87 protein-coding genes, 26 tRNA genes, 1 other RNA gene and 6 pseudogenes (2 of these 120 only partly in view) are annotated in these 115,343 nt (G+C 41.3%); 46 read left to right on the plus strand and 74 right to left on the minus strand.

Features of this window, described 5'->3' with window-relative positions; translation table 11 throughout:
* Window positions 1-22, minus strand: the beginning of a protein-coding gene (locus VOI46_RS10560) for a hypothetical protein (RefSeq protein WP_004589240.1). The gene continues 638 nt to the left of window position 1, outside the view; 22 of the gene's 660 nt are visible here — the first part of the coding sequence; its start codon is at window positions 20-22; the stop codon falls past the left edge of the window.
* Window position 23: 1 nt separating this feature from the next.
* The gene (locus tag VOI46_RS10565) at window positions 24-530 is read right to left on the minus strand and encodes a sigma-70 family RNA polymerase sigma factor (RefSeq protein WP_004589239.1); all 507 of its coding nucleotides are present in this window, start codon (window positions 528-530) and stop codon (window positions 24-26) included.
* 380 nt (window positions 531-910) lie between these two features.
* Between VOI46_RS10565 and VOI46_RS10570 the strand changes: the two genes are divergently transcribed.
* Window positions 911-1,651, plus strand: coding sequence for an antibiotic biosynthesis monooxygenase (locus VOI46_RS10570; RefSeq protein ID WP_004589238.1), 741 nt, complete (start codon window positions 911-913; stop codon window positions 1,649-1,651).
* An 83-nt stretch (window positions 1,652-1,734) separates the two neighbouring features.
* Entirely contained in the window at window positions 1,735-2,841 is a 1,107-nt protein-coding gene (locus VOI46_RS10575; protein ID WP_004589237.1) for an SMP-30/gluconolactonase/LRE family protein, read from the plus strand.
* Between the two features lie 24 nt (window positions 2,842-2,865).
* On the opposite strand, the gene VOI46_RS10580 is transcribed toward VOI46_RS10575, so the two are convergent.
* From VOI46_RS10580 to VOI46_RS10590, 3 genes are all read right to left on the minus strand, one after another.
* Window positions 2,866-3,786: a LysR family transcriptional regulator gene (locus VOI46_RS10580; protein WP_282338417.1), complete on the minus strand. Its 921-nt coding sequence runs from the start codon at window positions 3,784-3,786 to the stop codon at window positions 2,866-2,868.
* A 110-nt stretch (window positions 3,787-3,896) separates the two neighbouring features.
* Window positions 3,897-4,154, minus strand: a complete 258-nt coding sequence (locus VOI46_RS10585) for a hypothetical protein (RefSeq protein ID WP_004589235.1) — start codon at window positions 4,152-4,154, stop codon at window positions 3,897-3,899.
* 2 nt (window positions 4,155-4,156) lie between these two features.
* On the minus strand, window positions 4,157-5,122 hold the full coding sequence (locus VOI46_RS10590) for an AraC family transcriptional regulator (RefSeq protein ID WP_004589234.1): 966 nt from the start codon (window positions 5,120-5,122) through the stop codon (window positions 4,157-4,159).
* Between the two features lie 209 nt (window positions 5,123-5,331).
* On the opposite strand from VOI46_RS10590, the gene VOI46_RS10595 reads away from it, so the two are divergent.
* Complete coding sequence (locus tag VOI46_RS10595) at window positions 5,332-6,282, plus strand: SDR family oxidoreductase (RefSeq protein WP_004589233.1); 951 nt, start codon at window positions 5,332-5,334, stop codon at window positions 6,280-6,282.
* Between the two features lie 35 nt (window positions 6,283-6,317).
* Window positions 6,318-6,950: an alpha/beta fold hydrolase gene (locus VOI46_RS10600; RefSeq protein ID WP_004589232.1), complete on the plus strand. Its 633-nt coding sequence runs from the start codon at window positions 6,318-6,320 to the stop codon at window positions 6,948-6,950.
* A gap of 537 nt (window positions 6,951-7,487) precedes the next feature.
* On the opposite strand, the gene VOI46_RS10605 is transcribed toward VOI46_RS10600, so the two are convergent.
* From VOI46_RS10605 to VOI46_RS10640, 8 genes and pseudogenes are all read right to left on the minus strand, one after another.
* Window positions 7,488-10,445, minus strand: coding sequence for a TonB-dependent receptor (locus tag VOI46_RS10605; RefSeq protein ID WP_004589508.1), 2,958 nt, complete (start codon window positions 10,443-10,445; stop codon window positions 7,488-7,490).
* 601 nt (window positions 10,446-11,046) lie between these two features.
* A pseudogene (locus VOI46_RS10610) lies at window positions 11,047-14,083 on the minus strand (TonB-dependent receptor).
* 90 nt (window positions 14,084-14,173) lie between these two features.
* A complete protein-coding gene (locus tag VOI46_RS10615; protein ID WP_039972535.1) occupies window positions 14,174-16,909 on the minus strand; it encodes a poly(beta-D-mannuronate) lyase in 2,736 nt (911 codons plus the stop codon).
* Between the two features lie 525 nt (window positions 16,910-17,434).
* Window positions 17,435-18,397 carry a class 1 fructose-bisphosphatase gene (locus tag VOI46_RS10620; RefSeq protein ID WP_004589506.1) on the minus strand — a complete coding sequence of 321 codons (963 nt, stop codon included), beginning with the start codon at window positions 18,395-18,397 and terminating at the stop codon, window positions 17,435-17,437.
* Window positions 18,394-19,476 (minus strand): class II fructose-bisphosphate aldolase, encoded by a 1,083-nt coding sequence (gene fbaA / locus VOI46_RS10625; RefSeq protein ID WP_004589505.1) that lies wholly within the window; start codon window positions 19,474-19,476, stop codon window positions 18,394-18,396. Before fbaA ends, VOI46_RS10620 begins: the two co-directional genes overlap by 4 nt.
* A 13-nt stretch (window positions 19,477-19,489) precedes the next feature.
* Complete coding sequence (gene eda / locus VOI46_RS10630) at window positions 19,490-20,107, minus strand: bifunctional 4-hydroxy-2-oxoglutarate aldolase/2-dehydro-3-deoxy-phosphogluconate aldolase (protein ID WP_004589504.1); 618 nt, start codon at window positions 20,105-20,107, stop codon at window positions 19,490-19,492.
* A gap of 65 nt (window positions 20,108-20,172) precedes the next feature.
* Window positions 20,173-21,105 carry a sugar kinase gene (locus VOI46_RS10635; protein ID WP_004589503.1) on the minus strand — a complete coding sequence of 311 codons (933 nt, stop codon included), beginning with the start codon at window positions 21,103-21,105 and terminating at the stop codon, window positions 20,173-20,175.
* Window positions 21,106-21,163: 58 nt separating this feature from the next.
* Window positions 21,164-21,610: pseudogene (locus VOI46_RS10640) on the minus strand (MFS transporter); the annotation flags it as partial.
* A gap of 187 nt (window positions 21,611-21,797) precedes the next feature.
* Here VOI46_RS10640 and VOI46_RS10645 point away from each other — a divergent pair.
* Entirely contained in the window at window positions 21,798-22,781 is a 984-nt protein-coding gene (locus VOI46_RS10645; protein WP_324738003.1) for an IS110 family transposase, read from the plus strand.
* A 35-nt stretch (window positions 22,782-22,816) separates the two neighbouring features.
* Here VOI46_RS10645 and VOI46_RS10650 read toward each other — a convergent pair.
* The 5 genes and pseudogenes from VOI46_RS10650 to VOI46_RS10670 all read right to left on the minus strand — a co-directional run.
* Window positions 22,817-23,677: pseudogene (locus VOI46_RS10650) on the minus strand (MFS transporter); the annotation flags it as partial.
* Window positions 23,678-23,680: 3 nt separating this feature from the next.
* Entirely contained in the window at window positions 23,681-24,025 is a 345-nt protein-coding gene (locus VOI46_RS10655) for a cupin domain-containing protein (RefSeq protein ID WP_004589273.1), read from the minus strand.
* 5 nt (window positions 24,026-24,030) lie between these two features.
* Window positions 24,031-26,246 (minus strand): annotated as a pseudogene (locus tag VOI46_RS10660) (heparinase II/III family protein).
* Between the two features lie 5 nt (window positions 26,247-26,251).
* Complete coding sequence (locus VOI46_RS10665) at window positions 26,252-28,510, minus strand: chondroitinase-B domain-containing protein (RefSeq protein ID WP_004589275.1); 2,259 nt, start codon at window positions 28,508-28,510, stop codon at window positions 26,252-26,254.
* A gap of 146 nt (window positions 28,511-28,656) precedes the next feature.
* Window positions 28,657-29,535: an NAD(P)-dependent oxidoreductase gene (locus tag VOI46_RS10670; RefSeq protein ID WP_004589276.1), complete on the minus strand. Its 879-nt coding sequence runs from the start codon at window positions 29,533-29,535 to the stop codon at window positions 28,657-28,659.
* A gap of 940 nt (window positions 29,536-30,475) precedes the next feature.
* Between VOI46_RS10670 and gloA the strand changes: the two genes are divergently transcribed.
* Window positions 30,476-30,874 carry a lactoylglutathione lyase gene (gloA, locus tag VOI46_RS10675; RefSeq protein WP_004589277.1) on the plus strand — a complete coding sequence of 133 codons (399 nt, stop codon included), beginning with the start codon at window positions 30,476-30,478 and terminating at the stop codon, window positions 30,872-30,874.
* Between the two features lie 37 nt (window positions 30,875-30,911).
* Here the strand turns inward: gloA and VOI46_RS10680 are convergent, their stop codons facing one another.
* From VOI46_RS10680 to VOI46_RS10725, 10 genes are all read right to left on the minus strand, one after another.
* Entirely contained in the window at window positions 30,912-31,178 is a 267-nt protein-coding gene (locus VOI46_RS10680; RefSeq protein ID WP_004589278.1) for a DksA/TraR family C4-type zinc finger protein, read from the minus strand.
* A 505-nt stretch (window positions 31,179-31,683) separates the two neighbouring features.
* Window positions 31,684-31,759 (minus strand) — tRNA-Glu (locus tag VOI46_RS10685).
* Between the two features lie 173 nt (window positions 31,760-31,932).
* Window positions 31,933-32,008: transfer RNA gene (locus tag VOI46_RS10690), tRNA-Glu, on the minus strand.
* 174 nt (window positions 32,009-32,182) lie between these two features.
* A tRNA-Glu gene (locus VOI46_RS10695) sits at window positions 32,183-32,258 on the minus strand.
* A 174-nt stretch (window positions 32,259-32,432) separates the two neighbouring features.
* Window positions 32,433-32,508, minus strand: a tRNA-Glu gene (locus VOI46_RS10700).
* A 176-nt stretch (window positions 32,509-32,684) separates the two neighbouring features.
* Window positions 32,685-32,760: transfer RNA gene (locus VOI46_RS10705), tRNA-Glu, on the minus strand.
* An 87-nt stretch (window positions 32,761-32,847) separates the two neighbouring features.
* A tRNA-Glu gene (locus VOI46_RS10710) sits at window positions 32,848-32,923 on the minus strand.
* Window positions 32,924-33,010: 87 nt separating this feature from the next.
* Window positions 33,011-33,086, minus strand: a tRNA-Glu gene (locus tag VOI46_RS10715).
* A gap of 141 nt (window positions 33,087-33,227) precedes the next feature.
* A tRNA-Glu gene (locus VOI46_RS10720) sits at window positions 33,228-33,303 on the minus strand.
* Between the two features lie 36 nt (window positions 33,304-33,339).
* Window positions 33,340-33,415, minus strand: a tRNA-Ala gene (locus VOI46_RS10725).
* A 948-nt stretch (window positions 33,416-34,363) separates the two neighbouring features.
* On the opposite strand from VOI46_RS10725, the gene VOI46_RS10730 reads away from it, so the two are divergent.
* The 8 genes from VOI46_RS10730 (at window position 34,364) to VOI46_RS10765 (ending at window position 37,735) form a co-directional block, all read left to right on the plus strand.
* Window positions 34,364-34,439, plus strand: a tRNA-Val gene (locus tag VOI46_RS10730).
* Between the two features lie 145 nt (window positions 34,440-34,584).
* Window positions 34,585-34,660: transfer RNA gene (locus tag VOI46_RS10735), tRNA-Val, on the plus strand.
* 160 nt (window positions 34,661-34,820) lie between these two features.
* A tRNA-Val gene (locus VOI46_RS10740) sits at window positions 34,821-34,896 on the plus strand.
* Between the two features lie 149 nt (window positions 34,897-35,045).
* Window positions 35,046-35,121, plus strand: a tRNA-Val gene (locus VOI46_RS10745).
* Between the two features lie 49 nt (window positions 35,122-35,170).
* Window positions 35,171-35,246, plus strand: a tRNA-Val gene (locus VOI46_RS10750).
* A gap of 33 nt (window positions 35,247-35,279) precedes the next feature.
* A tRNA-Val gene (locus VOI46_RS10755) sits at window positions 35,280-35,355 on the plus strand.
* A gap of 45 nt (window positions 35,356-35,400) precedes the next feature.
* Window positions 35,401-35,476, plus strand: a tRNA-Val gene (locus tag VOI46_RS10760).
* Between the two features lie 618 nt (window positions 35,477-36,094).
* Window positions 36,095-37,735 carry a response regulator gene (locus VOI46_RS10765; RefSeq protein WP_039972401.1) on the plus strand — a complete coding sequence of 547 codons (1,641 nt, stop codon included), beginning with the start codon at window positions 36,095-36,097 and terminating at the stop codon, window positions 37,733-37,735.
* A gap of 55 nt (window positions 37,736-37,790) precedes the next feature.
* Here VOI46_RS10765 and msrB read toward each other — a convergent pair whose 3' ends face one another.
* The 7 genes from msrB to VOI46_RS10800 form a co-directional block, all read right to left on the minus strand.
* The gene (gene msrB, locus VOI46_RS10770) at window positions 37,791-38,231 is read right to left on the minus strand and encodes a peptide-methionine (R)-S-oxide reductase MsrB (protein WP_004588868.1); all 441 of its coding nucleotides are present in this window, start codon (window positions 38,229-38,231) and stop codon (window positions 37,791-37,793) included.
* Between the two features lie 341 nt (window positions 38,232-38,572).
* Window positions 38,573-39,013 (minus strand): hypothetical protein, encoded by a 441-nt coding sequence (locus VOI46_RS10775; RefSeq protein WP_004588867.1) that lies wholly within the window; start codon window positions 39,011-39,013, stop codon window positions 38,573-38,575.
* Window positions 39,014-39,024: 11 nt separating this feature from the next.
* Window positions 39,025-39,531, minus strand: coding sequence for a DUF2919 domain-containing protein (locus VOI46_RS10780; protein WP_004588866.1), 507 nt, complete (start codon window positions 39,529-39,531; stop codon window positions 39,025-39,027).
* Between the two features lie 9 nt (window positions 39,532-39,540).
* Window positions 39,541-41,559, minus strand: coding sequence for an NAD-dependent DNA ligase LigA (gene ligA / locus VOI46_RS10785; protein WP_004588865.1), 2,019 nt, complete (start codon window positions 41,557-41,559; stop codon window positions 39,541-39,543).
* A 72-nt stretch (window positions 41,560-41,631) separates the two neighbouring features.
* The gene (zipA, locus tag VOI46_RS10790; RefSeq protein ID WP_004588864.1) at window positions 41,632-42,387 is read right to left on the minus strand and encodes a cell division protein ZipA; all 756 of its coding nucleotides are present in this window, start codon (window positions 42,385-42,387) and stop codon (window positions 41,632-41,634) included.
* 72 nt (window positions 42,388-42,459) lie between these two features.
* A complete protein-coding gene (locus VOI46_RS10795) occupies window positions 42,460-45,855 on the minus strand; it encodes an AAA family ATPase (RefSeq protein WP_004588863.1) in 3,396 nt (1,131 codons plus the stop codon).
* 67 nt (window positions 45,856-45,922) lie between these two features.
* Window positions 45,923-46,654 (minus strand): RNA methyltransferase, encoded by a 732-nt coding sequence (locus tag VOI46_RS10800; RefSeq protein ID WP_004588862.1) that lies wholly within the window; start codon window positions 46,652-46,654, stop codon window positions 45,923-45,925.
* Window positions 46,655-46,816: 162 nt separating this feature from the next.
* Between VOI46_RS10800 and VOI46_RS10805 the strand changes: the two genes are divergently transcribed.
* The 3 genes from VOI46_RS10805 to VOI46_RS10815 all read left to right on the plus strand — a co-directional run bounded on the left by VOI46_RS10805 (window position 46,817) and on the right by VOI46_RS10815 (window position 49,505).
* A complete protein-coding gene (locus tag VOI46_RS10805) occupies window positions 46,817-47,926 on the plus strand; it encodes a YjgN family protein (protein WP_039972404.1) in 1,110 nt (369 codons plus the stop codon).
* Between the two features lie 9 nt (window positions 47,927-47,935).
* Window positions 47,936-48,958: a M48 family metallopeptidase gene (locus VOI46_RS10810; RefSeq protein ID WP_282338001.1), complete on the plus strand. Its 1,023-nt coding sequence runs from the start codon at window positions 47,936-47,938 to the stop codon at window positions 48,956-48,958.
* Window positions 48,959-49,139: 181 nt separating this feature from the next.
* Window positions 49,140-49,505: a DoxX-like family protein gene (locus VOI46_RS10815; protein WP_039972399.1), complete on the plus strand. Its 366-nt coding sequence runs from the start codon at window positions 49,140-49,142 to the stop codon at window positions 49,503-49,505.
* Window positions 49,506-49,558: 53 nt separating this feature from the next.
* Here the strand turns inward: VOI46_RS10815 and speB are convergent, their stop codons facing one another.
* Both speB and speA read right to left on the minus strand, forming a co-directional pair.
* Window positions 49,559-50,482 carry an agmatinase gene (gene speB, locus VOI46_RS10820; RefSeq protein WP_004588858.1) on the minus strand — a complete coding sequence of 308 codons (924 nt, stop codon included), beginning with the start codon at window positions 50,480-50,482 and terminating at the stop codon, window positions 49,559-49,561.
* A 3-nt stretch (window positions 50,483-50,485) separates the two neighbouring features.
* Window positions 50,486-52,399 carry a biosynthetic arginine decarboxylase gene (speA, locus tag VOI46_RS10825; protein ID WP_004588857.1) on the minus strand — a complete coding sequence of 638 codons (1,914 nt, stop codon included), beginning with the start codon at window positions 52,397-52,399 and terminating at the stop codon, window positions 50,486-50,488.
* A 252-nt stretch (window positions 52,400-52,651) separates the two neighbouring features.
* Here speA and VOI46_RS10830 point away from each other — a divergent pair, with 252 nt between their 5' ends.
* Window positions 52,652-53,515, plus strand: coding sequence for an alpha/beta fold hydrolase (locus VOI46_RS10830; protein WP_004588856.1), 864 nt, complete (start codon window positions 52,652-52,654; stop codon window positions 53,513-53,515).
* A 2-nt stretch (window positions 53,516-53,517) separates the two neighbouring features.
* Window positions 53,518-54,123, plus strand: coding sequence for a TetR/AcrR family transcriptional regulator (locus VOI46_RS10835; protein WP_004588855.1), 606 nt, complete (start codon window positions 53,518-53,520; stop codon window positions 54,121-54,123).
* 44 nt (window positions 54,124-54,167) lie between these two features.
* On the opposite strand, the gene VOI46_RS10840 is transcribed toward VOI46_RS10835, so the two are convergent.
* From VOI46_RS10840 to VOI46_RS10855, 4 genes are all read right to left on the minus strand, one after another.
* On the minus strand, window positions 54,168-54,500 hold the full coding sequence (locus tag VOI46_RS10840; protein ID WP_004588854.1) for a YnfA family protein: 333 nt from the start codon (window positions 54,498-54,500) through the stop codon (window positions 54,168-54,170).
* A gap of 122 nt (window positions 54,501-54,622) precedes the next feature.
* Window positions 54,623-55,492: an MYG1 family protein gene (locus VOI46_RS10845; protein WP_004588853.1), complete on the minus strand. Its 870-nt coding sequence runs from the start codon at window positions 55,490-55,492 to the stop codon at window positions 54,623-54,625.
* A 268-nt stretch (window positions 55,493-55,760) separates the two neighbouring features.
* Window positions 55,761-56,231, minus strand: coding sequence for a GNAT family N-acetyltransferase (locus tag VOI46_RS10850; protein WP_004588851.1), 471 nt, complete (start codon window positions 56,229-56,231; stop codon window positions 55,761-55,763).
* Window positions 56,232-56,389: 158 nt separating this feature from the next.
* Window positions 56,390-58,654, minus strand: a complete 2,265-nt coding sequence (locus VOI46_RS10855) for an EAL domain-containing protein (RefSeq protein ID WP_004588850.1) — start codon at window positions 58,652-58,654, stop codon at window positions 56,390-56,392.
* 368 nt (window positions 58,655-59,022) lie between these two features.
* On the opposite strand from VOI46_RS10855, the gene cysZ reads away from it, so the two are divergent.
* A complete protein-coding gene (gene cysZ / locus VOI46_RS10860; protein WP_024034179.1) occupies window positions 59,023-59,754 on the plus strand; it encodes a sulfate transporter CysZ in 732 nt (243 codons plus the stop codon).
* A 49-nt stretch (window positions 59,755-59,803) separates the two neighbouring features.
* On the opposite strand, the gene VOI46_RS10865 is transcribed toward cysZ, so the two are convergent.
* The 14 genes and pseudogenes from VOI46_RS10865 to hemA form a co-directional block, all read right to left on the minus strand.
* Complete coding sequence (locus VOI46_RS10865) at window positions 59,804-60,343, minus strand: hypothetical protein (protein WP_004588848.1); 540 nt, start codon at window positions 60,341-60,343, stop codon at window positions 59,804-59,806.
* The gene (locus VOI46_RS10870) at window positions 60,344-63,655 is read right to left on the minus strand and encodes an Ig-like domain-containing protein (protein ID WP_004588847.1); all 3,312 of its coding nucleotides are present in this window, start codon (window positions 63,653-63,655) and stop codon (window positions 60,344-60,346) included.
* A 17-nt stretch (window positions 63,656-63,672) separates the two neighbouring features.
* A complete protein-coding gene (gene rlmM / locus VOI46_RS10875; RefSeq protein ID WP_004588846.1) occupies window positions 63,673-64,758 on the minus strand; it encodes a 23S rRNA (cytidine(2498)-2'-O)-methyltransferase RlmM in 1,086 nt (361 codons plus the stop codon).
* Window positions 64,759-64,775: 17 nt separating this feature from the next.
* Complete coding sequence (locus tag VOI46_RS10880; RefSeq protein WP_004588845.1) at window positions 64,776-65,144, minus strand: DUF423 domain-containing protein; 369 nt, start codon at window positions 65,142-65,144, stop codon at window positions 64,776-64,778.
* Entirely contained in the window at window positions 65,141-65,776 is a 636-nt protein-coding gene (locus VOI46_RS10885; RefSeq protein WP_004588844.1) for an alpha/beta family hydrolase, read from the minus strand. The genes VOI46_RS10880 and VOI46_RS10885 overlap by 4 nt, the downstream gene beginning before the upstream one ends.
* A gap of 2 nt (window positions 65,777-65,778) precedes the next feature.
* A complete protein-coding gene (locus tag VOI46_RS10890; protein WP_004588843.1) occupies window positions 65,779-66,675 on the minus strand; it encodes a transcriptional regulator GcvA in 897 nt (298 codons plus the stop codon).
* 128 nt (window positions 66,676-66,803) lie between these two features.
* Window positions 66,804-67,658, minus strand: a complete 855-nt coding sequence (gene kdsA, locus VOI46_RS10895; RefSeq protein ID WP_004588842.1) for a 3-deoxy-8-phosphooctulonate synthase — start codon at window positions 67,656-67,658, stop codon at window positions 66,804-66,806.
* A 9-nt stretch (window positions 67,659-67,667) separates the two neighbouring features.
* Window positions 67,668-68,921: a DUF819 family protein gene (locus VOI46_RS10900; RefSeq protein ID WP_004588841.1), complete on the minus strand. Its 1,254-nt coding sequence runs from the start codon at window positions 68,919-68,921 to the stop codon at window positions 67,668-67,670.
* Window positions 68,922-68,935: 14 nt separating this feature from the next.
* Entirely contained in the window at window positions 68,936-69,763 is an 828-nt protein-coding gene (locus VOI46_RS10905; protein WP_004588840.1) for a tetratricopeptide repeat protein, read from the minus strand.
* Between the two features lie 321 nt (window positions 69,764-70,084).
* Window positions 70,085-70,459: a SirB2 family protein gene (locus VOI46_RS10910; RefSeq protein ID WP_004588839.1), complete on the minus strand. Its 375-nt coding sequence runs from the start codon at window positions 70,457-70,459 to the stop codon at window positions 70,085-70,087.
* A 319-nt stretch (window positions 70,460-70,778) separates the two neighbouring features.
* Window positions 70,779-71,714, minus strand: a pseudogene (locus tag VOI46_RS10915) (DUF3369 domain-containing protein); the annotation flags it as partial.
* 57 nt (window positions 71,715-71,771) lie between these two features.
* Window positions 71,772-72,611 carry a peptide chain release factor N(5)-glutamine methyltransferase gene (gene prmC / locus VOI46_RS10920; RefSeq protein WP_004588837.1) on the minus strand — a complete coding sequence of 280 codons (840 nt, stop codon included), beginning with the start codon at window positions 72,609-72,611 and terminating at the stop codon, window positions 71,772-71,774.
* A gap of 2 nt (window positions 72,612-72,613) precedes the next feature.
* A complete protein-coding gene (gene prfA, locus VOI46_RS10925; RefSeq protein ID WP_004588836.1) occupies window positions 72,614-73,699 on the minus strand; it encodes a peptide chain release factor 1 in 1,086 nt (361 codons plus the stop codon).
* A 7-nt stretch (window positions 73,700-73,706) separates the two neighbouring features.
* On the minus strand, window positions 73,707-74,963 hold the full coding sequence (hemA, locus tag VOI46_RS10930) for a glutamyl-tRNA reductase (protein WP_004588835.1): 1,257 nt from the start codon (window positions 74,961-74,963) through the stop codon (window positions 73,707-73,709).
* Window positions 74,964-75,046: 83 nt separating this feature from the next.
* Between hemA and lolB the strand changes: the two genes are divergently transcribed.
* The 16 genes from lolB to VOI46_RS11010 all read left to right on the plus strand — a co-directional run bounded on the left by lolB (window position 75,047) and on the right by VOI46_RS11010 (window position 82,135).
* Window positions 75,047-75,634: a lipoprotein insertase outer membrane protein LolB gene (lolB, locus tag VOI46_RS10935; protein WP_004588834.1), complete on the plus strand. Its 588-nt coding sequence runs from the start codon at window positions 75,047-75,049 to the stop codon at window positions 75,632-75,634.
* Between the two features lie 2 nt (window positions 75,635-75,636).
* Entirely contained in the window at window positions 75,637-76,494 is an 858-nt protein-coding gene (gene ispE, locus VOI46_RS10940) for a 4-(cytidine 5'-diphospho)-2-C-methyl-D-erythritol kinase (protein WP_004588833.1), read from the plus strand.
* A gap of 90 nt (window positions 76,495-76,584) precedes the next feature.
* Entirely contained in the window at window positions 76,585-77,532 is a 948-nt protein-coding gene (locus VOI46_RS10945; protein ID WP_004588832.1) for a ribose-phosphate pyrophosphokinase, read from the plus strand.
* A gap of 151 nt (window positions 77,533-77,683) precedes the next feature.
* Window positions 77,684-78,298, plus strand: a complete 615-nt coding sequence (locus VOI46_RS10950; protein ID WP_004588831.1) for a 50S ribosomal protein L25/general stress protein Ctc — start codon at window positions 77,684-77,686, stop codon at window positions 78,296-78,298.
* A gap of 18 nt (window positions 78,299-78,316) precedes the next feature.
* Window positions 78,317-78,901 (plus strand): aminoacyl-tRNA hydrolase, encoded by a 585-nt coding sequence (gene pth / locus VOI46_RS10955; protein ID WP_004588830.1) that lies wholly within the window; start codon window positions 78,317-78,319, stop codon window positions 78,899-78,901.
* Between the two features lie 33 nt (window positions 78,902-78,934).
* A complete protein-coding gene (ychF, locus tag VOI46_RS10960; protein ID WP_004588829.1) occupies window positions 78,935-80,026 on the plus strand; it encodes a redox-regulated ATPase YchF in 1,092 nt (363 codons plus the stop codon).
* 748 nt (window positions 80,027-80,774) lie between these two features.
* Window positions 80,775-80,851 (plus strand) — tRNA-Met (locus tag VOI46_RS10965).
* Between the two features lie 67 nt (window positions 80,852-80,918).
* Window positions 80,919-81,003, plus strand: a tRNA-Leu gene (locus VOI46_RS10970).
* A gap of 37 nt (window positions 81,004-81,040) precedes the next feature.
* Window positions 81,041-81,115, plus strand: a tRNA-Gln gene (locus VOI46_RS10975).
* A 5-nt stretch (window positions 81,116-81,120) separates the two neighbouring features.
* Window positions 81,121-81,197: transfer RNA gene (locus VOI46_RS10980), tRNA-Met, on the plus strand.
* A 94-nt stretch (window positions 81,198-81,291) separates the two neighbouring features.
* Window positions 81,292-81,376 (plus strand) — tRNA-Leu (locus VOI46_RS10985).
* A 40-nt stretch (window positions 81,377-81,416) separates the two neighbouring features.
* Window positions 81,417-81,491 (plus strand) — tRNA-Gln (locus VOI46_RS10990).
* A gap of 123 nt (window positions 81,492-81,614) precedes the next feature.
* Window positions 81,615-81,699, plus strand: a tRNA-Leu gene (locus VOI46_RS10995).
* Window positions 81,700-81,739: 40 nt separating this feature from the next.
* A tRNA-Gln gene (locus tag VOI46_RS11000) sits at window positions 81,740-81,814 on the plus strand.
* 122 nt (window positions 81,815-81,936) lie between these two features.
* Window positions 81,937-82,021 (plus strand) — tRNA-Leu (locus VOI46_RS11005).
* A 39-nt stretch (window positions 82,022-82,060) separates the two neighbouring features.
* Window positions 82,061-82,135 (plus strand) — tRNA-Gln (locus tag VOI46_RS11010).
* 4 nt (window positions 82,136-82,139) lie between these two features.
* Here VOI46_RS11010 and VOI46_RS11015 read toward each other — a convergent pair.
* Window positions 82,140-83,729: a bifunctional diguanylate cyclase/phosphodiesterase gene (locus tag VOI46_RS11015; protein ID WP_324738004.1), complete on the minus strand. Its 1,590-nt coding sequence runs from the start codon at window positions 83,727-83,729 to the stop codon at window positions 82,140-82,142.
* 156 nt (window positions 83,730-83,885) lie between these two features.
* Window positions 83,886-85,067, minus strand: a complete 1,182-nt coding sequence (locus tag VOI46_RS11020; protein ID WP_083901830.1) for an FAD-dependent monooxygenase — start codon at window positions 85,065-85,067, stop codon at window positions 83,886-83,888.
* 244 nt (window positions 85,068-85,311) lie between these two features.
* Between VOI46_RS11020 and miaB the strand changes: the two genes are divergently transcribed.
* From miaB to lnt, 5 genes are read left to right on the plus strand one after another with little or no spacing between them, the layout of a single operon-like run.
* Entirely contained in the window at window positions 85,312-86,760 is a 1,449-nt protein-coding gene (gene miaB / locus VOI46_RS11025; protein ID WP_029774570.1) for a tRNA (N6-isopentenyl adenosine(37)-C2)-methylthiotransferase MiaB, read from the plus strand.
* Between the two features lie 57 nt (window positions 86,761-86,817).
* On the plus strand, window positions 86,818-87,876 hold the full coding sequence (locus tag VOI46_RS11030) for a PhoH family protein (RefSeq protein WP_004589461.1): 1,059 nt from the start codon (window positions 86,818-86,820) through the stop codon (window positions 87,874-87,876).
* A gap of 4 nt (window positions 87,877-87,880) precedes the next feature.
* On the plus strand, window positions 87,881-88,339 hold the full coding sequence (gene ybeY / locus VOI46_RS11035) for an rRNA maturation RNase YbeY (RefSeq protein ID WP_004589462.1): 459 nt from the start codon (window positions 87,881-87,883) through the stop codon (window positions 88,337-88,339).
* Window positions 88,340-88,361: 22 nt separating this feature from the next.
* Window positions 88,362-89,246 carry a CNNM family magnesium/cobalt transport protein CorC gene (corC, locus tag VOI46_RS11040; RefSeq protein ID WP_004589463.1) on the plus strand — a complete coding sequence of 295 codons (885 nt, stop codon included), beginning with the start codon at window positions 88,362-88,364 and terminating at the stop codon, window positions 89,244-89,246.
* On the plus strand, window positions 89,227-90,777 hold the full coding sequence (gene lnt, locus VOI46_RS11045) for an apolipoprotein N-acyltransferase (protein ID WP_004589464.1): 1,551 nt from the start codon (window positions 89,227-89,229) through the stop codon (window positions 90,775-90,777). Before corC ends, lnt begins: the two co-directional genes overlap by 20 nt.
* Before the next feature lie 93 nt (window positions 90,778-90,870).
* Here lnt and VOI46_RS11050 read toward each other — a convergent pair.
* Window positions 90,871-92,039 (minus strand): IS3 family transposase gene (locus tag VOI46_RS11050; RefSeq protein ID WP_121637701.1). Its coding sequence is split into 2 segments (ribosomal slippage): window positions 90,871-91,769 and window positions 91,769-92,039, totalling 1,170 coding nucleotides; the frame shifts between segments, so codons are not numbered across the junction.
* A 70-nt stretch (window positions 92,040-92,109) separates the two neighbouring features.
* Here VOI46_RS11050 and VOI46_RS11055 point away from each other — a divergent pair.
* On the plus strand, window positions 92,110-92,910 hold the full coding sequence (locus VOI46_RS11055; RefSeq protein WP_004586956.1) for a hypothetical protein: 801 nt from the start codon (window positions 92,110-92,112) through the stop codon (window positions 92,908-92,910).
* A gap of 31 nt (window positions 92,911-92,941) precedes the next feature.
* Here the strand turns inward: VOI46_RS11055 and VOI46_RS11060 are convergent, their stop codons facing one another.
* The 7 genes and pseudogenes from VOI46_RS11060 to VOI46_RS11090 all read right to left on the minus strand — a co-directional run bounded on the left by VOI46_RS11060 (window position 92,942) and on the right by VOI46_RS11090 (window position 98,078).
* Window positions 92,942-93,793, minus strand: a complete 852-nt coding sequence (locus VOI46_RS11060; RefSeq protein WP_324738005.1) for an alpha/beta hydrolase-fold protein — start codon at window positions 93,791-93,793, stop codon at window positions 92,942-92,944.
* 86 nt (window positions 93,794-93,879) lie between these two features.
* A complete protein-coding gene (locus VOI46_RS11065; protein ID WP_004586954.1) occupies window positions 93,880-94,170 on the minus strand; it encodes a type II toxin-antitoxin system RelE/ParE family toxin in 291 nt (96 codons plus the stop codon).
* Window positions 94,160-94,411 (minus strand): type II toxin-antitoxin system Phd/YefM family antitoxin, encoded by a 252-nt coding sequence (locus VOI46_RS11070; RefSeq protein WP_004586953.1) that lies wholly within the window; start codon window positions 94,409-94,411, stop codon window positions 94,160-94,162. The genes VOI46_RS11065 and VOI46_RS11070 overlap by 11 nt, the downstream gene beginning before the upstream one ends.
* Before the next feature lie 83 nt (window positions 94,412-94,494).
* A complete protein-coding gene (locus VOI46_RS11075) occupies window positions 94,495-95,577 on the minus strand; it encodes an RDD family protein (protein ID WP_004586952.1) in 1,083 nt (360 codons plus the stop codon).
* A gap of 180 nt (window positions 95,578-95,757) precedes the next feature.
* Window positions 95,758-95,922, minus strand: a pseudogene (locus VOI46_RS11080) (alkene reductase); the annotation flags it as partial.
* A 5-nt stretch (window positions 95,923-95,927) separates the two neighbouring features.
* Entirely contained in the window at window positions 95,928-97,064 is a 1,137-nt protein-coding gene (locus VOI46_RS11085; RefSeq protein WP_024602346.1) for an ISAs1 family transposase, read from the minus strand.
* Between the two features lie 51 nt (window positions 97,065-97,115).
* Window positions 97,116-98,078 (minus strand): alkene reductase, encoded by a 963-nt coding sequence (locus VOI46_RS11090; protein WP_324738006.1) that lies wholly within the window; start codon window positions 98,076-98,078, stop codon window positions 97,116-97,118.
* 217 nt (window positions 98,079-98,295) lie between these two features.
* Between VOI46_RS11090 and zigA the strand changes: the two genes are divergently transcribed.
* Window positions 98,296-99,495, plus strand: coding sequence for a zinc metallochaperone GTPase ZigA (gene zigA / locus VOI46_RS11095; RefSeq protein ID WP_004586950.1), 1,200 nt, complete (start codon window positions 98,296-98,298; stop codon window positions 99,493-99,495).
* Window positions 99,495-100,184 carry a DUF1826 domain-containing protein gene (locus VOI46_RS11100; RefSeq protein WP_324738007.1) on the plus strand — a complete coding sequence of 230 codons (690 nt, stop codon included), beginning with the start codon at window positions 99,495-99,497 and terminating at the stop codon, window positions 100,182-100,184. Before zigA ends, VOI46_RS11100 begins: the two co-directional genes overlap by 1 nt.
* 26 nt (window positions 100,185-100,210) lie before the next feature.
* On the opposite strand, the gene VOI46_RS11105 is transcribed toward VOI46_RS11100, so the two are convergent.
* The 4 genes from VOI46_RS11105 to VOI46_RS11120 all read right to left on the minus strand — a co-directional run bounded on the left by VOI46_RS11105 (window position 100,211) and on the right by VOI46_RS11120 (window position 104,642).
* Complete coding sequence (locus VOI46_RS11105; RefSeq protein ID WP_324738008.1) at window positions 100,211-102,970, minus strand: response regulator; 2,760 nt, start codon at window positions 102,968-102,970, stop codon at window positions 100,211-100,213.
* 183 nt (window positions 102,971-103,153) lie between these two features.
* On the minus strand, window positions 103,154-103,387 hold the full coding sequence (locus VOI46_RS11110; RefSeq protein ID WP_324738009.1) for a hypothetical protein: 234 nt from the start codon (window positions 103,385-103,387) through the stop codon (window positions 103,154-103,156).
* A 144-nt stretch (window positions 103,388-103,531) separates the two neighbouring features.
* Window positions 103,532-103,628, minus strand: an RNA gene (gene ffs, locus VOI46_RS11115) — signal recognition particle sRNA small type.
* A 138-nt stretch (window positions 103,629-103,766) separates the two neighbouring features.
* Complete coding sequence (locus tag VOI46_RS11120) at window positions 103,767-104,642, minus strand: DUF3014 domain-containing protein (RefSeq protein ID WP_324738010.1); 876 nt, start codon at window positions 104,640-104,642, stop codon at window positions 103,767-103,769.
* Window positions 104,643-104,864: 222 nt separating this feature from the next.
* Between VOI46_RS11120 and VOI46_RS11125 the strand changes: the two genes are divergently transcribed.
* Window positions 104,865-106,010, plus strand: a complete 1,146-nt coding sequence (locus VOI46_RS11125; protein WP_004586945.1) for a patatin-like phospholipase family protein — start codon at window positions 104,865-104,867, stop codon at window positions 106,008-106,010.
* A gap of 128 nt (window positions 106,011-106,138) precedes the next feature.
* Here the strand turns inward: VOI46_RS11125 and VOI46_RS11130 are convergent, their stop codons facing one another.
* Window positions 106,139-108,112 (minus strand): monovalent cation:proton antiporter-2 (CPA2) family protein, encoded by a 1,974-nt coding sequence (locus tag VOI46_RS11130; protein WP_324738011.1) that lies wholly within the window; start codon window positions 108,110-108,112, stop codon window positions 106,139-106,141.
* Between the two features lie 133 nt (window positions 108,113-108,245).
* Here VOI46_RS11130 and VOI46_RS11135 point away from each other — a divergent pair, with 133 nt between their 5' ends.
* Window positions 108,246-109,142 (plus strand): GGDEF domain-containing protein, encoded by an 897-nt coding sequence (locus VOI46_RS11135; RefSeq protein WP_004586943.1) that lies wholly within the window; start codon window positions 108,246-108,248, stop codon window positions 109,140-109,142.
* Between the two features lie 67 nt (window positions 109,143-109,209).
* On the opposite strand, the gene VOI46_RS11140 is transcribed toward VOI46_RS11135, so the two are convergent.
* The 4 genes from VOI46_RS11140 to dnaE all read right to left on the minus strand — a co-directional run.
* Window positions 109,210-109,548 carry a hypothetical protein gene (locus VOI46_RS11140; protein WP_004586942.1) on the minus strand — a complete coding sequence of 113 codons (339 nt, stop codon included), beginning with the start codon at window positions 109,546-109,548 and terminating at the stop codon, window positions 109,210-109,212.
* Window positions 109,549-110,853, minus strand: coding sequence for a tRNA lysidine(34) synthetase TilS (tilS, locus tag VOI46_RS11145; protein WP_324738012.1), 1,305 nt, complete (start codon window positions 110,851-110,853; stop codon window positions 109,549-109,551).
* Between the two features lie 91 nt (window positions 110,854-110,944).
* Window positions 110,945-111,901 (minus strand): acetyl-CoA carboxylase carboxyl transferase subunit alpha, encoded by a 957-nt coding sequence (gene accA / locus VOI46_RS11150; RefSeq protein ID WP_004586940.1) that lies wholly within the window; start codon window positions 111,899-111,901, stop codon window positions 110,945-110,947.
* 16 nt (window positions 111,902-111,917) lie between these two features.
* Window positions 111,918-115,343, minus strand: the 3' portion of a protein-coding gene (gene dnaE / locus VOI46_RS11155) for a DNA polymerase III subunit alpha (RefSeq protein ID WP_054983466.1). The gene runs 66 nt beyond the window's last position; only the last 3,426 of its 3,492 coding nucleotides appear in the window; its start codon lies beyond the right edge, outside the window; it ends in the stop codon at window positions 111,918-111,920.

Genomic DNA, 115,343 nt, shown 5'->3' on the forward strand with positions numbered 1-115,343 from the left:
TTTTAATGTTATCTAAATTCATTTTAAGCCCCCTGTTTTTCAAATTGATTTTTTAGTGTTTCTTTAATGCGGCCAATTCGCGTAGCGACGTTGGTTTTACTTATGCCTAAACTCGTCGCTATGCTTTGATGGGGTTCGCCTTCTAAATACAGCAATACTATGGCTTTATTTAACTTATCGAGCTTTGCTATAAATTCATAAAGCTGCTTAACCTCTTCGCTTTTATCATTGTGCGCTGATAGGTCGGCTATGTGCACAATGCACTGCTCACTTTCATTGGCTTTATCTTCTCGTTTACTGTCTTTGCGGTAATATGAAATCGCCACATTCAGTGCTATTCGGTACATCCACGTAGAAAATTTATAGTCTTTGTCGTAATTATCATAAGCAAGCCACATGGTGGTGAGTATTTCTTGCGCTAGGTCTTGCCTGTCGTGCTGGTTTTGACAGTACGAGTTAACAATTTTATAAATAATGCCTTTATGCTGCTCCATTGTTTGAGCAAACAGTGCTTTTTTATTGGTGTTCATTTACGCATAAATCCATCATCTAAATTAATCTCATCACGTAGTTGGCTCATCGCAGTTTTATTGTGTTTAAGTGCTAATGCATCTGTTTTTAAAGTAATAAAGTGCGGCGCTTTGGCCTATTCAACGAAACCTGTACACGGTTAAATATAAACATTTTAGCTTTACCATAATACTCACATAACCTTCTTATTTAGTTATTCGCAGTCTCGCTGCAATAATCACAATTATTATTAAAATAAATTATCAACAAAAACTACGAAGTGATTCTTAATTACCTTCATTATCAATACCAATTAACTTTGTTATCTTCTCTTTCGTCAACTCAAGACAATGTAGATTAATTCGGAAGAAATGTATCTTTCTATACTGTGGAGAATATTATGTTTAAGAATTTTGGTTGGATCGTTGAAGCAAAAATTAAAAAAGGCGAATTAGAAAACTTTAAAGCGGTGATGAATTCGCAAGTTAACCGCGCATTGACTGAAGAAGGTACGCTTAATTACCAATACTATTTGTCTGATGATGGCGATGTTTTAGTTTACGAGCGATTTGCTGATGCACACGCTTCACACGAACACATTGAAAACTGGGATGCACATGCTGAGCGCTGGATAGCCGCTGCTGAGCCAACTCGTATGCTTCATCTTGGCGATTTACCTGATGATGTACGAGAGCGTCACGCTGCGCTATCACCAACATGGCTAAAACCATTAGGTGGCTTTGCTCGAGAAGTAGATGAAACAAGCATGATTAACACTGACAATGGCACAACCTTCGAAAATTTTGGTTGGATTGTTGAAGCTAAACTAAACGAAGGCCAACTTGAAGCATTCAAGGCGGTAATGAATTCGCAAGTAGAAAGAGCTAAAACAGAGCCTGGCACTTTAAACTATCAATACTACCTATCTGATGAAGGTGACGTATTGGTTTATGAGCGCTTTCGTGATTTAGAGTCATCCTTCACTCATATTGAAAATTGGAACGACCATGCCGAGCAGTGGATTAAAGCAGCAACCCCTACACGTATGGTCCATTTAGGTGACTTACCTAAAGAGTTACGAGATATGCATGCTGCACTTTCGCCACTATTACTAAAACCATTGGGTGGTTTTGCTAAATAACTAGTAGTTCCAAATGCCGGTTTTTATATCGATTATGATTACCGGCCATGTTTTACACATCCATTGCCATTTAAAGGGATACTATGAAAAGTTTAACTAAATACACAAAAATAGTAAGTTTACTGCTAATTTCAGGTGTACTTTTTGCTTGTACGCAAACACCACCAGCACAACAAACTTATTCACTACAAAATTTACCTGCGCAGTTTAATTCTCCTGCCAGCTTTGCACTTGATGCTAATAACAATATTTTATTTACTTCACCAAATTTACATAATCAAACACTTATCGAAAAAGGGGTCATACAAAATGCCCAAGCGCCAACGATTGGCCTAATTGATGAAAACGATCGCGTATCAGTATGGTATACATTTAAGCCCCGCGATCTTGAACCAACCAGCGGAGTAGTTACGCCTATGGGTATTGCTATGGGGCCAGATGGCAACATTTACGTAGCCGATATGCAATTATGGTTTGGTGGCGAATCGCGTTTATTACGCGTTAATGTACAAAACGGCAAAGCCACCACAGTTGATGTTGTTGCTAAAGGGTTTTCTTTTCCTAATGCCATAGCGTGGCACGGTAACGACTTATTCATCTCAGATACAGTGCTTGCAACTGAAAAAGGCAGCTCAACCACCAGCGGTGTGTACAAAGTAAGTTTAGAGGAGTTAGACCCAAAAAATCCATTACAGATCGCGGCGTATAAAGGAAAAGATAATTTTGACGCACATTTATTTGAAGTCTTTTACTCAGATGGAAGCCTAGGTTTTGGTGCCAATGGTTTAGCTGTTGATGGGCTTGGTAACTTATATACCGGTATTATGGAAGAAGGGACGGTGTATAAAACCACCATTAGTAACAATGGCACTAAACAATCAACCACGCTATTTAGTGAAGGCTTGATTGCAAGTGACGGTATTCAGTGGAGTGAGGACTCTCAGGCTTTATATATTACTGACCTATTTGACAATGCTGCTTATAGTATTGATGTAAATGGTAAAACAACTTTACTGACAAAAAATAAAGACAGCGACGGTACAAATAATGAGTTAGACGGACCTGGAGAAGCGATTGTTAGAGGCAACACCGTGTATATTACAAATTTTGATGCAGTGTTTGATGCACCAAACATGGCCAACACGCAAGCTGACGCACCGTTTACTATATCAACAGTGTCTTTAAAATAATGATGCACTCAAAACGGTCAGCGCTCACTGACCGTTTTGACTCTCCAATACTTTATCCCAATAAGGCGGGCTGCCATAGCTGGCTGAAAAAAAGTCGATAAATGCCCGCACCTTTGGGGCCACTAATTTTGAAGACGGGTAAACCGCCCATATAGAAGCATGAGATTCTAACGGGTAATCCCTTAGAATTTGTACTAATTGACCTGCTTTTAATTGCTCATAGGCAATCCAAGTAGAGCACATGATTACCCCCATGCCATTAACACCCGCATTGCGCACCGCCTCTCCATTATCTGAGGCAAAGCTCCCTTTGGTTTTAACCGTCTTTGACCCACTAGGCGTTTTAAAATGCCAATGCTCATTGCCTATTAAATTAATACAGTTATGTTGTAAAAGCGCTTCGGGATTGGTAGGTATACCATGCTTGTTAAGGTAATCTGGTGATGCACATATAATTCTGTTGTCAGTTGCGAGCTTCCTTGCGACTAATGTAGAGTCTTTAAGCTCTGCGTTACGAATAGCAATGTCAAACCCACCTTCAACCATATCTACTATTGTATCGCTAAGGCGAAGCTCTACGGTTAAATCAGGGTAAAGATCCATAAACTTATTTAGCGCAGGAATGAGATGAATATGACCAAAAGAAACAGGGGCTGTTATTCTCAATTTGCCTGCTATTTTTGCCCTTTCGCTCTTTACAGACGTTAGCGCGATATCAGCAGTAACAAGCACATCCTTCGCGTGGGGCAGAAACTCTTTTCCTTCATCAGTAAGCGATACTTTTCGTGTAGTTCTGTGTATTAGCCGAACTCCAATACTCTCTTCTAATTTATTAAGGTGAGCACTTGCTACAGCCGATGACAAGCCAAGTTCAGCTCCAGCTTTTGATATATTATTAGTTGCAGCTACTCTGACAAATAAGTTTAGGTAATCGAGGTTCATCATTATTTAGTTCATAGGTAAAAGTAAACGACAGATTAGTTTCACTTTACCGCTCCTTTAAGAAACACAGAAACTAAAATTACTTTTAGTTTCTAAAATTAACAATCTTGATACTAGTTGCGTACTTTTAAATACCACCAAATTAAAGGCGCGAGTATTACTAATTCAATACCCACATTTAGCCACTGTTTTGCTACCGAGCCATCTAACATAATGCCAATAAGCCTTGCAATTAAAAGCCCTACGAGTAACGATGACAGTGTTGCCGCTATAGTAGCTTGCCAAGGTACAAGCTGATGATGAAATTGCAGCAATAAGCCAAAAAGAATTAATACCGCACCAACAACCCTAAAAATGACTATATTATCCATGATCAATCCCTCAGGCTGGTTGATTGATCAACTGTTTGAGCAATCGATTGCTCAACAAGCTCCTGAGGTAACTCCTTTGCTTGGCTCCACTGCTTTGGCGATTGCCCATACATACGTTTAAATTCTCGGCTAAATTGTGATGAGCTAACATAGCCTACCGACATGGCCGCCGAACTTACGTTCATACCCGCTGCAATTTTCATCGCAGCGGTATTTAAGCGCATAGATTTAACAAATTGAATCGGCGACATACTGGTCGCATCCTTAAATTTTCGATGCAAAACTGCCCTACTTACACCAATTTTTGCTGCCATATCGTCTATGGTTATGGTTTCATCTAATCGAGATGCCAAATAATCAATTGAGCGTGCTATGTCGTTTCCTACGCCAAAGGCTTGGTGCACACTACTACCAGCCTGTCCGTTTAATATGGCGTAATATAATTCTCGCAGTCGCCCTTCGCCTAAAACTGCAATATCTACAGGGTTGCCTACAAGTTGCAGCAATCGTAGTAATGAATCGGTAAATGAGTCATCCCATGCTGCGAGTGTAAGCCCTTGCGTTTTGGGGCCTGATGCGTGTTTTTTTACACCTTGTGCAGCCATGGTAATAGATAATTCGGTCATCACTTTTGTATCTAGCGATACAATAACGCCTAGCAAGGGGTTCTCAGGTGAAGCCGTGGGTGTACCCGCTTCTACCGGCATAGACATAGGGCAGCACATATAATTATTTTCATCGTATATAAAATGCTTACCATCGAGTATGGCTTCTTTAGCGCCACTGACTATAGCAACAATACACGGCTCGTATACCGCAGGTGCACAGCGCATAGCATGCGTTACTTTAAACAACTGAACACCTTTAATACCCGTTTCTATTAGCCCTAGGGTATAATTTTCATCGTTGTTTACATCGTTAAAAGACAGGCTATTTTGTATAAGTTGCTTAATGTGGTGTTTGCTCATTCACCCATACCTTTTAAATATAGAATAAATCCAATCTAGCACCGTAAATACACATTCTCAATGCAGCGATACAAATAGGCATATTTTAAAGAGGATATCGCCTAGTTACACCTGGTAGCGAGAGTTATATTACCTAACAAGCAATGTGGAACAATGCGCATAGCCCTGTACTGCATATTTATACTTAACTATTGATAGGAATTTAACTAATGAGCGCAACTAACCCATTTGGCCCTTCTGGCTGGACTCCCGACCAACTCTGTTCTTTAGTTGGTAAATGCTATCTAATAACGGGAGCAAATACAGGCGCAGGCTTTGAAGCAACCCGACTATTACTCGCTAAAGGCGCAAAAGTAGTTATGCTCAATCGTAACCCTTTAAAATCAGATGAAGCTATTGCTAAGTTAAAACAGGAGTTTGGCAATAATACCGATGTGAGCTTTATAAAAATGGACCTAGCAGAGCTTGCCTCTGTGCGCCATGCAGCCAATGAGGTATTACAAACTGTGCCACACATAGATGCACTTATTTGTAACGGTGCTATTGCGCAGGTCGCGACTCAGCAATTTACTAAAGACGGCTTTGAAAGTCAGTTAGGGGTTAACCACTATGGGCACTTTTTACTGTGTGGTTTACTTTTTAACAAAATAGAGCAATCTAGCGGGCGTATTGTTGTAGTGGCCAGTGAAGGCTACAAAATGGGGCTTAAAACGATTCAATTTGATGACATGAATTGGAATAAAAACTACCACCCAAATAAAACCTACTGCCACAGTAAGCTTGCACAAATGATGTTTGCTTATGAGCTGCAAAATAAAATAGCCGCCGCCAATAAAAATGTGCAGGTGTTTGTGTGTCACCCAGGTGCAGCTAATACCTCTCTTATTGGCGATAATGTTAACTTTGCAACCCGATTTACCTGGTCATTAATAGTAAAAATGGGCTTAGCACAATCGGCAGAGCAAGGTGCATACCCTGAGGTTATGTGTGCCACCGAGCATAACCTAAAACAACGTGCGTATTATGGCCCATCAGGAAGATGGAATTGGAGCGGCCCCGTAGGAATATGCAAACTTGAGCCGTTTGCTTTAGAGCAACGTTTACTTAGCAAATTATGGGCGGTTACTGAGCAGCACACTGCTTTTAAATGGACAATATAATTGCTAATAGCGAACGTGTGTAGGGTGTAAAAGTAATGAAAAAACCATTAGTAATCGGCCTAATATTTTTACTTTTCCTAACCGGTTGTAAAAGTACCAATAACCTCCCTGTGCAGTATAAACCTAATGATGAGCTGGTAGTACTTGCCCATGGGTTAGGCAGAAGCGATTGGGCAATGCGATATTTTGCCCAGCAGCTTAAACGTGCACATTATAAGGTATGCAGCCTAAATTACGCCTCTTTAGGGCAAAGTGTTGAGGCTGTGTTTACGCAAACAACCACACAAATTAATGCCTGTATTGCTAACGCGAGTAAAGTACATTTTGTAGGGCACTCCCTAGGTGGCTTAGTTATTAGAGCCTACTTGCAAAATAACCCTCGGGTATTTAATGGTAATACACTTGGAAATGTCGTGTTAATTGGCACGCCTAACAAAGGCAGCGAATTAGCTAATCATTTAAATGGTTCATGGTTAATGCATATAGCCGGCGGTGTAAGCCAATCTTTAATTACAGGCAGTAAGAGTTTGGGCAACACCATAAATGAGCTGGACATTGATTTAGGCGTAATAGCCGGTGCTAAAGCATCCACCCTGACACAGCATTATTTTAAAGGTAAAAACGATGGCTTGGTGTCTGTAGAATCAACCAAACTGAGGGCGTGTTGATTTTTGCGGATTGAAATTTGTTCAATCTAGGGGCGATTAAATCGCGGCGCGAGGTTTGTAACCTAGTGGGCTAAGTAAAAACCAAGTAAAGCTTCCGCGTCCTGCTCACGCCCCTTACCTACATCCATGTAGGCAACAAAGAGTTTATCGCCCCTAGGCAGAACCCAAAGGGCAGCGCATGTTTGGCATTTATGCAGCGTTATCGCCTATTTATGGGGAATAACCACACTTCACAGGCTCTGCCTTGCCTAAAAACCAAACACACTGCTGCAAATTCAACCATCAAATACCAACACGCCCTACTAATATGCGTGATTTTATTACCCTTGATGTAAGCCACACGGGAATGCGCTACAACCAACAAGTAATACAACACACACTTTATTTTTGCAAACAGGTGCATTTTTCCCCCCAACACAAAGAACCACGGCCCATTATTAACCACCTAACTGCGGCTAATTTTAGGTAAAAAAAAAGCAAGCCATGTGGCTTGCTTTTTAGTGCCCGTTCAAAGGCTACACACTCTCAACATACTTTTTAAAAACGGTAACTTGCACCCAGTGTAATACGACGGTCAGTTAAACCTTGGAAACACAATAGTGCGCTTTCGTTTACACATGATTGGCTAATTTCAGATTCAGTAATATTTACTGCCTCTAAGCCAATATTAAGTTGCTCGTTCACATCGTAACTAATACTTGCATTAAGCTGGCCACGGTCTTCTTGTACCACTGGGAAACCCCAAGGGAAGCTAGACGTACTACCAAAGTCATTTGAACGATACCCTTCACGCCACGTGTAACGCATACGTGCTGATAGGCCAAATTTTTCGTAGTACAGCGTAAAGTTATACGCGTTTTCAGAAAGGTTAAGTAAGCCTTGAATTTCACTTACTTCAATACCTGGCGTACCGGTGGTTGCTGCAAATACATTACTTGCTCTTGAGGTTGCTGAGTTTTCGGTTTCACCACCTGAGAACTCTTGAATTGTATAGTTAGCTAATACACCAAAGCCAGATGCCCACCCTAGGTCTTTTTCAAAGCCTGATAGGTCATATTGAAAGGCAAACTCAATCCCTTTTTGGGTAGTTTCACCACTATCGTTTACTTTTGTTTCTGTGCCAACACATACGCCACGGCCATTCTCAGGGCCAAATACATTTATATCTGCAATGGGGTTAAATATACCGCCACCTTCACATGGGTCTGTTAAGTCGCGATACCCTGTTACAGGGTCTTCAACTGGCGAGGTTAACTGATTTACGTGTAAGTCTTTACGTGTTTTATGAAAAATACCTACGCTAAATACACTTGCCTCTGCAAAATACCACTCTGCCGATAAATCGTAAGACAGTACTTCTTCAGGTTTCAGTGCTGGGTTACCAAATTCAACTTCGTCATTTGGACTTGTGCTGTAGGTAATAGACGTTGATAAGTCGTTATAATCAGGACGACGAATATCTTTACCTACACCAAAGCGCACAAGTACATCTTCCGATACATCAGCCACAAGGTTTAAACGAGGTAAAATAAAGTCATAGTCTGATTCATTGGTAATACGCGTTACCAGTTCATTACCACTACCATCTTGAGTAACCGAGTTACCGGTAGACTCTACGTCTGTTTGAATGTAACGTACGCCAATATTACCGCGTACCATTTCGTACTCAAAGTTAGCTTGTGCATATAGCGCATGGGTGATTTCTTCTATATCAAAAAAACCTGCAGAACTTGAAGTAGGTGCATTTAATGTTTTGCTTGAACCATGCGCAGTCATCGCTGCTTGTAATGTGGCAAGTACCGCATCAGGGTCTGACGCCACAAGCTCTGGATCAATTAATAAAAAGTCGCCTATGTATAACGAGCGGCCATCAGCTTCGTTAAAGTTATCTGGGCCTGCCACTAATAAGTCGGCAAATAAATCACCTGTTGGGCTATCAGCCATGGTTCTTAAACCAATGCTTGAGGTAATTTCGTTTTGTTTGCTTTGTGATTTACTGTAGCGGTAACCAAAATCAATAGAGGTTACAATTGAGTCTGTGTAATAGGTTGAATCAATACGGAACGCATCTTCAGAGTTTTCAACCGTATCTTGACCAATATTTACATCACGTAGCACTACATTTGCAGGGTCTAGTAGTTGTTCAACCGTTGGCGCGTACTCTGCACCCTCTGCAATACCAAATGCCAATGCGCCACCTGATAAGTCATACTCAAACGGCACACTATTATCATTACCGCCACCAGCATCTAACGGCACATTAGGGTTAATAAAGTTAAGCGTTGTATTAAAGCTAGGCGTAGTTGTATCTGAAGATGATGATGCAATTTCAGCACTAACAAACCACTTATCGCCTTGCCATTCGCCACCGAGTCTAAAAATATTACTGTCGGTAACACGCGAGTTTGTATCACTTGAAAAACGAAGGTTAGGATCGTCATCATCGTTTTCTAAATTAACCGGAATGACACCGCGTAAGGCCGCTTGAATAGACCCAAGGTTGGTACCGCCAAGTGAGCCTAAGTTTATGGTTTCAAATTCATCAGGAACCGAAATATCATTAAGCGCACTTACACCAGAAGCCTGTACACGAGAGCTTTCTTGGCGACGTTCTTGATCGTTAACCACAGCATCAAAATAAAACTTTGTGTTGTCGTTTGGCGCCCATTCAATGGTACCTACAAAGTTTTTAGTTTCGTATTCGTAGTTATCGTAATCTTGTACAGAAAATTGAATCGGTAAAAAGTCAAAAGACTGAGCGCTGGCTACACCGCTATCTGCAGTGATAATGTTATCTCTATCTGCACGTGGGCGAAACGCCGTTACATCTTGCTCTGCGTAGCTGCCGCTCACTAACACACCAAATTTACCGTAATCACCTTCCCAGTTATCAGCAAAAGTTCCCGAAAAACGTGGTTGCAAACCGCTATCAGTGCTTAAGCTACTGTGCTCACCTTGCACTCTAATAGTGGCTAGCTGCTCACCTAAATGCAGTGGGCGAATCGTTTTAAGGTTAATAGTACCGCCTACAGAGCCCTCTATTGTTTTCGCTTCAGGCGACTTTATTACCTCTAAACTTGAAATAATTGACGCTGATACATCTTCAAAGCTAATACCACTTCGACCAGAGCCTGAGCCCACCGTTGATACACCATTAATTTCGGTACGGTTAGCATCGGTACCACGAATTTGTACACCTGTGCCTACACCCGCTTGACGTGTAATTTGAATACCCGTTACGTTTTCTAATACTTCAGCGAGGTTTTGATCGGGTAATTTACCAATATCTTCTGACTGAATAATTTCAACTAGGCTATCTGCAGAGCGTTTTTCAGCAAGTGCATTAGTAAGTGATTGACGAATGCCAGATACTTCGATGATCTCTACATCATCTTCTGCAATTGGCTTGGCTTCCTGTGCGTGTGTGGACATAGAAAGGTTTAATGCTGTGGCAGATATAACTGCTAGCGTAATTTTTGATAACTTGTGATTCATAGTTTTTCCTGTGTGTGTCAGTGCTATGTGTAACTCGCTATATATTTTTTATTAAACGCCTTACCATTTGTCTAAATGGTTAACTTAATATTTACAGCAAAAGCACCAAAGGTCAACCTATTGGTAAACCATTTTTTGTAAAAAAAGCAAAAACAGTCATTACCAATAAAAGCCAATTCGGCATGACAAAAATACTTTTATTACTGACCATAATATAACCACTTGTATTCAATGTGCTTTTAAATCTCAATCAAGGTTAAATAACACACAAAAATAGATTAAAACCTCCTCAATCTCCTCGATATATTTTTTTTATATATACCGCGTTATTTTTATATTTAGCCGCTTTTACCGAATTAATTGGTCAACCAAGATAAAGATAGTAGACTTTTGGCTAACTAATTCGCTGCCAATAACGCAGCGTTACTAACACTGAGTTTAGTAATGCTGCGCTTTAGGTAAAAAGGTTTAGCCAAGATTTAGTTAAGAGAGTACGCCGCGATTCAAAAAGCTTAGGTTTAATAGCCCACACACATACAAAAAAACCCAATTAGCGGCATACGCTAATTGGGCTTTAAAGTGGGGATCACTGGTTATTGTGTTATAGCTTAAAGCTCATTCCTAAGAATAAACGTGGGCCGTAATCGTTTACTTCACCTAGGTTATCTTCCACAAAGAAGTCTTGTGACTTAGGTGCGCTAAACAAGTTAATGGCTTCAGCTTTAACTCTAAAGTGCTCGTTAATTTTATACGATGCACGCATTTCCCATACACCTACGGCATCAACATAACGTAAGCGGGTACCATTACTGGTATATGGTTGGAAGTATTCACTACGGTATTTATAAATAATGGCCGTATCAAAGTCACCAATTTGGTAATACAGTTGGCTGCTAAATACATGCTCTGAGAACCCCGGCACCGAACCAGGTTCAATAATACCGGCAGTTAATTGAGTAGTATTGCCATCTAGGTCGGTAACGTATGTATCGCCATATAAGCTATCTTCAAACTCAAAGTCAGTATCTGCAAAGTTATAGCCAAATTTTACACCAATACCATTATCCCAACGGTACGAGAACGATGCTTCTAAACCCAGTATATCGCTATCATTATCGGTTGTTACCGAATTTGTCACTGGTAATGATACCGTTTCACCGCCAACCACATAGTCTTCAATTACAGTTTGTTGCTGGAAGCCACCTTGGAACTGTTTGTAGTATAGGCTTAGTGCTAAAATAGAATCTTCATTAGGGTACCATTCAAAGGCTAAGTCGTAGTTCCATGACATTAATGGTTGAGTATCAGGGTTACCTGAACCATCTACGGTTAATAAGTCAGAAAGCGATAGCGCAACAGATTGATCGTCTGTTACAAAGTCGCGATCATAGCCTAAATCAGATGGGTCAGCACGTGACATACCACGGTAAATACCCGCACGTAGTAAAATGTCTTCACTGTAATCAACTACTAAGTTAAAGCTTGGTAAATATTTAGTATAACCACCGCCGCTTTCGGTTCTTTCTAGTGAATCCCCTACATCGAGGGTTACAGCGCCTGTAGTTTCATCTACATCTACAGTGTAATTTGTTCTAAAGCCTACCGAGGTTACATCAGTATCAACAATACGCAGGCCGAAGTTACCACGAATAAACTTACCAAATACTTCGGTGTCGTAGTTTGCCATTAAGTACACTGAGGTGGTTTTTTCAGTAACATCTATGGTACCGGCATTTTCGTACTCAACATCAGGGTAACCAAATTCACCTGTATAATCAGCGTCTGTAGCCGCTACAGCTTGAGAGAAACATACGTTATCGTAGGTCGCCCACGAAGAACCTGTCCCAGAGCTTATTACATTACCGCTACTATCTACATTTGTTACTAAGTTGCCATCCGATACGCTAGATAAAAAATCAGATTCTGGGAAGTCAATTTGACAGCCCTGAAGTATCTCCAATGCTGAGTCATCGCCTATAGTATACTCAGTACGAGACCCATTACCTTGGCTACCACCAAACTGTATAAAGCTTAGTTCTGAGGCTCTAATACCCCCCTTCAATACTGGTAAATATATCGCCCTCTAACGCGTAGTCAAAATCAATACGCGCCGATTTAACTACGTTTTCGCGAACGTTTTCACGGTCTAAACGTGTACGTAAGCTATCTGTAAAGTTAGAAATATCAGTTACATCAAAGTCCGTTAACGTGAAGTGAGGAATTTCATCGCCCATATCCCAGCTAAACAAATTACGGTCGGCGGTTCTACCACGGTTAGAAATTTGTAGCTCTTCACGCTCAGTTTTTGAATACGCTAAATCAAGATTTACAGTAAGGCGGTCGGTTACCGTGTGCTCAATATTAATACCATAACCTTGGTAGTTTTCTTCACGTGAGAATTGCTCGCCTGCCGATTCAATACGTTCTTCACCTTCCCAATGTAAAATTCCGCCTACATCGTTAGTAACAAGCGTTGGGCCTGTTAAACCAGGTGTTGCGCGTTTTTGTAAAAAAATTAAATCGTGGCGTGCTTCTCTTTGTGTTCTGTCAGAGATTTGTGCATCAAAATTAACATCCCACTCAGACGACGGCTGATATTGCATTGCAATAAATACTGCATCACGCTCATCTGAGGTTTCATTTTGACGATAGCTGCGGCTACTACCTGTCCATGCGTATGGAGTGCCATCGCTTTCGGCTTTGCCTGTTTCTGGGTCGATGTTTGTTTGATAACCTTGATTGTTACTGCCATTTACTTGGTCTTCACAATCACCTGCGCTGCTTCTGTAAAAGCCTTCATTCGTATTAGTTGGGTCATTTAAACATGCCCAAAGTGAAGAGCCCGATGGGCTTGAGCTTCTGTACTCTGCTTCTGGTTGGCTAATATCTTTGCGCTGCACACCAAAAGACACACCCACTGCTTGGCCATCGGCAAACTCAAATTGGTCAACATAACTAAACGTACCACGATAGCCTGTATCACTTTGCAGTGAGTTTTCTACATTACTTTCATCTGGATTGTAATTTAGTTTGACTTCGCCTTGTACGCGTTGCTTGCCGTAATCTAGCGGGGCAATCGTTTCAAGTGCAATCACACCGGCTACGCCACCTTCAATCATTGAAGCATCTTGGGTTTTGTAAATAGCGACCTTTTTTACAAGCTCTGATGGAAACTGCGAAAAGTTAACCGAGCGGTCACCACTACCATTGGTAGCTTCACGGCCATTAATATGGGTTGCGCTTAAAAATGGGCCTAAACCACGAATGGTGATTTCGGTAGCGCCCCCGTTTTCACGGTGAGATGCGGCACCGGTAATCGACTCAAGCGCTTCACCAATTGACAGCGCGGGTAAATCACCAATATCTTCTGCAGATAAACCATCGACAACCGTTGTTGCCTCACGCTTAATTGCAATTTGATCTTGTATGGTTCTACGAGTACCTGTAACGCTGATGATTTCTACATCTTGCTCTACTTCAGTCACTTTTTCTTGGGCTTCTTGCTGAGCAAAAGCATTAAATGACAATGAGCCTGCCATACCTGCAAGTAAACTAGCTCTAATTAACTTAGCAGCAGGTGAAAGTGCAAAATGATTACAAACAGAGCTGTTTGTAGAATGTTGACGTCTTCGATCCATTTTTAACGACATGCCGCGTTCTCCTTTATCATTGTGTGTGTTGTGCGTAGTTTGCTATTTTTATAAATATTAATAATGTACAGTGTGGGCTTATTCATCTTGTGCCACCCACGTAGAACCTGCACCTACATCAGTGCTTTGGATGTAGTATAAGTTTCTTGCACCTGCTAAGGCTTGTGCTCCATTTGAGTCAGTCTCAAGCAGCGTACTTGTAGCAGTGACAAACTCTGGGATTTCTTTACCATTTGCTTCTGGGTTTTGGTCAATAGCGCCATCGGTGTCGTATTCACCATTGCCATTTACGTTTCTAATATCAACCCAAAGGTCGCTCGCATCGCCCGACTCATAACTGTCACTAAAGCCAAAGCTGTTAGAGAACAGTGATTCAGTATGGTTAATTAGGTCACAGTCGTATTCAAAAGAGTGATCGCTCGACAGCTCGTTAGGGTAAAAGAAACCATAAACAAGCGCGCTGCTTTCAATGGTGTCTTCATCAGTTTGATCGCCCACCCCATTAGCATTTAAATTACCGTTGAAGTTAATTTCAAACGCATTTTTAGTTAAACCATACAGTACAGGTGCATTTTCTGCGGTAAGCTCATCACAATCTCCAACAGGTGCCTTTGAACCTATTTCTGTACTAAATACAAATGGTTGCTGTGAGTTAAGTACCGTATTGTTTGTCACATTAAGGGTAAAGTCGCCTGCGCCATCAAGCACAGCTTGGTTACCTCCATTTGGCACCCCGCCATCAGCTTGTGAAAATGGGTTAGCGGTAAATACAATACCACCGGCTTCTTTATTACCTGAGCGAATACCAGCGATGTAATTATTGCTTACAGTGTGACCTAAAGGCGTAATTAGCACGCCAGCAGGACGATCGCTTGAACTTGCAATATCAGTGGTACGAATAATAATGTTGTCTGATACCGTATTAAATCCACCATCTTCAAGCGAAATACCGCCATTAGGATTTAAAATGGTATTGCCTTTAATCGTCGCGCCAGAGGTTTGTACGCGCATTAAGCGTCGGCCTGTAACAAAGTTTTCTACTCGGTTATATTGAATAGTAAAGTTTGCATCATCAGCAGAGCCTGTACCTGTTGTACTCCCTGCGTTAATTAAGTGCAGGCTAGAGTTACCAAAATTTGGGTTGCTGCTGGTACCTGTGAAAAGGTTATATTGAATAACGTGGTTAGTGCTCGATGAAGACATTTTTATCACCGAACCATTTTCTGCTTTATCGCGGTTGGCAAAGGTATTACGCTCAACCATTGCGGCGTCGCCTTTAAGCATTAACCAATGGTAGGTAGAATTATTTAACGTCTCTGCTTCACCATCGATAGTATTTTGTGTAAAGGTGAAGTTGTCACCCTCAGAATAAATAACGGCATCTTCTTCGGTTTCACAAAAGCCACCCGATTTAGTATCAATATTTTTAAATGTGAGTCCTTCAATACCCGCGCCATCAACCCCACTGGCTACATGAATACAAAGCTCGCCACTAATTACCGGGCTTTGTCCTTCAACAGCTTTAAGTGTTGCTGCGCTAGTTAGCAAAATGGCATCAAGATCGGCATATACACCGGTATTTAAACCAAGCACATCGCCATCACCAAGCCCTGCATTAATAGCACCTAATAGCGCACCCGCATCGCTTATCACTTGCGTGTACACTACTGTATCGGCGGCACCGGTAATTGTGCTTGAAAAGCCATCGTTATCGGTATAACTCGCAGTGACCGATATAATCGCACCAGCTTGATTAGTTGGCGTAAATGTTTTGTTGTTGGTGTCGGCAATTGCTACGCCATCAGCAAGCCAAGTGTAGGTAACGTTTTGCTCATCTACGCCGTTGTTATCGCTAATTTCAGCGGTTAATTCGCTAGTCACTAAATAAGGCGTAGCCCCTGAGATGGTGATACTACCCGCTTCATCTACAGCCTCTGCAGAAACAGCAATGGTTGCCTCAGAAAGGTTGTCTTCAGTAAAACCGTGATCGTCCGTGTAGGTAACCTGCACGGTAATAAATTGCCCTAATAATGACTCATCTACAACGTAAGTGCTTTGCGTGGCACCACTAATTGCAACCTCATCTGCAAACCATTGGTAAGTAATTGTGCCGCTTGCGCCATCTTCATCTGTTATTTCGGCTGTAAGTGTATTACCCACCGTAGGTGTGCCAACAATAGCCACCGACCCTTCTGAATTTGCACGCTCTACTGGCGCTGTGGCAGTTGATGTAGCTGACTCTGCAAAGCCTCTGTTATCTTCAAATGCTGCATTTACGGTTATAACTTTACCTAGTTGCGATTCGGTAATAGTATAGGTTGCTAGGGTTTCATCGGCAATTTCAACATCATCTGCAAACCATGTATATGCTACAAGCGCCGGATCAAAACCATTTTCATCCGCTACATTAGCACTTAGTTCATTACCTATAATTGCATCACCGTTAATTTCTACCGTGGCCGCAAAAGGAATAGCTGACACTTCATCGGTGGGCTCACTTAAATGTGACTCATTAACACCGCTGTCATCTGTATAAAGTGCTTGTGCTGTAATTGCAAAACCAATTTGCTCATCTGTTAATGTAAAAGTTGCGTCATTAGCGCCACTTATAACTTGTCCGTCGGCGTACCAGTAGTAGCTTACTTCGCCAGAAATACCATCGGCATCATTCACGCTGGTCGACAATGTTTCGCCCGTTAACGCTGTGCCTGATAGAGCAATAGAGCCCAATGTGTTGTTATTATTATTTGAATCCGTGTCACAACCTATAATGGCAGCTGCAACAGCACATAATGCAAAATGTTTTAATTTCATCATGGCTCTATTCTCCTTAATTGTGTGGTTTAGTATTTAGCAGGTGTTATGTGTGATTTACCAAATACCCAGTGCGTTATTACCAAATTATTTTATTTTTACGCTTCATTGTTAACCAACTTGGTAATATAAGCATAATAAAAACACTTTTACCACTATATTCGTTCAAAATTCATCATATTTTATTAACTGAAAGTTAACTTACGTCTATACCTAATAACGCAGCGTTATTACCAATATTAATTTCACGAATAGATAAACAAACAACCTTTATGAACAATTGGTTTTACCGAAAGAATTACTCTTAATTGTTACGTAGTGCGATAAGCACATAAAGAATGGAGGGGTGGAAAATACAGGCGTAAAGCTTTAACTGTAATAGCCTATAGATATGAATTTTTGGTGTGTATATAAAATAACGTAGCCACTGCGTTTAACTCACTATTAGTCAGCAGTGGCTTACGTTTTATTTAAAAGGCGTAAGGGCACAATAACCGCCCTTTTGTACTAAGGCCTTAGCCAGGTTTAATAAACCGTAGAATTAAAATAAGTCACAGGTTCACTAGAGCCTAAAATAACAGGCACACGCTGGTGCAGCTCATCGGGCTGAATATCTAAAATACGCATACCCTTAGAGGTGGCTATACCGCCTGCGTTTTCAGTGAGCATCGCCAGCGGGTTAGCTTCGTAAAGTAAGCGTATTTTACCGTTTTCATTACCAGCGCGCGTATCTTGCGGGTACATAAATACCCCGCCACGGCATAAAATTCGGTGCACATCACCAACCATGGCTGCATTATAGCGAATTGAGCTTTTAGCAAATTCTTCTGATGTATACAGTAATTTATCAAAGTAAATTTGTGTTGCTTCATCCCAGTATCGGTAATTTGCCATATTAACCGAGAACTCACGGCTTTTACTCGGTACTGCAAGCTCTGGTTTTGTAAGCAAAAAGCCACCGTGGGTTAAATCGTGTGTATAACAGCGGGTTGGCCCACCTGTACTCATTACTAGTAACGACGATGGCCCATACAGCACGTAGCCTGCACAAACCTGATTAGTACCGGGTTGATTAAATTGCTCATCACTATCGTAGGGCACATCTACCTTTGCTGGGTAAATGGTAAAAATAGTGCCTATTTGCCCGTTAACATCAATGTTTGATGACCCATCAAGGGGATCAAATGCCACAATATATTTTCCATCAGGGTGGGCGCCTACTGCATTATCTTCTTCTTCAGATGCCACTGTTTTTACAAGATCGTCATCAATTAAGGTATCTTTTAACAGTTGATTGGCAATGACATCTAACTTTTTTTGCACCTCGCCCTGGATATTTTCGTTAAGGGTAGAGCCTAAAACACCCGCAAGCTCACCTTGGCTTACTCTAAACGCTATTTCTTTTGTGGTTGCTAATAGCGTGCGAATTAACATGATAAGGTCGGTTTCAACCCCATCTTGCTTTAATACTTTATTCAGTCTTTTCATGCGCTATACCTGTTCACACAATTAAGGTCGTCAAAACATTGGATCAGGCGAGCCACCATATGCTGCTCCGACTGGCGTAACCACACACGTGGATCATAGTATTTTTTATTGGGTTTATCTTCGCCATCAGGGTTACCAATTTGGCCTTGCAAGTAGTCTTGTTTTTCTTGGTAGTAGTTTAATACCCCGTTCCAACTCGCCCATTGGGTGTCGGTATCAATGTTCATTTTTACCACCCCGTAGGTTAGCGACTCAGCAATTTTACTGTGCTCAGAGCCACTCCCACCGTGAAATACAAAATTAATAGCGTTATGCTCTAAATTAAATTTTTCAGCTACATAGGCTTGCGAGTCGCGTAATATGGTAGGTGTTAATACCACATTGCCAGGCTTGTATACGCCGTGAACGTTACCAAACGAAGCAGCAATGATAAAATTAGGGCTTATTTTACTAAGTCGCTCATAGGCGTAGGCTACATCTTCTGGTTGAGTGTAAAGCGCAGAGCTGTCGAGGTGCGAGTTATCAACCCCGTCTTCTTCTCCGCCGGTACACCCGAGCTCTATTTCAAGTGTCATGCCTATTTTTGCCATGCGCGCTAAATAACGCTCACAAATTTCTATATTTTCTTCCAGTGGCTCTTCTGACAGGTCTATCATGTGCGATGAAAAAAGCGGCTTGCCTGTTTGTGCAAAATACTTTTCGCCTTCATCTAATAAACCATCAATCCAGGGCAGTAGTTTTTTTGCTGCGTGATCTGTGTGCAGCATGACAGCAACGCCATAGTGCTTCGCCACGTTATGCACATACTGTGCAGCACTTATTGCCCCAACAACGACAGATTGCTGGCCCTCTAGTGCTAAACCTTTACCACAAAAAAACTGCGCTCCCCCATTAGATAGTTGAATAATGACCGGCGACTTCATTTTTTTTGCGGCCTCTAAGGTGGCATTAATTGACGATGTGCTCACCACGTTTACAGCAGGCAATGCATACTGATGCGTTCGTGCGTGTTTATACACTTCGCTTACTTCATCGCCAACAACAACGCCTGGTGCAATGGTTGGGGCTAAATAATTCATTTTTTGCTCCTTGCTATTTTAAAGCCTCGATACAAGAGTCTGTAATGGCTTGCCAATTACCCTGCGCTACCCATTCTTTTTTAGCAACCCAGGTACCGCCTACTGCAAATACATTGTTTAACGACAAGTAATCCATTTTATTTTTTTCGCTTACACCGCCAGTCGGGCAAAAGCTCACTGCACGAAATACAGATGAGACAGCAGAGACAAACGGCGCACCACCAGCCAGTGAAGCAGGAAAGAGTTTTTGCTCTTCAAAACCATACTCAAGCGCCATTGATATATCGCCGGTATTTGATACACCTGGCAATACTGGCACGTTACACTTAACCAGCTCACTTAATAGTGTAGGCGATACAGCGGGAGTAACTATAAAATCTGAGCCTGCTTCTAGCGCTTGCTTTAAAATTGTTTCGTTAATAACGGTGCCTGCGCCCACTTTTAGCTGTGGAACCTGTTCTTTTATGGCTTTAAGCGCATCAATTGATGCATCTGTTCTAAGAACAACTTCTACCAAAGTTAGGCCTGCCTCTGCCATTGCTTTAGCAATGTTTACACCTTGCTCTGGCGTGTCTGCTTGAATTATAGGTAGCAGAGTTTGCCCTGCCATTAGTTCAGAAAAGCGAGTCATGCGTTATTTCCCTTATTTTTAAATAATCGTGCTACTTAGTGTTATAAATTGAGTAAATTAGCCAGTTAGAGACCTGATTTAGCCATGGCTTGTTGAAAAACATCTTTTGGTGCAATAGCACCGGGTTGCTGAATAACAGCGCCGGCAGCCTGCGCGCCCAGCTTAACCGCTTCACTTATAGGGCGCCCATCTAAGCGCGCTCCTAAATACACGCCGTTAAAGGCATCGCCTGCGGAGGTTGTATCAATAACGTTTTTAACCGGCGTAATACTGTGGCTTTGCACTGTATTAGCCTCTTTTGTAATGACTGAATCGGGGCCGTTTTTTACTATAATTTCGTTAATGTTGTACGGAGCCAAATAATCAATTACCGCTTCTACACTTTGCACGTTGTAAAGCGTTTCTAAGTCTTCAACGCCGGGTAACGTAATATCGGCTAAGCTAAATGCACTATGGTATTGCGCTTTAGTTTGCTCAACGTTATCCCAAAGTCGCGCACGGTAATTTGGGTCAAATACTATTTTTACACCCGCGGCTTTAAGTTGCTTTACTATGTCCCAAAACTGCGCTCTTGCTTGCTCTTCTATTACGGCTAAAGAAATACCCGAAAAGAAAAACATATCACCCGATGACAGCTGCTTAACAAGCTCAGGGCTGATAAATTCAACCACCTTTTTGGCTGCTGAATCATCCCGCCAATAAATAAAACTGCGCTCGCCTTGATCGTCCGTTTCTATGTAATACATACCTGGGACTTTACTGCTATGAGCAAATACATAGTCTGTATTTAATTGCTCACTTGCAAAACGCTCACGCATTTTTTTACTTAAGTTATCTTCCCCTAAAGCGGTAATAACTGAGGTGGTGATTTGTGGGAAACAACGCTTTAAGTAAACAGCCGAATTGTATACGTCACCTGCAAATGACTGATGCAATGTAGAGGGAACAGTCGCTCTTAACTCAATCATGCACTCGCCAATAAAGTAAATATTTTTCATTATTATCACTTACCTTAGGTAGTAAATGGCTGTGAGAAACACAGCCATTGCCAACAAATTAGTTAGGCTTTTTCAATGGTTCAATTTTTGGAATTAAAATCCATACAGCTGCCATTGCAATAATCGCTAAAGACGCGCCTATCACAAACGCCGGTGTATAATTACCGTCCGCTGTTAAAATAGGTACCAATGACGTAAGCCCTACAGCACCTAATTTAGCGGCCATGCCAGAGAAGCCCGACAACGTACCTACCGCTTTTTTACCCAGTAAGTCGCTTGGTAAGGTTTGAACGTTACCAATGGCGGTTTGAAAACCAAATAAAATAACAGCCATAATAAGTACCGCAATTACCGGCTCGCCTGGGTTTGCCATTGCAAGCAGCGCCGGCAACATAATTAAACACCCTAATGTGATGGTCAGCTTACGCGTTTTATCGGTATTCCAGCCTGCTTTAAGGCGGTTTTGGGCAAGTAAGCCACCAAACCAAGCACCAAACATAGCGCCTTGTATCTCTCGTTGATAAATGATTAGCTATCATTTATCACATCGAAGTCAGTGAGCTTGCCTTTGCGCCTAGTATTTAATACTGCTCCGTAGATAAAGCCCTGACTTTCTATTCTCACAAACTGAATGGTATCCAAGCACACTTTTATTTAAGTAGATGCTGTATGTACAAGGGGAGTAAGTAGAGATGATGTTTATCGGCATTGATATTAGTAAAGAGAAAATTGATTTATCGTGGTTGAGAGACCAGCTTACAAACAAGATTAAAACAAAAGTCTTTAAAAACAAGCATCAAGACTTTGAGAAAATAGAAAAGTGGCTTTTAAATACAACTAAAAGCGTTGCTAGTGAGCTCGTTATCACCCTCGAACCAACGGGTGTTTATCATGAAGCACTGATGTATTTTTTACATGAGCAAGGCTTTAATATTATTTTAGCGAATACAGGCAAAGCGAAAAAGTATGCTGACGCGTTAAACATAATTCATAAAACAGACAAATCTGATGCAACGATGCTTGCCCACTACGGCTGTGCAAAGCACGCAGTCGTTGATTATTGGCAACCTGAAGCGTTAGAAGTTAGAGAGCTTAAAGCCCTTATCCGTCGTTTAGATGCGCTTGAGAGTAACCGGCAACGAGAAGCTAACCGATTAGAAGCAAGTGAATTCAGCAACGTTTCAGCACGTGTTCGCCAATCGATAAAAGTGACTATCGCATTTTTAGATGACGAAATTAAACAGCTTAAATCTGACATTGATGATCACATAGATAATGAGCCTGGTTTAAAAAGAAACAGGAAACTACTAGAGTCTATACCTGGCATTGGGCATGTATTATCGAGAGAGCTGACATATTTGTTTGCGGCTAAAAAGTTTAATAAAGCCAAAGAAGCAGCAGCTTATTGTGGGTTAATTCCACGGCATAATGAATCGGGTAAATTAAAAGGGCGAACATCAATTAGTAAACTTGGGCCAGCCAGAATTCGCTGCAAACTCTATATGGCAGCTATTGTCGCTGGGCAGTGGAATAAAACAATAAAACGACACAAGTTAACATTAATAAATAACGGTAAAACACCGATGCAAACTGTGTGTGCGAATATGAGAAAGCTCATCCATATATGTTTTGGTGTAATAAAAAACCAAGAAGCGTTTAAGCTCCAAGTAAGTTAAGTACGACCTTGAAGCTTAAAATGAGAGATGGTATCTACATACGGAACCCAGCCATAAATACCAATCGATTTAACATCCATGCCATACACTTCGTTTAAGTAAATTGGTATCCAAAAAACAAATAACCACCAAATAGGGTCGATAGCTGCAGAGGCTATAATTACGCCCCAGCTTTGCTTACGAGAGAGTAACTCGCCTGTAGACGGGTTATATTCTTCTTCGTCATCGCTTGTTACATCGCCGTTATCATCAACGCGTCTTTGTCCGGTAAGAATGTACTCACGCTCTTCTTCACTTATCCAAGGGTGAGAGCCTGGAGGCGCTTTTACCAATATAATCCAAGGAACTAACCATAAAAAACCTAAGGCACCAACAAATACAAACACCATTTGCCAGCTAAAGTACACGGTTAAATAAGCAATAAGCGGGATAGCAATAATGCCACCAATGGCTGCGCCAGAATTAAATATACCTTGCGCTAAAGCACGCTCTTTTGTTGGAAACCACTCGGCATTACCTTTAGCTGCACCGGGCCAGTTACCAGCTTCGGCTACACCTAAAATTGCACGGAAAATACTTAAACTAAGCACCCCTTGTGCAAAAGCATGGGCAACAGTGGCTAATGACCACACACCAATTGAAAGCACAAAACCTAAACGCGTACCAACCCAGTCAAAAATTTTGCCAAAAATAGCTTGGCCAAATGCATAAGCAAATACGAATACTATAGAAATATTAGCGTAAATTTGTTTACGCTCTAACGCAGATTCATCAGGGAACATTTCTTCCACAATGTCTGGCCATAAAACGCTAAGCGCTTGACGGTCTATGTAGTTAATAATGGTAGCAAGTGCAATTAGCACTATAACCCACCAGCGTAAGCCTTGAATTTTCATAGGTTATTCCTCAAGAAAGTCTTCGCGAGCTGGGCTAAAGGTATCAATCAGTATACCGCCAGTTGGGCACGTTGCACCGTGATCAGCAAAAGGAGGAATAAAACAGCTATCACCCGCTTTTAAGATTTTAGTTACGCCATCAATGTTAAAGTGAAACTCACCCTCAACCACATACGTTACTTGCGAGTGCCTGTGTGCATGGTTATAACCAATAGCCCCTTCTGAGAACCAAATTTTCACGGCCATTAGCTCTTCGTTATAGCCAAGCATTTGGCGTTTTAAGCCATTACCTAAATCTTCAATCTCGGTTTCGTTACCAAATGAAAAGTGTGCACTTTGCTTTTGCATCCTGTTTACTCCTGATTATTCTTCATCGCATAAACGCCAAGGCGGCCATTTAAGGTGAATGCTTTATTTTGATATGTGAATGTGTGTTTAGCTGCTTTATCGGCTTTGTTGATAGCAACCAAATAGGTATTATTTTTTACTTTAACTTCAATTAGGTCTAAGTGCTCTTGCGCGTCATACTTAAGTGACGATACACGGCTAACAGCCTCTAGGGTATATTCTTTACTTGGGTTGTATTCACCGTGAGGCTCAAGTACTGAAATAAATTTATGCTGTTTTTTACCTTCTACACGGCGAATGTAGCCATTTTCGTTACGAAGATTAAAGTGTGGATCGTTTGCCCCTATTTGCGTAAATAAGAAAGACTCATCCCCTTTTACTAGGCTTGTTTGTGTATAAAACGGCCGTTGTCGTTTAACCACGTTACCTTTGCTAGGCCTTCATCTGGTTGCGCCTGTGCTTTTAACCATAAATGTTGATAGCCATTTTTATCACCCAGCGCAGCTAAGCTTTTGGTGTTACCAAGTAACTCAAAGCTGGTATCAATTAATTGGCCTTTGTAATGCAGTGGTAAATCAATTTTATGGGAGGAATCTGCAGTCACATTAAAAATATCAACTGAAAGCGTGCTTTCAAGCATAGGTAAATTAATTAACGCTAACGTGCGTTCAAGCTCAACACCTTTGTAAGCGGTGCTTATTTGCCCACTTGACACCGTTCCGTATTGGTTTGTTTCAAAGAAATTAAGCGTAGGATGATTGTTATTACCCACTTTAACATTTGCATTAAAATGCGAGGTTTCATCAATCACAACCGTATTGTGTGCCACGGTATGTTTTGCGTAAGTTTCGTTTTCTGGTAGGTAACGGCCGCCGTATTTAGCCTCAACATTTAAAAAACGTGCAGCGCCATAATCAGATACAATTTCATTGCCATGATCGTAAAATTGCCATGTTAATTTATCAAAATGTCCATGCCCTAAACCCTGTGCGGCAGGTTTAAATAAAAGTGCTTGGTCGCCGCCAGTTTGCGTACGCATTACTACCAACGCCCCTTGCTTGCCATCGTTACCATCGCCAAACGCTACCGATTTAAATACATAAGGAGTTTGCTTATTTTTATCCAGCGCTTGAGCCACCTTTAGGCCATCGCCAGAGAGTATTATTTGATTTTGCTTTTTAGCTATATCTAAGTAACCAGTATCGTGTGTTAAACCATAAGCGGCAGTTACACCGTGTACCAGCTCTATTGTGTCTATACCTTTACTTTTAATTGCATCGTTTATCGGGAAAAATAAACCGTTATAGCTTAGCTGAATAGTGGTATCAATGGCTTTAAGTAATATGCCATCGCGATATTCAAAAATGTCTCGCTGCGGTTCGTTGTTTTCAATTGCTTTAGCAAAGGTAACAAACGGAAGTAGTGCAAAGCGTTGATAATAAGGACCTTCGTTGTAATAGCCTTGTGGCGAAAACAGCATGTCTAGCTGCTTAATAAAGCCACCCTCGCCCGATTTATCTAAATCGTAAAGAGACTTTTCGACCCACTCAGATTCATCTAGCACATACCCTGCCATGCCTACACCGGCTGTAGCCCACGTACCATGGTTATGTACCTTGTTAAAGGTTGATGGCTGGCCTTGTGATAAAAATAACGATACTGGACGCAGTAAGTCATTTTCGATGGTTTTAATATTAGCGGCGCTTAACGCATCATGCACTAAATCGTATGCTTGAATGGTATAAACAAGCCACATGGCCTCATTAAGGCTTTGCCAAAATAGTTTACCTGGGTTTTGCGACTTAACTTTGCGCTTAGGGTGTACATCAAGTGTTGGGTATAATTTGGCATATTCAAGCAACATATCACGTACGTAATGAGCGTATTTATCATCTTGGCTAAGCTGATAAAGAACACCGGCGTTATACATAAGCTGATAATTTTTTTTGTGTCGTTCGTGGGTATACCCTCCCCCACCGTCTTTTGGTACAGGCACTGTTATAGGGCTTTTAATTTGCTCATCTACTTGTGCTTTAAGCGCTGCAAATGCGTTGGCAAACTTACCCTGTTCATTGTTGCTAATTGCTTGGCGCATTTGCTGTACATCATCATTGGTTATTACCAAATTTGGATGCGCTGCGTAGGCGTTTATCGATAAAACTAAGGCACTTACAGTAACACCCAGCGTTTTAAATAATGACTTATTTTGGGTTAAATTCATCATTGTTAGTTCACCTTATTTAAAACGTTGTTATTTTTAATCGTTGCCGTGTGCGAGCCCGCTACACGTAACTCTTTTACGCTTGGCGCTTGAGTTGCATCAAAGGTGTTATCTGTAATGGCTGTTATTGGCTCACCAACCGTGTGCTCAATTTTAATCGGTGCCGATTTTTCAAATACGTTGCTTGCAATATTTGTGACTTGTACACCGTGCGCATACACACTCGCTTGCGCCTTGTTGCGCTTACCTAAACCTACTTTAGTTAGGGTGTTATTGGTCATTAATAAATGCGGACCAAAGGTGCTTTCATCACTTCCACCTCGGTATAACTTAACGACTCCACCGGCTACCTCATTAAAGGTATTGCTTTTAAGTGTTACATACTCTGCGTTATAAATACCTAAGTCTTCTATTTCGGTATCGAGACGTAAAATATCGCCAGTTACATTTTTAAAGGTGTTATTTACTAACGTGATTTCATCTGCCATCGCCCCTTTACCCGTTACAAAAAAGTGAAATGAGTGATTAATATCAAGATTAGTTAATTGTGAGTTGTGTATTTCAAAGCGGTAGTTATCAACCATGCCCCACTTTTTAGTACGTACCACACTATTATTAATGGCATCAGGTGCGTTTTCACCCGAGATAACTAAACCATCTAGCTTTAAGCTACCGCCATCATGAATTTCGAATAAGGTGGAGCGTTGGTAGGTCAGCTTAGCTTTGCCAGTATGTTTAGCCTTAAGGGTAAGCACTTTTGTTATTTTAACGAGTTTAGAAACATCGTATTGTCCATCTGCAAGCTCTAATACATCACCCGTTTGGGCTGCATTGATTGCGTTAAGTAAGGCATCTGCAGTTGCTTTAACCTGGTGAGTTTTACCCGTATCAAATGCCACAACTTGCTCTGTTTTTGGATACCAGCTAACGCCGGTATCGGCCTTTTTTAGCACCTTTAAACCGCGTTTAGCACCTGCACTAATTTTGCTTGATTCAGGATACAGTAAACCGTTACTAGCTCTGGTTAGTGTTACATTTTGCTGTTTAACACCGTAATTTAACTCTTTTAATACCTGGGTATTAGCTACATTTTCACTAAATTTAATACCGCTTACATCATCAAAGGTTGTAAAAGGCTGCTCGCCATTTTGATTAATAATAAGGTTATTTATCATTACGCTATTAATTGGTGCAGCGCTACGCTCGCTATCGCTACCTGCGCCAAGTTGTATATGACGCACATTTACATAGGTATTGTTTTCAATTGTCGCGTTTTCTACCTGATGGTAGCGATTTATTGGTGAGTTAGGTACGCCGTTCATAACCGTAAAACCACTGCCAAAACGGTAGCCTGTTAAACCTTCTAAGTAGTTATTTTTTACTGTTTGGTTTTTATTAATGATGCGAATGCCACCTGTGTGATCTACACCGTTACCAAAAAAAACGTTCTCTTCTATAATATTGCCATTACCATGGCGCAACGTTAGTGTGCCGCGAGACTCAAAAAACACATTATTGCGGATTTGGTTTTTCCCTGATTTAACCGAGATTATTTCTACTTCGCCGTTAGTACGTTCAAAGTAGTTGTTTTCAACTACGGTAAATGAATCACTTAATGAATAGTGGCTAGTACCAATACGCAGTGTTTCACCGCCGTTAGATCCAAAAGTAGGACGATAGCCAAAGAAGTTATGATCAATTTGATGGTGGTTTTGTTGGCTTTGCTCACTATTAAGCCTTACAGCAACCGTAACGCCTTTGTTACGTTTACCTACTAAGTGGCTGTGATCAAAACGATTGTGTTTACCATATAGAGCCACCCAATAGTCTGATTCTCGTTTATCGGGGTTATTGTAGTTATCGATAACGACTTGTGTTACGCGGGAGTGAGTAGCAAGCTCATCTTTATTTTTACGAAATTCAATAACGGCTGAGCTAGGCGTATAACCATTTTTAAATACAAGTCCTGACACTTCTAAATACGAACCCGCCAGTCTTAAATTAGATTGCCCTGATAAAATAACGTTACCCTTGGTTTGCGCTGTAAGCTTTATAGGGGCGTTTTTGGTTCCTTGGCCTTGTAATAAAATTTCGAAATTAGACCACGTACCGTCTTTGAGAGTTATTTTATCGCCGGCAACGAGTTTGTCAGAGATTTCTTGAAAAGCTTGTTTAGTGTCTACAAAATAATCTTTGGCTGCCAATTGTGTGGATGTGCACCCAATAAGAACTAGGCTAAGCTTTATTATATTAATTAAACGCATAGATAACTCTTTTTCAGTGTGACCGGAAGTAATGCCTTATCAATAGTAATGCTGCACTCATTGCACAAAGCAGGTTAAATCTAGCCAATTGATGTTGTGTGTGTTTTGGTGCTTTAACTACGTTAAAGCACCCAATGTTGTCGGTATTACTTTTCTAGAGTTTTAAAGTAATCAAAAATTTCTGGTACGTTGCCTTGCCCCATACCTGCATCAAATGCCGCTTGTAAGTTAGCAGATGACCCTTCAGCAATTTTTGATTCAGTCCCAAGGTCTGAAACCATTTGTAGGAAGTAGCCTAAATCTTTGTTTGCATTGGCAATTGAAAAATCAAGGTCGCTTACATTGTCTACCGCGTAGTTTTTACAAAATTGCATAAATGGAGAGCTAGAAGACCCTGTCGACATAATGTCAAATAGTTGCTGGCGGTCTACACCGGCTTTGTCTGCTACAGCAAACGCTTGTGACATAGCACATACCGTGGTCATACCCATAAAGTTATTGATTAACTTAGTTGTATGCCCTGCGCCTAGCTCACCTAGGTGAAATACGTTTTCGCCTTGATCTTCAAGTACAGGTTTAACTTTATTGAAGGTGTCAATATCACCCGCTGCCATAATATTTAATAGGCCGTCTTTAGCATGGGCTGGAGTACGCCCTAGTGGTGCGTCAATCATGCCTGCGCCTTTAGCGGCTAGATCAGCACCAATTTTTTTAGTAGATGAAGGAATTGATGTACCAAAATCAATTAATACCGCGCCTTCTTTAATACCCGCTAAAATGCCATCTTCTGCGTACACAATTTTTTCAACAACTGCTGATGTTGTTAAACAAAACATAATTATGTCTGCACCTTGTGCAAGCTCTTTTGCAGTGCTTGCTGTTTTTGCGCCTCTGCTAACGCATGCAGCAACCGCATCTTTGTTTAAATCCATAACAATAAGCTCATAGCCTTTGTTCTGTAAGTTTTCGGCCATATTGCCGCCCATTAAGCCAAGGCCGATAAAACCGATTACTGGTTTAGACATGAATAACTCCTAAATATGATGGCGCGTGCTTTTATGAGTACGAGTAATGATTTACCCCATAAATAGGTACGCTGTGTCGTTTAATTCAATTTGCTAAAGTAACCCTGAGCATGTTCGTTTGAATAGGTAACCCGCCGCGTTATTACCATTTGAGCGAATAAAAACAGAGTGATTACACGCTGTATATTATTGACTGGTTACGTATTTATTTCGTTATGCTTAGCATTGCTTTGATTATTTATTAATACCTTGGAGAAGCTAAAACCAAGCAACTTACCAATTGGTATGTAAAAACTGTATTACCATACACCAATATTGTCAACCAATAAGTTAACTTTGTAAACCAAGGTAATTTACAATTTATTTCAAGTTAACAAAATAACAATAATAAACAATTAGTTATAGGTAGTATGGAAATCAAATTAATTCAACGCACTTTTCCCTTCTTTGGTTAGAGCTTAATAAAAAATAGGTTGACCAATAAGTGCAACAACTTTATAAACTCGTATAAATAGCATGGCTATAATTACATTGTGTACTAACCCATTGTTGGTAATACCACTTAATTTAGTGTGCTAATATTATGGCAATGCGTGGTTGTAAATGCCGAGCCTTGCCCACATTTAGCTTAAATTGCCCGAACTCAGGTTAAGAAGTTTACTTACGTATTAAATCGTACTGATATGTTAATTTATTTCACAAGCCGAGGTTTTCAGTGAAGGCAAAGCCACTTGCGCGGCAGTAGCTGGGCTTATTACAAGTAAATTTGACACAATGAGTGCGCAAATAGCTGGTTAATTTAAACTTATTGTTCACAGTTGAGGTAAAATAAGCCTCTCGGTATATGGGAGGCTCTGGCCTTGGCAATGCGGTTATGGATACTCCATAAAGACGCTATGCTCTACACCTATATAAATTTAAACTCACAGAGGTAACCTAAATGCGTTTATTACACACAATGTTGCGTGTAGCCGACTTAGAAAAGTCACTTTCTTTTTATACACAGATTTTAGGAATGAAAGAATTACGCCGTTCTGACAATGAAGAGTATCGTTATACATTAGCTTTTGTAGGGTATGGTGAAGAGGATAGTAATACTGTATTAGAGCTTACTTATAATTGGGATGAAAATAGCTACGATCTTGGTAATGCGTATGGCCATATAGCTATTGAATTTGACGATATATACAAGGCATGTGACGACATAAAGGCCGCTGGTGGAAACGTCAGTCGAGAACCGGGGCCAGTAAAAGGCGGCACAACAGAAATTGCTTTTGTGAAAGACCCTGATGGCTATTCAATTGAGCTTATTCAGAAAAAGAAAAACAAAGCTCACTAGGCAATAAAATTTATCAAAAAGGTGCCTAGTCGCACCTTTACCTTAGTTGGCTATCTTTACTTGCTCGGCGGTTTACGCCAGCAACGCCCTTGCCTTTAGCCTCAAGCTCACTTTGACACGCCATACAGTGCCTAACACCTGGCAGCGCTAACCTGCGTGCCTGTGGTATTTCACAATCACACTCATCACAGAATTCAGCACTCGCGCCTGAGATTAAATTTTGCCTTGCATATTGCACTGCGTCGTTAACACTTGCATCGATTTGATCTTGAATTGCGCCATCACGCGCCCAACCACTTGCCATAATTAACTCCTAATAATGAGAAATTAAACTAAAAGGCTAGCAGCACAGCGCTTTATAAATGCTGAATATTTTGTACTGGCTTTATTGATTGAGCTATTTAAAGGATGAATAGATATGATTAAGAGTAATTTGTAATTTAGTTGTGCTATCCATTTTATCTACACATGCAGTTATAAGTATGTATTTTTAACGCAGCTAGCAAAAAATTTATCACTGTAAATGAATAATTATTATTGCGGATCGGTCTTGAAAGCCTAAGAAGTTATACGTAGGTGATTATTAATTAAATAGATAGGTTTTTAGATATTGAAGAAAATTAAAAGTGTAAAACTAAAATTTTAACGGATAAACGGTAGAAATTAATGCGCTGGATAGCGCTGAGGAAGTAATAGCTTTATACACTACTAAAATAGTATGTGGCGTCTCAATAGATTAGTACTCTTGATAACGTCGTGCATATAGAGTGCGGTGTCACACTGCTTTATGCATCACCTAAAATAGTAAGTGGCGTCCCCAAGGGGATTCGAACCCCTGTTACCGCCGTGAAAGGGCGGTGTCCTAGGCCTCTAGACGATGGGGACGCAGAAATTGCTTTGCAAATCACTGATTTGCTATTTCTAAGTAAGATGAGGCCGAGCCTGCGAGGCGAATGGCATTATCTTCTTAAAAACTTTTCTGTGTCACTAGGACAACTGAATGGTTTGACTCGTTTCAGGCGAGTTTTTAATAACACTACCCTACTATAAATAGTAAGTGGCGTCCCCAAGGGGATTCGAACCCCTGTTACCGCCGTGAAAGGGCGGTGTCCTAGGCCTCTAGACGATGGGGACGCAGAAATTGCTTTGCAAATCACTGATTTGCTATTTCTAAGTAAGATGAGACCGAGCCTGCGAGGCGAATGGCATTATCTTCTCAAAAACGTTTTCTGTGTCACTAGGACAACTGAATGGTTTGACTCGTTTCAGACGAGTTTTTAATAACACTACCCTACTATAAATAGTAAGTGGCGTCCCCAAGGGGATTCGAACCCCTGTTACCGCCGTGAAAGGGCGGTGTCCTAGGCCTCTAGACGATGGGGACGCAGAAATTGCTTTGCAAATCACTGATTTGCTATTTCTAAATAAGATGAGACCGAGCCTGCGAGGCGAATGGCATTATCTTCTCAAAAACGTTTTCTGTGTCACTAGGACAACTGAATGGTTTGACTCGTTTCAGACGAGTTTTTAATAACACTACCCTACTATAAATAGTAAGTGGCGTCCCCAAGGGGATTCGAACCCCTGTTACCGCCGTGAAAGGGCGGTGTCCTAGGCCTCTAGACGATGGGGACGCAGAAATTGCTTTGCAAATCACTGATTTGCTATTTCTAAATAAGATGAGACCGAGCCTGCGAGGCGAATGGCATTATCTTCTCAAAAACGTTTTCTGTGTCACTAGGACAACTGAATGGTTTGACTCGTTTCAGGCGAGTTTTATTAATAACACTACCCTACTATAAATAGTAAGTGGCGTCCCCAAGGGGATTCGAACCCCTGTTACCGCCGTGAAAGGGCGGTGTCCTAGGCCTCTAGACGATGGGGACACTAAAAAGTGTCACTAGGACAACTGAATGGTTTGACTCGTTTCAGGCGAGTTTTATTAATAACACTACCCTACTATAAATAGTAAGTGGCGTCCCCAAGGGGATTCGAACCCCTGTTACCGCCGTGAAAGGGCGGTGTCCTAGGCCTCTAGACGATGGGGACACTAAAAAGTGTCACTAGGACAACTGAATGGTTTGACTCGTTTCAGGCGAGTTTTATTAATAACACTACCCTACTATAAATAGTAAGTGGCGTCCCCAAGGGGATTCGAACCCCTGTTACCGCCGTGAAAGGGCGGTGTCCTAGGCCTCTAGACGATGGGGACACTAAAAAGTGTCACTAGGACAGTTGATAAGTTTAACTCATATCATGAGGTGCTAAGGTAATACGTTTAATACACATAAAGACTCGAGCTTTAAGTGTTACGCTATTCTCTTGGTAAAACCACGCCTAACTATTTGTTAGATGGCGTCCCCAAGGGGATTCGAACCCCTGTTACCGCCGTGAAAGGGCGGTGTCCTAGGCCTCTAGACGATGGGGACACAGAAAACTGCTACCCTAGGACATGCACAAAGACTTGGTGGAGCTATGCGGGATCGAACCGCAGGCCTCTTCGCTGCCAGCGAAGCGCTCTCCCAGCTGAGCTATAGCCCCAAACCTTTTAATACCTAACGTGTTTAACACGTTGTGTATCGCTGAGTGCGGGGCGCATTCTATGCACCCCCCAAAATAAAGTCAACAGTTTTTTATGCCGCTTTATTTAAATGGTTTAATTTTCAACAAACTGGCTATCAGACATGCAAAAAAATACAATTTCGACAAAATTTGGCCTGTACTTCATCTCACAGTACTATAAACAGGTTAATTATCTATTTATACCTCGTTGATGAAGTAATAATGTTTAACATAAAAGGTATACATTTATATGCAAATTGAGTTGGGGTTAAAAAAGTACTAAAACCAAGGCTAAACCCCGCATTTAAGTGTGTTATTAAAATGCGAGGGCTCTATTCGATAACCTTATTATTAAATGCTCAACCCTTCCCTTTTTAAGTTGCTTGTACACACATATAAAAATTGAAGTGAATTAGGCCGTCGTTAAAAATGCTAGCAAATAATTCGTGCTGTTTTTAAACACTATGTTCCAGTTTGGGTAATAGGCTCTATTTTGTTGTCATTGTGCCAAAACCCATGGCGTTAATTAAAGTTTATTCGCACTAATGGCAATACAGATAACTGCTTATGCCCTTACCTTTTAAAAAGTACCGTATACCAGTTCAATAATTTAAAACCTTATATAGTCATAAATCTTCTTTTTGATAAAACGTCACGCTTACTGTATCAATTTCAACATCGCCTTTTATTAGCTTATTTAAGTAATGCTTTTTATTGTAAGTAAAAATAAGGCAGTCACTTAGCTCAGTTTCAGCTGTTAATTTACCCTAACAACTTAAATTTGATGATAAAGTAAACGCGAACCACCCTGCACTGTTTATAAAACCTTCATTCAGCACATTTTTATCATTCAAGTGTTGACACATTTGCAACTCTATCTATAATAGCGCCCCACAACAACGCAGCAATGTAATGTTGTTTAGATGTGGGTGATTAGCTCAGTTGGGAGAGCATCGCCCTTACAAGGCGAGGGTCACTGGTTCAAGTCCAGTATCACCCACCACTTTATTAAGTGTACACATCTAAAATTCTATATGAGTTGTTAACTCAGTTAGAAAAGAGACCGTCACTGCTTTTAGTAAAAGAGGGTGAGGTTCACTGGTTAAAGTCCAGTACTATTATTAATAGTAGCGTTTTAATTTATATGTGGGTGATTAGCTCAGTTGGGAGAGCATCGCCCTTACAAGGCGAGGGTCACTGGTTCAAGTCCAGTATCACCCACCACATATAAATCTATTATTATATTAATAGTCGCGTTTAAAAATTGTAATATGGGTCGTTAGCTCAGTTACAAAAAAAGAGAGCATCACCGCTTTTTATAAAAGATGGCGAAGTTCACTGGTTAAAGTCCAGTACTACCTATACAGGTAGTAGCATGTAATATGGGTCGTTAGCTCAGTTGGGAGAGCATCGCCCTTACAAGGCGAGGGTCACTGGTTCAAGTCCAGTACGACCCACCATTCTTAGAATGGTGCATATTACACAAATCTAAATGGGTCATTACTCAGCTAGAAAAAGAGAGCATAACCGCTACTTCAAAGTAACGGCGAGGTTCACTGGTTAAAGTCCAGTACTATTTATTTTAATAGTAGCGTTTTAATTTATATGTGGGTGATTAGCTCAGTTGGGAGAGCATCGCCCTTACAAGGCGAGGGTCACTGGTTCAAGTCCAGTATCACCCACCACATATAAAGCCTATTATTATATTAATAGTCGCGTTTTAAAATTTAATATGGGTCGTTAGCTCAGTTGGGAGAGCATCGCCCTTACAAGGCGAGGGTCACTGGTTCAAGTCCAGTACGACCCACCATTCTTAGAATGGTGCATATTAAATATATAATTTGGGTGATTAGCTCAGTTGGGAGAGCATCGCCCTTACAAGGCGAGGGTCACTGGTTCAAGTCCAGTATCACCCACCAAATTATACAAAACGTTAAATTGATAAAGTCATACCTATTATATGTGGGTGATTAGCTCAGTTGGGAGAGCATCGCCCTTACAAGGCGAGGGTCACTGGTTCAAGTCCAGTATCACCCACCACATATAAACACTTCTTAATAATTATTATAAAATCCTATTTGGGTAATTAACTCAGTTATAAGAAAAAGAGAGCATCGCCGCCTTTTACAAATAATGGCGAGGGTCACTGGTTCAGTTCAGTATCACCCACCACATATAAACACTTCTAAAGCATCTAAACTCCTCTGAATAATTATTATAAAAATCCTATTTGGGTAATTAATCCAGTTGTAAGAAAAGAGAGCATCGCCGCCTTGTACAAATAATGGCGAGGGTCACTGGTTTAAGCCAAGTAATCACCCACCACATATAAACACTTCAAAATACCTAAGTTAAAAACTTCCAAAAATATCACTCTTAATTTGTCTTTTGCAAAACGATTAATCTGTAACATGTAAAGTTCTATATGGGTTATAAACTGCGCCATGAGCAAACATATAGTTAATCGCTCATTTAGAGCATCTTTTTACCTATTAATTAAGCACTGATTTTAAATCGCTAAGGCTAAGATAATATGAAGCCATCTAAACGTATTAAAATAATTTAATCTTCTAATAACCTCGGCTAATAGTTAAATTCCCTTGTAAGCAGCTAAACTGTTGATTATAGTCTGTGATAAATCAAACAACATGTAAGCCAATGCCAACTAAGATCTACGCCAAAGCCAAAATACTGATAGTGGAAGAGCAGCCCCTCGCTCAAAGCTATATGAAACAGTCGCTAGAAAGGCTTGGCTTTCGGCAGTTGCACTTTGCCGATCATGCAATTGCAGCAAAAGAGCAATGTATGGCTGAGCAATTTGATTTAATTGTATGTTCGTTTAATTTAAGCAAACACCAAGACGGCTACCAACTCTACGAAGAACTCCGTGTTAAGCAACTGATAAAAAACTCCACCGCGTTTATTTTTATTTCTGCAGAAACCAGTGGTGCGCTAGTGCATAGCGTTTTAGAGCTTCAACCCGACGACTTTTTGGTAAAGCCATTTACGGTACAAGAGTTAAAAACGCGGATTGAGCGTATTCTAAAACGTAAAAATGAGCTTCAGAGCATTTATACCTTAGTAGATGATGGCAACGACTCTAAAGCAATAAAAGTAATCGATGCCACTTTAAATAAAAAAAACAATATATACAGCCCTATCCTCCTTCGCTTAAAAGGAGATGCATTGCTTAGGCTAAACCGCAGTGAAGAAGCTAAAGACTTTTTTACCTCGGTGCTAGACATACAAAAATTTGCCTGGGCCAAAGTTGGTTTAGTAGAAGCGCTGATTGCTAATAATGAGCATATTCTTGCTCAGCGCATGTTAAAAACCATGCTTGAACGCCATGAAACACGTTTAGTTGCACTGGATTTACTCGGCCGATTAGAAATAAAACTAAACCAATTTGAATTGGCACAAGATTTTTTAAGCCAAGCGGTCGATATCGCGCCACGTAATATCCAAAGACAAAAATCGTTAAGCAATGTTTCGTTAATAAACCACGATTACGAAAAGAGCTATTTAACCCAAAAAGACATAGCCAGCTATGCGCGTCATTCTATTCATGACAGCCCCGACATCTATCTCAATGCAGCCCGTGCCGGTATAGACTTTGCTTTAACCACAGATCAAACAGACCAAATACAACGTATTTCGCGTCAAACTAATAAATACATAAATGATTTAAAAAAGCAGTTTCCTAACAACGCAAACCAATCTCAAATTGATGTACTTAATGCGCGTTTGCACTATTTAAAAGACGAGCACCAAAAAGCCAAGCGCCTTATAGAGCAACTCGACGATGACGATACGTTAATACGCTCTGTAGATGGGGCGCTTGATAAAGCAAAAGCGTTTCACGAGCTGGGTTTTCATCAAAAAGCACAAACATTATTTAGCCAAATAATTAGCCATTGTGAGCGCCACCCCAATATGAGTGATACAACTTACCTGCGTTACATTCAACAGCAGCAAAGTGAGCGTCGTGACATTAAAATGGGTCCTAAAGAGCTTAACAACCATGCAGTAACTCAATTTAATAGAGGGCAATTAAATACGGCGTTAGAGGCGTTTACGCAAGCATTTAGAGTAATGCCGCGTAACCCAAGCATTGCGCTTAATTTATTACAGTGTTTGTTTGATTCGACAAAACAAAAAGGCGGCACTTTTAACTTGGTTATTGCTAAAAAGTGTTACGCCCTTTTGAGTAACTCTACACTGCAGCCAGATCAGTCGCAGCGATTAGATAAAATTTTGCATATGGCAAAAGAAATGAAACTCGATATTCAATCCCCCTAGCGCTAACTAGCGGCTAAAATAGCTGTTTTATCTAGATTGAAGGCTAACTATATAATTAAAGCTTTTTCATTGCAGCGGCATTTACACAATAGCGCAAACCCGACGGTGCTGGCCCATCAGGAAAAATATGCCCTAAGTGTGCATCACACACATTACACACCACTTCAACGCGCTGCATACCATGGCTTAAATCGTTCACATAACCAATTGCATCGACAGTTGCAGGCTGCGTGAATGATGGCCAGCCTGTGCCGCTATCAAACTTTTCATCGGCATCAAAAAGTAAATTATCGCAGCATACACACGCGTATTTACCCGGTTCTAGTAATGTGCAACTTTGTGAGCTGTGAGGGCGTTCTGTGCCCTTTTTACGTGTCACATAGTATTGCTCATCACTTAGCATTGCCTGCCATTGCGCGTCTGTTTTTACAACCTTTTCGCGTGGCGTAGGATTGCCATTATTAGCAAAATTTATAACATCATTCCAAGTAAGCATAATAGCCTCCTTCGGTATTAATAAGTGATTAGGGTCTGTTGATCTTTTAAGGTTAAATTTGCAGTAGTCTGTTTGGTATTTAGGCAAGGCAGAGCCTATGCAGTCTGGTTATTCCCCATAATTGGGCGATAACGTAGCATTAATGCCAAACAGGCGCTGCCCAACGGGTTCTTCCTAGGGGCTATTTACTCTTTGTTGCCTACATGGATGTAGGTAAAGGGCGTGAGCAGGACGCGGAAGCTTTGCTCAGCTTTTACTTAGCCCACTAGGTTACAAACTTCGCGCCGCGATTAAATAGCCCCTAGTTTGAACAAACTTTAATCCGCAAAGTTCAACAGCCCCTAACTAAAGCGAATAGTTTGCTTTTCTTGATCTGAAAGTATGCGCTTCATGTAGGCGTCTATGTCATTTTTTTGTGCGGGTAAACTTACACTAAATTGTCGCTCGTTATTGCTATGAATAATAAGCTCATCGTTCTTACTTTCTATATGTTCAATGTTGCCAATAACAAGCCATTGCGGGCCAAATTTTTTATCAAAAAAACCTGCCAAGCTAAATAACATTAAGTGCTGTGCATCGCGCTGAATAAAATTATCAAGCGTATTGCGCTTTTTAAAGGCGGGTGTCAGCCTGTAACAACACGAACAAAACACAAATAACCATAATCCTATTACGGCAGAAAACCAAATATGATCAGTTAGCGATGTAAACAACACCAAAGCGCCTAAGATAATGCCAATACCAAGCACTACAATGGCAATTTTTTTATTAATGTTATCCATTTAGCTCCCTTTTATTTAGCGTTTTTATCATCTGCTTTTTCGGTAGGCTCTGGCCAATCGTTAAAAAACACCTGCAAATAACGACTCTTTGCCAAGTACCACATTACCCAAAACACAATCACCATTTGCACAGCTAAAAACAGTGAAAACCTGTAATGACTATGTGCAGCTTGTATTGTTAACCAGCTTAAGTCGGTTATTGCACACACAAGTAACGGCCAGCGCATGTAGCGCCACACCATCGCTAAACGCGCACTTTGCTGATGAGAGTCGCGCGGGCGTCTTAAGCAAAATAAAAAAGTGGGCACTATCGCAATAGCGCCAATCGAAATTGCGATAAAAAAATCGTTTTTAGATTTAAAAAATAGCGACATTAAATCAAGCTCAGGGCGACGACTCAGCGCCGCTATAACCCAAATAAAATACGCACGTAGTAACACCAATAAACTCAGATGAAATGCAATTGGCGTACGGTAGCTTCCGTATTTATCCCAGTACTCGGGTCCATATCGGCTCATTTTATTACCCTAAGCATTGTACTTATCAAACAGTGCAATTAAGTCGTCTTCGCTAAGTATGTCTATGCCTAAATCTTGTGCTTTAGTTAATTTAGAGCCGGCTTTTTCGCCCGCCACCAATGCATCTGTTTTAGCCGACACACTACCGGCTACTTTTGCACCTAACTGTTGTAAGCGTGCTTTAGCATCGTTTCGGTTTAAAGTATTAAGAGTGCCAGTTAATACATAGGTTAGCCCAGCTAAGGGTTGCTCATCCTCTGAAGGCGGCGTTAGCGCTGGCCAATTAATGCCTTGTTCAATTAAAGCATTAACCACATCTACATTATGTTGCTCATCAAAAAAGCCACGAACATGAGTTGCTACAATAACCCCTACATCGCTCACTTGTGTAAGGCTTTCAATACTGGCTTGGGTTACCTTTTCAAGTGTTAAAAAATGATTTGCTAAGTTTTGCGCTGTGGCCTCGCCAACCTCACGAATACCCAGCGAATATAAAAACTTTGCAAGCGTAGTTGTTTTGGCAACTTCAAGCGCATCCACTAAGTTTTTAGCCGACTTAGGGCCCATACGCTCAAGTGACTCAAAGTGACCTTGTTTTAATATAAATAGATCTGCGGGGGTTTTTACCAGCTCTCTATCAACCAGCTGATCAACTATTTTGTCGCCTAAGCCATCTATATCAAGCGCTTTGCGTGATGCGAAATGCTTTATCGCTTGTTTACGCTGAGCTTGGCACACTAAGCCACCGGTACAACGAGCCACGGCCTCGCCTTCTACTTTTTCAACGTGTGAGTCACAAATGGGGCAACTGGCAGGAAATACAATGTCGCGTGCATCATCTGGGCGGCGCTCAAGTACTACTTGTGTAATTTGCGGAATAACATCGCCGGCGCGGCGTATAATTACTGTATCGCCTACCTTTACGCCTAAACGGGCTATTTCATCGCCATTGTGCAGCGTTGCGTTTGATACCGTAACACCGCCTACAAATACAGGCTCTAAACGCGCTACCGGCGTTACTGCACCTGTGCGACCAACCTGAAATTCTACATCAAGTAACTGGGTTATTTCTTCTTGCGCAGGAAACTTATAAGCAATTGCCCAGCGCGGTGCACGTGCAACAAACCCTAAACGCTCTTGTAAGGCTTTTTGGTTTATTTTAATTACTACACCATCAATTTCATATTTAAGCTCACTTCTGCGCGTTAAAATATCACTGTAGTAATCTAAAGCCGCTTGCGTACCTTCAACTAACTTTGTTTCTGGGCACAGCGGTAAACCCCAATCAGTTAATTTTGCCAATTGTTGGTAGTGATCCTCAGGGATTGTGCCATCGGCCACCAGCCCTGTGCTATACGCATAAAACATTAGCGGGCGCTTAGCGGTAATTTTTGAATCAAGCTGGCGTAGGCTACCTGCGGCTGCATTTCGAGGATTTACAAATACTTTTTCGCCTCGTTTTTCGGCTTCGCTGTTTAGTTTTTCGAATCCAGCGCTATCCATAAATACTTCGCCACGTACTTCAAGCTCTGCGGGGTAATCGCCACGCAGCTTAAGAGGCACGTTACGGATTGTTTTTACATTTTGTGTGATATTCTCGCCAGTAAAACCATCGCCACGAGTTGCGGCCTGCACAAGCACGCCGTCACGGTAAATAATCGACACAGCCAAGCCATCTAACTTGGGCTCACAACAAAAAGTGAGCTCATCTTGGCTCATTAAACGCTCTTTAATGCGGCGGTTAAAGGCGCTAAATTCTTCTTCACTAAAGGCGTTATCAAGCGATAACATAGGCACTTGGTGAGCAACTTGTTCAAATTTACTCAGCGCAGCGCCTCCTACCTTTTGAGTGGGTGAGTCAGGCGTTAAAAATTCTGGGTTTTCTCTTTCAAGGGCGCTTAACTCGCGCAATAGTCTATCGTATTCTGCATCAGGAATACTGGGTGTATCAAGGACATAATAATTGTAGTTGTGTTGCTCTAACGTACTACGAAGATGATTAATTTGCTCACTAATGCTGCTAGACATTTAAACCTCAAAAAACATAAAAAAAGCCACTTTTAGGTAAGTGGCTTAATAAAAATAATGTGTGCGTATAAATTACGCAGAAAATGCACGAACCTGCTCAACATATTGACGAACGCGCTCAACGGTCATTTCTTCACGCTCGGCATCTAAAATTTGTGCACCAAATTCATCGGCAATTTTCTTAGCTGCGCTATGTAACATATTAAAAGCAGCTAGCCCGTCGCCTTCACAAGGTAAAGTCATAAATAAGCTAACCCCTGCGGTGCTAAACTGTTCCATATTATCAATATCAAACGTACCTGGGTTATACATATTTACTAATCTAAATAACACTGGACCTTGCCCTGCAGGGTCTATGTGGCGATTAAAAAAGCCTTCTTCTGAATATTTAAATCCTAAAGTATTTACTGCAGGTAATAACTTACTGCCTTGCATGCTTAGCCCCTCAGGCATTTGAATATGCACAATAACAAAGTCAGACACATCTGCTGGCGCTTCTTTTTCGCTCTCTGGCTCTGGTTCTAGCTCTGGCTCTTGAACTACTTGCAGGTCGTCTTCAATGGGTGTTTGCGCCACGCTAGTATCTATTTGCGGCTCGTTTGCATCAAAGTTTAGCTCACCAAATTGCGGCTCATCTCGCTGGGCAACAACCGGCTCTTTAGGTTCAACTGGTGTATGCGAAGGTGTATCTTGCATTGGTTCAACCCGCTCTGAAGGCGCTACCTCTGGGCTGTCTTTTTTTCTAACTGACCATAAACCATGTACTAATAAGCCACCTATGACAAGTACACTGATCACAATTAAAACCAATCTTAGTTCTTCGGCCATCCCCTCACCTTTTATTATTTGTTATGCCTAAACCCGTGTATTAATTAATACTAATACGCTTAAAATAAACTGTTATGTGTGTGCAAGTTGCACTGCTTGTTCTATATCTACTGCTACCATGCGTGATACGCCTGGCTCTGCCATAGTAACGCCAGTTAAACGCCCTGCCATTTCCATCGCAATTTTATTATGACTAATATAAATAAACTGCACCGATTGTGACATTTCTTCAACCAAACGGCAAAAGCGCACCACGTTAGCATCATCAAGCGGCGCATCTACTTCATCCAGCATACAGAATGGAGCTGGATTGAGCCTGAATATAGAAAACACCAATGATAATGCGCTCAGCGCTTTTTCTCCACCACTTAACAGATGAATTGTCGAATTTTTCTTACCTGGCGGCTGTGCCATTATACTAACACCACTTTCGAGTAAATCGTCACTGGTTAATTCTAAATACGCGCTACCACCGCCAAATACTTTTGGAAATAGCTCGGCAAAGTCGTTGTTCACTTGATCGAAGGTAGCTTTAAAGCGTGTTTTGGTTTCGCTGTCAATTTTACGAATCGCCCCTTCAAGCGTATTTAGCGCTTTGGTTAAATCCTCAAGTTGATTATTAAGATAATCACTGCGCTCTTTAGCTTGTTCAAACTCATCTATTGCGGCTAAATTAACTGGACCTAGCTTATCTAATTGATGCACAAGCCCACTGATCTGATTTTGCGCTGCATTTAAACTCAGTGAATCAGGCAGTGTATCTAAAACACTGTTTAAACTTTGCTTTAATTCTTCAAGCGGCTCAAGTGCTGCCTGCGCTTTTATAATTAGGCTTTGCTCTTCAATGCTTAGCTTTTGATGTTGTTCTTGCAAACCTGTCAGCTCACCTTGAGAATGCTTAAGGCTGGCTTGTTTACTTATAAGTGTTTGCTTTGCCTCGTTAAGCTTTTTTTGTAACGCAACCAAGCTAGCTTCGCCCTGCTGATGTTTTATTAAAAGCTGTGCTATTTGCTCAGTGAGCTCTTGCTCGGGTATAAGCAACGCTTCCATTTGCGCTTGCAGCTCTTTTGCTTCTTCTTGCGCACTCATGAGTTCTTGCTCAGCATGATTAAGCTTTGTTTGACTAAGCTGCCACTCACTGTGTGCTTTTTGCTCTTTTAACGTGGCCTGATGTGCTTGTGTTTTATATTGCTCAAGTGTAGCTGCAGCTTGGCTGTATGCAGTATTACTGCGTGTGCAAGCGGCGTCGGCGCTTGCCAGTTCGTCAGCTAAATTACGTTGCTGTTGATGTAACACTTCAAGCGCACTGTTGTGCTCATCGCGCGTTTTTAAAAATTGTGATTGCTCAGTGGTTAATGCACGCTTTTGTTGCTGGTACTTTTCTAGTTGCTGTAAAAATTGTGCTACTTGCTCTTTTAACATGTCGCTGCGCGTAGTGGCCACGGCAATGTTTTGTGCTAATTGATGAATTGCGTTTTTAAGTACCGCTAACTCATCACTCAGCTTTTGCTGCTGTGTTTTTAGCGCATTAAGATTCTCAAAATCCCTTGCGAGGGTATTTTCGGCCTCTACTAAGCTCGCTGTTTTTTGCTTTAACTGTGTGTGTTTTAAAAGTTGTGAGTTTTCGGCGTTTTTGTCTGCGCTACGGTGCCAGTTTCGAGCATGTAAAGCACCGCTTTTATCCATAACCGCAATATAAAACGTATCATTTAACACAGCGAGTGCGGCGTTTTCGCTGTACGCAATGCGGGTCAATAAATCTGGATAAACACCCTCAGTAATCAACGCCGCAACGCTATTGACTGGTATTTCACTTTTGTGAGGCCACACACTATTGTTGCTTTGCACATCGGCTACGTTTAGTTGCTCAAGCGTTTGCAGTGCCTGTTCAACTATATGTTCAAACCCTGGTTTTACCTGTAATTGATTAAATAAAGTGTGCTGCTTATTGTCATCTTCAATCCCTAAACTACTTTTAAGCCCAGCAATGCGAGCTTTTAGCTCATTAACGTGCTGTAAGCTTTGCTGATGTTGCTGCTCAGCGTCATTTACTAAATCGGTTTGCTCTTTAAGTGCTGCGGTGCAGTGTGTTTGCGCCGTTTGCTTACTGGCAAGCTCTTGAGTTAGGGTTTGTTTGTATTTTTGTTGCTCGGCTAGTTGCTGCTCTAATTGGCTACTTTTAATATCGTCAATTTGGCTATTTAGTTGGCTTAGCTGTGCGTTTACATGGGCTAAGGCTTGCTCTGTTTGCTTAACACTACTTTGCTGCGCCTGTACTTTATTATTAAGCGCGTGCTGTTGTTGGTTAAGGCTTTGCCACACGGCTGTGTGCTTATTTTTTTCATCAGCTAAATCTGCAAGTGTAAGGGTAAGCTCTTCAACTTGTTCGCTGCACTCTAAACTGTACTCGCTTATCTCTTGGTGGCTCACAGATAACTGCTCACACACATTTTGTTGCTGTGTTTTTAGCGCTTCACTTTGCAGCTTTCGCTGCTCAAGCTTAACCACACTTTGTTTAAGTGTTTGCGTTTGCTGTTTAATATTAATGTGTTGTTGTTCGGCGCGGGTCAACTCTGTGTGGGTAACGTGTTGCTGATGCTGCGCATCGTTAAGCGCATCTTGCTCTGCATTTACTTGAGCCTCTAGGCTTGCAAGTACATCGTCGTGGCCTGAGTGAGCCGTTTTAAAAAAGGCGATTTGCTCATTAAGCTTTTTGATTTGCTCACTTTTTTCAAGCTGTTGTTGATGCAGCTTTTGCCATTTTAATACAGCTACTTGGCCTTTTAAGGTACGCTCTTGCGCTTTTAAATCGCGGTATTTTTTCGCATCAACCGACTGCACAGCCAGTTTATCTAGTTGCGCTTGTAATTCTTTACGCACATCAAGTAAACGCTCAAGGTTTTCGCGGGTACTTTTAATTCGGGTTTGCGTTTCGCGGCGGCGTTCTTTGTATTTAGACACACCCGCGGCTTCTTCTAAAAATACGCGCAGCTCTTGAGGTTTGCTCTCGATTAAACGCGAGATCATCCCTTGCTCTATAATTGCGTAACTACGCGGGCCAAGCCCGGTGCCTAAAAATATATCGGTAATATCGCGCTTACGGCATTTGCTCCCATTTAAAAAGTACAGCGATTGGCCATCGCGTGTTACTAAACGCTTAATCGCTATTTGGTTTCTGTCGGCAAATGTATTAGGTAAATCACCTTGAGTGTTATCAAAAATAAGCTCTACTGAGGCTTGCGAGATAGGTTTACGATTAGTTGAGCCATTAAAAATAACATCGGTCATGGCATCGCCACGCAAGTTTTTAGCTGAGCTTTCACCAAGCACCCATCGCACAGCGTCAATCACGTTTGATTTGCCACAGCCGTTAGGCCCAACAACACACGTCATTTGATCAGGAAATGGAATTTTAGTGGGCTCTACAAACGATTTAAAGCCCGCTAATTTAATAGTGCTTAAGCGCATCTTATTGTTATTACCGATTATTATTGTTATTACTTACAAACAATTTAACTCATAAACAGTTAAAAAGTTAAGCTTGGCGTTTAAAGTTATCTAAAATAATACCTGTAGCCATTGCCACATTAAGTGACTCTGCCTCACCAAAAGCCGGTATGGTTATTTTTTCGCTTACTAATTTTGCACACTGCTCGCGTATGCCATGCGACTCACTGCCCATAAGCAATACACCCTTTGCGCTAAGGTCCGTTGTATGTACGCTTTGCCCATCTAAAAATGCCCCATAAATAGGCATATTTAATGTTTGTAAGTATTCAGGTAGCTCTACTTGGCTTACCGATACTCTGACAAACGAACCCATGGTAGCGCTAATTGTTTTAGGGTTGTAAGCATCGGCGCTGTCGGTACTTGTTACTATATGTTGAATGCCATACCAATCGGCAACTCTGATAATAGTACCTAAATTCCCCGGATCAGAAACTCCATCAAGCGCCAATATTAAGCCGGTATTATTAGGTAAATCAGCCTTTGGCATATCAACCACTGCAATGGCCGCGTTATTACTCACTAAGGTACTGGCTTTAGTCAGCGACTCTTCTTCTGCTGGCGTAAGATCTACATGTGGAAACTGGTTTTGGTGAGTATTTATAAACGCCTGTGTTGCAAATATATCAACCGCCTTTAATGGGCTGTTTAACAACTCAAGTACGTTTTTTTCACCTTGTACAAGGTATTGATTATATTGCTTTCGGTACTTTTTTTGGCCAAGTTGGCGAATAAGCTTGAGTTGGTTTTTTGAAATCATAACAGCCCCATAAAATTATCGCCCTAGTATACCAGAGATGATTTAAAGTGCAGCACCACATATATCAAAAGCAGCGCCATTGTAGGCTGTAAGGCTATTAAAGATTGAGCTTTGCACCAAATTTAGGTAAATTAACAAAAAAACAACATGGATATAATTTTAATGGAATCAATACACCCTACTCCCCCAGAAACCACCCCTGCAGTAAGTGAACCTGCTGCCCCTATTTTTAGCGGCAAAGTACAGTTTAGCGGTAAAGGCGGTGAGTTTTTTGGTATTTGGATAGTCAATATTTTACTGAGCGTACTTACTTTAGGTATTTACTCGGCTTGGGCAAAAGTGCGCACAATGCGATACTTTTATGGCCACACCCGCATTGACGGACACAGCTTTGACTACTTAGCCACCCCGATGCAAATTTTAAAAGGCCGTATTTTAGCGGTTATTGTATTTTTAATTTACTCCTTTGGTAGCAGCTTTTTTCCTCTTGTAGGTTTACTATTTGCGGTTGCTTTTATCTTTTTAATGCCGTGGATTATTAACCAAGGTCTGCGCTTTAATATGCGTATGACCCGTCATCGAAATGTACGCTTTGCATTTAAAGGCGATTACGGCGAAGCCTTCATTAACTTTATTCTTTTACCTATTGCCAGTATTTTTACCCTTTATTTATTAATGCCGTATGTTTTAAAACGTATCGACACGTACATACATAGCAATATTAGCTACGGTGACACGCCATTAACCGTAAACCTTAAAGGTGAAACCTACTACTTAACCGCCCTTATTTGCTTTGTGGTGAGCTCTATCACTATGGTGATATTTATGGCTGTATTAGGCTTATTTGGGCTTGATTTAATGAATGTAGAAAACCAACAAGCTGCACAAGATCCAGCCAAAATGGGCATTATGTTTGGTGGATTAATGATTGCTTACGTATTTATGATTGCGATAGTAACCGCTGTGTGGGCTGCGGCTATTCGTAACCATATTTTTGATAACTGTCAATTTGAAGACGTAGCATCATTTAAATCAGAGCTTAAGCCTATTCCTTTTGCCATATTACTATTAACCAATATGCTGGCCATTGTGTTTTCTTTAGGGCTTGCCTACCCGTGGACCAAAGTGCGTACATCGAGAATGCTTGCCGAGGTTACAACCGTTAATATTTACCCTAGTGCGCTAAATTTAGTGGATACCGCGCAACAAGAGCAGTCATCGTTTGCTGAAGAAGCAGCCAATGTATTTGATATTGACCTATCGCTAACCTAAGAGCTTATTATGCACGTACAGGGACATTACTTCCCCAAGGCATCAAGCAATTACCAGCAAGGTGTCGCTAGTATTAGCGACACCTGTGTTGAGATTAGCTACGATGACCAGCTTATTTCAAGCCATGCAATAAGCGATATAACACTCACTTCTGGCCTAGCTGGGCTTGCTGATGAACTAAATTTTAATGATGGCAGCCGCTTTATTCCTACTGATGTAAATTATCGCTGGCCTTTTAAAGCAAATAAGCATGACCTACTAGAGCGCCTTGAAAAAAGTAAATGGGCTATTATCGCGGCCGTTATTTTTACACCGCTTTTTATGTGGTTAATGCTTTATAAAGTTGTGCCCGCTATTGCTGTTTACAGTGTTGATACCCTGCCGCGCAGTGTAGTAGAGCAAATGGGTGAACAAAGCTTTACCCTAATTGAAAAGCTCGCGCTTGATGACAGTGAGCTGCCTAATGAGCAACAAACTAAAGTACAACAACACTTTAATACCATGCTTAATGCGCTCTCGCTTGAGCCATCGGTTTATAGGTTATCGTTTTATAAATCAGAGGCCTTTGGAGCGAATGCGTTTGCAATGCCCCATGGACGTATTGTCGTAACCGATGAGTTAGCAAATTTATTAGCTGATAAACCTAACGCATTAAAAGCCGTATTACTTCACGAAATTGGCCACGTAGTCCACCAGCATAGCGTACGCATGACTGCGCAATCGGCAGCCAGTACCATTGTACTTGCAGTTATATTTGGTGATTTAGAAGGCATAGCAGAAGTGGTACTTGGTACGGGGGCATCTTTTGCACAGCAAGGGTTTTCTCGTGATATGGAGCGCGAGGCAGATAGCTATGCACTCATTCAACTTGAAAACTTAGGGTATTCAAGCAACGACTTTGCCGATGCCATTGAAGCATTACAAGGCGCGCATACCAGCGAAAACGAACACCTTGAAAAGGTAAATAATTTGCTCGAATATTTATCTAGCCACCCAAGTGCACAAGAGCGAATAGACAATGCGAGGAAATAACCCCGGTTATATACAAATTGCTCGCTACATAGTGAGTTTAAGTTGGGTATACTAATTCGATTAACTATAGGAGCTATTTTAACGATAAATAAATCATTTAGTAACTAGGCAAAAAATTTTGTGTTTAGTGGTTCTAAATAGAGATTTTTTAACGACGTTAGTAATTGATTTAGTACGTTAAATTGTTCAAATAGTTATTTGGGTTAGTATCATTCACGGCTTTTTTCCAAAGCTTTATCATATTGCCCCGCTTGAAAAACTAATGACTGGCAGTGCGGGTTTTTCAGCAGAAGTGTCTGACTTAATTACACGTTCGGCGGGTATTGGCGAAATTATATTTGGCGTGTGCTTATTAGTGTTTTATAAAAATAAGCACCTCGTTATTTTAAATATTTTAGCGCTTTTAGGGCTTTTGTTAGCGGTTGTAGTAATGCAGCCACCATTACTCATTGAAGCATTTAACCCAGTAACCACTAACCTGCCGCTTATTGGGTTAAGTTTTATTTGGTTAAAAGAAATTAAGCTGCAAAATAATCGACACCTCTAAAATAAAAAAGGTATGCCTGCGCATACCTTTTTTGTAGTGCTTAACTTATAGCGTTAATACTTATTTTTATGTGTCCACAGGTGCAATAATTCACTGGCAATTGTTGCTGCAGCAATCGCGGTAAGCTCACTTTGGTCGTACGACGGTGATACCTCTACCACATCCATTCCGACCATATTTATGCCTTTGAGTGCGCGCAGTATTTTAAGCACTTTATCAGATGTTAAACCACCGCATACAGGTGTGCCTGTACCTGGTGCAAATGCAGGGTCTAAGCAATCTATATCAAATGTTAAGTAAACGGGTAAGTCGCCTACTCGCTCGCGTACTTGCGCTGCTATTTCATTAGCGTGCAAATCGTTAGCTTGCATTGCATCAATCACTGCAAACTCATGCTTTGATTGGTCAAAGTCGGTACGAATACCAATTTGGATACTGTGCTCTACATCAATCAGCCCTTCCATGGGTGCATGATAAAACATAGTGCCGTGATCAAAGCGCGAGCCATTGCTGTATGTATCAGTGTGCGCATCAAAGTGAACCAGTGCCATTTTGCCATGTATCTTTGCATGCGCGCGCAATAGCGGAAGCGTTACAAAGTGATCGCCACCAAGGCCTAACAGCGTTGCCCCTTGGCGAAGTATTTGCTCTGCAGCCATTTCTAGCTGTGCCGTAAAATATTCAGGATCGCCTACCGGATAAGTAAAGTCCCCCGCATCAGCAACCGTTAAACGCTCAAACAAAGGAAATGTCCACGGGTATTTAGTGTCTTCCCAGGCTAAATGTACCGACGCACGGCGAATGGCATCGGGCCCTAAGCGAGCACCGGGGCGACCCGAAGTTGCTAAGTCAAAGGGTAAGCCTAGTACAACGACATCTGCATCAATGGCATTAATGTTTTGCACCATAGGACGACGTAAAAACGTCATCCCGTTTGAATACAATGAGTGGTCAACATGACCAAACAAGCTAGACATTGCTTATAACTCTTCTAAATAAGTGTAGCCATTAAGGCCGCTTTGCAACTCGTCTAAAACGCTTTGCTGTTCATTTTTATCTATTTTTGCAGACACTAACTGCGCGTACGAATGTTGAAAGCTCTCAACATCTAAATGTACATAGCGCATCATATCGGCTACGGTATCGCCTTGGTTTATTTCACTAATACTGGCAACGCCTTGCTCATCCATATTGATAATAGCGCTGTGCGTATCGCCAAATAAATTGTGCATATCACCTAAAATTTCTTGGTACGCACCCACTAAGAAAAAGCCCATTAAGTAAGGTTTATCAGCACTGTACTCAGGCACGGGTAATGTGCTTTCAATGCCTTGGCCATCAACATAGTGCTCAAGCGCGCCGTCTGAATCACAGGTTATATCAAGTAATACAGCACGTTTTTTTGGTGCTTCGGTTAAGCCACTTAATGGCAATACCGGAAACACTTGATCAATCCCCCACGCATCAGGCAATGATTGAAAAAGCGAAAAGTTTACAAAAAACTTATCGGCTAAACGTGCGTTCAACTCGTCAATAATCGGGCGATGAAAACGGTTTTTGTTATCCATGTGTTTGTTAAGCTCATAACAAATACGTAAGTTAACTTGCTCTGCCCACGCACGCTGCGTTAAATCTAAAAGCCCAAGTGCAAACTGGTTATGCGCCTCCGCTAAATCCCCTTGGCTGTCGTGGTAAATTTCAATTAGTGCGCGATCATCCGTTAAATCGGTTAACTGCACAAACGATGCCCACATATTATTTAATAAAAGCGGTGCATCTGCTGCTGGCGCTACTAACTCTTCTGGCGTGTAACTTTCAGTACCAATAACATTTGAGATAAGTACTGCATGGTGCGCCGTTAGTGCACGCCCCGACTCAGAAATAATCGTCGGCATGGGCTGTGCATACTGCTTACAAGTATCACCTATGGTGTACACAATATTATTTGCATACTCAGCTAAACTGTAGTTCATTGAATTATGTGATTGGCTGCGGGTACCATCGTAATCAATAGCTAAACCGCCCCCTACATCTAAGCACTCAATGATTGCACCTAATTTGCGTAGCTCACAGTAAAAACGTGCGGCCTCGCTTACACCTAAACGCACATCACGAATGTTTGCCATTTGCGAGCCTAAGTGAAAATGCACAAGTTGCATTAAATCAAGCTGGCCTGCGTCTTTTAAACGGTTTACTACATGCAGTACTTGCGACGCAGATAAACCAAATTTAGATTTTTCGCCGCCACTTGCTTGCCATTTACCTTTGCCTTGCGAAGCTAAACGAACGCGAATACCAATACGTGGTTTAACATTTAGCGCTTTTGCTTGGCTAAGTACCATGTCGAGCTCAGAGAGTTTTTCAAGCACTATGTATACTCTGTGGCCTAGCTTTTCGCCTATCAGTGCTAAGCGCACATATTCTTTATCTTTGTAGCCATTACATACAATCACTGCACTGGTTTTTTCTGCCATTGCCAAAACAGTTAAAAGCTCTGGTTTGCTGCCCGCCTCAAGGCCTAATTGTTTTTTTTCTAATTCGGCTTGGCTTGCTACTATTTCTTCAACCACTTCGCGTTGTTGGTTTACTTTAATTGGGTAAACTAATAAGTAATCTTTTGGGTAACCATAGTTTTCAATCGCGGTATTAAATGCGCCACATAAACTGTGCACACGATGATGTAAAATTTGTGGAAAGCGCACTAAAGCCGGTAAGCTTAAGCCTTTTTCTTGAAGTTGTTTTGCTATATCTGTAAGTGCAATAGTTTGCTCTGGGGCGTGAGCCTTTGGGGCAACATACACATCACCTTGATCATTAATACCAAAAAAACCTTGGCTCCAATGACGAACATTGTAACTCGTGCGAGCTTGTTCTAGTGATGTTGTCTCTTTCATTTATCTTTCTCTTGTATTTAATGAATGCCGGTTTGGCTAGTTGCGCGCATTAAAAGAAAAATAGACTTTTAAGTCCAACAAGTATTTTTACTCGTAACGAGTGATTTTTAGTGTTGAGAGAAAAAACCCCTACACCTTAGCTTTTACAGCTAACCGCCTTTAGTAAAGCAAGCTGGTTATGCGGCTAAAAAAATAAGTACAGTTGTACTTATTTAAGATAAAATAGAACAACTGTACTTATTTGGTATAAACATGAAACAAATTTATTTTAATCAAAACAAGCCACCTAAATTTTCTAAAATAACAAAGGCTGCCACTTTTGGTCTGACCAAAACATTTCCTAAACTCAGTGCCCGCCTTGCCATGAAGGTATTTTGTAACCCGCATAGCCGACGCCAATACGAATTTAGAACATGTATACAGCCAATTAATATTAAACTTACTACCGAGCTTGGCGCTGTAAACCTGTACTATTTTAGCCAAGCCGAAAACACTAAAACGGTATTTTTATCTCATGGCTGGGCCGATAGCACTAATCGGTTTACTGCTTTAATAGATGAACTACTTGAAAAAGGCTTTAATGTTTACTCAATTGATCACATAGGCCATGGCTATTCGCACGGCAATACCTCGCACTTATACGGGTACATGCAGGGGCTAACAGCGGCTTTTGAGTACTTTAATGGGCAAAATATTACAATTAATAGAGTCGTTACACACTCTATGGGCGGTGTTGCTTTGTTAAACTTAGCGCCTCATTATTTAGAGAATAAAAAAATTGTGATGATCTCTGCCCCTGCACAAATATTTGAAGCCATGTTTGCTAAGGTCAGGCAAGTGGGTATTTCTGAGCTCATGCTAGAAAATATGCTTAATAAAGTGTCGGACAAATATGGTATTAGCTGGCAAAACCTTCACCCTGATCATTCTAAAAATAAAATTAACGAAAACATGTTGTTTATTCATGATAAAAATGACTCAGTGGCAAGCTTTGAGGCAATAAAATTATTAACTGAGAACACACCCGCAACACTTGTGGCCACACAAGAGCTGGGGCACGTGCGCATTTTAAAAAGCCAATACGTGTACGACCAAATAACACGCTTTATGGATTAACGATGAAAAAAAGTGAGAGCACTAAACGCAATATTTTGTACAAAGGAATGGCCTATGCGGCTGCACATGGTTTATATAGCTTGTCGATAGGAAAAATAGCGGCAGTGACTAACATGTCGCGTACTGGGGTGATCTCACACTTTGCCAATAAAGAAGATATGCAAGTGGCTATTTTGGCCTACACCGAAGAAGAGTTTAGAAAACAGGTTGTTGATATATCTGTTGATGAAGATGCGTTAATTCATTTAAATAATTTTCAGCAACGTTGGCTTGAATGGCTCAACTTTTTAGATACGGTATCGCCTGGTAAGCAGGCAAGTTGCCCGCTCATTAAAGCGTCGGTAGAATTTAAAGCAAGCCCGAACTGTTTGGTAAGGCAGTTTATGCAAGACCAACACTTAAAAATGATTAACTACCTCACTAAACTTGCAGTTAACTGCCAAGCACAAGGCTACTTTTGCCAAGACAAAGAGCCGAGCATTTTTGCGTATGAATTTTATGGCTTATATACCGGGCATGTTGTACAAACAAGCTTAATAGATAATCCAGCTTTAACGCTTACTTATAAAAAAGTAGTTGGCAATTTAATTGCGCGATATATGCGTTAACAGTGGCCTGTAAGGCGTTTTTTACCTTTAATATGGCGTACTTTTTAAGCGCTTTTAGGTGCAAAAATAATAATAGCCATGCCCAGTAAGGCAACCGCCCCGCCCACTACATCCCACATTGTAAGCTTTACGCCATCAACTGCCCATAACCACAGTAAAGCCACGCATATGTACACACCGCCATACGCGGCATACACCCGTCCAGCGGCTGCTGGGTGTAACGTAAGCAACCACGCGAATAGCGCTAAACTGACTGCTGCAGGTATTAAAAGGAATATGGATTTATCTTCTTTAAGCCAAAGATAAGGTAAGTAACAGCCAATAATTTCTGCCAGTGCGGTAATAATAAATAGCGCGATAGTTTTTACTTCAAACATAAAACCTCACGTGATTTAAATAACGGGAGCATAATAAAGCTAAGTAACTGCAAACTAGTTACTTAGCTAAAATAGTGCAAATTATGGGTAAAAAATTTTTACCCATATTTATGTAAAACAGGTTACTCAGCTAAGGCCACGTCGGCCAGCTTCATTGTACTTTCGAACGATTTAGTACCGGCTATAAATAAGCCATTGTGGCAAAATACAGCGTCGTCTAAGCCTGTTTCAGCTTGAAACTCTTCATCAGATAAACCGGCCCACGCTTTAGGCAGTGACTTTCTATCTTCAAACGAGCCTGGCTCTACTGGTACAGTTTGAATAATCCATTGGCCGTTTTGCGAAGGGTAAACCATAAATAAAGCGTCGCTTGATAAATGGTGTACTGTTTTTTTCCATGGTGTGTATTTTTCTAAAATAATCACGCGGGGATCTTTTGCCTCTTCTATTGCTTTTGCAACAATATCTTTGGCGTTAATGCTTCCTTTTGCTGAGGCAATAAAACGGGTTAATAAACGCGCTGCAAACTCAACGGCTTCATCAAAGCATTCATCAAAGTTGCCTTCCTCTTCCCATGTTGGATTAAACATAGAAAGCGTTTGGCTAAGCGTTATGCCCTCAACCACACCCTTAACGTAACCACAATCTATGGCATCAATTGTAGAGACTAAACCAGCGTCAACTCTATCAGCCACCGCTTGGTTATTATCACACAGTGCTAAACCATACTTTTTCCAAATTAAGCCAAATGACGAGTATGGCGTGCCATTTTCGCGCTCGCCTGCGCCGCCGCGTTGGTGGTGATCAAAGCGTCCTGTGTCAGGGTTGTATTCGCCACCTACATCAACAACAATATCGGCACTTTCTATTACTGCTTTATCGCGGGTTCGTACCAAGTTAAAGGCAGGCAATACATGCTTAAGTACCGCAATACTAAACACGTCATCGGCATGGAAATTACCACTGTGGGTTACTACTGTTAAATCGCTCATTGGTTTTGGGCTACTTTTAAAAAAGATAAAATTCTCACTTATGAAGTGCTAAATAAAGGTTTATACCCGTTTGCTTAATCAAGTAATTTATTTTGAAGCAAAAAAGCTTGTTTATAGCCAGGTTTTGCCTCTTAAAATCATTAAGTATTACTGTGCACAGGTATTAAATATACGTGGCGAATTTTATACGAAGATAGCAGTGAAAAACAGTGAAGTATTTTTTGCGCCTACAGAGTCAGCTATAGGCACACAGTAGTAAATAGCTTATTTATTCTGGCTCAGGGCTCAGGGCAAGCTCCATAAATACACTTTGTGGGTTATCTTGATACGAGCCAAAGCTTGCACAGCGCGCAAAACCTAAATCTTCATATAAACTAATTGATTCGGTTTGCTTTGGGCCTGTTTCTAATCGGATAAGTGGAATTTTTGTTTCGCCGGCGTAATGCAGGAGGTTTTGCATTATGCGTCTTGAAAAACCTCTACCACGGTAACTTGGTTTTACGTATAAACGCCTTATTTCGCCATATAGCGCGCCGTCATTTTGCTTAACAATAGCACCACAGGCAATAATGCCATCTTCGTTTTTTAAACCAATTGCGTAAACGTTGTCTTTGCTTAATTCTTCTAATTTGAGAGATTGGGCTGTAGCCACGGGGTATAAGGAGTTTATCAGTCTATCTATATCTGCAAACACATTAACTACATCAGGATCCTTAGGGGTTAATTCGACTAACTGCATCTCTTGTCGTCCATTTTATTATTTTGAATCGTTATAGTGGCTTCATAATATATACTTAATACGCGTGTTCCTAGTGTTGTTTAAACAAAATGTTTTAATAAGGTAAAAATAGCTTTATTAAAACGTTAGCTTAATTTACAAAAACAACGCACAGCCTGCTAAGCACTTAGGCTTTGCTTTTTTAATTGATGGGCATGCCACTTAATATAGTTACTGGCATTCATAGGTTTTGCGACTAAATAGCCTTGTATACAATCTGCATTGAGCAAGTTTAGTAACTCAAATTGCGCCTCTTGCTCTACACCTTCAGCAACAACGGTAATGTCTAAACTTTTGCCCAGGCTTATAATCGTATTAACAATATTAAAGCCTTTGCCTTTATCTAAAATCTTATCGATAAAGCTTTTATCAATTTTTATTTCCTGCACGGGGAACGCATTTAAATGGGCTAAACAGGAATACCCTGTACCAAAGTCGTCTATAGAAAACACAAAACCTTGTTCTTGTAGCTCCGTCATTTGCTTTATTGTGCTGTCAATATCGCCCGATAGCATGGTTTCGGTGATCTCAAGTTTAATATGCTGCGGTTTTATGTTGAACTCTTTAATTGTAGAGCAGAGCTCACGGGTAAGCTGTGCAGAATTAAACTGTATATGACTAATATTTATAGATACGCTAAAGTGCTCATCTATCATGTTTTTTTCATTAAGTTGATTAATAAGGCGGCATATATTGCGAAGCACTATGTTTTGCAGTTTTTGAATCAGGCCATATTGCTCTGCAATAGGAATAAACTGATTAGGCGCAATAACCCCTTTATTAGGGTGTATCCACCTTATCAGGGCTTCTGCACCTATTATCTTCCCTTGCATACTAATTTGCGGCTGAAAATACGCACAAAATTCGTTATTAGCGATTGCTCTTACAATATCCGTTTCTAATTCGGCTTGGTTTTCGAGTAAAGTTTGCAGTTTAGGGTCATAAAAGCTGCAGCTATTGCCACCTTTTGCCTTAGAGCGGTACATAGCTGTATCTGCAAATTTTAATATGTTATCGGTGGCTGTGTGCTCTTCGTTAATTAAGCAAATACCTATACTGCAGCTAACTTGAAATGCCAGCTCCCCTATTGCAAACTTATCATTAAACACGCCTTGTACTTTTTTAGCGACTATTTCGGATTCAATACAAGCTTGGTGATTATGCTCGCCAATGTATTCGAGTAAAATAATAAATTCATCACCGCCCACTCTAGCTAAAGTATCAGATGATCGTATTACGCCACCTAAGCGTTTTGCTAATTCTATTAATACTTGATCTCCGGCGCCGTGGCCTAATGAATCATTTATTCTTTTAAAGTTATCAACATCTAAAAACAACAATGCGCCCGTTTTTTTGGTGCGTTTAATACGCTCTACACACTTTGCTAGGCTGTCGCTGAGCATTCGTCTGTTGGGAAGCCCTGTTAGTGGATCAAAAAACGCAAGCCGTTGAACTTCTTGCTCGGCTTTTTTGCGAAGGGTTACATCTCTTGCCATCCACACTACGTGCTTAAGTTCTGGTTTTTCTGGCTGGTAGTTAGTAAGTGCAGCCGCTCTTCCTTCAAAGGTTATGTGGCCTTTGGGCACGGCTAAATCGTACTCAAATATTTGCATTTCATTGGTGCGAATGGTTTTTTTAATAATCCCCATGATCATGTCGGCATCTTTAACTGGGAACAAGTCTTGCACATTTTGACCAATTAAGTCGGTAGGCGATTCAAGTAATAAGTCACTCGAGGTACCGTAAATATCGGTATAGACGCCCTCTTCGTTCAAAATCAAAATAAGATCGGGCATCACTTGCGTAAATGCTTTAAATTTTTCATTACTTTTTTGCAGGTCTGCCACTAGCTGCCTAGCTTTGAGCGACTCTGCGTTTTTTTCTAGTGCTATGCTAGAAAAATGTACAAAATAGTCAATGAGTTCTAAATCTTGCTGTGTAGGTGCTTTAGGGGTGCCGTGGTAAATAGCAAAAGTGCCTAATATTTCATTGGTGGTTGAAATAACCGGGGTTGACCAACAAGAATATAAACCGTACCTGTGCGCTAAATCTTTGTAATCTTCCCACAAGGGCGAAAGGTCAATATTTTGCGCAATAACTCGCTCATTTTTATAGGCTGCGGTGCCACAAGACCCTACATTAGGGCCTATAAACACACCATTAATGGCCTTTAAATATTCATCGTCAATATTTGGGGCAGCACGATGAAATAACTGATTACCTGTTAAAGACAGTATTGAGCATCTTGCAGAGCTGTCTTCAATAACTTGCTCTATAGCTAAACAAATATCTTGTAAAACATCGTCTAAGGCAATGCCTAACGCGATTTTAGATAATATATCCTGCTGGTGAGATAACAATTGTTTTAGTTTTGCAGTATTCATACTTCACCATGCATCTAGGTACTTTTATGTTGCTACGCACTTTAAAAAAGTGCAGTGCATCAACAAATTCCTGCTCTTAGTTCATATATTTAAAATGAGTATAGTTAATAAACTTACAGCGCGAGTTTTATTATTACGATTATGGAAATTGTTTTTTAATAAAATAGGTAAAAAACAACTTTAGTATGCGTTAAGCCTACATTATTTTGCAACAAAAAATAAACATCCATAACAAAAACAATCCAGCCAACACACTCTAAAACTTTTTAAAAATTTTGCAGGTTTAACACTTTGTTACTTAAAAAGGCTGTTCAAAATTATCAGTCTAATTATACTGCATGCAGATATGAGTCTTTTTTGAGGTTACTGTGCAGATCATACAAGGTATGGAATATTTTTTTTCAGGCTTTAAATTAATTAGCCAAAAAGGCCTTAAGCGCTTTGTGCTTATTCCACTTTTACTTAATATTTTATTGTTTGGTAGTTCATTATTCTTTTTATTTGGTTGGTTAAGCGACAGCTTTAATTATATAAACAACATGTTACCTGAGTGGCTAAGCTGGCTTGAATGGTTAATGTGGCCCATTGCCGTGCTTGTAGTGCTATTTAGCTACAGCATGCTATTTACGGTAATAACTAACTTTATTGCGGCCCCTTTTAACGGACTACTCAGCGAAAAAGTAGAGCTTTATTTAACGGGTCAAAAAATAAATGACGACGGTTTTGCTGATTTAGTAAAAGACATTCCACGCATGGTAGGCAGAGAGTGGACAAAGCTTTGCTATTACTTACCCCGCGCTATTGGCTTTTTTATTTTGCTGTGGATTTTACCCGTTATTGGACAAGTGTTATGGGTTTTATTTACATGTTGGATGTATGCTGTGCAATACAAAGATTTTGCCTTCGATAACCATAAAGTAGGCTTTAAACAAATGAAAGACGATTTAAAGTCTAAACAAGGTTTATCTTATGGCTTTGGCTTTGCTGTTATGCTGCTCACTGCAATCCCATTTATTAACCTAATTGTTATGCCCGTTGCTGTGTGTGGCGCTACTCGTTTGTGGGTAGATAATTATCGCTCTAAATACCGAGCGGGCTAAATAACACTACGGAAAATAATAAAAGCACCTTTTGGTGCTTTTATTTTATCTATATCAACTTAAGTGCAGTGTAATTTAGTCTAGCGCGCCTTGGCAGTGCTGCATTTTTTTCATCTTGTAAAGTAAACGCTGTGATCACTATCGAGAATAACTGCTTTTTAAAAGTAATATTAATGACTTCGCCTATTTTAGTTTTATAAGTGTGTTGCTGATTAAACAGTTTAAGTTCACCGTTTGCTAATTGCTCAACATACAAATAGGGGGTGTGCAAAGGCAGTTTTAACCTTATAACATTTAAACTGCTTTGCTCCTGTACTGCAACCCACTCCCCATCTTTATAAAGCGTATTAAAACGCGTTATGCCCTCGGGCTGTAGTACAGAGTCGTTTTGTATTAAACACGTGCTGCACCCGTTTACACGCCTTTGCTGCCAATTTACTGGCTTGTTATTATAATAAAGCGCATCAGTTAGTAACCATTCACTACTATGGCTACTACTGGCTTTATTAATAGCGCCTTGGCTACAGGCAGCAACTAAAAAAATAATAGCTCCTTGTAAAAGTGCAGCTTTTATAAATCGGTAGCTCATTTAGCGCTCTTTAATTGCTTTAATTTGGTTGATTATAGCCTCGCTTGGCGCTGCTTCTTTTATATAGCTAGGCAATGAAGTAGAAACAGCTTGAGCACGCTGCTGTTGATACAGCTTATGGCTCATCGTATTTGCCACACCAAATCGGTTACCTGCACTTTGTGAGTAAAACTGTAAGTTAATCATGCTCCACTCATCGGTATCCGTTAATACAGTAATTTGCGAGTCTTGGTTTGCATCAAAGTTAGTTAATGTATCGCCTAAAATTGCATTACAATTATAATCGACCGCCTCAGAGCCAGGCCTATTTAATCCTGCGCTTTCATCAATAGCACTTTCATTTATATTTGCAGCGCTGCCGTTTGAATAATCAATGATAAAATCATCCGTTGATCCTGTTTGATTATTGGTATTTGGCACAAGGTCGCAGTTAATGTTGTTGGTATAAAACCGGTCGTAATAACGATCACCTTCGTTATTACCTATGCTTGCAAGCCCCGTTAATTGATATAGATAATTCATAGAGCTTAAATGATTTGGCTTAAAGTTCACTTCTTCGTCGCCGCCATGATAAAGCCCTAAATTATGCCCCAACTCATGAAAAATAGTAGACGCTTGGTAATTGTTCGTCACATTTTGTGATGTTTGCTCATCAACAGATAATCCCCATCCGCCCATAGTCAGCATTAGGTCATTACCATTTATTTCAGCAATACCTGAGCCACTAATGCTGCCATCTTCGTTACCACTGTTTGCCATTAATAAATAATGAAAAATTGGGCGGCGCGTTGTATCGGCATATTCCATTTTATAGGCAAATAAATTAGCGGTACCTTGGTCATATTCAAAGGGCGTGTAGCTGTTAAACGGTACGGTTGTACCGCCTCCTAAATCAAAGTTAGCGGTGGAAATACCCGTGCTTTGGTCAAACAAATCGCCTACATCAAAATGCACTGTGTAACCGTTACTTGCAAATACGCTCACTACTTTTTCTAATGCTGTACGCTGTGGCGTAATACCTATATCGGTACTATCCATATAATCAATTTCTATAAATATATCTTTTTGATTTACCCGTGCGCCCCATTCATATAAAGGCAGCCCGCCAAACGTTGCGCCTTCTTGCTCACTGCAATCAGGGATCCCATCTAAATCTGTATCGGTATCACAGCTAATATCATTTTGACCTGCCGGCGTATTAAACACAGAGTAAACCCAATCACTTGCTTGATTAGTATCTGTTGCATTAAGCGCACGTTTTAAGCTTGAGCCTTGTTCGGCCTGCATTTGTGGTGCGTTATCGCCTTGCCATTGCGTGGCACTAACCGGTTGCTGGGTAGAATTACCAAATTTAACAAAGTCGATTGTTTGTGTGGCGGCGCTATTTAATAACTCTGCAAAGCCATTTATATACCAGTAAGGACGTAGCGCATCGCTTTGGTTACCCACCAGCACAATTTTAGGGTTATTAAGTGCCGCACTTGCTAAAAACTCATCACCAAAACGACTTTGCAGTAAAATATAACTGCCGTTTTCTAATACTTTGTTGGGTAATGTAAATACTTGCTCTGCGCTCACTGAGCTATCAAGCATATTAATTGCGCGCGTTTTTAATGAATAGTTTTGTAAATTAACAGCCTCTCCTGTGCCGTTATAAATCTCTACCCAGGGCGTATCATTAGTAAATTGCACCGATATGAGTTCGGTTATTTTTAAATCTTGGGTTGAGGTGGTAAATTCACTCACTTGGCCTGCTGTCGCAGCAGTACCAGAAAAATTAACTAATTGGTCATTTACACGCACTTTGTAAAGCGTGTTTTCTGAAAAATCAGCGCTTAAGTTAACGTTTTTAAAATAGTCACTCGTCTCATCAGGCGCACCAGATACGCTCTCTACAATAAGTGCAACGCAGCTTGCAAAATCATCACTTGATACCTGAACACTGCCTTCGCAGCTCCCCGCGCTACTATTTACGGTTAACGAACTGCTCAGCATCACATCTGAAAACGTAATACTAATGGGGGTGTCAACCAATACCGGTTCATCTGCTCCATTAGGCGTTATTTCTGTCACCGTTGCAGCGCTGGTATCAATAATTGTCGTATTAAGTAAAAAGTTAGTGCTGTCTTCACCATCACTGGCGGTCAGTGTATAGCTTTTTGCAGAAATACTATTTACAGGCGGTGTATAGCTAAAGCGCAGCGCTTGGGCATCAATAACGCTCACCTGCGCCCCTTCTAGGTCATCTGGAAAAGTAATTTGTACCGTATCGCCATCGGCATCATTTACCGTCAAATTAAATTCAGCACTTAAGTTATATTGCACCTCAACGGTTACATCGTCTGCCACAGGCGGATTGTTAGGCGGCACCACAATCACCGTTTTTTGGGCGCTATTAGTTGCATCGTCGTTATCTCTAACGGTGGCTAAAAAGGTAATATTGGTATTTTGAGCAACCGTTGGGGCATTAAACGTAATGCTGGAGTCGGTTTGCGTAAATTCGACCACGGGGCCGTTTGTTTGCTGCCAGCTTAGCTCGCTAATGGTGCCATCGCTGTCCTGCGCTGTAGCTGTTATTGTCACTGACTCATTTTGCATTGCCTCGTCAGGCCCAGCTAAGGTAACACTAGGTGCGCTATTTAATTGCGTAATAAGTACCGTCGCACTGCTTTGTACAGTGCCCCCGGCATTGTCGGTTACAGTAACACTAAAACCAAGTGTTTCATTTTCACTTACATTTGGGGCGGTAAAGCTTAATTCACCGTCAATTTGGCTAAATTCGATGGAGGAGCCAGCAGATTGTACCCACACTATGGCGCTGATTGTGCCATCTATGTCTTGTGCATTAGCAATTAAACTCACTTGGGTATTAGCCAGTGCACTGCTTGGGCCTGTAATATTAACTGTGGGAGGGGTGTTTTGAACCGTGATAGTCCCAGAAAACACTTGCTCTGTAGTTGCGCCGTCATTATCGGTTACTAGCACCGAAAAACTAAAATCAGTGTCGCTCTCTACACTGGGGGCCGTTGCTGTGAGTATGTTGCCATTGGCAGTAAAGGTAAATTCAGGCCCCGACAGCTGCTGCCATTGATAACTAGACACCTGCCCGTCACTATCGCTTGCCTGAGCCGTAATAGTAAAGGTTTGGTTAGCAACAATAACGCTGCTGCTTACATCAACACTCACAGTAGGGGCGGTATTGCCAGTTGAGCCACTATCGGTGGCATCACTATCGCTGCCACCGCCGCAACCGGCTATTAAAAGTGATAAAAAAAGTAATCCTAGCCATTTATAAACATTATTTAATACCACTTTTATGCCTCAATGATTTAGCTATACAAATTTTGGGGCACCTTAACAACGTTTAAATGAACGGTGATTTCCTCACGATCATGATACAAATGCTTAGCTTGCAACTCATAGGTTATACCGTACTTAGTAAGCTCTTCTTTGATCATCGTTAGGCATTCATAAACACTATCAAAGCGTTTTTTCATAGGCAGCTTTAAATTAAATATCAGCTCTTTGGCGTATGCGTTTACTGCCCAGTCAATCATTAGATTAGTCACTTTGGTTGGTTTTTCCACCATATCGCACACTAACCAGTTAATATTTCTTTTTTCTGGGCGGTATTTAAAACCATCGGCTCTAAAGTGTTTAACTTGGCCTGTTTCCATCAAACTATCGTTCATTGGGCCATTATCTATTGCGCTAACAAACATGCCTCTGCGTACTAATTGATAGGTCCAACCGCCTGGGCAAGCGCCTAAATCAACCCCTCGCATGCCTGGTTGTACTCGCGCTTCTCGCTCTTTTTCAGGGATAAAAACATTAAAGGCTTCGTCAAGTTTTAACGTTGAGCGGCTCGGTCCGTCACTGGGCATACGTAAACGTAAAATGCCCATAAAAAACGGCGAATTATTATAACTATACGAATACCCTACATATGCGGCATTGTTTGCTAAAAATAGTACATGCATTACCGGGCGGTTTGCCTTTGGCTCACGTAATACCGTGTTTTGTTTTTCGAGTGCTTTTTTTAACGGCGTTGATATTTTTTTACAAAAGGTAAGCAGCTCTTTGCCTTCGTTAGTATCGGGGGTTTCTACGCGCAATTCACTACACAAAGGAAAATCCTTTGCGGCTTCTTTTAATGCAGTGACCCTATCTTCTACCGGCATATTTTCGATTAACGTGCCAGCAAACCACTGGCGCGCAAATACCATATTTTTAAAGTCGACCTTTTTGATTATTTCGTCGCTGTGTTGCGCTTCAAAACATTCATAAATCACGTAGCCGGTATTTGGTTTGGCTTTTACATAGCCGGCAAAACCTTGCTCGGCAGCATGAAACGTTATTTCAGCAGCCGCATCGTTTTCAAAACCACTACGACAATAAATCACAACACTAGACATATTAACCCTTAAACTCTTTAAAACTTAAATCGTGCAACTTGCACTAAAATAACAACCCAACCAATTATAAAACATAACCCACCTAATGGGGTTATTGGGCCTAACCACTTCATGCCGCTTAGGGCTAGTAAATATAAACTGCCACTAAAAAGCAGTGTACCGGCAATAAAAAAACCTCCCGCCACGGTTAAATTAATACCCCACTTAATAAGAATCGCCACGGCTATAAGCGCTAAACCATGCACCATTTGATACTCAGCTGCGATTTTAAATACCCCGAGTGAATACTCAGTTAAACGGCTTTTTAAGCCATGCGCGGCAAATGCCCCTAACATAACCGACAGCATGCAAAAAAAGCTGCCCGTGAGTAAAAATAATTTAATCATAATTGCTCCACTCTATTGGCTATAAATTTACTTGCTTCAAGCGCTGCAGTTTCACGATTTTGCAGCTCGCTCACACCACTTTTTTTGCGTGGTTTGAGTGAATGGTCGCCATCGCTAAGCCACACATAGCTTGGCTGTTTTGGCATAGAAAGCGTTTTAAGCTCTTCACGTGTGCCAAAGGTATCTCGCTCGCCTTGTAAGACTAAAAACGGGCAAGGTATGTCTGCAAAATGATCGGTGCGCAGCTTATCTGGCTTACCGGGCGGATGAAACGGATAGCCAAACGCTAATACACCTGCAATCGGTTGTGTAGAGCTACAAGCAAGCATAGACGCCATACGCCCGCCCATCGACTTGCCGCCAATAAATAACGGTAAATTAGGTTGCGCATTTGTTAGTACTTGCTCGTAATAAGCTAACAGTTTAGGGGCTCGCTCTGGCGGTCTACGTTTTTGTGTTTGTTTAGCAATTTGCATGTATTCAAAATCAAATAAACCTACATCAATACCCTGCGCACTAATGAGTTTAGCCATATGCTGCATAAAATCAGAATCTGATCCAGCTCCGGCACCATGCGCAAATATAAACTGTGCAATAGCCGGCTGCGTTGCGCTTTTAAACCATTCAATCATTATTAATACTCTTGTTCTTGTTCAACTAAGCTCAGCATCCAATCTTTAAACGAGACTATTTTACCCAGCTCTGTTTGCGACTCTCTAATCACTAAGTAATACGCGTTTTTACTCTCTAAGCTGTGGCTAAATGGGATCACTAAACGGCCCGCGTCAATATCGGGTTTGGCAAGCACACTATTGCCTATTGCTACGCCCTGGCCGTGCACCGCGGCTTGGAGCACCATTGATGAGTGGCTAAATATAGGGCCTTGATTCACTTGTACATTACGTACACCCGCCGTTTTCATCCAGGTTTTCCAGTTACGGCGCGTGGTATCGTGCAACAAAGTGTGCTGGGCTAAGTCACTCGGTTGATTAAGCGGTTTATGCCCGCTTAATAACAGTGGGCTACATAACGGCACTAAATACTCGGTGTGCAATTTGTAAGTTTGAACCCCACTCCAGTGCCCTCGGCCGTAGTAAATAGCAATATCTACATCATCGGTTAACGAGTTTTCGTCTTGGTCTTGCGCTTTTATACGCACATCTATTTCGGGGTGGAGTTCGTTAAATAAACTTAATCGAGGTACCAACCACTGAATTGCAAAACTCGGGGTTAAACTTACGGTAAGCGAGCCTTTTGCACCGCGAGCAAGTAGCTTTTCGGTGGCATCTATCAGCTGGGTAAAAATCTCTTTAATATCTAAAAAGTAGCCTTGGCCTTCTTCGGTTAATAATAACGAGCGATTTTTACGTAAAAACAATTTTAAGCCTAAATGCTCTTCAAGGGTTTTAATTTGATGGCTCACTGCCGCTTGCGTTACATACAGCTCTTCCGCTGCTTTAGTAAAGCTTAAATGGCGTGCCGCGGCTTCAAAAGCTTTAAGTGCGTTTAATGGGGGGACTCGTCTTGACATAGTAACCAAGCTTAGAATTAGTTTTTCTTATGCTTAAGATTATATACAGCATCGTTGTGTGTGTATATTAATGGAATAAAAAAAGCGACCTAAGTCGCTTTTTAACTATTACCTAAATAGGTGTTAAATTATAAATCGCTTGCGCTTGTATCAAGTGGTGCAAAGCTTTTAATTAAATCATCTACAGCTTTCATTTGCGATAAGTACCCTTCAAGCTTGCTAAGTGCCAATGCACATGGGCCATCACACTTTGCTTCATTAGGGTTAGGGTGCGCTTCAATAAATAGGCCCGCAATGCCCAGTGCCATGCCGCTGCGAGCAAGCTCGGCAGCTTGTGCACGGCGTCCATCAGCAGAGTCAGCTCGCCCGCCTGGGCGCTGTAGTGCATGGGTGGCATCAAAAATAACCGGTGCAATGGCTTTCATGTCATCCATACCTAGCATATCAACAACTAAGTTGTTGTAGCCAAAGCTTGAGCCGCGCTCACACAGTGCAACATTATCATTACCTGCTTCATTAAATTTAGTAATGATATGACGCATTTCGTGCGGTGCTAAAAACTGTGGTTTTTTCACATTAATAATGGCACCCGTTTTAGCCATAGCTACCACTAAATCTGTTTGGCGTGCTAAAAATGCAGGTAACTGAATTACATCAACCACTTCAGCAACAGGCGCTGCTTGGTGTGGTTCGTGCACATCGGTTATAAGCGGAATGTTAAAAGTATTTTTAATCTCTTCAAATATTTTTAAGCCTTCTTCCATACCTGGGCCGCGGTAAGAATTTATTGATGAGCGATTCGCTTTATCAAACGAGGCTTTAAATACATAAGGAATATTTAATTTAGAGGTTACTTCTACATAGTGCTCTGCAATGCGCATTGCTAAATCGCGCGACTCTAAAACATTCATACCACCAAATAATACAAATGGTTTGTCGTTTGCCAGCTCAATGTTATTAATATCAATTACTTGGTTGTTCATTTAAATTCCTTAAGGTGCAACTGCTTGCATCATTAATCCACAAATGTAAGCCATATATGTACCTACACCATACCCTAGTACAGCTAATAAAACGCCCACTGGCGCAAGCGAAGGGTGAAACGCAGAAGCCACCACAGGCGCCGACGCAGCGCCGCCAACGTTAGCTTGCGAGCCCACAGCCATATAAAATAACGGGGCTTTTATTACTTTGGCTACAATCAGCATTAAACTTGCGTGTGTTAGCATCCAAATAGCCCCAATTAAAAATAACCCAGGGTTACTAAATATAGCGGTTACGTTCATATGTAGGCCAATTGATGCCACTAAAATATATAAAAAGCTTGAAGCAACTTTTGATGCGCCAAACGCTTCTATTTGCCTTACTTTAGTAAATGATAAACTAATACCAATAGTGGTTGAAATAACAATTAGCCAAAAGAATTTACTGTTTAAACTGTACTCTTTAGCCCACGCATAATTGTTTGCAAAAAACGGCCCTAAAAAGTCGGCACAAAAATGAGCAAGCCCCGTTATACCAAATGCTATGGCAATAATGGTCATGTAGTCATTGAGTGTCGGCATGCGGGCATGCTCTGCATGGTATTGCTCAACACGGTTTTTTAAATCTTCTATGGCGGTTGTATCAGCCCCTGTTGCGGCATCAATTTTTTTATGGTTTGCAGCCATGAGTAATAAAACAGCCATCCAAATATTCGCCACAATCACATCAACGGTCACCATAACCGAGAATATATCGCCGCCCACTTCAAACATTTCTTTCATTGAAGCTTGGTTAGCGCCGCCGCCAATCCAGCTGCCGGCAACCGTTGTCATACCACGCCAAACAGCATCTGGGCCGTGGCCGCCTACTAAATCAGGGCTAAATACACTAACCACTAAAATAGATAAAGGCCCACCAATCACAATACCCAGCGTGCCCACTAAAAACATAATTAGCGCTTTGGGGCCTAAATTAATAATCGCTTTTAAATCAATACTAATGGTAAGTAAGATTAAACATGCTGGCAGCAAATAGCGCGAAGCAACATAGTAAACATTTGAACTATGTCCATCTACAATGCCAAACGTATTGAGTAAAGAAGGTAAAAAGTAACACAGCAATAATGCTGGTACATATTTATAAAATGCTTTTAGTTTGGGGTTTTCGCTGCTAGAGGTTTTAAAAATGAACCCTAAAATTACAGCAAGCAAACCCAGTACAACAGCATCATTAGTAATTAATGCAGTGTGAGTATCAGCCATATTTGTTCCTATTATTAATGGTGTGTTTTATTATTATCTTCAAGTTCTTCTAGTTGATGCTGAATAATTTCAATTGCCGGATCGTCCGGGCACTCATCAATAAAAAACTGTAAATCATCGCGTGCCATTTTAGGACAATCTAACTGATTGAGTAAGTAACCTCTGTCGCGTCTCTCGTACGGATCATCGCCTAATAGCTCCATTAGCAACTCAACACATACCAGCGCGTGGCCAAATTTATTTTCGCTAATAAACGACCATTTTTGCTGCGCTAAAAACAATTTATAAACTTCATCGTTATAAATAAGTTCAAGTGGCTCTTGCTCTTGGCCATTTTCTTCATCCGCATTTTCAGGAATGATGTACCAGCTTTGTTGCCCACTGCTAGGCTCAATAATGTAGCCTTCTTCATCACTTATTGCGACATGCACGCTAATATCGCCCTGATTAATACACACACTGGCATCTAATTGCGCTTGCTCAAGCAAATGACTCAATAAAATACCTAATGTGGTTATAGAGCCGCTGCGCATAGTGAGTGTATAGCTTAAGCTATTTATTTTATGCTCTGGCACCTTTAGCCCAGAGGCGCTAAATAGCCATTTGCTATAAAAAATATCAAGAAGGGCTTCTAATCTATCGTGTGGGTCTTTTTGCTTTGCGCACATAGCAGTGATCTGCTGCTCAAAGTCAGTTAATACAGAAAAAGTTGGCGCTAAATCTATTTGAGGGTCCCATTTCGACTCTGCATTAATACACCGATACAGTGGCGGTGGAGTAAATTCATCATATGCATCATCTAAATAAGATTCGTCGTGTTCGTCATACCCGAGGGTGGTCATCAATACTACAACATTTATTAAAAAACGAAGGCGTAGTTTACCTAATTTTATGGATAGTTACCAATACAGCGAAGCTCCCAGCCGTAATTATACCCCATAGGGTTACTTTATAGTAAAAGGAGTGGCCAGCCTAGCTGAAAAATGGTGAAGGTTATAAAGCGTGCAGAGGTGTATTAACTGTATTAACTGTTACTTAAGTTCCTTGGGGGTTTAAGTTCCTTACGTATTAGCTCCTTACGTGTAAGCCCCTTACTTATAAGTATCGTGCGTGTTTAAAAAGTATATACACGCACCGACACTTAACTTGCAACAGAGTAGGTATTATAAAAGTAGCGGCGATTTTGCCGTTGCCAAATACCCTATCGCTAAAATCACAACCGTGTTAACTACCACATACATAATTTTTGGCAGCGTATTAGTTTGTTTTGCACTAATAATACCTATCGCAATATAAATCACTACAAGCACTATTTTTTCTAATAACCATAGTTGCTCAAAGGGGTTTATTTTTGCCATGAACACCAATGTTATTGCAGAAATAAGTAATAAAGTGTCAATGCTGTGACTGCCAATAAAAACCAGTTTATTTTTGGCAAGCTTGCCACTGCTCATACGCGAAAAAGAGCGGATGTAAAATAAGATAACGCTTAGCATAGCAATTGCCATGTGTGAGTGTTTTACTGCTAAATAATCCATAAGCCTCAGTACTTTTTGTTTTGTTAAATTTAGTTAAGTGCGTTTAATACCAATCCGCTTAATTAAGTGATCTATTTTGAGGATGGAAAAACGTGTTGATAGCTAGGCAAAAATTTGCTATTTAGTTGTTCTAAATGAGAATTTTTTAACGCTGATAGCAACACGTTTAGCCCCCTCAAAATGATTAAGTATTATTGCTGCTTGGTATAATACCAAGCCCTACGCACTGCTTTGGCTATTATGCCTCACAAACTAAAAAGCACATAGTCGCAAGGCTATGTGCTTTTTAAATTTATAGTAACGATTAACGTTGTTGTCGTTGCACGTTCTCAAATGCTAGTTGTACATTTTGCGAAAAAATCTCAATTAAATTACGTTGCGTATCGGTTATATTTTTAGGGATCCCCGATATAAATAACATCGAATTGTGTTTGTACTCGCTACTACAATAAGCAAATAAATAGTTATCTTTATAAATTATGCTTTTATCTTTAAGTGCTTGATGACACGCCTCTAGTTGCTCGTTTTGCAGCACAGCATCTAACTCTTTACCCTCGCTTTGCTCAAACTCACCGGTACCAGAGCGTACTATTAGCTTATCATTACTATTTTCTTGCGTATTTTGCGCCACTAACGTAGTGGCATACACCGCTTGATCAGCAATGCCTAATAACGAGGTAAGTTGCTGCATCACCCCTTCAATAAACTGCTCTATTGAACGTGTGGCAAATATATCGCGCGAGGCAACAATAATTTTTTCAAGCCCTTCGCGAGATTGCTCTATAGAAATAATATCGCGATACGAGCGTAAGCTCGACATAATCACAGTAAACAGCTTTTGCGCTGTCAGCTCTGTTTTCGATTTATAGTCGTTAATATCGTAATTAATAATGACTTGGCGCTCAGGCGCCTGCCCAGGCTGACCGGTTCTTAAAATAATGCGAATATGATTATTATTAGCTTCTTCGCGAATAAATTTAGCAACCTGTAACCCGGCGTCATCTGTTTCCATTACCACATCTAGCAGTACAATAGCGGCATCTGGGTGCGCATTTATTAATTCTTTTGCTTCAGCGCCCGAGTATGCGCTTAAAAATTCTAAACGTTTGTTCTGAAATTCAAAATCACTCAACGCAAGCTTTGTAACAGCATGAACTTCAGGTTCGTCATCAACGATTAATACTTTCCAAGTGCCAAGCTCTACTTCACTTTCTAACTCATCTGGCTCATCTGAAAATAAAAAATCACCCATCATATTAAAGGTTCCTTAATGCATTTATAGAACACACAATCATGGCTGTTTATTATCAAATTAAGGCCACTGTGCGAGCGTTACACGATCGTTATTTCCCAAGTCTTTTACTGTTTTAATATTTATATACGCCATTTGCTTAAACAAATGCCGAACAGCTTCACCCTGTTCAAAACCATGTTCTATTAAAAGATAGCCACTAGGGAGCAAATAGTCACGTGATTGTGTAATTATTTGTTTTATATCAGCCATTCCTGCATCATCAGCCACTAACGCAGAAAGAGGCTCAAAGCGCACATCCCCTTCTTTTAAATGTTTATCGTCGTGTTCAATGTACGGTGGGTTGGTCACAATTAAATTAAACTGCTCATTTTTCAGCGCGCTAAACCAGTTACTTTGCTTAACTTGCACATTATCAATGGCTAAACGCTGCTGATTCCGAGTCGCTAAGGCCACCGCATCTGCTACTTTATCGACTGCTGTAATTTGCCATGTTGGCATTTCACTGCCAAGTGCAAGTGCAATAGCGCCGGTGCCAGTGCCTAAATCAAGCACTTTTGCTTGCTCAGGCACGGTAAGTGCTAAAGCTTGCTCAACGAGTGTTTCGGTATCAGGCCTAGGAATAAGCGTCGTGGCATTCACCTCGAGCGCTAAGCTCCAAAATTCGCGCTGGCCAATAATATGCGCTACGGGTTCACCATTTAAACGCCGTTCACAAAATTCATCATATTGGCGCTGTTCGTCGCTGCTAAGTAGGTTATCTGGCCAGGTAAATAAGTAACTGCGGGGTTTTTGAAGAATATGTAACAGCAGTACTTGTGCGTCTAATTTAGCGCTGTCGCTAGTTGGTGCAAGTTTAGTTGCACCAACCGCTATTGCCTGCTCAAGCGTGTGGCTCACAATTACTCATCGCCCATGGCGGCAAGTAAATCAGCCTGATGCTCTTGCATTAATGGATCGATAATTGCGCCTAAATCACCAGTTACCACTTCGTTTAAGCGATAAAGCGTTAAATTAATACGGTGATCGGTAATACGCCCTTGCGGGTAGTTGTAAGTACGAATACGCTCAGAGCGATCGCCGCTGCCCACTAAGTTACGACGCTCAGAGGCCTCAGCCGCATGACGTTTTTCATCTTCGGCTTGCTGTAAACGCGCGGCAAGTACCGACATCGCTTTAGCACGGTTTTTATGTTGCGAACGCTCATCCTGACACTCAACCACAACACCCGTTGGAATATGAGTAATACGAATTGCAGAGTCGGTTTTATTTACGTGCTGACCACCGGCGCCCGAGGCTCTAAAGGTATCTACTTTTATATCGGCGGTGTTTATTTCAATGGCTTCAGCTTCTGGAATTTCGGCCATTACTGCGACCGTACACGCAGAGGTATGTACACGCCCTTGCGATTCAGTCTCTGGTACACGTTGTACACGGTGAGCGCCCGATTCAAACTTAAGCTTACCGTACACACCTTCACCGCTAATGTTTGCGATAACTTCTTTGTAGCCGCCGTGTTCACCTTCGTTGGTGCTCACTACTTCAACTTTCCATTTTTGTGTTTCGGCGTAACGGCTGTACATTCTAAATAAATCGCCTGCAAAAATAGCCGCTTCGTCACCACCGGTACCCGCACGTACTTCTAAAAATACATTGTTGTTATCTTTAGGATCTTTAGGAAGCATAAGCACTTGCAGCTCATCTTCTAATGATAAAATTTGCGCTTTAGCTTCTTTGTATTCTTCTTGCGCCATTTCACGCATATCTGGGTCTGAATCTTTTAACATTTCTTCAGCAGTCGCTACATCGTCTTGCGCTTGTTGGTATGCTAAAAATGTTTTTACAATTTCTTCAAGCTCAGAGTATTCTTTTGAAAGAGCACGAAAGCGGTTTTGATCACTAATGACCGACGGATCGCTCAGTAGCGCTTGTACTTCTTCGTAGCGCTCTACTAAGGTTTCTAATTTACGATATACAGACTCTTTCATTTAACTGTTATTCCTGATCAATACCTAACATTTTTTTCAACTGAGTTAGTTGTGCCACTTCACCTTTTTTAGCCGCATCTTGAATTGCACGGGTAGGCGCGTGCATTAAGCGGTTGGTTAATTTATTGGCCAACTCTAATATAATTTTTTCTGCGTCTTTACCTGTATTTAGCTGACTAACCGCCCGCTCAACAAGTTCTGACTTAATGGTTTGTACGTCGTTTCGGTAGTGGCGAATTAAATCAACCGAATCGAGAGAGCGAACCCACATTTCAAATTCTTTTACGCGCTCGCTTATTATTAATTGGGCTTGTTCTGCCGCCTGTTCACGCGCGGCCATATTCTCGCTTACAATGGCTTGTAAGTCATCAACGGAATATAAATAGGCTGCGTCAAGCTCGCCTACTTGGCTTTCTATATCGCGCGGTACGGCAATATCAATAAACAGCATAGGTTTATGGCGGCGCTGTTTTAATGCTTGCTCCACCACCCCTTTACCTATTATTGGTAACGTACTGGCGGTTGAGCTAATAACAATATCGGCTTTGTGTAAACGCTCAGGTAGTTGTGCCAGCGCAATCACATCGGCCGACACTTCCTGCGCTAAACCTCGTGCACGCTCAATGGTTCTATTGGCAACCGTAATTTGTTGCGGCTCATTTTGATATAAATGTTTAGCTACAAGCTCTATTGTTTCGCCGGCACCAATTAATAACACATTGGTTTTATCAAGCTTGCCATAAATATGTTTTGCTAAATTAACCGCTGCAAACGCCACCGACACAGCACTGGCACCAATATCGGTGTCGGTACGGACCTGCTTAGCTACCGAAAAGGTTTTTTGAAACAACCTATCAAACTTAACGCCTACGGCATCGTGTGTTTTGGCGCTATGATAAGCTTGCTTAATTTGCCCTAAAATTTGCGGCTCGCCCAATACCAACGAATCTAAGCCGCACGCAACACGCATTAAATGATTAATGGCTGCATCACCTTGGTGGCAATATATATTTTTGCTCAGTTCGTGTTCATCCAAGCCATGGAAACTGGCAAGCCAGGCTAGCAGTGCTTGGGAATTTGACTGCTCAAGGCTACAATAGATTTCGGTACGGTTACAGGTAGATACAATAACGGCTTCGTTAAAGTCGGCATGACCGCTTAATTGCTGGAGCGCCTCAGACATTTGCTCAGGCGAAAAAGCCACTTTTTCACGTAATTCTACGGATGCGGTTTTGTGATTTATACCAAGTGCTATGATGGTCATATTTGCCAAATATTGCTGCGCCCTACTTTAAAGGCGGCAATTTTACCAAAAATCAGCGGAATATGGAAAGTAAGGAACAACATTTGATTAGACATTATTTAATTTTATTCACTCTTTTTTTGTTTTTAGCGGGCTGCGCCCACCAAATTGATACAAAAACAACGCTTTACGATGATTGGAAACCACGCTTAGCAGCGCAAAAAACCTGGCAAGCACAAGGTAAATTAGCGTTTATAAGCCCTGATGAGCGCCAATCTGCAAACTTAAATTGGCAACAAGACGAAAAACAAAACAACTTAGTGCTCACTACGTTTATTGGTACTCGTATATTGTCGCTTAAACAAACCCGCACAGGTGCGGTACTTGATTACGACGATAAAACATACACAGACACTAACGCCGCGTTATTATTAAAACGCTTAACCGGTTTTGACCTGCCAGTTGATAACGCCGATAACTGGTTAAAAGGCACGTTAACGTCGCAAACATTAAAAGTAGACGAACTTGGCCGTGCACAACAAGTTATTTGGTACGATAACAGCAATAAAAAGTGGCAAATAACGTATTCAAACTATAAACAGCAAGGTGGCTTTTGGGTTCCTGGCAATGTCACGCTAAAACATCAGCAAATTAAAATCAAAATTCAACTCTACAATTGGCAATTTAATTAAGTATGAATACTAAAACAGCTTTTTCGGTCATTGCACCGGCAAAACTTAACTTATTTTTACACATCAATGCGCGCCGTGATGACGGTTATCACGAACTAGAAACCTTATTTACCTTTTTAAATTTTGGCGACACACTCGACTTTTCAGTTAACGAAGCGCCCACTATTTTAATAACAGGTGATACAAAAGGCATAGCAGATTGCGATAATCTCATCTATAAAGCCGCGTTATTGCTTAAAAATCACTGTGGCATTTCATCAGGTGTAAAAATAAATCTCACTAAACGTTTACCTATGGGTGGCGGTGTAGGAGGCGGTTCATCTGATGCAGCCACCACGTTACTTGCACTTAATAAAATGTGGAATACACAACTAAATATTGATGAATTAGCAAACTTAGGCTTGCAATTAGGCGCCGACGTACCGGTATTTATTCGTGGTAAAAGCGCCATAGCACACGGTATTGGCGAACAATTGGTTGACGTAGAGCTTGAACAAAAATGGTATTGCGTTGTGCACCCTAATCAGCATGTCAGTACCGCTAAAATATTCACTCACCCAGATTTAAAACGCGATACACCAAAAATTTCAGGTGATTGGCGAACCCATAAATTAACCAACGATTGTGAGCCTTTAGTTAAAAAGCTCTGCCCCGAGGTTGAAAAAACCCTGCAGTGGTTGCTAAAATACGCCCCGTCGAAGATGACCGGAACAGGTTCATGTTGTTTTGTCGAATTTGCTAGCCAAGTTCAAGCACAAGATGTACTTGATAACCTCCCCCATACTTGGCAGGGTTTTGTTGCTTCTAGCGCAAATGTCTCACCTGCTCATACGGAGCTTGCCGCCATATTCGATCAATGAAGTAACGTACAAGTAATCATAAGTTAACGCGTAGTGGGTTTTACCTATTTACCCGTTAGTCCAAAAATTCAGTGCCTGAGGAACCCTACCGTGCCTGACATGAAGCTCTTCGCTGGTAACGCAACACCTGAGTTAGCTCAAAAAGTTGCAAAACGTTTGTATATTGAATTAGGCGATGCTGTTGTTGGCCGTTTTAGCGACGGTGAGATCAGTGTTCAAATAAATGAAAATGTTCGTGGCTCGGATGTTTTTATCTTGCAATCAACCTGTGCCCCTACTAACGATAACCTAATGGAACTTATCGTTATGGTTGATGCTCTACGTCGTGCATCAGCAGGTCGTATTACTGCCGTCATTCCTTATTTTGGTTATGCACGTCAAGACCGTCGAGTACGTTCTGCGCGCGTTCCAATTACCGCTAAAGTTGTTGCCGATTTCTTATCAAGTGTAGGTGTTGACCGCGTTCTTACGGTTGATTTACACGCTGAGCAAATACAAGGTTTCTTTGACGTACCAGTAGATAACGTATTTGGTAGCCCTGTATTACTTGAAGATATGGAAGAGCGTGAGTTTGAAGACGTTGTTGTAGTATCGCCAGATATTGGTGGTGTAGTACGTGCCCGTGCTATTGCAAAACTACTTCACGACACAGACCTTGCTATTATTGATAAACGTCGCCCTCAAGCTAACGTTTCTCAAGTAATGCATATTATTGGTGATGTTGAAGGCCGCGACTGTATTATCGTAGATGATATGATTGATACCGGTGGTACTTTATGTAAAGCCGCAGAAGCACTTAAAGAACACGGTGCTAAACGCGTATTTGCCTATGCAACGCACCCTATTTTATCTGGCAAAGCTGCAGAGAACATTCGTAACTCAGTAATTGATGAAGTAATTGTAACTGACTCAATTCCGTTATCTGATGAATTAAAAGCGCTTGATAAAGTAAAAGTACTGACTCTTGCTGACATGTTAGCCGAAACAATTCGTCGCATCAGCAATGAAGAATCTATTTCAGCGATGTTTGAACACTAAAATCACACATTCGTTGGAACATATAAGCGCCTTTTGGCGCTTTTTTTGTATGTGTTGTTTATTTTATCGGGGGGCGGTGTTATGATAGCGCGCCTTTTGGGTAGGGACCTTGGTCGCAAAGGCCCTAACACTTTTAATTATTGGAGACATTATGTCTAACGAAACTTATACTTACAACGCTGAACTTCGCGTAGAAACTGGTACTGGTGCGAGCCGCCGCCTACGTCGCGAAGACAAAGTACCTGCTATCCTTTACGGTGCAGATAAAGAAGCGGTATCGCTTACTCTTGCTCATAAAGACATGATCAAAGCACAAGAAAGCGAAGGTTTTTACACGCACATTCTTACGCTAAATGTTGGCGGCGAGTCTGTTGAAGCTATCTTAAAAGATATTCAACGTCACCCATTCAAGCCAAAAATCACTCACCTTGATTTCCAACGTGTAGATGCAACTCACAAATTAGTAACTAAAGTTCCTCTTCACTTCATCGGTGAAGAAGCAGTTACTAAAGCTGGCGCAACTGTTGTTCACCAGTTAACTGAAGTTGAGATTTCTTGTCTTCCTAAAGCACTTCCAGAATTCGTTGAAGTTAACGTTTCTAATTTAGTAGTTGGTGATTCAGTTCACATTTCTGACCTTGAACTTCCTTCAGGTGTTCAGTCTGTTGAACTAGGTAAAGGCGAAGGCCACGACCTGTCAGTAGTTACAATCAAAGCTAACAAAGCAGCTCCTACTGAAGAAGAAGCTTCAGACGCTGCTGAATAATATTTAAGGTCTTGCACCTTGAATTCTATTCAAATGCTTGTGGGCCTGGCTAATCCAGGCTCCGAATACGCAAACACACGCCACAATGCAGGTGCTTGGTTCATTGAAGAACTCGCAGCACGCTACAACTGCACGCTCAAACACGATCCTAAATATCACGGCCTAACTGGCAAAGTGATCATCCAAGGCCAAGAATTCAAATTATTGATCCCCACCACCTACATGAACTTAAGTGGTAAAGCGGTCGGTAGTTTAGCCAATTTTTTCAAAATCCCCGTGGAAAACATACTTGTTGCCCATGACGAAATGGATTTAGACCCAGGCGTTGCCAAACTTAAAAAAGGTGGCGGTCATGGCGGTCATAATGGCTTAAAAGACATTATTGCAAAAATGGCAAACCAAAAAGATTTTATGCGTTTACGCATAGGTATCGGTCACCCAGGGCATCGTGAAATGGTTACCGGTTGGGTGCTTGGAAAAGCAGCCAAAGAAGACCAAGAAAAAATGGATGCAGCGGTTGATGAAGCTGTTCGTTGTATGGAAATACTTGCAAAAGATGGTGTGTTAAAAGCACAAAACAGACTACATTCTTTTAAACCATAATCGTTTAAACGAATCTTAACAAGGTATCTTACTATGGGTTTTAAATGTGGCATCGTTGGCTTGCCTAATGTTGGTAAATCAACGCTTTTTAATGCACTAACTAAAGCGGGTATTGAAGCCGCTAACTTTCCTTTTTGTACCATCGAACCTAACACAGGTGTAGTACCGGTACCCGATCCTCGCTTAGACGAGCTAGCAAAAATTGTAAATCCTCAACGTATTCTACCTACCAGTATGGAATTTGTTGATATTGCTGGTTTAGTAAAAGGCGCATCAAAAGGTGAAGGTTTAGGAAACCAATTTTTAGCAAACATTCGTGAAACGGATGCAATTGGCCATGTAGTTCGCTGTTTTGAAGACGAAAACGTAATTCACGTTGCAGGTACTATTGACCCTGCTGACGATATTGACGTTATCAATACCGAATTAGTACTTGCCGATATGGACAGCGCTGATAAAGCAATTTTCCGTAACGCTAAAAAAGCGAAAGGCGGCGATAAAGACGCTAAAGAGCAAAATGCAGTACTTGAAAAAGTTAAAGTACACTTAGACGAAGGGTTAACACTTCGCTCTTTAGAGCTTACTAAAGAAGAAAAAGCAGCAATTAGCTCAATTAACTTCTTAACTATTAAGCCTACTATGTACATTGCTAACGTAGCTGAAGATGGCTTTGAAAATAACCCACACCTTGACCGTGTACGTGCTATTGCAGAGTCTGAAGATGCTGTAGTAATTCCGGTGTGTGCTGCAATCGAATCTGAGCTTTCTGAACTAGATGAAGAAGACAAGCTTGAATTTATGGCAGACCTAGGTTTAGAAGAACCAGGCCTAAACCGTGTTATTCGCGGTGGTTACGAGCTATTGCATTTACAAACCTACTTCACTGCAGGTGTAAAAGAAGTACGCGCGTGGACTATTCCAGTAGGTGCAACTGCGCCGCAAGCGGCTGGTAAAATTCACACCGACTTTGAACGTGGCTTTATTCGCGCACAAACCATTGCTTATGACGACTACATTGCCTTTAATGGCGAAGGTGGCGCTAAAGAAGCCGGTAAAATGCGTCAAGAAGGTAAAGAGTACATTGTTAAAGATGGCGATGTAATGAACTTCTTGTTCAACGTATAATTACGCCTAAACAATCTGTTTATAAAAGCCCGCTTAATGCGGGTTTTTTTATGCCTTTATCTAAATAAGTTTTATCCCAAAAGACAAATGGCCTTAATTACTTTTGGCTTTTTAAACCAATTAGCATAATTAAGCGATCTATTTTGTTGATGGAAAAACCAGATGATAGCTAGAAAAAACTCGCTATTTGGATGTTCTGAATGAGAATTTTTACACACAGATAGCGACACGTTTAGTCCCGCAAAATGATATAACTATTATTACGGATTGGTATGATACTCACGAGCTAAGCTAAATACTTTATTTAACGTGATAAATACGCATCAGTAATAAGCAAATTGCCCTACCAACTGCCTCCACGCAGTGATTAATATGTAATTTTTAACGCAACTAGTGCACGTTATGGTGACTTAAAATGATTACGTAGCCTGGTTGTTAAGTATCATAGCTTCATTCAATAGCTAAAATACTCAATAAACTCGGTTTTAATACGACTTGATCGCAAAACGACTGCTTAAATACTCAGCAGTTTTTATATTAACGGTTTTAAGTTGTTATTACTTAGTGTACTTTGACAGTTGATTTACAGTTAAAAAAACAGCAAATTTATTAAAATTTAGCCTCTTAGCTTAATTTTCCTGCAAACAAACCCTGTTAAGTGTTTTTTTGCAAAAAAGGTGTTGACGGATTTGGGTCATATCAGCATAATACGCCCCGCACTCAGCGATGAAGTGATAACAAAAGAGATGGCTAAGTAGCTCAGCTGGTTAGAGCACATCACTCATAATGATGGGGTCACAGGTTCAAATCCCGTCTTAGCCACCATTTTTCTTTTGTTGCTCAATGAAGAGTTTAAAATAACTACCTTCCTTTGATTATTCAAAGTGAAAATGCGGGAGTGGCGGAATTGGTAGACGCGCTGGATTTAGGTTCCAGTATCTTAGGATGTGAGAGTTCAAGTCTCTCCTTCCGCACCATGTTCTGATATGAACTAAACTATCAATTGTTTTCTGTTGGGATATCGCCAAGCGGTAAGGCACCAGGTTTTGATCCTGGCATTCCCAGGTTCAAATCCTGGTATCCCAGCCAACAATGGCTAAGTAGCTCAGCTGGTTAGAGCACATCACTCATAATGATGGGGTCACAGGTTCAAATCCCGTCTTAGCCACCATTTCTTTTTTTAGAAGTGGCTCTGCAAGAGTTAAAATGCAGCTCAATGAAGAGTTTAAAATAACTACCTTTCTTTGATTATTCAAAGTAAAAATGCGGGAGTGGCGGAATTGGTAGACGCGCTGGATTTAGGTTCCAGTATCTTAGGATGTGAGAGTTCAAGTCTCTCCTTCCGCACCATGTTCTCGATAAGAACTAAAATAATCAGCTAATTCTTTGTTGGGATATCGCCAAGCGGTAAGGCACCAGGTTTTGATCCTGGCATTCCCAGGTTCAAATCCTGGTATCCCAGCCAATTTCTTCTACCAAAGAAATTGCTATAAAGAATGACAATATACGGGAGTATCGGAATTGGCAGTAGTCTTGAATTAGACGCTGGGTTTAGGTTCCAATACATTAACACCTGTGTATGTTAAATGCGGGAGTGGCGGAATTGGTAGACGCGCTGGATTTAGGTTCCAGTAACTTAGGTTGTGAGAGTTCAAGTCTCTCCTTCCGCACCATGTTCTCGATAAGAACTAAAATAATCAGCTAATTCTTTGTTGGGATATCGCCAAGCGGTAAGGCACCAGGTTTTGATCCTGGCATTCCCAGGTTCAAATCCTGGTATCCCAGCCAATTTCTTCTACCAAAGAAATTGCTAAAAGAATGACCATATGCGGGAGTATCGGAATTAGCAGTTGTCTTGAATTAGACGCTGGATTTAGGTTCCAATACATTAACATCTGTGTATGTAAAATGCGGGAGTGGCGGAATTGGTAGACGCGCTGGATTTAGGTTCCAGTATCTTAGGATGTGAGAGTTCAAGTCTCTCCTTCCGCACCATGTTCTTATCTAGAACTAAAACTATTCCAAATTTAGCGTTGGGATATCGCCAAGCGGTAAGGCACCAGGTTTTGATCCTGGCATTCCCAGGTTCAAATCCTGGTATCCCAGCCAATTTCTATATTATCCTGTACTCTTCCTCATTAGCATATTTGTGTATAAACTCATTAATGTTTACTGGCTTGCTAAAAAAATACCCTTGCAAATAATCACAATCCATTAGCGTTAATGTTTGTTTAAGATCGTTATCTTCTATTCCCTCTGCCACCACTTTACAATTAAGTCGTGTCGCTAAAAACAATGTCGATTCAACAATCGCGTAATCTGCTATTTGAGTCAGCATGTCTTTTATAAATGATTGATCTATTTTTATTTGGCTTATTGGTAATTCTCGCAGTAATACCAAAGAAGAAAAGCCAGTACCAAAATCATCTACACTAAATTCAAACCCTCTGCTATTTAGTTTTTGCATCATTGTGCGGGCGGCTTCTAGGTTTGTCATCATGGCGCATTCGGTTATTTCAAAAATAATTGCGTCGCTTAACGTTGGGTCATGCTTTACTAGTTCTTCAACAAACTCATAAAATTCCGGGCTTTCTAAATCTTTAGTAGAAAGGTTTACATGCAACGAACCTATAAACCCAGCTGCTTTTAACACCTTTAAGTGCTTTATTGTTTCTAGTAGCACCCATTTAGAAATATTTAATATCAACCCACTTTGCTCAGCAATGCCAATAAACACCTCTGGGCTAATAAAAGAGCCATCACTTTGCGGCCAGCGTATTAATGCCTCTGCACCATGTACTTCATCGGCTCTGGCATCAAAAATAGGCTGTAAATAAAGCTCAAATTCGTGGTTTTTAATAGCCTGCTTAATACGTGAGGTCATATTTGAAAGCTCATTTGCTCGGGTGCTCAGCGCCTCAAAGTAATGTACATACAGTTGCTGTGTGTCTTTAGCCTCATGCAGTGCTAAGTCTGCTTGCTTTAATAACTCATTAGCGTGCGACGAGTGATTCGCAAAGGTTGTTATTCCCACAGTCACGTGTACACGTAAGCTATGCTCGTAAATATGAAATGGGTGTTTAGTTGATTTTTTTATTGCTTCAATACATAAATTAATTGCCTCATTGGCTGAGTTATCAACAATAAGTGCAAATTCATCGCCGCCTAAGCGGTACAGCTTGGCTATTCCCACAATATTATGGCTGAGTGTTTTTGAAAAAATGCTTAACAGCATATCCCCTACTTTATTGCCGTATGAGTCATTAATCGATTTAAAGCGGTTTAAATCTATAAGCATTAAATAAAACGAAGGCTCGTACTTAACTTGTTTGTTAAGCACCTGAAAAAACTTTTTTCGATTAGGGAGGCCGGTTAAGCTGTCGTTTTCGGCAAGGGTTCGTTGACGTTTTGCAAAGCGGTCTATTTTTAAAATACTTTTATAACTGAGCTGAATAACTAAATAAACAAAAGCGCCCCCGCCAAATAAAATAAGCGATACGCTCATAGCAATAAATCCGGCTATATCGTTATTTACAAAATAATAAAGTACATACCAATAACCCACTATAAAGCTAAAAATAAGCGCCAGTAGCAAAATCCACGAAACACGGTTAGTTTTTTTACAAATTTTTATTGTTGGCACAATGCTCAGCGTTAGTAGCAAAGCGCCGACAATGAGTATAAAAATAAAAAAAATATCCACAAACACACAACTTTTAATTGGTTAGTAGTTTGAGTATGGCAAAAAAACGCAATAACGGAATAAATTAATAGTGACAACTATGCAGGTGCCCAAGTGGCATAAGAAAGGGAGTGATTGGCTGTGCATTTATTAAATTAGCCAATCACTTAAGCGGATTTAATTAAGCTCCCCACTAATGGCGTATTTTAATACCCAGTTTTTTAAAGGACCGGTATTGTTAGCCATTTTTAAAAACTGGCTGCGTGCCCATTTTAGTGGCGTAATTTGATTAGAAAAACCAAAGTAACACGCATCCATCATGCTCATCATTAATAGGTTGGCTTTACGGCGGCTTCGCTCGTATTCTTTTAGTTTTAGCGGACAACCTATATCATCAGCGTCTTCAAGTGCCTGTGCGAGTGCTACCACATCTTGAAAGCCTAAATTAACGCCCTGCCCAGCCAGTGGATTAATTGTATGAGCCGCATCGCCCACTAACACCAAACGCCCATTAGAGTAATTATTTGCATGCTGACGGGTAAGCGGAAATACCGCATGGTTTTGCACCTCAAAATCCCCTGCAAGAAGCGGAAACTTATTTAAAACATGCGCTTTAATTTGCTCAGCCGTTAACCCTTTAAAGTTTTGTAAGGTATTAGCGCTGTCGTACCAAATTAAATTAGCGTATGGCGCCTGCATAGGTAAAAAGGCTAACGGGCCTGTAGGGGTAAATTGTTGCCACGTTTTTACTTGCTGCGGCGCATCTAGCTTTATTAGTACGCCCATGCAGTGCTGCTGATACTGCCACCCTGTTACACCAATATTTGCCTTTGCTCGTAGCTGCGATTGCCCGCCATCGGCTGCAATAACTAAATCAGCAGTGTAACGGGTATCGCCATAAATGAGGGTGATTGACGTTGTGTCTTGCTCAATAGCACTTAAAGGTGCTGATTGTTCAATAACCTCAATATTATAATGTGCAAACTGCTGCCAAAGGCTTGCTTGTATTAAATTGTTTTCAATTAAATGACCTAAGTGCGAAGTATTAATATCGGCGCAATCAAATAATAGGTTGTCGCCACCGCGCTCAAATGCTTCTAACTGCGTGTAAGGTGCTAATCGGTTTTGCCTTAAAATAGGCATAGCCCCTAGCTCGTCCAGCAGGTTTTCTGAAAAACGGTTAATAGCCGATACCCGTATATCTACCTGATCACTTGCTAAAATGGCATCGGCGTTAATCAGTTTTTTTTCTATTATTTGTACTGATTTTCCTTGCTGTGCAAGCTTTATGGCCATGGCCGCACCGACCATCCCTGCGCCTACAACAATCACTTTGTTTTGAGTCATGTTTTTCATCATTTGGTTAATACGTGAAACTGTTTTGATTGTACCGTAACTCGCCGCATTAGTGCGAGAGTATATAACTATCACGCTATTAAACTGCCTGTGTATTGATTTGAGATCACAAACATGAAAACTATACTTGGATCTGGGCGGGTATCCAGCTAAAATACGCGTCCTTTAAGTGAGCAACCTTGCTCCTTAATCCCGTTTTAAGCACATTTTTGTGCCACTACCGAATTGAACACGAGGCTATATTTCAATGAGCAAAAAGCTGCATATCAAAACTTGGGGTTGTCAGATGAACGAGTACGACTCTCAGAAGATGGCTGATCTTTTAGATGCAACCAACGGCTACCAGCTAACGGAAGAAGCAGCAGACGCCGACGTTATTTTACTTAACACCTGTTCAATTCGTGAAAAAGCGCAAGAAAAAGTATTTCACCAATTAGGTCGCTGGAAGTTATTAAAAGACGACAAGCCAGACTTAATTATTGGTGTAGGTGGTTGTGTTGCCTCACAAGAAGGTGACTCTATTCGCCAGCGCGCACCGTTTGTTGATGTTATTTTTGGCCCACAAACATTGCACCGTTTACCAGAAATGATTAAACAAGTGCAAGGCGACAAAGGCTCATCGGTGGTTGATATTTCGTTCCCAGAAATTGAAAAGTTTGACCGTTTACCAGAGCCAAAAGCAGAAGGCCCGTCTGCATTTGTATCAATAATGGAAGGTTGTTCTAAGTACTGTACTTTTTGTGTTGTACCTTATACCCGTGGTGAAGAAGTTAGCCGCCCATTAGATGATGTATTATTAGAAGTTGCGCAACTTGCCGAGCAAGGCGTACGTGAAGTAAACCTGCTTGGTCAAAATGTAAATGCATACCGCGGTGAAACACACGATGGCGAAATTTGTTACTTCTCAGATTTAATCCGTTACGTAGCAGCGATTGATGGTATTGACCGTATTCGTTACACCACCTCGCACCCGGTAGAGTTTACGCCAGATATTATTGATGCGTACGCTGATGTACCAGAGCTTGTTGATCACTTACACCTACCTGTGCAAAGTGGTTCAGACCGTATTCTTAATTTAATGAAACGCGGCCATACAGCGCTTGAGTACAAATCAACAATACGTAAGCTGCGTAAAATTCGCCCTAACTTAAGCATGTCGTCAGACTTCATTATTGGTTTCCCAGGTGAAAGCAAAACAGACTTTGAAGCCACAATGAACCTAATTAACGACATTGGCTTTGATATGAGCTTTAGCTTTATTTACAGTGCGCGTCCAGGTACGCCTGCCGCCGACTTACCTGATGACGTATCAGAGCAAGAGAAAAAAGAGCGCTTGTACCTACTACAAAACCGTATTACACAAATGGCACAACAAATTAGCCGCCAAATGTTTGATACAGAGCAACGTATTTTAGTTGAGGGCCCTTCTAAAAAGAACCCAATGGAATTACGTGGCCGCACCGAAAACAACCGTGTAGTTAACTTTGTTGGCCCACACACAGTGATCGGCCAGTTTGTTGATGTACGTATTACCGAAGCGTTACCAAACTCTTTACGTGGCGATTTAATTCGTACAGAATCAGAAATGAACTTACGTCGTGATATTGCTCCTTCAGCTATTTTAACAAAAGCTGCAAGCGTTGAGCCAAAAATCGATACAACCAACGAAATTGGCGTAGCTACTTTCGTACCGTAGTTGTATAAATTCATTGCGCCAGTAACCCTTACTGGCGCACCCGAATAGGAAGTAATTTTGAGTAATCAGTTAAAAACATTAGAGATTTATTTAGAACCTGCCGACAACAAACGCCTTTCTTCTTTATGTGGTCCGTTTGACGAAAACATCAAACAAATTGAACGCCGCCTAGGTGTTGAAATAATCCACCGCGACAACTTTTTTAAAGTAACAGGTAAACTGCACTCAAGTGCCGCGGCCGTAGACATTTTAAAAAACCTTTATGTTGATACTCAACCTGTTCGTGGCGAAATTGGTGAAATAGAGCCCGACAACGTACATTTAGCCATTACCGAATCAAAAGCCCTAGAACAAGAAGTGCCGCAAAGTGCGTACGGCAAAGAAATGTTTATTAAAACCCGCCGTGGCGTAATTAAACCGCGTAACGACAACCAAGGTTTGTACGTTGCTAATATTTTGCATCACGACATTACCTTTGGTATTGGCCCTGCCGGTACAGGTAAAACCTACCTAGCAGTTGCAGCCGCAGTAGATGCTCTAGAGCGCCAAGAAATTCGTCGTATATTACTTACTCGCCCAGCGGTAGAAGCCGGCGAAAAACTGGGCTTTTTACCAGGCGATTTAAGCCAAAAGGTAGACCCATACCTGCGCCCTCTTTACGATGCGCTATTTGAAATGCTTGGCTTTGAAAAAGTAGAAAAACTTATTGAAAAACACATTATTGAAATTGCCCCACTTGCTTACATGCGTGGCCGTACACTAAATGATGCGTTTATTATTTTAGATGAAAGCCAAAATACCACCGCCGAGCAAATGAAAATGTTTTTAACCCGTATAGGCTTTAACTCTAAAGCAGTAATAACGGGCGATATAACACAAGTTGATTTACCACGCGGTGCGCGCTCAGGCCTTCGTCATGCAATAGAAGTACTTAGCGATGTTGAAGAAATTAGCTTTAACTTTTTCCAATCGCACGACATTGTTCGCCACCCTGTTGTTGGCCGTATTGTTGAAGCCTACGAGCGCAATGACGAAAGCGAGCGACTAAAACGTATAGAAAAACAAAAAGCCAAAGAGCAACTTGCCGCTCAACAGCCGCCTTCAACTAAAGAGTAATACCGTGAGCACCGAATTAGATTTACAAATAGCGTGTGAGTTTGACAACCTCCCAAGCGAAGAACAATTTGCACTGTGGGCCGATAAAGCCCTGAGCAAGTTTCGTGATGAGTCGGAGCTGAGCATCGTTATAAGCGATGAAGCCCAATCACAACAATTAAACAACGACTACCGTGGTAAAAATAAACCAACCAACGTGTTGTCGTTCGAATTTGAAGCACCGCCAGGCATTGATTTGCCATTAGTAGGTGATTTAATAATTTGCCCAGCCATTGTACTGGCCGAAGCAATCGAGCAAGAAAAGTCATTTCATGACCACTTTACCCATATGGTTATTCATGGATGCTTGCATTTACTTGGATTTGACCATATAAAGAGTGAAGACGCTTTTGAGATGGAAAGCATAGAAAAGCAATTACTTGCAGAGCTAAACATAGCTGACCCATACCGGGACGAAATTTAAATTAACGGAGCATTTAGACGCAATGAGCGACGATAACTCGCAATCTAGCCAGGGTTCTTCTGGCAAAACGTGGATGGGCCGCATAGCCCAAATGTTGCAAGGGGAACCCCAGAATAGAGAAGAGCTGGTTGAAGTAATTGCCGACGCGCAAGAGCGTGACGTAATCGACCCAGAAACCAAAGAAATGATTGAAGGTGTGCTTGGTGTATCCAAGCTTAAAGTGCGCGATATAATGATCCCGCGCTCACAAATGGTCACACTTGAGGTCGACAGCCCCCTTGAAGATTTGATCCCCATGATGGTCGACTCCACCCACTCGCGTTTTCCGGTGGTGTGTGAAGACAAAGACCACGTTGAAGGTATTTTGCTCGCAAAAGACTTGCTGCCGCTTATTTTAAATAAAGATGAGCACCTACCCTCACTGCGCGAATATTTACGCCCAGCCATGGTAGTGCCAGAAAGCAAGCGCGTAGACACCCTACTAAATGAATTTCGCCAGCAACGCTACCACATGGCTATTGTCATTGACGAATACGGCGGTGTATCGGGCCTTGTCACCATTGAAGATATTCTTGAAATAATTGTCGGCGAAATCGAAGATGAACACGACGAAGAAGAAGATCAACAAGATATTCGCCAACTTGCTAAGCATGTATACGTAGTACAAGCGCTCACCCCTGTAGATGACTTTAACGAGTACTTTAAAACAGGTTACAGCACCGATGAAGCCGATACCATTGGCGGCACGGTACTACACGCATTTGGCCATATGCCAAGTCGCGGCGAAACAATTGAAATAGACGACTATCAGTTTAAAGTAACTAATTCTGATAACCGCCGTATTTTACAACTGCAAGTCACCGTTCCTAAGGTTGATGAAAACGACAGTGAAGAAACTACTAACTAAACTCACCCTGTTAGTAAAAGATAAAAAAGCATGGCTCGCACTGGTTGCGGGCCTTATTTTAACTTTTGGCTACGCCCCTTACCAAATTTGGCCCATCGCATTTTTTAGCATTGCCGCCATTATTTTTTGTATTAACCCAAACAACACAGGTAAAACGCACGCAAAAAGCGCTGCTAAATATGGCTTTATATTTGGCTTAGGTTGGTTTGGCGCGGGTATTAGCTGGGTGCATGTATCTATTGCCACCTTTGGCGGCATGCCGCTTATAGCATCGCTCTCGTTAATGGCTTTACTGTGCTCATATTTAGCCCTGTTTCCGGCGCTGGCGTTTTGGGCTGCAACTCGCTTTGCAAGTGGCCCTAAAAGCATGGGCGCACTTCTAATTGCCACCATAGCCATTAGTGAATACTTACGTGGACACTTACTGACCGGCTTTCCATGGCTAAGTTTTGGCTATACACAAACAGATGGCCCGCTTAGGCTGCTTGCCCCTTATATTGGCGAATTTGGCTTAACGCTTACCTGTGTTGGCATTGGTTTTGCCCTTTACAGGCTCACCCAAAAAGATTTTAAAACCCCATTAATAAGCGCAGCCGCTTTAGCGTTACTTGTTATTGGCGCATTAAATACCGGTAATAATCACTACTCAGGTAAAGAAATGTCGACCTTATTGGTACAAGGTAATATTAAACAACACCTGCGCTTTGAACCCAGTGAGTTTTGGACCACCATGAGCAAGTACCAAGACCTAACACGCCCACATTGGGATGCCGACCTAGTGGTATGGCCCGAAGCCGCCGTGCCCGAAATAGAAGCCCTTGCCGACACGTACTTAGCCAATTTAGACAGCGCGGCCTCGTTTAATAAAACCGCATTAGTTACCGGTATTGTTGACTACCAGCTCGACACCAAAACCATTTACAACACCCTTATTGTGGTAGGTAATAAAGAGCACAACGACGAGCGCGGCCATTATCGCTACCTAGACAAAAACCGCTACCGTAAGCACCAGTTGTTACCTATCGGCGAATTTGTACCATTTCAGGATATATTGCGCCCTATAGCGCCATTGTTTGATTTACCTATGTCATCGTTTACCCGTGGCGATAGAGTGCAAAACAACTTACGCGCCAATGGCTTTAACCTGCTACCTGCGATTTGCTACGAAATAGTATTTGCCGATTTAGTACGCGGTAATTACCAAAGCGACTCTGACTTGCTGTTTACCGTAAGTAACGATGCCTGGTTTGGCGATTCAATTGGGCCATTGCAACACATGCAAATAGCCCGTATGCGCGCATTAGAGTTACAACGCCCGCTGGTACGTGTTACCAACAATGGCGTAAGCGCCGTATACGACCCAATAAGCCACACACAGCAAACCATGCCACAGTTTGAAGCTGCGACCATGAAAGCCGATATAAAGCTTATACAAGGCGATAGCGTGTACAGTCAGTACGGCAATGTGTTTGTATGGGGATTTGTGTTGTTGATGATGATCGGTGGAATTGGGGTTAGGTTTAGGAAATAAAATAGAGTGGTTCGCTGTTAATTGTCAGTTGTCAGTTGTCAGTTGTCAGTTGTCAGTTCAATGATCTGACCCCGATAAAGTAGACACGGGGTTTTAATTCATTGATTCATATTGTATGGGGCTAACATTTCCAATCGTCCCATGCATTCGCACTGAGTTGTAGTAATTCTCAATATAAAAACGACTTTGTATTGTCATTTCGCTACGACTCAGTTCATTTAGATTACTCATCCATTCTTTTTTGTACTGAGCAAAAAAACTTTCTGAACAGGCATTATCCCAGCAGTTCCCCTTTCTCGACATGCTAATCGTTACACCTCGCTTGTTCAACCACGATATAGTCTCTTTAGCTCGATACTGGCTCCCTTGATCTGAATGAAACAGTAAACGTTGCCCGTTCGGCTTGCGCACATTCCAAGCCTTCTTTAGTGTTTTAATCACTAAAACCGCATTATTAATTCGACTTGTTGCCCAGCCCACAACTTTGCGTGAGTATAAATCTAAAATGACACATAAGTACTGCCAGCCTTCTTTACAGCGCACCTGAGTTATATCCGATACCCATACACTATTAGGCTCTTCAACATCAAATTGACGAGCAAGTAGATTCTCTGTCGTTATAAAACCCTGCTTTTTATTACCACTGGTGTAGCGACGCTTACCTGATTTAGAGCGATAACCTACGCTTTGTAATAAACGCTGCACTCGGCCTTTACTGCAATCATATCCGTCGGCTATGGCGGCTTGCCACAATTTTCTGTAACCAGGTATGCAGTGCTCTTCATTACTTCTTTTTATTAAAAACTGAAGTAAAAAATCATTTTTTCTTTCAACTGGATTCGACGACTGTTTCAACCATTTGTAATACCCAGCCTTAGAAACAGATAATAACTTACATAACTTGCTTACTGTTTTCTTCACCGTCGTGGTCTTATGAATATATTGAAACCTTATTCTTTTAGACTGTCGAAGTAGGCCCTCGCCTTTTTTAGTACGTCGTTCTCCAACTGTACGTCCTCAAGCTGCTTTTCAAGGTTACGAACTTGACGTTCAAGGTCTTTATATGACTTTTCTGGACCATGGTTTTTAAGTGGCTTAGGCTCTTTTCTTGAGGTCATTTTACTTCTCCAACTTGACAGCATATCGGGATGAATACCGTATTTATTAGCGGTCATTTTAACGGTACCGTGTGAGTCTAATGACTCCTGCACCACTTTTCTTTTAAATTCCTCTGTATGTTTACGAAACGCTTTTACTTTCATGAGAACTGACTCCTAAATAGGTGTCTACTTTTATGGAGTCAGATCATAAGATAAAGGAATATTTTATTACATGTGTACAAAAGTTGTTTGGCTAAAGAAGAACTGGTTGAAGCTTATGGGTCTATGCTTAATATTAATGCCAATATTAATATTTATAACTTTGCTCATTGCCTGGAACCAAACTTTTACAATTGGTCTAAATGGTACAAGTTCAACGTGGTCAAATTTAGGAGGTTTTTTAGGTGGCCTACTTGGTCCAATATTTAGTTATTTTTCTATTTTAGCTATTCTTTTTACTCTTTATAATCAACAAAAAGATAGCAAGCTTATTTTAAAAAATAACGCGATTAACACACACTCCGTTATACTAAATATGTTTATAGATTATTGTGATCGTGAAGAGTTAAAAATAAATCCTTACAAGTTATTTAACTTTATTTTCTCAAACTCCCTTGCCGAGTATATTCATGAACAAAAGGCTTCTGATGACGTTTTCTTATTAAAACTGCAACCTAAATCACTTACTAAATTTATAAATGAGATGAAGTTAGATGCTGAAAAATTACAGGCAGTTTTAAAAGAAGGAGGTAACTTTCAAGCCACAATAGATGATCTTCAACTACCCAAACTATTAGGACTTAAAAACCTAGAAGTGATAAAAACTGCTGAACAACTCAAGGCATATTTAGAGTTAGCAAAAAGCACTTTTGAAAGTGCCTTAGAATTCCCATCTTTTTATATAAATGAAGATAAAAAGAAAAATTTTACTGATAAAACCCAAAAATATATCAATTCATTTATAGAAGAAAGTGTGGATGAAAGCGTATTTTATGAAACTGTTGATGAGCTTAAAGACACTCGCAACAAATAACTAAGTACAAAACTAAAAGAATCGAGTCATTCTATAATGTCATTAAGCTTTTTAACCCATAATACCAGCTAAGCGCTGCGACTGTGCCATGAGTTTCATCTTTAAAGTAACGTTGATTAATAATTAGATTATTGCTTGGGTGCGCTTTTAACCTTTTAGCAAACGCTACACCCCATTGACAATTTGCTTTACCAATTTCGCCAAACGCTTCGTCATTATTTGCAAAAGTAAAATAGACATTGCCTTTAAGCTGCTTATTTATAAGCTGTTGTTCGTCAAAATAACGATTGAGATAATTATTATCCCACAAGTAGGTTGCATCAATTATTAAGTAATCTGTAAATAGCGCATGGTTGGTAAGCAATACATAGCTGGCAAACAAACCACCGAAGGACTCACCTATTAATACGCGTTTAGTTGATGTTCGGTAATTTTTATTAATGAGTGGGATAAGTTCTTTTTCAAAAAAGGCACTGTAATTTGAGGCGTTGCCAATATTTTCAAACTTTTCTAGAAGTTTACCGTTAAATGTCCAATCAACATTGGTTGGGGTAAAGTCACGCTCTCTTATCGCATTTTGACTATTAGGAATGGCTACTATAATTGCTTGTTGTATTTGCTGCTCAAGCCGCTGAGTACTAAGTGCCTCGACTAGCCCAGCGACAGCTTTTAGGTGTGTTTGGTCACCATCGAGCAAGTAAATAACTGGGTATGACTGATTGGGGCTTTGATTGTAGCTTGGCGGTAAGTAAACGCTAAAACTGCGTTGTTCATTTAAAATAACAGACTTAAGCTGATAGGTTTTGGCTAAAGTAATAGGCTCTGAGGCATATACATTTATTGTAAAAAATAAAGATAAAAATATTATTGATAAGACTTTCATACATATCCTTGTATTAAATTAATAGCTAACCAAGAAGAAACGCCCGCCCTTCTTTCAACAATCAAAACACCGCTTTTATTGATAAGCTATTCCTTAGCTCTTGAGGCTAACTTTTTATATATTGCATCTTTATCGCGTTTACCAATTGCGAGTACATACACCACAACTTCGTCATCAATAACTTCGTAAGCAAGGCGGTACCCTGCCGTACGCAATTTTATTTTATAAACATTATCAAAGCCGCGTAATTTAGAGGCTGGGACATGCGGATTATCTAAGCGCTCAGCAAGTTTCTTTTTAAACTGGCTTTTAAGTAGTGGCGCAAGTTTTTCCCACTCTTTTAAGGCTGCTGGTAAAAACTTTAACTTATAAGTCATCTATACTAACTTCAACCGCTTGAGATAAATCGCCTCTGCGGCTCTCAACAACTTTAGTTAGTTCATAATCATCCAATTGTTCCATAAGTTGCTCATACATTTGTGCAGGCACCAAGTAAGCTGCAGGCTTATTATGATTTAATATGGCTATTGCAGCGCCATCAGCTTCATTTAAAAGCGCGGTTGGGTTTTTTTTAAGTTCTGAAATACTTGCCGAACAATCAGCTAAAACCTGTCTCATATAACACCTATAAAGAACTAAATTAAGACCTTATTTTAGCCCTTTTTTTATCTAAAGCTATATATTTTATAATTGCTTATTTTCTAAGTAGTTTTTAAATTCTCTTCTACCGTTTTCACATTTACAACTTGGTTCACGCTGCCCTGAATAACCACAGTCGCTGATATTTTATCTTGAATAGCTTGCCTGCTTGGGTCCCAGTACACTTGTAAGAAGCCTAATAAACCTGTTGCAAAACCGGCGCCGTATCCACCGCATCTGCCAAAACAATCAAGCATACCTATTGGCTCGCCATTTAGTGAAACCACCCGAATATTACATACTTTTTTACCAGGGGTTTGCCCGCGCCATAATAACGAGAACAACGTAAAGTATACGGCTGCCCAACCAAAACCAAGGCCTAGGTCTTGAATAATGCCTTTACCCCACTGCAAAATGCTGATGACAGGTTTGGTTTGTACGCTTTTAGTTTCAGCTTTTTCTGTGATATTGCTTTTATGAGTTACTTCGCCCGAAATGCTTTCTCGCTCTGTCTCATTATTTTTAAAATCATCTGCCGCAACAGGTTCATCATCAGATATGGCCATTAAGTGCAATAATGTGCGCGTAACTTCAATCCCTCCTACGTTTTGCATTTCAGCAAGCGCTGGTAATTGGTCAACTAAATTAGCTCGAGCAACGCTTTGGCAAGCATCATCGCAGTTTTTATCGTCGTCTGTTTGCGTTAAATAGGTGTGTATTATTGCTTTATCATGCTCGCTTAGCTCATCGTTTTGCTGTGTTTTTTCTAGTTGAGGTGTTTGTATAGCAGTATCGCCTTCAAAAAAATCAATCGCTAACGAGAGTACAGTTAGTGAACTTACAAATAAAAAGCTCGCGGCAAAAAGCTTTAAGGCTCTGCGCCAAAACGACGACATTTTTGGAAGATATTGCTGCGCAGTGCCTTTATAAAAAGCCATGGCAGCCACAAAGGCAATTAAAGTGGCGCTTAACTTAGCGGCCATAAATATTAAAGTGACATCAATAGTCATCGCCAATGCACGTTTAATTGGGCTCGCTAATGGAATACCTAATAACGCTTGGTCAATTTTAAAGGCATACGGGGTGATCACGTCTTTGGTTTCAGAGTCTGATAACGCGAGTTGCTCTATCTCTTTGGTTTTCATTTTTATGTTTTTAAAATGGGTAAGCTATTTAACTTACGCGCTTTTTATTTTTATATCAATCCGCTTAATTAAGTGATCTATTTTGCTGATTGGTATTAGCTCAAGTTAAAGCTATTGATTTACCAGCATAAAAAAAGGGCTGCATACATGCAGCCCTTAAAATACTTTATTTATAAATAATTAAGCGGTTGGGTAATCGGTATAGCCTTGCTCTGCGCCACCAAATAAGGTGTCGGGGTTGTGGCTATTTAGCGGTTTACCTTGCTCTAAACGTGCAGGTAAATCTGGGTTAGACACAAACGGGCGACCAAAGCCAATCATGTCGGCCCAGCCTTGTGCTAGGGCCACGGCTAGCGCATTTTAATCCCAGATTCTAACAGGGTTGAGCGATAATCATCGTCTAGCCCTGCCATTTTCTTTTTTCTCGCCATACTGGCTGTTTTAGTTGTATCTTGTTTAAATAACGCCATGGCTATTTTTCTCATTACGTTAAAAACAAGGGGTCCTTGCTTCTTACGGATTCTTGATTCATCTTCCCTAAAGTTCATATCCAACATCCAATGCATACTTTCAACCTGCCAGTGGCTTCGTACCGCATTAAGAGCTTGCTCCGCACCTAACGCTAACGAACTAATATACCAACGCGTTTCTATCGTGTCTGTACCTGATGATTTATCGTGAACCTCAGCGGTTACTTGAATAACACTCTTTAAGCCAGACCATTGGTAGATTTTATCTAACCAGCTTTTATCAATAAGCAATTGCTGACAAACCCTTGTTTCAATGCGCCCATGCCCTGAGCTTATTTCGGTATGTTTATCATAGTTGCTATTGGTCAATCCTTCGCGCTCACTCTTGTGCCACCAAGCTTCTAATTCACTCTGCATACCTGAATGGTTACCTTTGAGCGCTAGGATATAATCAGCTTTTTGTTTAATTATTTGTTTCGCTATTTCTTGCTGGCAGCCCATAGCATCAAGTGTAATGATGCTATTTTCAATATCTAGCATGGTGAGTAACTCAGGTATGGCTGTGATTTCATTTGTTTTGCTATCAACGGCTGTTTGCCCTAAAACTAACTGGTGTTGGCAGCTCCATGCACTGACGGTATGTAAAGCACTTTTTCTATCTTTGGTTGTAAATGAACGACGTGCAGTTTTTCCATCCATAGCAATAATATCAGCACCCGTGGTTTCAATAAGTGAAGATATCCAAGATTGAAATGCATGCTCTATTTCATCTGATTTTAACCGACAAATGACACGGGCTATGGTGTCGTGTCTTGGAATACCCGCGTTGAAAGCGCCATATCTTTTTAACCAATCAAGTTTTAGATGCCCAAAGTCTTCAATATCCTCCCATCCTTGTGCACCGGAGATTACTGCACTAATGGCTAAAAGGAGAATATCGATAAGCTCATGCTTTTTACAGCGTTCAATGCGAGGATCGGTAATTGAATTAAAGTGTTTCAGAAAAGTAGCGCTCATATTTTACGTGACCAAGGTGATTATTATGCCTTGATCTGATCACTACATATTCTATAAGTTCAATTTATAATGATCTTGCCGTGGTGCTAGGGCTTCATCGGCACGTTCTTTAGTGTACTTACCTGCATAAATTAATACGCCGCTGTACGCTTTACGAATAGCCTGTTTAAATTCAACGCTCATTAAAGGGGCATCATCCCAGTCGGCTTCAGCAATGTGCATGTAGCCCACGCCAGCGTCGTTTAGTGCTTGAGCAACGGCTAAATATGTTTGCTCTGGGTTATCATCAACCGTGCCGTTAAGCGTGGTAAGTGGTGCAAGCCTTACACCTACTTTTTGACTACCAATTTCATCGCTTACTGCATTTACAACCTCTGTTAAAAAACGCAAACGATTTTGCACACTGCCGCCATATTCATCAGTACGGGCATTTGATTGCGAGTCTAAAAATTGGTTAATTAAATACCCGTTAGCGGCGTGTAGCTCTATGCCGTCAAAGCCTGCGTCTACTGCATTTTTAGCCGCTTGGCGAAATTCGCCTAGTACATTTTCAATATCTTGCTTGCTCATTTCACGCGGTAACTGAGTATCTACAAAGCCAGGCTCGCCGTTTGTATCTACAAATACTTTTACGTCTTTTGCAGCAATGGCCGATGCGGATATAGGCTGCACACCGCCTGTGTTATCGCTGTGAGTTACGCGCCCTACATGCCAAAGCTGCGCAAACATAACGCCACCAGCATCGTGCACTTTGTTGGTCACCGTGCGCCAACCTGCTACTTGCTCGTTTGTGTAAATACCTGGTGTCCAGGCATAGCCTTTACCCAGCTCACTTATTTGTGTGCCTTCGCTTACTATTAACCCAGCACTTGCTCGCTGCGCATAATAAGTGGCCATTAAATCATTGGCAATGTCGCCAGGCTGCGTTGAGCGCGAGCGAGTCATTGGTGGCATAACAATACGGTTTTTTAAAGTTTTACCTGCAAGTTCTATGGGTGAGAAAAGTAACGTCATAATGCCTCCTAAGTTTGATGGCGCTCATAATAGCGCAGCTATATAAATTCAAAAAATAGCAAAAAACACAAAATAGCTTTGTTGTATTTGCAAAAGTGTCTGCTTATTCTTCTGCTGAGCATTACATACAAACCATTTAAAAAGTCATGCTAGTGCTAGAAAATTTAATTGATACAATATAACATACCAATAAATACCTATTAGTAAGTAAAATTAAATGATCAATAAACTGCCCGTCACAGTGTTATCAGGCTTTTTAGGCGCTGGTAAAACAACCGTACTTAGCCATATTCTTAATAACCGACTAGGAAAAAAAGTGGCTGTTATAGTCAACGATATGAGCGACATAAACATAGATGCAGCCACAATTAAAAACGATGTGTCGCTCAATCACAGCAACGAAAAACTCGTCGAAATGAGCAATGGTTGTATTTGCTGCACCCTACGAGAAGATTTACTTGTTGAAGTGGGCAAACTTGCCAAAGATGGCCGTTTTGATTATCTCGTCATTGAATCAACAGGTATTTCAGAGCCTCTACCGGTTGCCGAAACATTTACCTTTGCCGACGAAAACGGTGTTTCTCTTGGTGATGTTGCCACCCTCGATACCATGGTAACCGTGGTTGATGCGGTTAACTTTTTAACCGACTACGAACAAGCAAACGATTTACAAGATACTGGCGAATCGTTAGGAGAAGACGACGAGCGAAGCGTGGCTGACCTACTTATTGATCAAGTTGAATTTGCCGACGTTATTTTAATTAGCAAAACTGATTTAGTCACCAATGAACAGCTCAATAAGCTTATTGCCATTTTAAATACGCTTAATACTCAAGCTAAAATGATTCCTATATCAAACGGCAATATTAATATTAACGAAGTGCTCAACACGGGCTTATTTAATTTTGCACGCGCCCAACAAGCGCCGGGTTGGCTTAAAGAAATGCGTGGTGAACACATTCCCGAAACCGAAGAGTATGGTATTAGCAGCTTTAATTATACGGCGCGCCGCCCATTTAACCCTGAAAAGTTTTATCACTTTTTGCACAACACCGAGCAATTTGGCCAGCTCATTCGCTCTAAAGGGTATTTTTGGCTCGCAACGCGCCCTTTATTTTGCGCGCAGTGGAGCCAAGCAGGCGGTATAGCTCATTACGGGTTTGCTGGCATGTTTTATAAAGCAATTCCTAAAAAAGACTGGCCCACAGAGCCCGAGCTACTTGCTGATATAAACAGTAAATGGGTAGAGCCCTTTGGTGATATGCGTCAAGAACTTGTATTTATTGGTCAGTCGTTAAATAAACAAGCCATGATTGAGGCGCTTGATGACTGCCTACTGCCAGAAGAAGCTGTGCTTAAAGGTAAAGATTTTTGGAAAACCTATAACGACCCGTTTCCTATTTGGGAGGAAGTGTAGTGAATGCCCTAGCTCCAATAACGGTGCAAATAAAACCCACTGAGCAACTTCACCGAAGTGCAGCCAAAGACAGTAACGCCAATGTATTGCCACACATTTATGACCAAAACACTAACATCGTTATTTGGCAAAGAGACCTTGAACAAGTATTAACAAATGCCGTTAATACACTCATTAGCACTAATGCTATAAAACCACTTGAGCTTGCGGTATCTCCCGATGATGCGTTTGATAAGTTAGTTACTGCACTTAAACCAGATGATAATAACCGCGATGAAATTGATGCGCTGTGTAAAGACATAGCATTATTAGTTGAAATGTTTTGCTGCCTATTTGACTTAAAACGCGCCGGTTTAAGGCTAAAAATATTAGATAAACCTATGTGCCCGTGCTTTCATGTAGACAAAATTCCGTGCCGATTAGTGACAACTTACCAAGGCATTGCAACGCAGTGGTTAAATCACAGCGATGTAGACCGCTCAAAGCTTGGAACTGGTAATTTAGGTAAGCCCGATGAAGAGTCTGGCTTATTTAAAAGCCTAAATAATATTAATCAGCTAAATCAAGGGGATGTTGCGCTACTTAAAGGCGAGTACTGGGATGAAAACGAAGGCGCAGGGCTTGTACATCGCTCGCCACCGGTGGCTGCAAACGAGCAACGCTTGTTGCTCACCCTCGATTTTATTTAAAGTTTGTTATGGTGATAAACGCTGCACTAATGGGCGTTTATCACCCTCGCGATTACTTCGTACAACCCTTGTGTATTTACCGGTTTAGATACAAAGTCATCCATGCCTACACTCAAACAGCGCTGCTTATCATCTTCATAGGCGTTTGCGGTAATAGCAACAATGGGCACATGTGCCTTTGTGTTTACCTCGTTAGCCCGTATTGTTTGGGTGCACTCGTAGCCATCCATATTAGGCATTTGGCAATCCATTAAAATTAAATCAAAGCGATTACCTTCAAGTACTTTTAGCGCTTCTATGCCATCGGTTGCCATCACTAAGTTTACCTTTGTAGGCTCTAGCATTTTTGCAATTACTTGGCGGTTAATGGGGTTATCTTCAACCAGTAAAAGTGTTTTATCGCTTAAATTAGGCAACGACTTCGGCTGTTTAACGGGCTCTGGTTTGTTGGACTGTGCTTTAGGTGCACTTACGTAAAATTTAAGTACGCTGCCTTTGCCTGGTTCGCTGTTGAGGGTAATTTCACCCTGCATTTTTTTAATTAACCCTTGGCTAATTGCTAAACCTAACCCTGTGCCACCATACTTACGTGCCACACCTACATCTGCTTGCGTAAACTCACTAAATAACAACGACTGCTGATCTTTTTCAATACCAATGCCGCTATCGGCTACGCTTATTAAAAGTTGCTCGTTTTCGTAATCAAACGATAAACGTACAAAACCACGCTCGGTAAACTTATACGCATTAGATAGCAAGTTAATAATGACTTGGTTTAAACGTAGGTCGTCTACTTTTACGCAATCTGGCAGCCTGTCGCTTTGACTAACAATAAACTCGACGTGATCAGAACTTACAATGGGAGAAAACAACGACTTTATATTGGCAATAAACGGCGCTAGGTTAGTCGCCCGAGGGCTAATTTCCATGGCGTTGGCTTCTATTTTAGAAAAATCTAAAATATCGTTTAAAATTTTCAGTAAATTTTGTGCGCTTTTTTGCTGCGTATTTAACAGCTCCCGCTGCTCATCGGTTAATGAATTATCGCGCAATAAAACCTCTCCCATGCCTAAAATACCGTTCATAGGGGTGCGTAGCTCGTGGCTCATATTGGCTAAAAATTGCGACTTAGCAACATTGGCTAAATTAGCCCTATTTACCGCTTTTTTAAGCTCTGTGGTTTGCTCTGCTACTTTGCCCTCTAGCTGCTGATTAAATTCGCTCAGCTGGGTATTTAACCCTTGGTTTCTGATATTAGAGGCTTGTAGGTTTTCTATAGAACGCTGAAGCGCATTAGCCAGTAATTCAAATTGCTGTTGCAGTTGCAATACCTCATGCCAGCTTGAGTCTGTATTAAACTTATGTGTTTTGGTTTTACCAAAGCTTTGCATTAGCGTAGTTAAGCTAGTGATTGGCTGCACTAATAAATTAGCAAGTTGGTGTATAAAAATAACCACCATAAGCATCAATAGCGCACTTAACAAAATAGTGGGTAGCCAAGCTTTTGCCACCGACATACTTAAATGTTTACGATTATAAAAGGTAATAACTTGCCAGTGATTTTGTGGATCAATGTACCTAGAGCTGTGGTACACCTCGTTTTTGCTTGAACGAAATAGGTTTTTATCACCTAAATTACTGGTATTAAAGCCCTCCCCGTTAAAATGGCTCAGTATTTTAAATTCATCAAGGGAGCTAAATACCACTTTTTGCTGCGCATCTAGCACCACTAAATCGCCCGTGTACTCAAATAAGTTAGGTATAAACCGCTCTAAGCGGTCTAACTTTAACGAGCCCTCTACCACACCATAAAACGTATTGTTACGGTATATAGGTGCCGACAGCGCCACAATGGCCTCGTTACCTAGGCCGCGACCTTGAAACACGCCACTGGTATAACCCTGAGGGAACTGCTGAGCTTGAGTAAAGTATGCTCGGTCTTTAACACTACGCTGCGCAAGGCTAAGCCCCTCTATTAAATCGCTGGGCGAGCTAAGCTCTACAAAGCCATCTGGGTTTGCATACAAGCTGGTTGTAAAGCCTGGAAATAACGACATTAATCGTTTGAGCTGCACATCGCTTGCAGTGCCCGCACTTATTGCGTCGCTACTCATAACAATGGCGTTTTTATGAAATGCTAAATAATCATTTAATTGCGTGCTAATAGACTCGGCTTTTTCTTTTAGTTGAGCGTTTACTTCATACTCTAAGCGCGCATGATGATCGTTTACTAAAATTACACTGGTTAGCAATACCACTAAAATAATAATGACACTAACCACATAGCTTAAAATTTTTGCCAGTGGCCTACCCTGATACGCACGGCTAGCGTAAGGTACAAATACACTAACCAAATCAACCACCGCCAAGCTTATTAGCGCGTTAATTAAGTACTTTGATATCGCTACTATTAGCGTTAACCAGGCCAAGCCAATAACAAATTGGCCTATAACCCATACAAAGGGTAAACCTATACATAGCCAAAATACGCTACCCAGAGGAAGAATAGGTTTAGAGCGGCGTAAGCAAAAAGCATAAAGCCAACAAAGCTCGAGTAAATACACAATACTCGGCCAACAATGGCCCCACCTATAAAGTAAAAAACCAGAAACAATAGCAAGGCTTAGGCACGCGTAACGCAGCCCAGTAAATACTAAACTGCATAAAACAAACAATTGCCCAAACAAAAATTCGGAGCTGTCGAAAAAATACAATGGCGAGAGATTTACTAACCCGCCTAATAACCCTAATAAAACAGCGAGTGTCCACTTACTTCTTTGCGGCATTAATCAACCTTGGGGCACCTTGTTAACATTTTACATGTTAAAATTAATGTAATTTTTACATTATTACGTACAAGGCACGGGTTGTCTAGCAGCAATAAAACAGGAACAGGTAAACATTACCCCCTGTCAAAAAGCGTGTTATGTGTTTTTACACTTACTCTTTTTATGACTGCCGCTTAAATTTTACTTAACATCCTTAAGCATAGGCTTAGCATTTGCGATTGCTAAATAGGCATTAGCTAACACTTCTGGAGCTGCGCAATAATCTACATCGAGTATTACTGTTGAAACATTTAGTGACTGTAATTTATTGCCAAGCTCAGCAGATGTGAGTTTTGCTTTGGCGTTGCTAAATAAGTAATTTGATTTTTTTACATAAATAGTGAATGTTTCATCTGCTAGTGCAGTAAACGGCAATAATAAAAACAGTGTGAATGTAAAAATGAGGTAGAGCGGTAATAGTGGAAAATCGACACTCGTGATACTAAATATCTAACGGTGTTACTAAGGAATAATTTAAAAAGAATGTATTTTCACCCAAATGAGGAATTTGGGTGGCAGTCTTACCAGCCACATCTCGGCACACACGTCACAAACTGTGGCTGCTCCCTTCCGGGCCTGACCAGGTTCGCCTGCTAGTGTTGCGAGAGGACCAATAAGACTACCATTGAGGGCCTTGGTTGGCGCGGGAAAGATTATCTCTACTTTTGGTGTGTTATTCAAGGGATAATCAAAAAAGAAAGTGCGATTGCATACTTCATATACAATCGCGGTTAAAAACAGCCTTTAATGCCTATTAATTACTCTCTAACTCGGCTTTAACTTTACGCAGTGCTGCTTTTACTTTTTTCATATTTTCTGGGCCCATACGTAACAGCTGTTTTTGTGCAGCTGGTAATTGCTCCCATTCAGAAAACGCATACTGATAAGTAACCGAGTCACGCAGTAGCGGTAACTCGCCTTCTGGCTCCGGTGTATCAAGTAATAACTCAATAGCATCTTCTAGCGTTTGATTAAATTCATCATCGCCGTAACCAATTTCACTGTACGCGTTGTTAATTAATGGCTTGTATTGCTCGTACATACGCACAGCTTGGGCGGCGCTCATGCTCGTAAATACTTTTACATACGGTGTATAGCGCTCGTAGCTGTTAGGGTCAATTGTTAAAATGTCCCCTTCGTTTACGCTAAATTCTTCTTCGGGTTTAACCACTGGCGTGTGCTTTTTAGCAATTTTGCCTTTAGCTATGTTGTCTATAAATACGACGCCACGGCGAATTACATCGTCGGTTACCATTAGGCTCATTACCGAGTCGCTTAAGTATTCATCCATTTTGGCAACCACTACGGTGTCGCTTTCATCAAGCGTTGGTAATGGCTCTACAACCGGCTCTGGCTCAGCTGGGCGTTGAGCAGGTACGCTAAGATCCGCTGGCTTTTCAGGCTTAACTGATGGCGCATCTACCACAGGGTCGTTCTCTGGCTTTAGCTCCATCACTGGCTGTTCTTTTGGTGTTTGCTCTACCTCTGTGCGAGTTTCTGGCTCGTCAGTGGGCGATAACAGGACGAACGCAGCGGCACACACTAAAATAATTAAAATAATAACGGCGAATAAAAAATTGTTTTTAGGCGGACGTTTTTGAACATCTGACGCTTCTGGTTTATCTGACATACAAACTCCATAAATTTAAATGCATATTACTCAGAGTACGCTGAGTGGAAAAAATTCACTATCGGTAATCACTATTACTTTAAATATAGGCTTTACAACATAAACCTACACTTACTAATTAGAACAACGAGCCATAGTAACTCAGTTATTCTTTGATTCTTCTAGCTTAAAGACTTAAAGTTGATAAATAAAGAAAAGACGTTAAGCAGTTCAAAAACCACTATGAAAATCCAGCAAGTTGACCCACATAAACCTAAAATAGCCCTATTACTTACAGGTGGTGGCGCTCGCGCTGCTTATCAAGTGGGCGTGCTTAAAGCGCTTGCTCATAGTATGCCTCGCACTGCGCCTTTGCCATTTAGAATTATTAACGGCACTTCTGCAGGCGCGATTAATTCTGCAGCTTTGGCCTGTTATGCCTCGTGTGCGCATTTGGCCGTGCGTAAACTTGAGTCTGTTTGGAAAAACTTTTCAACGTCTATGGTCTACAAAAGCGACTTTTTAAGTGTATTTGGCCATATTGCGCGCAATATTTTAACCAGTTTTCAGTCTGAACACATAAACCACCCACCCGGCAGTTTGCTGAATAACCGCCCTTTGCGCGGTTTATTAAACGAAATTTTAGACCTGCACCGCATTGAACGTAATTTACATCGCAATTATTTAGAAGCGATTTCTATTACCGCTTCAAGCTATACAACCGGTGACTCTGTTGCGTTTTTTCAGTCAAACACACAAACACCTTGGCAACGCGCCAAACGCGAAGGTCGCCCTATGCGCATTAACGTTGAGCATTTAATGGCATCAAGTGCTATTCCTATGGTGTTTCCGAGTGTTAATGTATTTAACCACTATTTTGGCGATGGCTCTATTCACCAGCTTTCACCGCTTAGCCCGTCTATTCATTTAGGGGCCGAAAAAATATTTATTATTGGGGTGGACCAACCAAAAGAGTCGCATCCGGCGGGTTACTCGCCCCACTACCCTGGGCTTTCTGCGGTTGCAGGGCATTTACTCGATAGTGTATTTAGCGACACCATGCAAGCCGACCTTGAGCGCCTTGAGCGTGTAAATCGCACTTTAGGGCTGCTTCCGGCGCGCGACAAACACCAAGAGCTGAAACAAATAGAAACCTGTATTATTAATCCATCAAAAAACTTTAACGATATTGCCGCGCAATACTACAGTGATATGCCGTGGGCAATTAAGTTGCTGCTGCGCACAATTGGGGTAAAAAAGCACTCGCAATCGAGTTTAACCAGCTATTTGTTGTTTGAAAAACGCTACACTCAGCACCTAATTCAAATTGGCTATGAAGATGGCATGAAAAAACTACCCGAAATACGCCAATTTTTAGAGCTCGACTAGCTAATGTTGGCCTTGAAACCTGTTATTTAATCGCAGAGCAAGCTTTGAAACCAACTGAGCTGTATAACTACCTCTGTGTTATTTTACTAACTTGCATCTATGTCAGTAAAAAACATCAAATGCATTTTTTATTCAAGCCCATCGAGTAGGTAATGCTCTACTCGCTCTACCCGCCTAGGCTTACCTTGCAATACCAGTACATCGTTTGCGCACAATGTGGTGCTGGTTAATGGGTCGTCTATTTCTTGCCCCTCTCGGCGCAAAGCTTTTACAGTCACGCGGCGTTTAGATAAGTTAAGCTCATCTATTGTTTTATCCACCGCATAGGCTTGATCTGGCAACGCAACTACGTGTAAATATTCTAAGCGCTCAGAAGAGGTTTCTTCGTTATCTTTAAAGTAACCGGCGTAAAAACTTTGCATAAGCGGGTAGCGATTACGGCGTTCTTTACTAACACGGCGCACAATACGTGTCATCGGTACACCCGACATCGACAACACATGTGAAACCAACATTAAGCTTGCCTCTAACGACTCAGGCACCACCTCAGTAACACCCAACTCTTTTAAGTTGTTTAATTGGCTGTCGTCGCGGGTTCTTATTAGTATTTTAACGTTGGGTGCAAGCTGCTTTATGGCGTCTATTACCACGTGTGCATGCTCAAGCTCTGTAAAGGTAATAATCACTAGGCGTGCTCGCTCTACCCCTGCGCACTTTAAAATATCTTTTTGTTTTACATAGCCAAATATTACTGGCTCACCTGCGGCTTTGCCCTCTTGTACTAAAATAGGGTTACTTTCTATGGCAACGTAATCTATGGCTTCGGGTTTTAAAAATCGCGCTATAGTTTGTCCTACGCGTGAAAAGCCACAAATAACCACGTGATCGTTATATAAGGTGCTACTTTTAGGCTCGCTCTCCCTCGCCATACTGGGGTGATCTAAAATACCTAATTGCTTTAAAATTAGTGGGGTTTTATCAATTAAAAACGGGGTTAGCGCCATCGATAGCACCCCTAAGGCAATTAAAAACGAGGCTTGCTCTGAATTGAGCAACTCATGCTGACTTGCCAAAGCAATAAGCACAAACCCAAATTCTCCCATTTGCCACAGCATAACCCCGCAGGCTAGCGAGTCTTGATTGCGCTCATGCATTAATCTGGCACTGAATGCCAGCACGGTAATTTTTAATATTAACAAGCCAAATAACGCGCCAATAATTACAAAACCATGTGAAAGCACAAATAAAATATCGAGCTGCATCCCCACAGTTACAAAAAACAGCCCCATTAAAATATCGCGAAATGGCCTAATATCGGCCTCTAGTTGATGTCGGTAATGGCTCTCTCCTAGCATCATGCCGGCTAAAAATGCCCCAAGCGCCATTGATAAACCAAACATGTAAGTTAAAAAGCCGGCAAATAACGCCACCAAAATTGTGGTAAGTACAAACAGCTCATCGGTTCGTACCTGCGCTATTTCTTTAAACACCTTAGGCAGCACCCATTTACCAATCGCCCACAGTAATAAGCACACAAACGCGCCTTTTGTAAGCGCAAATGCCAGCGCCCAACTAATACTTTGCGAATCGCTTGAGGCAAACAATGGCAAAATAATAAGTAGGGGCACAACGGCAATATCTTGAAACAGTAATACGCCCACCGCCAGCTGCCCACGGCGCTGGTTTAGCTCGCCAGTTTCTTTTAATAGCTTAACCACCACCGCGGTTGAAGAAAGCGCCATAATTGTGCCAATGGTAAAGCTAGTGAGTAAGCTAAAATTTAAGCAATATAAAATAATAATGAAGAGCAAGCTGGTAACACCAACTTGTAACGAGCCCAGTCCAAACACAATATTGCGCATGGCCATTAGCCGCGATATAGAAAATTCGAGCCCTAAACTAAACAATAAAAATACGATGCCCAGCTCAGCAATAAACTCAATTTCGTGAGATTGAGCAAGCCAACCAATGCCATGGCTGCCCGCTAAAACGCCTGTTGCTAAATACGCCAAAATAGGCGGCAAACCAATGCGCTTAAAAAACCATACAAAAAGCACCGCCGCCACTAACAAGCCAAAAATTTGAGCGTTTATACTTTGCAAATTCGGCCTCCAGCGTCAATTAAACTACGGAATGAACTTTAAATATAGCAACCATATGTTTATCAAGCAATTTTAAAATATGGCATAAAAATAGCTTAGTTATTGCAAAGTAACACCCTGGGGGAAGATTTTAATGGAAAATGTCCATATTTTGACACAACGCGTGTCTGGGCGCGGCGATTTTTTGCCGTTTTCAGCAGAGCAAACACACACAAACGAAACAGCGGCAACGCACGATTTAGTTACCGAGCTACAAACAAGCCTAGTAATAGAAGATGTGTTGGCTATTTATGCAAAATTTGCCAAACAGCTACTTAACTTTTCAGGGCTGCAGTTTCAATCAACGCTCGGCACTGCACAAACCTCAGATAGCAACACGAACACTAGCCCGTATTCTTACGATTTAGCTATTGGTCGCGAGCACTTAGGACAGCTAATTTACTTTAGCCAATACCCTATTAGTAAAGCGATTGAAAACAAATTACGTGCTTTGCACAGCGCCCTTGTGTACCCACTACGTAACGCAATGATGTACAGCCGAGTGTTAAAACTTGCCACAAAAGATGCGCTCACTGGGTTGAATAACCGTAGCCAATTTAATGACATGTTATCGCAAAAGCTCGAAAACTGCCGCCGTTACCAGCGCCCTTTTAGTTTAATGCTGCTTGATTTAGATAACTTTAAGCAAGTAAACGACAACTATGGTCATAAAGTAGGTGACGATGTTTTAAAAGAGTTTTCGCAGGTACTTTGTAGCAGTATACGCGGTACCGACTCCGTGTTTAGATTTGGTGGCGATGAGTTTTCGCTGATTATTGAAGACACCGAGTTTACAACAAACAAAGTGGTTGCTGAGCGCATTATGCACTTAGTCAGAAACTCAAGTTTAATGTCTAAATACAAAGTAACCACCAGCATTGGCTTTACCCTAGCCAATAGCCAAGATTGCGAAACAGCAATATTTGCTAGAGCCGATAAAGGCTTATATAAGGCAAAAGCCTCTGGGCGCAACTGTGCAAAAGCATATTAGTATTTATATAACTGTATTATTTATAAAAGCTTAGCTTCCCCCGCTGAGCTTTTTTATTACTGTTTAATTATTTATTAGCCAGTAATTTATAAACAAACAAGGCCGCACAAAAGCCAAAAAAGAAGCCGCTCACTAAATTAAGCAATGCTGTTATGCTTGCAAGCGGGGTAAATAACACTAAAACCAATGGTAAACTTACGCCTAAAATAAAAAATAACCCGCCTTTACCTAACCAGTAGGCAAGCAGTAATACCGCCGATACCACCCCGCCCACAACGGCATAACCTAATGTAATAATATTAAGCTCTAATAATACATTGGCTATAACAGCAACTAACGCTGTTATTAACATACCCATCGGCGCTTTGCTAACTAGCGATAAGCCTACATGTGGCTGATCTTTCATTTATTTACACTCCCAAAAAATGCCGTTTTCGTCTTGGTGTTTTTCACTTACAAAATAACCAACAACTTGCACAAGCTCGTCGTTATAAAATATTAAAGGTACGCGCTCCCTTAACCACGGGGCTACTTTTGCATCTTTAAACCAGTGTTTAAGCGTATTGCTGCCTGGCTTTTTTAACGGCTTTATACGCGCACTATTACAATTAAAGCGCACGGTGACTTGCTCGTTTGGCAGTGGGGCACGTAGGCCTTTACCTTGTTGCTTTATTAAAACGCGCCCATCATCAAGCGCTAGCTCATTGCTCGTTAGCGCTTCATCGGCTAATAATATGTGTGGTGTAACAAAATACAAATACCCTTGATGGCGTCGTATTTGCCCCTCGCTTAAATCAACTTGCATTTGCGCATCAGCCTGCGCATTTATGGCTTGGTTAATTATTTGCAAAAGCTGCTTTTGAGAGGGCATTACTTGGGTAAATAAGCTAAGCCATGCACGAACCACATTGGTTATGCGCACGTTGCTGTAGCTGGTTAGTTGGCTAACGCTCAGTGCTTGATGGGCATTTACGCTTTGTTTTAAATCAAGTTCAGTGTACTCATCAAGTAGCGTTTGTTGTTGCTGTAGTAACTCAATGCTGCGCCCAGCACAATGTTCAAAACCTTTAAAGCGCTTTGCAAGTAAAGGCACTACACGTGCACGTAAAAAGTTACGATCAAAACGCTCATCGGTATTTGAGTCATCAGTTATGTGCGTAATATTAAACTCTGTGGCAAAGTGCTCTATATCACTGCGCGTTATGTTTAAAAGCGGCCTGTAGCATATTCGCCCGCTTTGTAGTTCACGCATTTTTTGCATTGCGCCTAACCCTTTTAAGCCAGATCCGCGCTTTAACCGCAGTAAAAACGTTTCTATTTGATCGTTTATATGCTGACCCAGCAAAATAACACTGCCCGCGGGGCTTAGCTCATCAAGTGCTTTGTAACGCGCCTCACGTGCCTGCGCTTCAAGGCTTGTTCGTGTTTGCGGGTTTATTGTTACCTGCGCGGCATTAAACGGTACATTTAGCTCAGCGCACAAGTTTAGGCAAAAGCGCTGCCAGTCATTCGCGTATTGGCTTAAACCATGATTAACATAAATCGCGTTTACGTTTAGCTTTGGTTGCGCTTGTTTTAATAAGTGCATTACATGAAGCAATACCACCGAATCCACGCCACCCGAAAGCGCCACCGTAAAGTTATATTGCTGGTGCTTAAAAAAGTGCTCAAGGGCGTGTTTAACGTGCTGATAAATAGGTGATGCTTGCATGGATACGCTATAAATTTAATGTTTGCAGTATTTTAAAACAAAAAAGCCGCATAAGCGGCCTTTTTTAACAATAAATGCGTTGGTTAGCTAATTAGCAGTAACCAAACGACATTAAACGTTTGTAACGTTGATCAAGCATGTCTTCAAGCGATAGCGCTTGTAAGTCAGCAAGGTCACGTTTTAAACGTGTTTTCAAGTTACGTGCCATTGCATCGTAATTGCGGTGTGCGCCGCCTAAAGGCTCTTCAACTAAGTTATTAATTAAATCAAGCTCTTTAACGCGCTCAGCAGTTACACCCATTGCTTCTGCGGCAAGTGGTGCTTTATCGGCGCTTTTCCATAAAATTGAAGCACAGCCTTCTGGCGAAATTACTGAGTACGTGCTGTATTGCAACATGTTAACTCTGTCGCCAACACCAATGGCTAATGCACCACCAGAGCCGCCTTCGCCAATAACCGTACAAATTGTGGGTACTTTAAGTGCCGCCATTACTTTTAGGTTACGTGCAATTGCCTCAGACTGACCGCGCTCTTCAGCGCCCACACCTGGGTATGCCCCTGGGGTGTCGATAAAGGTCATAATTGGCATTTTAAAACGCTCGGCCATTTCCATTAAACGTAGCGCTTTGCGGTAGCCTTCTGGTTTTGGCATACCAAAGTTACGTTTAATTTTTTCAGCTGTATCGCGCCCTTTTTGCTGACCAATCACCATTACTGGTTCGCCATCTAAACGTGCAACACCGCCTAAAATAGCCGGATCGTTAGCAAAAGTACGATCGCCTGCAAACTCGTCAAATTCCGTGAAAATGCGCTCGATATAATCTCGAGTGTAAGGACGCAACGGATGACGCGCTAACTGCGATACTTGCCAAGCGCCTAAATTTGAGAATATTTCCTCTTTTTGCTTAGCGCTTTTTTCTTTTAATTTGCTGACTTCCTCTTCTAACTCAAGGTCTAATTCGCCAGCGCGGCTTATGCTTTGTAATTCTTCAATTTTTGCTTCTAATTCTGCAATCGGAAGCTCAAAATCAAGATAATTGAGGCTCATGCTCTAAACTACCTAATCAGTTAAATTCTAGTTCTACATCTTGTGCCGCCATGAGTGATAACTTATGAATTAAGTCGTCGCTCGGCGTAACACACCATTCGATCCCTAGGGTTAATTGAGCCAACGCATCGGGGCGCTGGTAATAAACCTTGATCGGACACGTTCCCATTTTATAAGGTTCGAGTACTTTTTGTAATTTATCGAAGAAACCTGCCTCGATTTGCACCATGTTCAGCGTCATTTTAATCGCTTTAATGCGTTTTTCACGCGCTTGAGCAATGGTGTTTATTTCTCTGGCGGTCATTGTAATGCCACCGGAGAAGTTATCAAAGCTGACCTGTCCAGATATTACCAAGATATTGTTTACTTGAAGCATTTCTTGGTACATTTCGAACTGTTCAGGAAACAAGCGTACATCAATACGGGCGCTCTTGTCATCTAAAGTTATTAAGCCCCAACGATTTCCTTTTTTATTAATTAAGGTCCGCGCTGAAATAACTAAACCCGCCGCCGTAGAGAGTACATCACGATTTGTTGGCTGTAAATCCACCAGCTTGCCGCTGGTGTAATGTCTAAGTTCACGACGATACTGATTTATCGGATGCCCTGTTAAATAAAGGCCTAGCGTGTCTTTTTCGCCATCAAGCCATTGGTTATCGGTAAGCGGTGTGGCTTTAATAAAGGCTTGCTCAACTTCATCAGGCTCAGTGGCCAGTAAGCCAAATAAATCGCTTTGCCCAAGTTGCTCAGCTTTGTTGTGCTGATCGGCAGCGCGCATGGCATCTTTTAAACTTGCCAGTAATGTTGCACGCCCTGCTTGGGTTTTCTCTGGCCCGAGTTGATCAAGTGCACCGGCGTAAATTAATTTTTCGGTCACACGTTTATTTAAGCGTTTTAAATCTACACGGGCACAAAAATCAAATAAATCTTTAAATGGGCCGCCTTTTGCGCGCGCTTCTAAAATAGCCTCTACCGGCGCTTCACCTACACCTTTAATAGCACCAATACCGTAAACAATTTCACCTTGCAGGTTTACCGTAAATTTAAATTCTCCGGCGTTTACATCAGGCGGTAATAAGGTGAGCTTCATGTTTTCACATTCATCCACCAAGATTACTATTTTGTCGGTGTTATCCATATCGGCCGACATTACCGCAGCCATAAATTCTGCCGGATGGTGCGTTTTCATCCACAGCGTTTGGTACGAAACCAGTGCATACGCTGCCGAGTGAGATTTATTAAAACCATAACCTGCGAATTTTTCTACCAGGTCGAAAATTTTAATCGCCAGTTCGCCGTCTATACCATTATTGCGTGCACCTTCTTCAAAGGTTGAACGCTGTTTAGCCATTTCTTCGGGTTTTTTCTTACCCATTGCACGACGTAGCATATCGGCGCCACCAAGCGTATAGCCTGCTAGTACTTGGGCAATTTGCATTACTTGTTCTTGGTACAAAATAATGCCGTAAGTAGGCTCAAGTATGGGCTTTAAGCTTTCGTGTTGGTATTGGGCATCTGGGTATGAAATTTCTTCTCGGCCAAGCTTACGGTCGATGAAGTTATCTACCATGCCTGATTGCAGTGGGCCTGGGCGGAACAAGGCTACCAATGCAATCATATCTTCAAAGCAATCGGGCTTTAATCGGCGTACGAGGTCTTTCATGCCGCGCGATTCTAGCTGGAATACCGCGGTTGTTTCGGCGCGCAGTAATAGCTCTATACTTTTTTTATCATCCAGTGGAATGGTATTTATATCAACGGGCGCTTTGCCTTCGCGCTTCATGCGCTCGTTGGTCATATCCACAGCCCACTGCAAAATGGTCAATGTACGTAAGCCCAAGAAATCGAACTTAACTAGGCCTGCGGTTTCTACGTCGTTTTTATCAAACTGTGTTACCGGAAACTTACCTTCGTCATCGCAATAAAGTGCAGCAAAGTCGGTAATGGTCGTCGGCGATATTACAACACCACCGGCGTGTTTACCGGCATTACGTGTACACCCTTCGAGGATGCGACACATATCGATTAAATCTTTTACCTCTGAGTCGCCATCGTAGGCTTCTTGTAAACGCGGCTCTACTTCAAACGCTTTGGCAAGCGTCATCCCGGGATCCCCTGGGATCAGCTTAGAAATACGATCAACAAAACCATAAGGGTGGCCAAGTACACGGCCTACATCGCGTATTACCGCTTTTGCAGCCATGGTACCAAAGGTAATAATTTGTGATACCGCGTCCCGCCCATACAATGCCGATACATGGTCAATTACCTCATCACGCCTGTCCATACAAAAATCGACATCGAAATCGGGCATTGATACACGTTCAGGGTTTAAGAATCGCTCAAAGAGTAGGTCAAATTCAAGCGGATCAAGGTCGGTAATTTTTAGGGCATATGCCACTAATGAACCCGCACCCGAACCACGCCCTGGCCCCACTGGAATATTGTTATCTTTACTCCACTGAATAAACTCCATTACGATTAAGAAGTAGCCTGGGAAACCCATTTGGTTAATTACACCAAGCTCTACTTTTAAGCGCTCGTCGTATTCGCCTCGTTTTTCTTGTCGCTCTTGTTCATCAGGGAATAAAAACTGCAGGCGCTCTTCAAGTCCATCTTCTGAAACCTTAACTAAAAAGTCTTCAATTTTTAACGAGCCGGTTGGGTAATCAGGCAAAAAGTAAGTGCCTAGTTGCACCGTCACGTTACAGCGTTTGGCTATTTCTACCGTATTTTGCAGCGCTTCAGGGATATCGCTAAATAGCTCTGCCATTTGCTCAGGCGTTTTTAGGTATTGCTCTTGTGAGAACCGTTTAGGGCGGCGTTTGTCATCAAGGGTGTAACCGTCAAAAATAGCCACACGAATTTCGTGCGCTTCAAAATTTTCGGGCTTTAAAAAAACCACTTCGTTTGTGGCAACAACGGGCAGCTGCTCTTTTGCTGCAAGCTCTACCGCCATATGCAGGTAGTCTTCTTCAAGCGGACGGTCGGTGCGAATAAGCTCTAAATAGTAATGATCGCTAAAATGCTGCTTATAAAAGCTCACTACAGATTCAATAACGCCTGGGTTATTTTTTAATAAGGCTTTACCTAAGTCACCATCTTTTGCGCCTGAGAGAATAATAAGCCCTTCTTTGTGCTTAACTAGCCATTCTCGGTCAATCACTGGGCGATGAAATATATGCCCGCGTTGGTAAGCTTCAGATATTAATAAGGTAATATTTTTATAACCGTCGTTGTTTTTAGCTAGCAACGTAATACGGCTTGGCTCATCTGGAAACTCTGGGCTGCGCAACCAAAAATCGGCTCCCACTATGGGTTTAATACCGGCACTGTGAGTTGCGCCATAAAAACGCACTAAACCACAAAAGTTCATTTGATCGGTAATTGCCAGCGCGGGCATTTCAAGCTCTTGCGCTTTAGCAACAATAGGCTTGGTTTT

Source organism: Pseudoalteromonas sp. CuT4-3, assembly GCF_035666335.1.
Classification (GTDB): Bacteria; Pseudomonadota; Gammaproteobacteria; order Enterobacterales; family Alteromonadaceae; genus Pseudoalteromonas; species Pseudoalteromonas atlantica.

Bases quoted from the DNA above. Each gene is read 5' to 3' on its own strand.
- VOI46_RS10565 (WP_004589239.1), bottom strand. From the start codon at position 530: ATGAACACCAATAAAAAAGCACTGTTTGCTCAAACAATGGAGCAGCAT.
- VOI46_RS10570 (WP_004589238.1), top strand. From the start codon at position 911: ATGTTTAAGAATTTTGGTTGGATCGTTGAAGCAAAAATTAAAAAAGGC.
- VOI46_RS10575 (WP_004589237.1), top strand. From the start codon at position 1,735: ATGAAAAGTTTAACTAAATACACAAAAATAGTAAGTTTACTGCTAATT.
- VOI46_RS10580 (WP_282338417.1), bottom strand. From the start codon at position 3,786: ATGATGAACCTCGATTACCTAAACTTATTTGTCAGAGTAGCTGCAACT.
- VOI46_RS10585 (WP_004589235.1), bottom strand. From the start codon at position 4,154: ATGGATAATATAGTCATTTTTAGGGTTGTTGGTGCGGTATTAATTCTT.
- VOI46_RS10590 (WP_004589234.1), bottom strand. From the start codon at position 5,122: ATGAGCAAACACCACATTAAGCAACTTATACAAAATAGCCTGTCTTTT.
- VOI46_RS10595 (WP_004589233.1), top strand. From the start codon at position 5,332: ATGAGCGCAACTAACCCATTTGGCCCTTCTGGCTGGACTCCCGACCAA.
- VOI46_RS10600 (WP_004589232.1), top strand. From the start codon at position 6,318: ATGAAAAAACCATTAGTAATCGGCCTAATATTTTTACTTTTCCTAACC.
- VOI46_RS10605 (WP_004589508.1), bottom strand. From the start codon at position 10,445: ATGAATCACAAGTTATCAAAAATTACGCTAGCAGTTATATCTGCCACA.
- VOI46_RS10615 (WP_039972535.1), bottom strand. From the start codon at position 16,909: ATGAAATTAAAACATTTTGCATTATGTGCTGTTGCAGCTGCCATTATA.
- VOI46_RS10620 (WP_004589506.1), bottom strand. From the start codon at position 18,397: ATGAAAAGACTGAATAAAGTATTAAAGCAAGATGGGGTTGAAACCGAC.
- fbaA (WP_004589505.1), bottom strand. From the start codon at position 19,476: ATGAATTATTTAGCCCCAACCATTGCACCAGGCGTTGTTGTTGGCGAT.
- eda (WP_004589504.1), bottom strand. From the start codon at position 20,107: ATGACTCGCTTTTCTGAACTAATGGCAGGGCAAACTCTGCTACCTATA.
- VOI46_RS10635 (WP_004589503.1), bottom strand. From the start codon at position 21,105: ATGAAAAATATTTACTTTATTGGCGAGTGCATGATTGAGTTAAGAGCG.
- VOI46_RS10645 (WP_324738003.1), top strand. From the start codon at position 21,798: ATGATGTTTATCGGCATTGATATTAGTAAAGAGAAAATTGATTTATCG.
- VOI46_RS10655 (WP_004589273.1), bottom strand. From the start codon at position 24,025: ATGCAAAAGCAAAGTGCACACTTTTCATTTGGTAACGAAACCGAGATT.
- VOI46_RS10665 (WP_004589275.1), bottom strand. From the start codon at position 28,510: ATGCGTTTAATTAATATAATAAAGCTTAGCCTAGTTCTTATTGGGTGC.
- VOI46_RS10670 (WP_004589276.1), bottom strand. From the start codon at position 29,535: ATGTCTAAACCAGTAATCGGTTTTATCGGCCTTGGCTTAATGGGCGGC.
- gloA (WP_004589277.1), top strand. From the start codon at position 30,476: ATGCGTTTATTACACACAATGTTGCGTGTAGCCGACTTAGAAAAGTCA.
- VOI46_RS10680 (WP_004589278.1), bottom strand. From the start codon at position 31,178: ATGGCAAGTGGTTGGGCGCGTGATGGCGCAATTCAAGATCAAATCGAT.
- VOI46_RS10765 (WP_039972401.1), top strand. From the start codon at position 36,095: ATGCCAACTAAGATCTACGCCAAAGCCAAAATACTGATAGTGGAAGAG.
- msrB (WP_004588868.1), bottom strand. From the start codon at position 38,231: ATGCTTACTTGGAATGATGTTATAAATTTTGCTAATAATGGCAATCCT.
- VOI46_RS10775 (WP_004588867.1), bottom strand. From the start codon at position 39,013: ATGGATAACATTAATAAAAAAATTGCCATTGTAGTGCTTGGTATTGGC.
- VOI46_RS10780 (WP_004588866.1), bottom strand. From the start codon at position 39,531: ATGAGCCGATATGGACCCGAGTACTGGGATAAATACGGAAGCTACCGT.
- ligA (WP_004588865.1), bottom strand. From the start codon at position 41,559: ATGTCTAGCAGCATTAGTGAGCAAATTAATCATCTTCGTAGTACGTTA.
- zipA (WP_004588864.1), bottom strand. From the start codon at position 42,387: ATGGCCGAAGAACTAAGATTGGTTTTAATTGTGATCAGTGTACTTGTC.
- VOI46_RS10795 (WP_004588863.1), bottom strand. From the start codon at position 45,855: ATGCGCTTAAGCACTATTAAATTAGCGGGCTTTAAATCGTTTGTAGAG.
- VOI46_RS10800 (WP_004588862.1), bottom strand. From the start codon at position 46,654: ATGATTTCAAAAAACCAACTCAAGCTTATTCGCCAACTTGGCCAAAAA.
- VOI46_RS10805 (WP_039972404.1), top strand. From the start codon at position 46,817: ATGGAATCAATACACCCTACTCCCCCAGAAACCACCCCTGCAGTAAGT.
- VOI46_RS10810 (WP_282338001.1), top strand. From the start codon at position 47,936: ATGCACGTACAGGGACATTACTTCCCCAAGGCATCAAGCAATTACCAG.
- speB (WP_004588858.1), bottom strand. From the start codon at position 50,482: ATGTCTAGCTTGTTTGGTCATGTTGACCACTCATTGTATTCAAACGGG.
- speA (WP_004588857.1), bottom strand. From the start codon at position 52,399: ATGAAAGAGACAACATCACTAGAACAAGCTCGCACGAGTTACAATGTT.
- VOI46_RS10830 (WP_004588856.1), top strand. From the start codon at position 52,652: ATGAAACAAATTTATTTTAATCAAAACAAGCCACCTAAATTTTCTAAA.
- VOI46_RS10835 (WP_004588855.1), top strand. From the start codon at position 53,518: ATGAAAAAAAGTGAGAGCACTAAACGCAATATTTTGTACAAAGGAATG.
- VOI46_RS10840 (WP_004588854.1), bottom strand. From the start codon at position 54,500: ATGTTTGAAGTAAAAACTATCGCGCTATTTATTATTACCGCACTGGCA.
- VOI46_RS10845 (WP_004588853.1), bottom strand. From the start codon at position 55,492: ATGAGCGATTTAACAGTAGTAACCCACAGTGGTAATTTCCATGCCGAT.
- VOI46_RS10850 (WP_004588851.1), bottom strand. From the start codon at position 56,231: ATGCAGTTAGTCGAATTAACCCCTAAGGATCCTGATGTAGTTAATGTG.
- VOI46_RS10855 (WP_004588850.1), bottom strand. From the start codon at position 58,654: ATGAATACTGCAAAACTAAAACAATTGTTATCTCACCAGCAGGATATA.
- VOI46_RS10865 (WP_004588848.1), bottom strand. From the start codon at position 60,343: ATGAGCTACCGATTTATAAAAGCTGCACTTTTACAAGGAGCTATTATT.
- rlmM (WP_004588846.1), bottom strand. From the start codon at position 64,758: ATGTCTAGTGTTGTGATTTATTGTCGTAGTGGTTTTGAAAACGATGCG.
- VOI46_RS10880 (WP_004588845.1), bottom strand. From the start codon at position 65,144: ATGATTAAATTATTTTTACTCACGGGCAGCTTTTTTTGCATGCTGTCG.
- VOI46_RS10885 (WP_004588844.1), bottom strand. From the start codon at position 65,776: ATGATTGAATGGTTTAAAAGCGCAACGCAGCCGGCTATTGCACAGTTT.
- VOI46_RS10890 (WP_004588843.1), bottom strand. From the start codon at position 66,675: ATGTCAAGACGAGTCCCCCCATTAAACGCACTTAAAGCTTTTGAAGCC.
- kdsA (WP_004588842.1), bottom strand. From the start codon at position 67,658: ATGAACAACCAAGTAATTGATATTAATAACATTGAGCTGGCAAACGAC.
- VOI46_RS10900 (WP_004588841.1), bottom strand. From the start codon at position 68,921: ATGGCTGATACTCACACTGCATTAATTACTAATGATGCTGTTGTACTG.
- VOI46_RS10905 (WP_004588840.1), bottom strand. From the start codon at position 69,763: ATGACCACCCTCGGGTATGACGAACACGACGAATCTTATTTAGATGAT.
- VOI46_RS10910 (WP_004588839.1), bottom strand. From the start codon at position 70,459: ATGGATTATTTAGCAGTAAAACACTCACACATGGCAATTGCTATGCTA.
- prfA (WP_004588836.1), bottom strand. From the start codon at position 73,699: ATGAAAGAGTCTGTATATCGTAAATTAGAAACCTTAGTAGAGCGCTAC.
- hemA (WP_004588835.1), bottom strand. From the start codon at position 74,963: ATGACCATCATAGCACTTGGTATAAATCACAAAACCGCATCCGTAGAA.
- ispE (WP_004588833.1), top strand. From the start codon at position 75,637: ATGAATACTAAAACAGCTTTTTCGGTCATTGCACCGGCAAAACTTAAC.
- VOI46_RS10950 (WP_004588831.1), top strand. From the start codon at position 77,684: ATGTCTAACGAAACTTATACTTACAACGCTGAACTTCGCGTAGAAACT.
- ychF (WP_004588829.1), top strand. From the start codon at position 78,935: ATGGGTTTTAAATGTGGCATCGTTGGCTTGCCTAATGTTGGTAAATCA.
- VOI46_RS11020 (WP_083901830.1), bottom strand. From the start codon at position 85,067: ATGATGAAAAACATGACTCAAAACAAAGTGATTGTTGTAGGCGCAGGG.
- miaB (WP_029774570.1), top strand. From the start codon at position 85,312: ATGAGCAAAAAGCTGCATATCAAAACTTGGGGTTGTCAGATGAACGAG.
- corC (WP_004589463.1), top strand. From the start codon at position 88,362: ATGAGCGACGATAACTCGCAATCTAGCCAGGGTTCTTCTGGCAAAACG.
- VOI46_RS11055 (WP_004586956.1), top strand. From the start codon at position 92,110: ATGTGTACAAAAGTTGTTTGGCTAAAGAAGAACTGGTTGAAGCTTATG.
- VOI46_RS11060 (WP_324738005.1), bottom strand. From the start codon at position 93,793: ATGAAAGTCTTATCAATAATATTTTTATCTTTATTTTTTACAATAAAT.
- VOI46_RS11065 (WP_004586954.1), bottom strand. From the start codon at position 94,170: ATGACTTATAAGTTAAAGTTTTTACCAGCAGCCTTAAAAGAGTGGGAA.
- VOI46_RS11070 (WP_004586953.1), bottom strand. From the start codon at position 94,411: ATGAGACAGGTTTTAGCTGATTGTTCGGCAAGTATTTCAGAACTTAAA.
- VOI46_RS11075 (WP_004586952.1), bottom strand. From the start codon at position 95,577: ATGAAAACCAAAGAGATAGAGCAACTCGCGTTATCAGACTCTGAAACC.
- VOI46_RS11085 (WP_024602346.1), bottom strand. From the start codon at position 97,064: ATGAGCGCTACTTTTCTGAAACACTTTAATTCAATTACCGATCCTCGC.
- VOI46_RS11090 (WP_324738006.1), bottom strand. From the start codon at position 98,078: ATGACGTTACTTTTCTCACCCATAGAACTTGCAGGTAAAACTTTAAAA.
- zigA (WP_004586950.1), top strand. From the start codon at position 98,296: ATGATCAATAAACTGCCCGTCACAGTGTTATCAGGCTTTTTAGGCGCT.
- VOI46_RS11105 (WP_324738008.1), bottom strand. From the start codon at position 102,970: ATGCCGCAAAGAAGTAAGTGGACACTCGCTGTTTTATTAGGGTTATTA.
- VOI46_RS11120 (WP_324738010.1), bottom strand. From the start codon at position 104,642: ATGTCAGATAAACCAGAAGCGTCAGATGTTCAAAAACGTCCGCCTAAA.
- VOI46_RS11125 (WP_004586945.1), top strand. From the start codon at position 104,865: ATGAAAATCCAGCAAGTTGACCCACATAAACCTAAAATAGCCCTATTA.
- VOI46_RS11135 (WP_004586943.1), top strand. From the start codon at position 108,246: ATGGAAAATGTCCATATTTTGACACAACGCGTGTCTGGGCGCGGCGAT.
- VOI46_RS11140 (WP_004586942.1), bottom strand. From the start codon at position 109,548: ATGAAAGATCAGCCACATGTAGGCTTATCGCTAGTTAGCAAAGCGCCG.
- tilS (WP_324738012.1), bottom strand. From the start codon at position 110,853: ATGCAAGCATCACCTATTTATCAGCACGTTAAACACGCCCTTGAGCAC.
- accA (WP_004586940.1), bottom strand. From the start codon at position 111,901: ATGAGCCTCAATTATCTTGATTTTGAGCTTCCGATTGCAGAATTAGAA.